The organism is Pseudomonas sp. B20(2017) (assembly GCF_002113125.1).
GTDB lineage: Bacteria > Pseudomonadota > Gammaproteobacteria > Pseudomonadales > Pseudomonadaceae > Aquipseudomonas.
Map to the genome: position 1 here is coordinate 1 of NZ_NEJP01000008.1, position 115,343 is coordinate 115,343.

Below are 115,343 nucleotides of genomic sequence, written 5' to 3' on the forward strand. Positions count from 1 at the left end.
ATCGCCGATGGTAGTGTGGGGTTTCCCCATGTGAGAGTAGGTCATCGTCAAGATTAAATTCCGAAACCCCAATTGCGAAAGCAGTTGGGGTTTTGTTTTGCCCGCAGGAAAGTTCTTACAGCATTCTCAGCCGCCCTGCGGCTGTTCTCGCCGGCCGACAATGCTAAGGTTCAGCCCTAGCTTTTGTATTTTTCCAAGGAAGCCTTCATGCCGGACACTCAGTCCCTCAACGCTGCATTCATGGTCGTTCAGAGCAACAGCCTGGATGAACTGCGCAGCCTTGTGATCAGCATCATGCGGCGCTATCCATTGGCCCCCTTGGAGAACGAAATCGCGCTCGTGCAGAGCAACGGTATCGCTCAATGGCTCAAGTTGGCACTGGCTGAGGATCCTGAAGCGGACGATTCAGGCGGCTGTGGTATCGCCGCTGCTATCGACGTGCAATTGCCGGGCAGTTTCATGTGGCAGCTGTACCGGATGGTTCTGGGGCGAGAGGAAATTCCAGCGAAGTCGCTGCTCGACAAGGCGCCGCTGACCTGGCGTCTGATGCGCCTATTGCCACAGGTTATCAACCGTCCGCATTTCGAACCGTTGCAACGTTTCCTCACCCATGACACCGATCTGCGCAAGCGCTACCAGTTGTCCGAACGTCTGGCAGACCTATTCGACCAATATCAGGTTTACCGCGCAGATTGGCTTGAGGACTGGGCAGAGGGGCATCATCAACTCCGCAATGTAAGAGGTGAAGCGAAACCGCTCTCACCGTCCAGTTGCTGGCAGGCAGAGTTGTGGCGTGCCCTGCTGGATGATGTAGGCGAGCAAGGCATGGCCCAAAGTCGGGCCGGCGTGCACCAGCGGTTCATGGAGCGCATCGACAGTCTTGAGTGCGCACCTGCCGGTCTTCCCCAGCGGGTAATCGTATTCGGAATTTCGTCGCTGCCCGCTCAGGTGCTGGAGGCATTGGCCGGGCTATCCCGTTTCAGCCAGGTTTTGTTGTGCGTCCATAATCCCTGTCGTTATCACTGGGCCGATATCGTTGCCGACAAGGATCTCTTGCGTCACCAGTACAAGCGGCAGGCCCGAAAAAACGGCATGCCTGTAGTGCTGGATTCGGAAACACTCCACCAACATGCTCACCCGCTACTCGCCGCTTGGGGCAAGCAAGGTCGTGATTACATCAGCCTTCTCGACAGCTACGACGAGCCTGACAGCTATCGCGCAGCATTTCGCAACGGACGCATCGATCTGTTCAGCGAAACCCAGCCGAACAACATGCTCAATCAGTTACAGGACGACATTCTGGAACTGCGGCCGCTCAGCGAGACTCGAGTACTCTGGCCGGCAGTCGATCTGACTCAAGACGACTCGATCCGCTTTCACATTGCCCATAGCGCCCAGCGCGAAGTGGAAATTCTTCACGACCAGCTCCTGGCCCGCTTCAGTGCCAACCCCCAATTACGCCCTCGTAATGTGATCGTGATGGTGCCTGACATCGATAGTTATGCGCCGCATATTCGCGCCGTATTTGGCCAACTGGATCGTCATGATCCACGCTTCATTCCCTTTACCATGGCCGATCAGGGGCAGCGGGGACGAGATCCATTACTGATCGCTGTCGAACATCTGCTCAAGCTGCCGGACAGCCGTTTTCCCGTCAGTGAGATCCTCGACTTGCTTGACGTTCCTGCGTTACGTGCCAGGTTTGGTGTGCAGGAGCGAGACCTGCCGACCCTGCATCGGTGGATTGAAGGGGCCGGTGTACGTTGGGGCATCGATGCCGGACAACGTGCCGAACTGGGATTACCCGATCAACTGGAGCAAAACAGTTGGCGCTTCGGCTTGCGTCGGATGCTGCTCGGTTATGCCGTTGGCAGTTCCGGTGCCTGTGGAGATATCGAGCCTTACGATGAGATAGGTGGTCTCGATGCTGCATTGATCGGTCCGTTGGTGGCGTTGCTGGATGCACTGGAAGTCTCGCATCAGCAACTGATGAAACCCGCGCAACCACAGGAGTGGGGACATCGGCTTCAGGCGTTGATGCAGCTGTTTTTCAAGCCCGAAGATGAGCATGACGACTACCTGCTGGCTCAACTCGAGGAGTTGCGTGAAACCTGGCTGGAAACCTGCGAGGCCGTCGGTCTGCTGGAGGAACTGCCACTGACCGTCGTCCGTGAGGCCTGGCTGGCGGGGCTGGATCAGGGGCGTCTGTCGCAGCGCTTCCTGGCCGGAGCTGTGAACTTTTGTACGCTGATGCCAATGCGCGCGATCCCGTTCAAGCTGGTTTGCCTGTTGGGCATGAACGATGGCGATTATCCACGCGCTCAACCGCCGCTGGACTTCGATCTTATGGGCAGTGACTACCGGCCGGGGGATCGTTCACGTCGGGAGGATGATCGCTATCTTCTGCTTGAAGCGCTCTTGTCCGCCCGTCATCAGCTCTACATCAGTTGGGTGGGCCGAAGCATTCGCGACAACAGTGAGCGGCCAGCCTCAGTGTTGATCGGCCAGTTGCGCGATCATCTCGCCAATGGATGGCGATCAGCTGATGACAACGAGGATCTTCTGATTGCCATGACTCAGGAGCATCCATTGCAGCCATTCAGTTCGCGCTACTTCCATGAGGAAGACAAACTGTTCAGCTATGCCAGCGAATGGCAAGTGCTGCATCAGCATCACGAGCAGAATGACGTTGCAACAATGCTTGCGCCCCATGTTCAGGAGGAACCGTTGAGTCTGGAACTGCTGCAAGACTTTCTGCGCAATCCGGTCCGACACTTTTTCACTCAGCGACTCAAGGTTTACTTCGAAGCGGCACAGGTTCCTCAGGCTGACGAGGAACCCTTTGTACTGGATGCGTTGCAGCGATACATGCTCAGCGACAGCTTGCTCGGGGCAGCCATGAGGCACTCGGACAACGTAGATCAGGCGCTCGAGTCTCAGGCCCGACGCCTCCAAAACAGCGGACTGTTGCCCATGGCCGGATTCGGTGAATGCCTTCAGCGAGAGCTGATCGAGCCTTTGCCTGACTTGTTGCAACGCTATCAACAACTGTTGGCCTTATGGCCAACACCTCTGACCAACGCGCTACCGATCAATTTTGAATGGCAGGAACTGCGCCTTGAAGGATGGCTGGGAGGTTTGCACCGACGCGCCGATGGCGGCGTACTCTCGGTCACAACAATCCCCAACAGCATTGGCTCGATCAAGAACCGTAAATGGCATCACCTGACCAAGCCCTGGGTCAGCCATCTTGTCGCGTGTGCCAGTGGACTTTCCCTGACGACCGCACTGGTAGCCAGCGATGACACGCTCCTTCTTGAACCTCTGGAACAGACTCGAGCGGGACGAATTCTTGAGGATCTGCTGCTCGCTTGGCAGACGGGCATGCGCCAGCCACTGCCGGTCGCGGTGAAAACAGCTTTCGCATGGCTGGGGCAGACAGATCCGGTCAAGGCTGAAACGGCTGCCTGCAAAGCCTATGAGGGTGATGGTCAGACCAACGAAGGCGAACGTCGCGAAAGCCCGGCTCTGGCCCGACAATTCGCCGACTTCGATGCACTGCAGGCGGATGAAACCTTCTCCGGTTGGTGTGATGCACTGTATCGCCCTCTGCTTGAGGCACCGTGGCGCTCATGGACCCACGAGGAGGCAGGCGCATGAGCAACCAACAGCCGCTCGCCCTGGCATTCCCGTTAAGGGGCAGCCAACTGATCGAAGCCAGTGCGGGCACTGGCAAGACGTTTACCATTTCGGCATTGTATCTGCGGTTGATCCTTGGCCACGGAGGCGAGGCGAGTGGTTTCGGTCGAGAGCTGTTGCCCCCGCAGATTCTGGTGGTGACCTTCACCGACGCGGCCACCAAAGAGTTGCGCGAACGCATCCGTACGCGCCTGGCCGAAGCCGCCCGTTTCTTCCGCGACGAGACTCCGCCCCCTGATGCGTTGATCGATGAACTGCGTGCACAGTTCGATCCGCAACAATGGCCCGGTTGCGCCAACCGCCTGGACATCGCCGCGCAATGGATGGACGAAGCCGCGGTTTCGACGATCCACAGTTGGTGTCAGAGAATGTTGCGCGAACATGCATTCGACAGCGGCAGTCTGTTTACCCAGACACTGGAAACCGATCACAGCGACTTGCTCGGCGAAGTGCTGCGCGATTATTGGCGGCTGTTCTGCTACCCGATGCAGGGCGATGCATTGAGCTGGGTCCGCAGTCACTGGGGAGGTCCGGCGGCCTTGTTGCCGCGTGTGCGTGGGCTGTTTGGCACCGAGCGCGAAGGGGACTCTGACAAGACCCCATCCGAACTGATCGAAGACTGCCTGCAGGAACGCCGTGCGGCATTGGTGGAGTTGAAGGGGCCATGGCGGCAGTGGGCTGATGAGTTACTCGCCATCTGCCATCAGGGCGTCGCCAACAAAACCGTGGACGGGCGCAAGATGCAGGCCCGCTATTTCGAACCCTGGTTCGAAAAGCTCAAGGCCTGGGCCGAGGACGAGTCGCTCGAGCAACTGGATATCGGCACCGGGTTCGCCCGGCTCACGCCGGAAGGCATGGCTGAAGCCTGGAAAGGCGAGCCGCCGAGTCACCCGGGCCTGGATGCCATGCCTGTGCTCAAGTCGAGCCTCGACAATTTGCCGACGCCCGATGCGGCCGTGCTGCAGCATGCTGCCAAATGGGTCGGTGCCCGCTTTGAAGACGAGAAGCGCCGTCGGGCCGAAATGGGTTTCGACGACATGCTGTTGCGTCTGGATGCTGCCTTGCAGTCCGACGGTGGGGAACGTCTCGCCACGCTCATCCGCGAGCAGTTCCCGGTCGCCCTGATCGATGAGTTCCAGGACACGGATCCGGTGCAGTACCGGATCTTCGAAAGCATTTATCGCATTGAAGAGGATAACCCCGAGACCGGGTTGTTCCTGATTGGCGATCCGAAGCAAGCGATCTATGCCTTCCGTGGCGCGGACATCTACACCTATCTGCGAGCCCGCCAGGCCACAACCGGACGCCTGCATACCCTGGGTACGAACTTCCGTTCCAGTCACGGAATGGTCAGTGCGGTCAACCATGTGTTCGAGCGTGCAGAGTCTCGTGAGCAAGGGCGCGGAGCATTTCTGTTCCGAGAGAAAAACGGCGATAACCCGGTGCCGTTCCAGCCTGTGGAGGCTCAGGGTCGTAAAGAACATTTGCAGGTATCCGGGCTGGACGTGCCAGCGCTCAACATCTGGCATTTATCCACCGACAAACCACTGTCCGGTGCGGTTTATCGCCAGCAGTTGGCGGCGGCCTGCGCCAGTGAGATCACGACTCTGCTCAATGGCGGGCAAACCGGTCGTGCCGGGTTTGCGCAGGAGGGCAAGGATTGGCGTGGGCTGCGGCCAGCGGACATTGCGATCCTGGTGCGCGATGGTAAAGAGGCGCAGGCGGTACGCGGTGAGCTCGCAGCGCGCGGAGTCCGCAGCGTTTATCTGTCGGACAAGGACTCGGTCTTTGCCGCTCAGGAAGCTCATGACTTGCTTTCGTGGCTCAAGGCGTGCGCCGAGCCGGATGTCGAACGCTCCCTTAAAGCGGCGCTGGCGTGCATTACTCTGAACCTGCCACTGGCTGAGCTGGAGCGTCTGAATCAGGACGAACTGGTCTGGGAAACCCGGGTCATGCAGTTCCGCGGTTATCGTGAGCTCTGGCGCAAACAAGGGGTGCTGCCGATGTTGCGGCGCCTGCTGCACGACTTTCAACTACCGCAGACGCTCATCGCCCGCAGTGATGGCGAGCGGGTGCTGACCAACCTGTTGCACCTGTCGGAGTTGTTGCAACAGGCCGCGTCGGAACTCGATGGCGAGCAGGCACTGATACGCCATCTGGCCGAGCATCTGGCGCTGTCCGGGCAGGCAGGTGAGGAGCAGATCCTGCGTCTTGAAAGTGACGAACAACTGGTCAAGGTCGTGACCATTCACAAGTCCAAGGGGCTTGAGTACCCATTGGTATTCCTGCCTTTCATCTGCTCGGCCAAACCCGTGGATGGCAGTCGATTGCCGCTGCATTACCACGATGAATCCGGCAAGGCCCGCATCAGTTTGAAGCCCGACGCCGAACTGATCGCCCTGGCGGACAACGAGCGCCTGGCGGAAGATCTCCGCTTGCTCTACGTCGCGCTGACTCGCGCACAACATGCGTGCTGGCTCGGGGTGGCGGATCTCAAACGCGGCAATCACAGCAGCTCGGTTCTGCATCTTTCCGCGCTGGGCTATCTTTTGGGCGGCGGCGCAACGTTGAATGAATCCAGCGGATTGGCCCGCTGGCTGGACGATCTGCAACAGGATTGTTCCGCGCTGAGCGTTGTTGAGATGCCGGCGGCCACCAGCGAGGAGTACCAGCCTCCGCGTAATGAGGCCGCGTTACGTGCCACCCTTTTACCGAGCCGCAGGGCCAGCGAAAACTGGTGGATCGCGTCATACAGTGCCTTGCGCATCAGTGACGTGCTGAGCGTCGGCAATGACGAAGCTCCTGACAGTCCGCAAGCGCAAAAACTGTTCGACGACGAACGCCTCGATCCTGAAGCACCGCGCGAGATCATCGCCGGCGGGGCCGATATTCACCGCTTCCCTCGCGGGCCGAATCCGGGAACGTTTCTTCACGGTTTGCTCGAGTGGGCGGGTGAGGAGGGCTTCGCGGTCACCCGCGAGTCGCTCGATGATGCGATCGCCCGGCGTTGCAATCGACGGGGCTGGGAAGGCTGGATTACCACCCTCGGCGACTGGTTGCAACACTTGCTCAAACTGCCACTGCCCGCAGGGCTCGACCAACCGCCAGTGGTGCTCGAGCAATTGAAGCAATATCGGGTCGAGATGGAATTCTGGTTCGCCAGTCATAAAGTCGACGTGCTCAAGCTCGACGAACAGGTGCGTCAATTCACCCACAACGGTGTGGCCCGGGTCGGCGCCGAAGCGGTGCAGCTCAATGGCATGTTCAAAGGCTTTATCGACCTGACGTTCGAGCACGAGGGCCGTTACTACGTGGCCGATTACAAATCCAACTGGCTGGGTGTCGATGACGCCGCGTACACCGAGCGGGCCATGGAGCAGTCGATCCTCGACAACCGTTATGACCTGCAATACGTACTGTACCTGTTGGCGCTGCATCGTCAGCTCAAGGCGCGGCTCGTCGACTACGACTACGACCGGCATATCGGCGGTGCGTTGTATCTGTTCCTGCGCGGAACTCGGGCCCCTGGCGGTGGCGTTTACTTCGCGCGACCACCAAGGGAGCTCATCGAACGTCTGGACCTCATGTTCCAGGGCAAACCGCAACCCAAGGCCGAGCCCGCGTGGGAACAGGGAGTACTGCTATGAACCGGACATTCGCCGACCTGTTGCCAACACCGCTGACCGCCGAAAGCCTCGCGCAACTGACGCCCCTGACCCGTGCCGATGATCTGTTGCTGTTGCTGACCCAATGGGTCGAGCGTGGCTGGTTGCGGGCGCTGGACAAGGCATTCGTGGCCTTTCTTCATGAGTTGGCGCCCGATGTCGATCCGTTGGTGTTGCTCGCCGCCGCATTGACCAGTCACCAGCTCGGCCATGGTCATGTCTGCCTGGATCTGTTCGAAACCCTCAAGGCGCCGGATTTTGCCCTGTCCCTGCCGCCGGAGGGTGACGCACAACCTGGCGTGTTGCTGCTGCCATCGCAACTGCTCGAAAACCTCGACGGAGCGCATTGGTGCAAAGTACTGGCCGGCAGTTCGCTGGTGGCGCTGGCCGCCGACGAAGGTGCGTCGGCGCAGGAGCGCCCGCTGGTGCTGTCCGGCAAACGCTTGTACTTGCGGCGCTATTGGGCCTACGAGCGGCGCATTGACAGCGCATTGCGTCAGCGGCTCGCGGAGCAGGAAGCGACACCGCCCGATCTTGCACGACGGCTGGACGAGCTGTTCGATCCGGCCCAGCGTGCGGATGTCATCGACTGGCAGAAGCTCGCCTGCGCCCTGGCCACCCGAAGTGCCTTCAGCATCATCACGGGTGGCCCAGGCACTGGCAAAACGACAACGGTGGTTCGTCTACTGGCTTTGCTCCAGGCACCTGCGGTCGAGGCGCATCAGCCACTGCGCATTCGACTCGCGGCGCCTACCGGGAAAGCGGCGGCGCGACTGACCGAGTCCATCAGTCAGCAGGTGCAATCGCTGAAGGTCGCTGACAGCGTCCGGGAAAAAATCCCGACCGAGGTGACCACGGTGCACCGCCTGCTCGGCAGTCGTCCCGGCACGCGACACTTTCGCCACCATGCCGGTAACCGCCTGCCTCTGGACGTACTGGTGGTCGATGAAGCGTCCATGATCGACCTGGAAATGATGGCCAACCTGCTCGATGCCTTGCCGCCTCATGCCCGATTGGTGTTGCTGGGCGACAAGGATCAACTGGCCTCCGTGGAGGCTGGTGCGGTGCTGGGAGATTTGTGCCGCGATGCCGAAGCCGGTTGGTACAGTCCGCAGACTCGCCAGTGGCTGGAACAGGTGAGCGGCGAATCCCTGCTGGACAGCGGCTTGCACGAAGGCTCTGACGGCTCGCATCCATTGGCCCAGCAAGTGGTGATGTTGCGTCACTCGCGGCGTTTCGGCGAGGGCAGCGGCATCGGTCAACTGGCGCGACGGGTGAATCAGCAACTCCCGGTCGAGGCTCGCCAGTTGCTGGAAGCCAAAACTCATGGCGATGTGTTTTCGTTGTCGCTTCAGAACGAGCACGACCGGAAACTTGAGAACCTGGTGCTCGATGGACACGGCGAAGGCCCTCACGGTTATCGACACTATCTGAGTGTCTTGCGCGATCGCCGTCCGGCGAGCGGAACGCCGCTCGAGCACCCGGGTTGGGTCGATTGGGCGCGTGACGTCCTGCGGGCCTTCGATACCTTCCAGTTGTTGTGCGCAGTGCGCAAAGGGCCGTGGGGTGTTGAGGGGCTGAACCAGCGCATCACCGACGCGCTGCTCAAGGCGCGGCTGATCGAGAGCGACCAGCAATGGTACGAAGGTCGGCCGGTGCTGATGACCCGAAATGACTACGGTCTGGGGCTGATGAACGGTGATATCGGTATCGCCCTGAAATTGCCCGAGCGCGATGGACCGGACGCCGGTAAATCGGTGTTGCGAGTGGCGTTCCCGCGTAACGACGGGCGCGGCGGGGTGCGTTTCGTGCTGCCTAGCCGGCTCAACGATGTCGAGACCGTCTATGCGATGACTGTGCACAAGTCGCAGGGCTCGGAGTTTGCCCATACCGCGTTGATCCTGCCGGACGCCCTGAATCCCGTGTTGACCAAGGAACTGATCTACACCGGAATTACCCGGGCCAAGGACTGGTTCACCTTGATTGAACCCCGCAGTGGCGTATTCGAGGAGGCAGTACAACGTAAGGTGAAGCGCCTGAGCGGGCTTATGCTGGAACTGGAAGAAGGGACTACGCCTCGAGGATGAAGGGGCTTTCGATTACTGCCGCTCATTGACCGGCCGGTCAGGGGCTCTGTATCGCTGGCGTTCCAACGCTGTGCTATCGTTGCGGCATCATTTCGTAACGATCCAAGAGAATCCTTGCATGAAGGTGGCTGTCTGGGCGACAGAGCGCGTAGTTGGCTGCAAGTGGGCATTGCTTGCCGGTGTGCTCTTTTGGTTCACGGGTGTGGCCGCTGCCCAGACTCAACCTCCGGCGGGCATGGCCGAACAGCGGGCCAAATCCGTGACCCAGGTTGTCCTCGGTATCCTCAGTTACGCGCGCTGGCCGGTAGAGCCGGCGCAGTTGCGCCTGTGCATCGTCGGCCCGACCGAATACACCGACGACCTGGTCAAGGGCACGACTCAGGCCACGGGGCGTCCGGTCATCGTGCGTCGACTGTTGGCTGACAACCCGGCCATCGTCAGCGAGTGCGACGCGGTCTACATCGGCAAACTCACGGCCGACGAGCGCAGCCGGCTGTTCGCATCCCTGATCGGCCATCCGGTGCTGAGCATCAGCGAAGGCGGCGATCAATGCACGGTCGGCAGCCTGTTCTGCCTGCGGGTCGGCGATGAACAAGTGTCGTTCGAGGTCAATCTCGACTCTGTCGCCCGCAGCGGTGTGCGCATTCATCCCAGCGTGCTGCAGTTGTCGCGCCGCAAACCGGCGGTGCCATGAGACGCGACAAATCCACAGAGCGCCCGACCCTCGGCTCGGTCATCGGTCGTGGCAACCTGATTGTGGCGCTGGTCGCCGTGGCAATGGCCAGTGTGTCGCTGACGCTGCTTGGTGTGCTGGCGCTGCGGGTCTATGCCGATCACAACCTGCACTTGATCGCCCGCTCGATCAGTTACACCGTGGAAGCCGCCGTGGTGTTCAACGACAAGGCCGCCGCGACCGAAGCGCTGGCGTTGATCGCCTCGACCGAAGAAGTGGCCGATGCCCAGGTGCTGGACACTCAGGGCCAATTGCTCGCGCGCTGGCAGCGTCCGGAGAACGGCCTGATTTCCGAGCTGGAGATGCAGGTCGCGCGAGTCATTCTGGAAAAACCCATCAGCCTGCCGATCCTGCATCAGGATCGCGAGATTGGGCGCATTTTGCTGATCGGCCACGGCGGCAGCCTGATGCGTTTTCTGTTGAGCGGTCTGGCGGGGATCATTCTCTGCACGGCGATCAGCGCCTGGGTCGCGCTGTACCTGGCGCAGCGTCAGTTGCGCAGGATCATCGGCCCGTTGCACAGCCTGGCGGCGGTGGCGCATGCAGCCCGCAGCGAGCGGGCACTGGATCGACGGGTGCCACGGGCAAAAATTGCCGAACTGGACAACCTCGGCACCGACTTCAATGCGCTGCTCGATGAACTCGAATCCTGGCAAACCCACTTGCAGAGCGAGAACGAAACCCTCGCCCATCAGGCCAGCCATGACAGCCTTACCGGGTTGCCGAACCGGGCCTTTTTCGAAGGCCGCCTTATCCGTGCTCTGCGCAATGCCCACAAGTTGAATGAGCAAGTGGCGGTGCTGTTTCTAGACAGCGACCGTTTCAAGGACATCAACGACAACTTCGGTCATGCCGCCGGCGACGCGGTGCTGGTGGCGGTGGCGAATCGGGTGCGGGCGCAGTTGCGTGAAGAGGATCTGGTGGCGCGTCTGGGTGGTGACGAGTTCGCCGTTCTGCTGACGCCCCTGCACAAGACCGAAGACGCCGAACGGATTGCCGACAAGATCCTCGCCAGTATGGACACTCCGATTGCGCTGCCGGGCGACAGCAGTGTCGTGACTTCGCTCAGTATCGGTATCGCCGTTTACCCCGATCATGGCGCCACGCCCGGCACCTTGCTCGATGCGGCGGATGCCGCGATGTATCAAGCCAAGCGCTTGTCGCGCGGCGCCCAATTCACGGCCGGGTCGGAGCACCCGGTCGACCCCGTTCAAACCAGGAGCTGATGCCGTGTTCTCACTTTCCATTCGACTGTTTTCCACCCTGTTGCTGACGGCCATGCTGGCCTTGACCGGTTGCCAGACCGCCCCACAAAAAGGCCTGACGCCGGCCCAGGTCGCTGTCCTCAAGCAGCAAGGCTTCGAGTTGACCGATGACGGCTGGGAGTTCGGCCTGTCGGGCAAAGTGTTGTTTGGCAGCGATGTCGAAAGCCTGAACCAGCAAAGTACCGAAATCGTCGAGCGTATCGGCAAGGCGCTGCTGGGTGTCGGCATCGAGCGCGTGCGGGTCGATGGCCACACCGATGCTTCGGGCAAGGAAACCTACAACCAGCAGCTGTCACTGCGCCGCGCGAAAAGCGTCGGAAAAGTGCTGACCTCGGTCGGCATGAAGGAAGAGAACATCCAGCTGCAAGGCCTCGGCAGCCGCGAACCGGTCGCTTCCAACGACACTGCAGCCGGCCGCACCGAAAACCGCCGGGTGTCGATCGTGGTGAGCGCCGATTAATCGGCGAACTGCATTTCGCGGGTCTCACCCATCAACAGACCCTGATTGCGCTCGGTCACCTCGCGGATGTAATCCCACAACAGGGTGATCCGCTTGAGCTTGCGCAAATCCTCCCGGCAGTACATCCAGAACTGCAAGTCAGTGAGGTCAATCCCAATGTTTACGGGGGCTGACCGCCATGAAGACCCAATCCGAGCGTTCCACTGTTACAACTGCTGTCACAAGTCTTGTGGTTCCTTTAAGGCCAACCACGAGGCTTGCGAAGCCCTACCACTACCGGCGTAACGGCATTTACTATCTGCGTCTGCGAGAAACTGGCAGCGTCTCTCAAACAGCCTCAGTTTCCCTTAAGACTACCGACAGAAAGGCCGCTATGGACGCTTCACGACGACTAGCCGAGACCATCAAGGCATTTCACTTGGATCACCCTCAGGCGACTTGGCAGGAGCTGCGAGACCATCTGCTGTGGGTCGCTGAGAATCTCTTATCGGCGGCCCACGATGTGCATTCCTTGCGTGACTGGGGCGACCTCTATGAGGACGTCAGGACAAATCTTACGGAGATCGCTGCAACGATGCCGCTGAGTGTCGATCAGCATGAACATGTAGCGAGAGCGAAGAAGGTTATGGATGCCGCTCAGGTGCGCCTACAGGGTGACTCAGTGCCTCTTGTGGAGATCATCCGGGAGCTTGAGGACGACCAGTTGAATGCAGGTGAGGCCGTCCCTCTGTCTCTATCTGTATTACCGACGGCAATGACCTTTGAGACTCTTTCAGGCCTCTATCTGGCTGACCGGGGGCAGGATCAGAAGGCTTCAACCTTGAAGGAGACTAAGTTGTGTCATGGCTTGTTGTCGTCCCAACTGGGAAGCCTCGATCTGAGAAATCACACACGGGCTGATCTTGTAGCTTTGCGTGATCGCCTTTCGCAGGGACGGATGCCCTCGACGGTGAATAAGTTGATCGTGAAGCTCTCAGCTGTACTCGCTTGGGCTGTGGAAAACGGTCATTTGGCGAAGGCATACGACAAGAAGCTCAAGCTCACGAAAGGCCTCGAGTCCACCCGTAAGGCTTTCTCTCAGGCTCAAGTGGGCAAGGTGATGGAATACGCTAATAGCCTCTCAGAAACCTCATGGAAGCGCTGGCTGCTCAGCCTTGGAGTCATCACGGGGGGCCGTCTCAATGAAATCTCTCAGCTCACCACGAGCGACATTCAGACCCTTGAGTCTGGAGTTGTTGCCATCCACATCAATGAGGTTGGCGAAGGGAAGTCCATTAAGAACAAACGTAGTGAACGACTGGTGCCATTGACTGATGGAGCCTATGGGTTCGACCTTGCGGCGTTCCTTCGATATGTCGAGTCCTGTAAGGGAAGTGAGTCAAAGTCACTGGCTCAGATTGGGTACAAGACAGCTGGTGAATGGGCGAATCAACAAGCGATCCCTGCGGCTCTTGGAGAAGATCACACGGCGGGTCTCACTTTTCACTCACTGCGACATTCGTTGGCCTCTTTGATGCAGGTGAAAGGTGTTCCTACAGTCCACGCTCAGGCTGTTATGGGGCACGCCTCGGGCACTATCACGTTTGACACCTATGGCTCTGGTGTTCCTGTGGAGGTTGTCGCTGAGATGCTCAAGAAGGTGTTGCGCGGAGGGGTTTGACGCTGGCTTGATATTCGGTCATTCGTGCGAGTTGATGATGTATCACCTTAAATTAGCGGAAGGTGGTTACAGTCGTGCGAATGGCAGAGTAGGGCTGGTACACCGTCATCGTAATCAAATCATAAGGAATGTCATGAATGGAAACTAAAACTCCGAGCCTTGAATTGAAGCTGGAGGATGGGAGTTCGCTGAACGTAGAAGTGGTTAGCTACCATCTCAAACTGAGCGATAGGCTGCATATCGGTACCCAAGGAAAAATGCACAAAATGGGCACGTTTAAAATACATAGTTCAGCGTACAAGAGCTGGGGGGCTGTAAAAACAATAAAGTACGCCTTAGGAGAGTGCATAGTCTTAACGGATTACCCACCGAAATTAACCCCTAGGACGATTACCTACAAAGTCAGACATGATTTTTAGTTTTAGGATTATCGCGACCTTCTCCGATTTGCGAATTGTGTGTTCTCGTTAATGCACAACTGAGAAGGGTGACTCGCTGGCTCCTGGCCTTGCTTAGTGAGCTTAGGGGCTACGAATTTCTGGTCTCGAAGGGTAGGAAACTGGTCGTAGGATTTAAACCCCTCACTATGGCTACAGACACACAACCCTACCCAGCTCAGGAGGCCAACCATGACCACTGCATCGAAAATCAAGCTTCAAGGCACCAACGTATCCGTATGCCTATTACCACCTATAGATATCCTTGAGACCCGCTATAAGCTCAGCGACGATCATGAGGGCATCGTGGCGCGATCCTTCAAGCTCATTCCCGGCAAGACTCGCAGGGGAACCGAAGAGGGCGCCCCTGTGGGCACTTATTCCAATAGCTCGCTACGGCAGCAGGTTGAGGTAACTTGGATGGACGGGGACACGAAACACAAAGTCCGCGTTCAGAAATCCCGCATTGTTTATCGAATGGCTCATGGTGAATTTGATGAGTCTTTGGTTATTGACCATATCGACGGTAACCCGAACAACAATCATCCAAGTAATCTCCGACCGCTGACCTATCACGAAAACTTCGGTAACCGTGCATCTGCTCTTAAAGAAAAGTACCCAAAGAAGGATCCTCATCTTCCTACTGGTGTCACCCGTGATTACAAATTCACCTCAGGCGTTCGGTATATTGGGAAGACAACAATTAGAGGCATCACCCATATGAACTACTTTGTGAATCCCCGTGCTGCCCAGCATTGGCTCGCTCAGGTAAAGAAGGATAATTTGGGTGATACCGCTCGTAGGGATCCTCAAGGGTTCATCATCGGGGCACCTAATCGAGTGACTATCAGACAATAGCCCTATGGTCAGTATCCTCACTATGGCTACACAGATTCCTACCGGGCATCACCACGTCCGACCAGAGACCACCGAGTGCCAAGCGCGACCAGATCGCCAACGCTCAACTGTCCTCGGTAAGCAGACCTCGTGTCTGGCTCCAGTAGGAAGGAGCGAACATTGATATTGCTGATCGTTAGTCGGTGCCTCTTGAGGGCATCGCTGGGAGGCCTTGCACGGGATTGGGGCCACCGTGTATTGCTCAATGTTCACGGGGGCCTTTAACTTAAAGATTACTCACTGAGTAGCTCTAATTATTATTCTATTAATAGATCTTTGCTCTTGTCTTAAAGATCCTCTCAAGGTTTCTCTAAGTTAGAGGCTGGTCTGGCGACCATGAGCACCCATTCTTTCAGTTAGTCTCAAAGGAGGCCTATGCGATTCCACTTCAAACTCGATGGTCTCGATCATCAACATCGTGAAACCTTGTTGTCTATCGAGTCGGCAATGACCGGTCGATCCTCTACCGCTTTGTTCGATCTAAAAGCTCTCGATGTTTTCACGAACAGGCCCCCTGAGAAAATCAATGAGTTCGTCTCGGGGAAGTTGGGAACATTCCTAATGAAGTCTCTTGAGGCTCTTATGGCTGCTACTGGTCTCGACCTGATCGCTCTTTACGGAGCAGTGAAGGGTGTTCCCGTTATCCTCAAAGCTCGTCCAATAGCAGTCCAGCAATAACCCAGTGTCGCCTCACTGGTGCCCTTCAGATGCCTTCAGGCTTGCCATGTCCTGATCCAGCATTAGCCACATAACCCAAACCAAGAACCTTTTGATCGACCTTGGAAGATGCCCATGCGGCTCCCTCCTTGCCGTCTTGTCGTGCGCGTCTATGGCGCCAAGGTCGATCAAAGGGTCACCTCATAGGAGATCCATATCCATGAACATCACAATCACTAAAGTCCTGAAGAACGAAGTAACTGTGTCGGGGCAGACCCTCAATCGTGAGTACGTCGAAAGCGTCATGTTGCCCTTGTTGATGGCCCAGTGTGGCCGGAACAACGGCACCAAGTTCGGCGTTATCAAAGCCTTCGAGGAAGCCGGTTTGTCCCTCAAGGCCATCCAAGAGGACGCTCAGGTCTACTTCATGACCAAGCGGGAGCAGAAAGCGACCCGTGAGCAACTTCAGCGGGAAGCTGACGAGCGTGCTGAACGTTTACGCGAGTGGACGCCACGCGAACTGGCCCAAGCGAAAGCTGATAGAGAGTCCCGCGCTGCTGCCATCCGTGAACAAGCTCAAAAGGTTTTGGCAGCACGCTCCCGTAATAACGGCTGATAGCTCTAGACCTGCACCAATCACTTCCCTACTTATTCTTCAGGAGACCTATTTCAATGAAACAGCCTAACCAATACGTCAAACCATCGACTTACAGCACTGCTCTCACCGATAGTCAAAACGGCTCGATTCGCTTCAATACGACTGATGTCCGTGTGGAAACACAAGCGGCCACCGATGTATCCGCCTATGTGGAAGCCTTAACAGAGGCCCTCGATGATTACCTCAACGGTGACGAGTGGCGCCAAGCGGCAATCGAACACACCCCTTGTGAATTCCGTCCGGCTGGCTCTGAGGCGACCGGTCAGCAAATCATCACTATGGCTGATCGCTCCGTCACTTTTGACCCTCGTAAGAACTGGGATAACCAGACCATCTCGAAGGGCGAAATCCTGGCCGGGTCTGTGATCTTCACCGAGCCAACCGATACAGCATTGGTCATTAGCAAGCGCTTCACCATCCTCGACCATAACCTGATGGCGGGCTTCACTGAAGGCTCTATGCATCAGACCGGTGAGAAGCTGTTGCGGGACATCGAGCATGATGCCGCTGGCAAAATCGCGGGCATCCTCTCCAGCGCACCATCCACTGAAAGCGTGTCGGCGACTAAGCCAACCGGCAAGCCTGTAGAGGTCGCTGAGGATCTGATCGACATCTTGACGATGAACATCAACCAGACCGTGGGTAGCTCGCTGTCTGACTTTGTGGTTCTGTTGCCGGTGTCATTGCTCGCGGTTCTTGAGCGTGCTGCTCAGCGTGCAGGTGTTGAAGACATCGAGTCTCTGATTGGTGCCTCTGTGCAGCCTTATAGCGGCACTGACCGTGGCCTGTTCATGCTGCCTAAACTGTTCACCTCGCTTAGTTATCGCGAAGGTCGTAACGGAGACATCTGGAAGGTACAAGCAACTCGTAATGGTGCCCATCAGTGCTGGGACATCGAGATCATGACAGTCGTGGACATCGTGGCTAACGGTAAGGTCAAGGTGAAGCTGACTGCGGATGGTCTTCAAACTGAGGTCGTGGACTACCCGATGATTACCAACATTGAGCTGACCTGAGGAAGCCCCTCAGAACCCCGTAAGGTCAGTTCAAGAGGGAATGGCTGGGGCTCATTTGAATCATGTGGCAGATCACTTGATTGCAGGCTGTCCGGCCAACTCGCTCATGAATTCGTCATGGTCTGACCAGTACCTGTTGTTTTCCAGAGCCCAGCACATATGAGCAGACAGGCCATCCAAGTCCCCCATCAGGGTCAAACGATTTATGCCGTAATGACTGAGATCAAACATCATCTGCCGCTTGTAGCCTGCCTTAATGACGTGGGAGACCAGCTCATCCTCTTTCTGCAAAGCTTTTGGCAAATGAAGCTCAGGATCAGGATGAGCTGTGAATAATCCACTCTGCCGCCCGATACGTGAAGCGACGCTGTTGGGCTTGTATTTCGCTACGTTGCGCAAGCGACGAGGGCCGGACATTTCTGAGGTGATATAAAGTTTGGGCTTCAAACAGTAGATCGCTGCGTCAATATCAGGGTGAGATAGGCATGCAAAAAAGGCAGCAACCAACGGGTTATAGCTCCAATCCAACAGTCTTGTTGGCAACCCATGATGCTGCGCTATTGCCATCCACTCCCATTCCGTCGTTGGACTTTTAGGGATGTATTCGCAGGCCTTCCTTTTCCACGACGCCAGATACTCCAGATCATCGCGTTCCTTGTAAGGGCTTCTGCCGGCCTTTGGGACTACTTCCCATGAAGCGTCAGCTTGCCCACGGAACATCCAACGATTGTCCTTACGATATTCAGAAAAGACCTCGTAAAACTCAGGAAATGAGCTTATTTCCATGTTCGCTGTAACCCTCGGCATTTTCCTTACGACAATATCAAACCGACACTACAGCGTCGATATTGACCATAGGAACAAAGCTGAGGGTCAGCTATCGAAGGAGAACCTAATGGACAAGCTACGCGCTGCCTACTGGGTCTGCGTGGCTGTCCATCTGGTCTTCTGGCTGTATGGGCACCTCAAGACCCTCAATGAGAATCTGGAAGAAAAATCTGAAAGACCACCTCATTGATACATGCCCCGCAATTTCCCCCGTGTGCCCACTCAGATGCCTATCGGATTGTTGAATCGAGTGCCTCGTGGTTCCCTTCGATACCTCGTCGTGCTGTCACAAGTTGCGTCACAACCCCTGTCACAACCCGTTGCCAAGTCCTCTCTGAGATCGTTAGGATAAGGCTCCCTCACGACTTGCAGACGCTCAGTCTGTAAACCGAAGGTCTCGCGTTTCGCCCAGCAATAACGGGCGGTTTAGCTCGGTCACTTCACGGATGTAATCCCACAACAGGGTGATCCGCTTGAGCTTGCGCAGATCCTCCCGGCAGTACATCCAGAACTGCCGGCTGATGTCGATTTCCTCCGGCAACACCGGCAGCAGGCGCGGATCCTGAGCCGCGAGAAAGCACGGCAGAATCGCCAATGAGCGCCCCTGCTGCGCCGCCACAAACTGTGCAATCACGCTGGTGCTGCGCAAGTTTGCGCTGGCGCCGGGCAACACGTTCGCCAGATACAACAGCTCCGAGCTGAACGCCAGGTCATCCACATAACTGATGAATTGATGCCTGCCCAGGTCGGCGGGGCGGCGGATCGGTGGGTGCTTGTCCAGGTATTCCTGGGTCGCGTAGAGCTGCAAGCGGTAGTCGCAGAGTTTGCAGCACACATACGGCCCGTGTTCCGGGCGTTCGAGGGCGATGACGATGTCGGCCTCGCGCTTGGACAGGCTGATGAAGTGCGGCAGCGGCAAGATGTCCACGGAGATTGCCGGGTAAGCGTCGACAAAGTGGCTCAGTTGCGGGGTGATGAAGAAGCTGCCAAAACCTTCGGTGCAGCCCATCCGCACATGTCCGGAAAGCGCGACGCCAGATCCGGACACCTGCTCGCAGGCCATGTGCAGCGTGCTTTCGATCGACTCGGCGTAACTCAACAGGCGCTGGCCTTCGGCAGTCAGCACGAAACCGCTGGTGCGCGACTTTTCGAACAGCAAAGTGCCGAGCGCCGCTTCCAGCGAACTGATCCGCCGCGACACGGTGGTGTAGTCCACCGCCAGGCGTTTGGCTGCCGTGCTGGCCTTGCGGGTACGGGCGACTTCGAGGAAAAACTTGAGGTCGTCCCAGTTCAGCGAGCCTAGAGAGGTGATGTTTTTTTGCATGTTGGACGGGCTTATATGTGCGTTCTTATTAGAAGTTTGCACATCTATACTCCAAAAACAGTCCGACAACCAATTCGTGACACACGCCTCATCTCAAGGCGGATCTTTCGCCTTGGCTCCCAAGATAAAAACAATTTCCGGAGACCAGCATGAACGCATCGCTTATGCCCAACGAAACCACGATCCAGAAGGTCAAGCTGCTGATCGACGGCGAGTGGGTCGAGTCGCAGACCACCGAGTGGCACGACATCGTCAACCCGGCGACCCAGCAAGTGCTGGCCAAGGTTCCGTTCGCCACCGCCGCTGAAGTCGACGCCGCCGTCAGCGCTGCCCAGCGCGCCTTCCAGACCTGGAAGCTGACCCCGATCGGCGCACGCATGCGCATCATGCTCAAGCTGCAAGCGCTGATCCGCGAACATTCCAAACGCATCGCCGTGGTGCTGAGCGCCGAGCAGGGCAAGACCATTGCCGATGCCGAGGGCGATATTTTCCGTGGCCTGGAAGTGGTCGAGCACGCCTGCTCCATCGGCAGCCTGCAAATGGGTGAGTTCGCCGAGAACGTGGCCGGCGGCGTCGACACCTATACCCTGCGCCAGCCGATCGGCGTCTGCGCCGGCATCACGCCGTTCAACTTCCCGGCAATGATTCCGCTGTGGATGTTCCCGATGGCCATCGCCTGCGGCAACACCTTCGTCCTCAAGCCATCCGAACAGGATCCGCTGTCGACCATGTTGCTGGTGGAGCTGGCGATTGAAGCCGGTATTCCGGCGGGCGTGCTTAACGTCGTTCATGGTGGCAAGGACGTGGTCGATGGCCTGTGCACCCACAAGGACATCAAGGCTGTTTCGTTCGTCGGTTCGACCGCCGTCGGCACCCACGTTTATGACCTGGCCGGTAAGCATGGCAAGCGCGTGCAATCGATGATGGGCGCGAAGAACCACGCGGTGGTGCTGCCGGATGCCAATCGCGAGCAAGCGCTCAATGCGCTGGTCGGCGCCGGTTTCGGTGCGGCCGGTCAGCGTTGCATGGCCACCTCGGTGGTGGTGCTGGTGGGCGCGGCCAAGCAGTGGCTGCCGGATCTGAAAGCACTGGCGCAGAAACTCAAGGTCAACGCCGGCAACGAGCCGGGCACCGATGTCGGTCCGGTCATTTCGAAAAAGGCCAAGGCGCGGATTCTCGATCTGATCGAAAGCGGCATCAAGGAAGGCGCGAAACTCGAGCTGGACGGTCGCGACATCAGCGTGCCGGGCTACGAGAAAGGCAACTTCGTCGGCCCGACCCTGTTCTCCGGGGTGACCACCGACATGCAGATCTACACCCAGGAAATCTTCGGCCCGGTGCTGGTGGTGCTGGAAGTCGACACCCTCGATCAGGCCATCGCGCTGGTCAACGCCAACCCGTTCGGCAACGGCACCGGCCTGTTCACCCAGAGCGGTGCGGCGGCGCGTAAATTCCAGACTGAAATCGACGTCGGCCAGGTCGGCATCAACATCCCGATTCCGGTGCCGGTGCCGTTCTTCAGCTTCACCGGTTCGCGCGGTTCGAAACTCGGCGACCTCGGCCCGTACGGCAAGCAAGTGGTGCAGTTCTACACCCAGACCAAAACGGTCACGGCGCGCTGGTTCGATGACGACAGCGTCAACGACGGCGTGAACACCACCATCAACCTGCGCTGAGGAATGGCCATGAAAATCGCATTTATCGGTCTGGGCAACATGGGCGCGCCGATGGCGCGCAACCTGATCAAGGCCGGGCATTCGCTGAACCTGGTGGACCTGAACAAGACCGTGCTGGCGGAGCTGGAGCAACTGGGCGGCACCATTCGTGCCTCGGCTCGCGAAGCTGCTGAAGATGCAGAACTGGTGATCACCATGCTGCCGGCGGCGGTGCATGTGCGCAGCGTCTGGCTCGGCGAAGACGGCGTGCTGGCCGGGATCGGCAAAGGCGTGCCAGCGGTGGATTGCAGCACCATTGATCCGCAGACTGCGCGCGATGTGGCGGCAGCGGCGGCCAAACAAGGCGTGGCCATGGCCGATGCCCCGGTGTCCGGCGGTACTGGCGGCGCCACGGCCGGGACGCTGACCTTCATGGTCGGCGCCACTCCTGAACTGTTCGCCACCCTGCAACCGGTGCTGGCGCAGATGGGCCGCAACATCGTGCATTGCGGTGAGGTCGGCACCGGCCAGATCGCCAAGATCTGCAACAACCTGTTGCTCGCCATTTCGATGGTCGGCGTCAGCGAGGCGATGGCGCTGGGCGATGCGCTGGGGATCGACACCACGGTGCTCGCCGGGATCATCAACAGCTCGACCGGTCGTTGCTGGAGTTCGGAAATGTACAACCCGTGGCCGGGCATCGTCGAAACGGCGCCGGCTTCGCGTGGTTACACCGGCGGCTTCGGCGCCGAGTTGATGCTCAAGGATCTGGGGCTGGCAACCGAAGCGGCGCGTCAGGCCCATCAGCCAGTGGTGCTGGGAGCGGTGGCGCAGCAGTTGTACCAGGCGATGAGTCAGCGCGGGGAAGGGGGCAAGGACTTCTCGGCGATTATCAACAGCTATCGCAAGCCGCAGTAATCGTCATCAGATCCAATGCAGTAGGTGTTGCCGGGAAATCACGTCGGGTGGTTTCCCGGCCTTTTTGTATCAGGCGAACACAAAATATTTGCGCACGGTCTCGACCACTTCCCAAGTGCCTTTCATGCCAGGCTCGACGACGAAGATGTCGCCGGCGCGCAGGTGGATCGGCTCCATGCCGTCCGGGGTAATCACGCAGTAGCCTTCCTGGAAATGGCAGTACTCCCACTTCACGTAATCGACCCGCCACTTGCCCGGCGTGCAGATCCAGGTGCCCATGATCTTGCTGCCGTCTTCGCTGGTGTAGGCGTTGAGGTTGACGGTGTGCGGGTCGCCCTCGAGCTTTTCCCATTTGCAGGCGTCGAGTACGGGCAGCGGGTGGGTGTCGCGCAAAACGGTGATAGGTGCGGTCATTGGTGAGTTCCAGAATGGGCCTTTGTACGGAATCTGCACCCTATAGCGCCGGGTACTTTGCCAATTGTCTGGGCTCGACATTCAGTTGCTCATAAACGCAACAACGATTTGCACTGAACGGTTAATCAATAACCCTTGGAACATTAATCAAAGAAATGTACTGATCTGGAACAAGGGTTATGAACTTATAACAAAATTACTTGCTTTAATTTCGCAGGTGATACGCCAGGGGTGTCGTCGCTAAGTTGCTTTCAATAGTTGAACATGAGTGCGGCGGGCGCGCTCCACCCTACGCAGACATTGTTAAGTAAATATGTCGCTCCGACCCATCGTCCGCACCAATCGAGTGCAGTATTTACGGGCGTGTGCACGTCCGTCTCAGATCAAATAAAAAACTTTGAACAGCTCGTTGACTCTCCCCTTAAGGGCAGAGTTTAGATTTCCGCCGCGTGAGAAGTTGCTGTAGGAAAAGTTACTTCTCGTATGCGGAAAATATGAGTCAGCCACGACATATAGGGAGATAGAAATGAACAATCCATTGGACTTGGAACAGGTCATTGGCAGCACCCGCGCCATTCTCGCGCAGTTGCTAGTAATGAGCGCCGATGAAATCGATGCGCACAGCAGCATCGTCGAAGATCTGGGGGCGGATTCGCTGGACATCGTCGACCTCAGCTTCCAGCTGGGTCGTCAGTATGGTTGCACTTTGCCCAAGACCAGCGTGCTGGACCATGCGGTGGCTGTCTGCGGGGATGCCAGCGAGTTTCTGGCCAACGGCCGGATCACTGAAAACGGCAAGGCCCTGCTGGAGCAAAGCCTGAGCGCCTACGCACCGGACCAGCTCAAGGCCGGCATGCAGCCGGCGCAGGTGTTCGCGGCCACCACAGTTCTCAACTGGGCGCAGCAATGTCGCAATCTGTTCAATTACCTGCCATCGAGCTGCCCTGACTGCAACGCCCATCAAGCCGTGCTCAACGAGCGTCAGCAAGTGGTCTGCGGTGCCTGCAGCGCACGCCTGGTGCCGGCCGATGGCGACGAAGTCTCCCGTCAACTGGTCGAGCAGTTTGTGGCCACTCACGTCAAAGAGACGGTGTAGGAGCTCACATGCGGGCACGAGAAGTCTATGTGAGCGGGTTCGGCCTGGTGGCGCCCATGGCGCTGGACGCTGCCACGTTGTTCGAGCGCATCTGCCGGAAACAATCCTGTGTCCGCGAACATCCCCGGTTCCAGGCGTTGGGGTTTCGCAACAGTGCGGCCGGGTTTATCGATGATGCGCAGTGGCAGAAGATCGCGGCTGGATTCGGTGGCAATGCAGCGCTGCACCCGCGTCAGAGCGTGCTGGCCGAGTACGTCGCGCGTCAGGCGTTGCAGCACGCCGGTCTGACTCCGGCCGACTTTGCCCACAGCCGCAGCGGCCTGTTCCTGGGAGCCAATAAATACTGTGCCGACAGTCACGATCTGCAGCGGGTCAGTCGATGCATGGATGACGCGGGGCGAGTCGATCTGGATCGCCTGCTCGACCATCCGGCGCCGCCGAGCGCTGCGTTCGCGCGTCGGGTTGATCAGCAGACCCAGCACCTGGCGGACTGGCTCGGTATACGCGACTGCATCTCGACCCATTCCGACGCTTGTGCCGCCGGCACCATGGCCATCGGCAGCGCCTACCGGGCGATCGAGCGCGGTGAGGTGGATCTGGCGATTTGCGGTGCCGTTGAGCTGATGGCCAACGAGCTGCCTTATTACATGTTCAACAGCCTTGGCGCGCTGTGCCAGGCCGACCTGCCGGCAGGCGAGCAGAGCCGTCCCTTCATGCCGGACCGCAGTGGTTTTGTGCTCAGCGAAGGCGCGGCCCTGGTGATTCTCGAATCCGCCGAGCATGCCCGACGACGCAAGGCCAGGCCATTGGGACGAGTGTTGGGCTACGCCAATGTCTGCGAAGCCCAGAAGATGACCTCCAGCAGCCGGGATGGCAGCAAGTACGAGGAATGCATGGACGCTGCAATCGAAGATGCCGGGCTGCTGCGCAGTGCCGTGCAACACGTCAATACCCACGGTACTTCCACCCAGGCCAACGACAGTTGCGAGGCCCTGGCCCTGCAACGGCTGTTTGGCGAATGTCAGGACTTCATGACCTTCACCGCCAACAAGTCGGCCATGGGTCACTCTCTGGCGGGCAGCGGCGCCATTGAAGCCGTGCTGTCGCTGATGACGTTGCGCGACGGTGTGCTGTTGCCGACCTTGAACTATGAGCCTGAGCGCGCCGAGTACCCTTCATTGAGGTTCCTCAGCCAACCTGTGCGCCAGCCGATCAACGTGGTGATGTCCAACTCCTTCGGATTCGGCGGCGTCAACAGTTCGCTGGTTCTGGGGAGGGCATGACATGAACAGAGCCCTCTACATCAACGCGGCTGCCGTGCTCAATGTAGCCGGCAGCGAATGCGCCGACCTGCTCGCGACACCGCCGGTGCCACAACCGCTGGCCTTCGATCCGCAACGTAGCGCCCTGGCGTTGCCCGCGCCGCGCCTGGCCAGCGATCTGTTCGATCGCAAGATCCAACGCAGCGTCGAGCCGCAGGGGTTGCGTCTGCTGCATTGCGCCGCGCGCCTGGCGCCCGCGCTGGCGTCGCTGCAACTGCCTGCTGCGCGCATTGCCCTGACCGCCGCCATTCCGGAAGTGGACGCGCCGAGTCCTTGCTGGGATGCAGTGCAGGCGATCCTCGAACAGCCGCACAAACAGCTGTCGCAACTGTTGGCCAACACCCCGCCATTGCATGCGTTGACGCTGCTCAACAGCAGTGTGATGGCTTACGTGGCCGAGGCGCTGAATTGCCATGGCCCGATGGGCGGCTTCTGCTCCCAGGACAATGCCGGGCTCGATGCGTTGATCGAGGCCTGCCAGCAAATTGCCGAACAACACGCCGATGCGGCGCTGGTGGTCAGCAGCAGTCCGAACCTGACACCGGCCCTGTACCTGCGCGAGCCCGCTTTGGCGGACGAGCCGGTTTACGGTGAAGGCGCTGCGGCGCTGTTGCTCAGTTCGGCACCAGCGCAGGACGCCACGCAGATCTTGCGTGTGGCCGGGTTTGCCCGAGGTTACAGCGCCGATCCGCAACGCACGCTGGCCGTCGGCAAACGCGTGATCGAACGTGCCCTGAGCGAGGAAAAGCTGTGTATGGGTGACGTTGCCAAGGTGGTGGCCAATCCCGCCGACCGGCAACTGATGAGCCTGTTTGAATCGACGCCACAACACCTACGCAATGTCAGTGCAATGACCGGCGAACTGGGCGCCAGCGGATTGCTGACCGAGGTCGCCATGGCTTTGCACCACAGTCGCGAAGCAGGCGCTGTGCCTGGTTACACCTTGCTCGTCAGTCATGGTCGCGCCGGTCACTGGGGCGCATTGCTGTTGGCCAGTGAAACCCTGGAGAAGTACGCATGAGTGCGACACGGATTGTGATCACCGGAATGGGCGCGGTAACCGGATTCGGTTTCGAATGGCAGACCCTCTGGGAAAAAATGCTCGGCGCCGAACACTGCGTGCGCCCCTGGCAGCCGCAAGACCTGCAGGAAAATGAATTTCCGGTTCGCTACGCGGCGCCCGTGGACATGACGTTGTTACCCGGACATTTGCAGAACCACCCGGCCTGGACGCTGCCCCTGGAAAAACGCAGTCGCTTTGGCTGGGTGGCTGCCACCCAGGCCGTCGCCGACAGCGGGTTGAACCCCGAGCAGTTGCGCGAGGCTGCCGTGCTGTGTGCCTCCGGGGCACCGCAACACATGCTCGCCGACATGCTCCTGACCCAGGCGCCGGACGGCGATGCACCGGACTGGCGACACCTGATGGCGCGGGCAACAGAAGTCAGCGCCGAGGGTTCCTTGCGTCAGGCCAACGACCGGCTGGCGCGAGTGATTGCCGACGACCTCGGTTGTGAGGGCCCGGTGATCAATATCAGTAGCGCCTGTGCCGGCGCATCCCAGGCGATCGGCAATGCGTTCCAGATGATTCGTCGCGGCGAAGTGAATGTTGCCGTGGCCGGTGGTGCCGACTCGGTGCTCAACCTCGACACCATGGCCGCTTTGTACCTGCTGGGCGCAGCCTCGGGCGAGCAGCGCTGGGGCGCTGATCTGTGCCGGCCGTTCGATCGTGACCGCAGCGGTCTGATCGCCGGCGAAGGCGGCGGGTTTGTCGTATTGGAAAGTCTTGAGCATGCCCTGGCGCGAGGGGCGACCCCGTATGCCGAAGTGCTCGGTTACGGCAGCAGCCTGGATGCCTACAAGGTCACCGCACCGCAGCCAGAGGGCCGGGGCGCCGCGCTGGCCATGCAAGCGGCGCTGGACGATGCGGGGTTGCAGCCGCAGCAGATTGACCTGATCAATGCCCACGGCACCTCGACGCCCCTCAATGATGTTGCCGAGACCCTGGCCATCAAGCAGGTGTTCGCTCAGCGCAAGCATTATCAGACGCTGGCGGTCAGTGCCAACAAGTCGCAATTCGGTCACCTGATCGCGGCGGCCGGGGCGCCGGAGTGCATTGTCACTGCGCTGGCCTGTCTGAACGATCTGGTCACACCCACCGTGAACCTGCACGAGGCCGATGAACGCTGTGATCTGGATTATTGCGCCGGTCAGGCTGTCAGCCGTCGTGTCGATTACGCCCTCAGCAACTCCTTTGGCTTTGGCGGCCTGAACACCTCGCTGGCCCTTGGCAAATATCGGGAGCACGGACAATGACTAGCGCTACTGCACGCATTGCCATCGCTGGCAGCGGTTGTGTGTTGCCCACGGGTTGGGGTGTCGAGGGTTTCTGGGCGGCGGCCCGGGAAGGTCGCAGTGCGATCGCTGCGCTGCAAACACCGCTGTTTCACAGTGAACGCATCGCCGCATTCGGACAGATCGATGACGCCACGCACCAACGCAGTCGTCAGGACGTTGCGCAAAACCTGCAGCGTTACTGCCCGCCGGCGGTGATCTGGGGTGTCAGCGCAGTGCGTCAGGCGCTGGCCGAGGCCGGCGTCGAACCTGGTCAGGACGGTTTGCGGTATGGCCTCTATTGCTGTCAGGGCGGGTATACCCATCCGTCGGTGGCGTCCTATGGGGAACTGCTTCAGGAGTCCCGCACCGACAGCGCAGCCGACATGAACCGCCTCGCCCGGCAAGTGTTGCAGGAGCGTGCGCTCGATCCGTTTTTGGTGCTCAAGAGTCTGAGTAACGGCTTGCTCGGCGTGGTCAGTCTGGCCTTGAAGCTGGAGTGCGAGTGCAACGCCTACATGCAAGGCGTGGCCGGCAATCTGGCGGCATTGCGTCAGGCGCACAGTGCCTTGCAGAGTGGGCGCATCGACGTGGCCATCGTGGTCGGGGCCGGCAGTGAACTCGACCCGCTGGCGCTGGCCGCGCTCGCCGAGGCCGGTGTGATCGGTACCGACGGTTCCCGGCAGATGCTCGCCTTCGACCGGAAGGGTTCGGGCGGCATTGCCGGCGAAGGCGCCGCTGCGCTGGTGCTGCGGCGGGTCGCGGATCTGCCGCCGGAACCGCAAACCTGCTTGACGGCGCTATTCGCGCACCCGCGTCTGGACGCTCTGAGCCTGCCGGACAAACAGGTCGATTTGCTGATCAGCAGTGCCACCGGCACTGCGCAAAAGGACGCCGATCTGGCCCGCACCCTGGCCCGTACCGGCGCTGCACACATCACCAGCGGCACGGCGCTGACCGGCATCCTCAGCGGTGCGCCGAGCCTGGTCGACCTGATCCTCGCCCGCCAGATGCTGCAGGCCCAAAGCATCGCGCCGATTGCCGGGCTGACGCAGCCGGTGGATACGCATCTGCCGTTTGTGTCGGGCGAACCACGAGATGCCGTTCTGCACGATTGCCTGGTGATCAACCGCGACGACAACGGCTTCAGCGCCTGTTACCAACTCGACTTGCAGGCGGACGACTGACCGCTTCAAGGCAATACATCGCTTCTGAATTTTTACTCAAGGGATATGACTGTCATGGATTACCGCGATTACGTTCGGCCAAAATTCGTTGAACTGATGCAGGCCCTGGGCCTGGAGTGCCAGTTCCATCGGGCGCAGGGCAGCAAACTGTTCTACCGCGACAAACAGGGTGACGAAGTGACCGTTACCGATTTTCTCGGTGGCTACGGTGCCGCGCTGTACGGTCACAACGATCCGCAATTCGTCGATCAGCTGTGCGACCTGCTGCGTGCCGATGTGCCGTTCAACGCGCAAATGTCGGTGCGTGGCGCGGCGGGGCAGTTGGGGCGCGAACTCAGCGAAGCGTTCAACCGTGAGCTGAACAACACCGAGCGCTACATTTCCACGTTCTCCAACAGTGGCGCCGAGTCGGTGGAAATCGCCGTCAAGCATGCCGAGTACCGTCGTCAGAAAAACCTGCAGAAGCAGTTCGACGAACATGATTTCGAACTGGCGAATCTGGTGGCCAGTGACAAGGCCTATGTCGAGTTGGAAATCGACGATCTCGATCTGCCGGCCGGTCTGTTGCCGCCGCACCTGACCAGCGTGACCGTGCGTCAGGTGGCCGAGGCGGTACGTCAGCACAACCTCGCGCAACTGCATGTCGAACCGGTCTTCCTCGCGGTGCGAGGCAGCTTCCACGGCAAACTGGTGAACACCGTTCAACTGACTTACGGCAAGCAATACCGCAAACCGTTTGCCCGTTTCGGGCTCAACGTCGAATTCATCGATCCGGATCAACCGCAGCAGTTGCAAGAGCTGCCGGCCCGCCATCAGCATCACTGGCTGAGTTTGGCGTGGAGCGGCGAAACCCTGCACGTGCGCCGTGAAGCGTTCAGCGCAATCACTGCCGTGCTGCTGGAACCGATTCAGGGCGAGGGCGGGATCAACGAGTTTGCCAAAGAGTTCTACCTGGGCCTGCGTCGTCTGTGCAACGAGCAGCAATGCCCGCTGGTCATCGACGAAGTGCAGTCGGGTTTCGGCCGCACCGGCACCTTGCTCGGCGCCACCCATTTCAACCTGCAGGGCGACTACTACTGCCTGTCCAAGGCACTGGGCGGCGGCTTGATGAAAATCGCCGCCACCGTGATTCGCGCCAGTCATTACGAAAACGATTTCAGCTACATCCACAGCTCGACCTTCGCTGAAGACGATGCGTCGTGCCACATCGCGCTGTCGGCCCTGCGCCGCTTGTTCGAGAACGACAGCGCCATGCTCAAGGATGTGAACAAGAAGGGCGAGTACCTCAAGACTTCGCTGCTGGAGCTCAAGGCGGCCTATCCGGACGTGATCGCCGATGTGCGCGGACGCGGCCTGCTGCTGGGCTTCGAACTGCATGACCTGACCGGTACCAGTTCGCTGGTCCAGGCGTCGGCGCAGTACAACGAAGCGCTGGGCTACATCATTGCCGGCTACCTGTTGCAGTTCGAGTCGTTGCGTGTGGCGCCGTCGGGCAGCAACGCCAATGTGATTCGCCTGGAACCCCCGGTGTGCATCACCTTCCAGGAAATCGATGGCCTGATCGCTTCGCTGCAAAAAGTCTGCGACATGCTGCGTCGCCGCGATGCCTTCCCGCTGGCCGCCGGTGTGTGTGCCGACAGCATTGCCCAGGTTCCGGCGCGCGATGTCAGCTTCACGGAGACCGAAAGCCTCCCAAAGCCTGACGAGAACGTGCGCGTGGTAGCACGCGTGGCGTTCATCAACCACCTGATCGATGCGGACATGCTCAGTGATGTCGACCCATCGCTGTCGACCCTGAGCCCGGAGCAGAAGCGCGAGTTCATCAAACGCATGGCCCCCGAGCGCCGCGCGGCGCCTATCGGTCCGGTGCAGATCCGCTCGAAACTCGGCACGGCGGTGGAGTTTACCCTCTATCCGCTGTGCATGGATTCCGATGCGATGGCGGCTTACATCGCCAGCGGCGATCTGGAAACCATCCGCGAGGAAGTCGGCAATCGCATCAAGGATGCCCGCGCCGACGGCTATGGCGTGGCCGGCCTGGGCATGTACACCTCGATCGTCACCAACAACTGTCAGGCGCTGAAAATCCCTGACATGGCGCTGACCTCTGGCAACGCGCTGACCATCGGCATGGGGCTGGAAGCGATCGAGCAGGGCTGCAAACAGCAAGGTCTGGAACTGAGCCGGCAGACCGCTGCGGTGGTCGGTGCTGCCGGCAACATTGCTTCGACCTACGCTTCGCTGTTGTCGACCCGTGTCGAGCACCTGATCCTGATCGGCAGTGGTCGCGACGGCTCGCTGCGACGCCTGGAGAAAACCGCTCACCAGATTTACGCCGAAGCCGCCCGGGCCATTCTCAAGGGGGTTGCCGAGCACGATCGTCTCGCCAGTCGCCTGCAGCAACTGCGGGGTATTGACGCCCTGCTGCAAGCCCATGGCAACAGTGCCGATCTGGGTCAGCGTGTGGCACAACTGGTCGATGAGCAACTGGGAAGCGACGCGTTCATCACCGTCAGCAACGACCTGGATACCTTGAAGCAAGCGCGCATCGTGCTTTGTGCGGCGAATGCACCGCAGGCGTTTCTCGGTGCCGGACACTTTGCCGAGAACAGCGTGATCTGCGACATCGCCGTTCCGCTGAACGTGGACCAGAACCTCGCCGGTCAGCGCTCCGACGTGCTGTACATGCACGGCGGGATTGTCCAGACGCCGCTGGGCGATGGCCTGGCCCCCAACGTTCGCGCCTACCTCAAGCAAGGTCAGTTGTATGCCTGCATGGCGGAGTCGGTACTGATGGGGCTGTCGGGCATGAAACAGCACTACTCCTACGGCGACATCAGCCGTGAGCAAGTGCAGCAGATCCGTGCACTGGCCGCGACCCACGGGTTCAGCCTCGCGCAGTTCAAAACCGATAACTCGCTGTAAGGAACGGTCATGCCGAACAAAGTAGCAGTAGTGACCGGCGGCAGCCGTGGCATCGGCCGGGCCATCGTCCTGGCGCTGGCAGGTGCCGGTTATCAAGTGGCGTTCAGTTATGTGCGTGATGAAGTAGCGGCGATGGCCTTGCGTGATGAAGTGCAGGCGTCGGGCGTGGATTGCCTGGCGCTGCAATGCGACATCAGCCGTGGCGACAGCATCGCGTCATTCTTCGAGCGGGTCGAGGCGCATTTCCAGCGCGTCGATCTGCTGGTCAACAACGCCGGCATTACCCGTGACGGCTTGCTGGCGACGATGCCGGCGAGCGACATTCTGGAGGTGATCCAGACCAACCTGGTCGGCACCTTGCTCTGCTGTCAGCAGGTGCTGCCGGGCATGCTGCGCCAGCGCAGTGGCTGCATCGTCAATATCAGTTCGGTCGCCGCGCAAAAGCCCGGCAAGGGCCAGAGCAACTATGCCGCGGCCAAGGGCGGGGTCGAAGCCATGACCCGTGCGCTGGCGGTCGAGCTGGCGCCGCGCAATATCCGGGTCAATGCGGTGGCGCCGGGGATCGTCAAGACCGAGATGAGCACCGCACTGATCGGCAGTCAGGAGGAGCAGATCCAGTCGCGGTTGCTGATCAAGCGTTACGCCGAACCCGAGGAAATTGCCGAGGCGGTGCTGTACCTCGCTGACCGTGGCTTGTACCTGACCGGGGAGGTCCTGCCGGTGAACGGCGGGTTGAAAATGCCATGAGCCGCACCATTCTGATTACCGGTGCAGCCAAAGGCATCGGTCGCGCGGTGGCCGAGGACTTCGCAGCCAATGGCGACAATCACCTGATCCTGCTGGACCTGGACTTGCCGCAATTGCAGGGCTGGGTCGATGAGCAGCAGGAACGGATCAAGGCGCGGGTCGAGACCCACGCAGCGAACATCGCCGACCTGCCTGCCATGGAGGCGTTTTTCAAGCAGCTCGGCTCCCGGATCAAGCAGGTCGACGTGCTGGTCAACAGTGCCGGTATCTGCAATGAAAACGAGCCGGAAGATCTGCACAACTGGCACAAGGTGATTTCGGTCAACCTCAACGGTACGTTTTACGTGACCTCGCTGTGCCTGGCGCTGATGCCGGATCGGGGACGGATCATCAACATGTCCTCGATCCTCGGCCGGGCCGGCAAGGTGCGCAACACCGCGTACTGCGCTTCCAAGCACGGCATCGTCGGCATGACCAAGGCTCTGGCACTGGACCTGGCGTCGCGGCAGATTACGGTCAACGCGATTCTGCCGGCCTGGATCGATACGCCGATGCTCCAGGGCGAACTGGCGACGCAAGCGGCGATCGCCGGTCTGACCCAGGAACAGATCGTGCGCAACGCGAAGAAAAAACTGCCGATGCGCCGCTTCATCCAGAGCGAAGAAGTGGCGGCAATGGTGCGTTACCTGGCCAGTCCTGAAGCCGGCGGGGTCACGGCCCAGAGCCTGGTGATCGATGGCGGCGTCGGGTTGGGAATGTAGCGATGCCAGGATCTATCAACCGCATCGCCTGGGCGATGTGGGCGTGCGTGGCCGCTCCGGCGGCTGTCGCGGCCCTGGAAGTCGACGATCTCAAGCCCGATTACGCCGACGCCGAAATCGGCGTGGCCACGGCACTGCGCCTGCACGGTGACGATCAGGTCACACAGAAGGCCGTGTATTTCAAAGCCAACCTGGAGGACAACTGGGACGGCGGTTATTACAAGGCCAAGGGTCGCGTACGGTATGACGCCCGCTACGACGGCAACAACCCGTACAGCGAACGCGCCCGGGAAAAGTATCGCTTCGATGCTGACTGGCGGCATCTGTATGTCGGTCATTCGCTGGGCGACGGTGAAGTGACGGTCGGCTGGCAGCAGGTGGTCTGGGGGCGTGCGGATGAACTGCGCGTGCTGGACCAGATCAACCCGTTGGACTATCGCGATGGGCTGACCCCGTTGCTTGAGGACAGCCGCATCGCCGTGCCGATGGTGCGCGTGGCGCAGCCCGTGGGCGAGTGGGAGCTGGAAGCGCTGTGGATCACCGACTTCGTCAAGAACCGGCCGCCGGTGGCGGGCAGCGAGTTCGCCGCGCCGCTGTTCGCGGCGCCCGATCCGGAGTATTTCCTGCTTGATTCGAAACCCGGTTATGACGGTGACAAGGGCTATGCCTATGGTCTGAGCGCCAATGGCCGGATCGGTGCGGTGGACACCAGCTTCGTGGCACTGAGCGCACGTCAGCAGGACCCGGTGTATGCCGTCGAAGGTCTGGCCGGTGACGGTCGTACGCGTCTTGAACGCCAGTTTCCCCGTTACACCATGGGCGGAGCAGGTCTGGCGATCGACGCCGGCCACAGCATCGTGGTGCGCAGTGAGATTGCCTGGTTCGACAATTGGCGCGTGACCAATCCGACCCGCGCCTACGGTGCCGACAGCACGTCGATGGTCAAGTCGCTGTTGGGCGTCGACTATCTGTGGCGCGACTGGCTGATTTCGGCGCAATGGCAGGAGCAGGTGCTGCTCGACTGGCAGGACGGGATGCTGCAGGACAAGCGCGAGCCGCTGTTCACGCTGTCGGCCGAAGGCACTCACTGGCAGGACCGGCTCAAGAGCCGACTGGTGGCCGCGGCCTCGCCGCCGCTCAAGGACAACGCTTTGCTGCAGGGCATCTTCACCTACAAACCGGTGGACTACATCAAGCTGGGACTGGAAGTGGACGTGTTCTTCGGCAAACCCGACAGGGCCTTCGGCGAGTACAGCAAGCGCGATCAAGTGCGCCTGTCCGCCGGCTATCTGTTTTAACCCCGTGACGCCTGCCTGCCACCGATGGCGCAGGCGCGCATGTACTCATCCGACGAAAAGGGAAATTCCGATGTTGCCGCTTTTGAAAAGTCTGACCGCCACCGCGTTGATCCTCAGTGGCGTCTGCGCCAGCGCTGCCGACGGCAGCAATGCCGATGAAATCATTCGCCAGGTGCGCGATCGCAATGACGGTAAAAGCTTCATGTCCCAGGTGTCGTTGATCCTTCACGACAAGAAGGGCAATACCCGGGTTCGTGAATTCACCTACCTGCAGAAGGACTACCCGGACAGCGACAAATTCAGCATGTATTTCTCGGCGCCGACCGATGTGCGCGACGTCGCGTTCCACATCGAAAACCCGCACGAGACGCTGGGGCTGGAAGACAGCCAGTGGATGTACCTGCCGGTCAGCCGCCAGACCCGCCGGATCTCCACCACCGACAAGCGCGGCTCGTTCATGGGCAGCGAATACTCCTATGCCGACCTGGACAAGATCCGGGTCAAGGATTACTCGCAGACATTGCTGGGAGAAGAGCAGATCAAGGGCCGCGACTGCTACGTGATCGAACGTGAACCGGCGTCCCCGGAAGTGCTGGCCAAGACCGGTTACAACAAACTCAAAGTGTGGATCGACAAGCAGAATTTCCTGGTCCTGCGTCAGGACTTCTTCGACGTCAAAGGTGTGCTGATCAAGCAGATGCGCACCCAGAAGGTCGAGACCATCGACGGGATCGACAGCATCGTGCTCAGTGAAACCGAGCATTTCATCGACGGCACCCGCTCGGAAATGCGCTTCAACCAGTTGCAGTACAACGTTCCGCTGGAAGACCGACTGTTTACCCAGACCGCCATCAAGCGCGGACTGAAAACCGGTGACCTGCCGGAATTTTCCGTGACTGCCCGCTAAGCGCCGCTCCCGACGACCCTGGAACACATGATCATGGAAAGATACCTGAACTTCGTCGAGCGCCATGCGCGGGCGATCGTTTTCCTGCTGGTGGCGATCACCGCGTATTTCACTTATACGCTGGGCGCGCTGATCTCGGACACCAACCCTTATCTGCTCAAGGACAGCCATCCGGCGCGCAAGACCATCATCGATTTGCAGGGTGAGTTCACCGGCACCTTCGACTCGGTGATGGTGGCGTTGAACAACCCGCAGACGGTCTTCAACAAACAGACGCTCAATGCGTTGTTTTCGATGTCGCAGTCAGTGCGCAAGATGATCCTGGCCAACGACGCCGACAAGGAGCAACTGACGCAAATCGTCGCTCGCTACCCGAATGACAGCCGCGCGCAGCTATTGTCCCGGGACATTCTGGAGGACGGTTTTTCCCAGAATGATTACGCTCAGGCCAAGGCCCTGCGCGATCATGCCCAGAGTCAGAACTGGGATGCTCATGATCAGTTGTTCCTGACCTTCCTCGCCGAGCGAATCAACCCGATTCGCGAAATGGCGTCGATGGGTGACCTGGAAAACATCGTGTTGACCGACGATGGCGAGTTGTTGATCCACAAGACCCTCAACGCCTATGACATGGATCCGGCCGTGGTCGAGTCACAGATCATGGGCAACGAGCTGATGGTCGACGGGGTGGTGTCGAAGGACAAGAAAGTCGCGATGCTGGTGGCTGAACTCGGTACCAAGCAGGATGATGCCCAGGCGCAACTGCGCGCCTATCAGATCGTGCGGGGCATCGTCGCGAAGTATCAGGCAGAGCATCCGGAGTACAAGGACGAGATTTTCATTGCCGGCATGCCGATCTTCATCGCGGCCCAACAGGAAATCATCGACCATGACCTGGCGGTGCTGTTTCCGATTGTGTTTCTGCTGATCACCCTGCTGCTGATTTTCTTCTTCCGCAAACCGCTGGGCGTGTTGTTGCCGCTGTTCAACATACTGTTCTGCACCATCTGGACGCTGGGCCTGATGGCGCTGCTGCGGGTGCCGTTCGACCTGTTGACCAGCGTGTTGCCGGTGTTTCTGTTCACCATCTGCTGCTCGGACGCCATCCATGTGATGGCCGAATACTACGAGCAGAAAAACGCCGGCAAGAGCAACCGTGACGCCAACCGCGAGACCCAGCGGCTGATGGTCGTGCCGGTGGTGTTGACCACAGTGACAACCATCGCCACGTTCATGATTTCCACCACCAACAACATCGTCAGCATCCGTAACTTCGGCGTGTTCATGTCCATCGGCCTGACGGCGGCGCTGATCATTTCGTTGCTGCTGATTCCGGCCTGGATCTCCATCTGGGGCAAGGATCAACCAGCGCAAGCCAGGGTCGCCGCGCACAAGGAATCGATCATCTCGCGTTATCTGGTGGCGTTCTGCGCCTGGATGATCCGCTTTCGAAAACCGATTCTCTTGGTCATGTTGCCGCTGCTGGCGCTGGCCACCGTGTTCACGTTCCGCGTCGATATCGAAGACTCGGGCATTGCCTATTTCAAACCCGAAAGCCATATCCGCATTTCGGACCAGTTCATCAACCACGCCAACGTCGCGGGTACGGCGCCGGGCTGGATCGCCATCGACAGCAAGGAGCCTCGCGGGGTGCTGACCACGGAGGTGGTGCAGTTCATCGACAAGCTCGACCACTTCATCAAGCAGCAGCCGAACGTGAGTTACGGCTACTCCCTGGCCACTTACGTCAAGCGCATGAACCTGGTGCTCAACGACATGAACCCTGATTACCTGCGCGTTCCCAACGCCATGGAAAAGGTGAGCTCAGTCAATGATGACGGGCAGGTCGAGCAATTCGAAGTGCCAGGCAATTCGCTGATCGAGCAGCACGTGATGCTGTTCGAAAACGGTGGCGGCTCGGACTTGAACAACGTGCTCAACGCCGACTTCTCCAAGGCCTTGACGCTGTACACCATGACCTCGTCGGTCGCCAGCGATTATCAGGGCATGCTCGATCGCCTCGACGCCTGGCTGCTGGTGAACAAACCGGCCAATCTGGAGGTGACGCATGCCGGCACGCCGTTGATCTGGACGGGTGTGTTGCAGGAAATCACCCAGGGCCAGGTACTGAGTTTTTCCCTGGCGTTGCTGGTCGTCACGCTGATGATGATGTACTGGCTCAAGTCGGTGCGGTTGGGCATTCTCGGCATGTTGACCCTGCTGACCACCTCGGTCACGGTCTACGGCTTCATGTTTCTGTTCAAGATCGAGCTGAACATCGGCACTACGCTGGTGACTTTCCTGGTGGTGGGCGTGGTCGATTACGCGGTGCACCTGCTGTCGCGCATCAAATGGCTGGTGCAGCAGGGCATTGAAGTCGACGCGGCGATTCTGCAGGCGATGCACAGCGTCGGTCGCTCGACGGTGATCAACGTGGTGATTTTCTCCGTGGGCTTCATGGCGCTGCTGTTTTCTGACTTCAAGCCGATTGTCGACCTGGGGGCGCTGGTGGCCATGGCGCTGTTCTCCAGCGGGGTCATGACCATCATTCTGGTGACGCTGGTTTCGCCGTGGTTCTTCGGCGCGATTGAGCCGATTGCCCAGCCCGCTCGGGCGCAACGCCTCGACGCAGAGGCAGTACCGGGCTGAAGCCCGAGCCGGTTCCGCCTGCCCTGATCCGACAGGCGAACCGGCCCATGCGCCGCAGAAGGGTTTTCAGTTCAGCGTAGCGGCCGGGGTTTTTTCCCCCTGCCGGGCGATGCGCTCGAACTGACATTCCTGTCGAGCCTCGTGGAGGTTGTTTTCAAACGCTTCAAGCCCATCGTACAACTGCTGCAAATCGCCGATCTGGGTCACCAGCTCGGCTTTTTTCCGGGCGATGGCATTCTGTGCCATGTCCCAGGGGAATTCCTCGCCGCGGTAGTTGTTCAGGATGACTTGCAGCTCCTTGAGCTTGAAGCCCAGTTGCTGAGCGCATTTGATGAACGTCAGTACCTCGACGCTTTCCTGACTGTAGATACGGTATTTGCCTTCACGCTTGGGCTCGGGCAACAGGCCGATTTCTTCGTAATGGCGAATGCTTTTGACTGTGGTGCCCGACAGCTGGGCGGCTTTGCCGATATACATAAAGATCCATCTCGATGATAAAACGGGGCGTAGCGTGACCAGGCTCGAGCCTGATCGGCGGGCGATTATAGGGTGAATACCATCGGCAGGTTGCAACTGTGCGTAAATGACGCGCACAGCTGACGGACGGGCTCGTGGGAGAACCCGTGGAAGGCTGACGGCGTCGGCGGCGCCGTCAGTTGGACAGTCGCGTCAGATTCAGAACGCGGCGCTGGCTCGCGCCTGTTTCAGCCACACGTCGCGCTGCTCCGGTTTGGAGCCGAGCATGGGGCCGAACGTCAGGGTCTTGATCGGTTTGACTCCGCAGAACTCCAGCGTGGTCTTGCGCACCTGGTGCAGCCCCGGCATGCGGTAGAACCATTTGTAGTACCAGTATGGCGTGTCCATGGTCACCAGCAAATGGGCGGTGCGGCCTTTGAGCAGTTTGTCCGGGAAGGCCTTGCCTTCGCGGTACTTGAACGCGAAACCGGGCAGGAAGATGCGGTCCAGAAAGCCTTTCATCAACGCCGGAATCCCGCCCCACCAGATCGGATAGACGAAAGTCAGGTGCTCGGCCCAGGTGATGTCGGCCTGGGCCTGCAGCAGATCGGGTTCCAGCGGCTGAATCTTGTTGTAACCCTCGTGCAGGACCGGGTCGAAATCCAGCGCATCCAGGCGCATCAACCGCACCTCATGCCCGGCGTCCTTGGCCGCTTGAACGTAGGTTTCACTCAGTGCTCCGCAAAAACTGTCGGTGGAGGGGTGTCCCAGAATCACGAGCATTCGTTTGCCCATAGTGTGTACTCCTGAAAAGAAGCTCACAGGATAGAGTCTGCCCCTAGCGGTAGAGTCAAGGCGTCAGAGCATCAAGCAAGGCTTGGGTGTAGGCCGGCAGATGGGCGAAATTTCTTGAACACAGATGCAGTGTCCGTCTGGCCCAGGCGTCGTCCAGCGGCACGCAGGCAAATGAGTTCGTCCGGGGCCAGCGCTCAACCGCCACTTTGGGCACGATTGCCAGGCCTGCCCCGCGCACGACCATGCGCATGAGCCCATCGAAGCCATCGGCGCGGATACGGATCGCCATGCGCTGGCCGATGTGCAGCGCCTGTTCTTCCAGATGAATCGCCAGGGCACTGTCGGCACCCAGCGCCACGTAGTCATGGGCCAGGGTTTCGGCAAAGGTCAGCGAGAGACGCTCTGCCAGCGCATGACTCGGCGGCACGAGCAGTACCAGCGGGTCGTCGCGAAAGACCCGGGTCTGCAAGTCGTGGGTGTCCACGGCGTCGGAGACAATGCCAAGGTCTGCTGCTCCCTGGCGCAAGGCGTGAGTGATGCGGGCGCTTGGCAGTTCCTGCAAGTCGATGTCGAGGTTGGGATGTTCGCGCAGGAAATCCGCCAGCACTTCCGGCAGGTATTCGCTGATGGCCGTGGTGTTGCACAGCAAACGCACCTGGCCTTTGACACCCCGGGCGTATTCGTTCAAGTCCTGCTGCATGCGCTCGGCCTGTTGCAACAGGAGTCGCGCATGTTGCGCCAGGGCCTTGCCGGCCGGCGTCGGTGTAACTCCGCGCCGCCCGCGCTCGAGAAACTCGGTGCCCAACGAAGCTTCCATCGCCCGGATCCGCGCACTCGCCGCCGCCAGCGAAAGGTGACTGCGCGCGGCGCCGGCGGTGATATTGCCGCTGTCGAGGATGTGCAAATAGAGGCGCAGGTCGGTGAGGTCGAAGTGCATGGGACAGCCTCAAGATCAGTGGTGTCAGTCCCGACGCCTTCGCGGGCAAGCCCGCTCCCACAGTGCCAGTGTTGTACGCAGAACTCGTACCCGACATCGGACCTGTGGGAGCGGGCTTGCCCGCGAAGAGGGCAGTGGCCGCAAAAAATCTACTAGCCTCTTGTATAGGTAGAGGCTGCCTCAGTGTATGACAGATTTTCAGTTCATCCGCGCAGGCGCACAGTATCGCCATGAACGCACTCGCAAATTTCTATCAAAACCTCGGTCTGGCCCTGTCATTGCTGGTGATTGCGACCTTCGTTGTCGCCGGCATGATCAAGGGCGTGATCGGCCTCGGCCTGCCCACTGTCGCCATGGGGTTGCTCGGTCTGGCTATGGCGCCATCGCAGGCTGCGGCGTTGCTGATCATTCCGGCGACCCTCACCAACGTCTGGCAACTGGCGTTCGGCGGGCATTTGCGCGGGTTGGTGAAACGCTTGTGGCCGATGCTGCTGGCGATCTTTCTCGGCACGGCTGTTGGCACCTTGTGGATCGGCATGGCAGGCGGGCATTGGGTGGTGCGTGGACTCGGCGCGGCGCTGTTGCTCTATGCGCTGAGCGGATTGTTTCTGCCGACGCTGAGTGTCAGTCGCCGCCATGAACCGTGGTTGGGGCCGCTGTGTGGCGTGATCACCGGCGTCATCACTTCGGCTACCGGTGTGTTCGTGATTCCCGCCGTCCCGTACATGCAGGCACTGGGTTTAAACCGCGATGAACTGGTGCAGGCGCTGGGCCTGTCTTTCACCGTGTCGACGCTGGCGCTGGCCGGCGGATTGCTCTGGCGCGGGTCGCTCGGCGGCGCGGAGTTGAGCGCCTCGCTGCTGGCGCTGATCCCGGCGGTGCTCGGCATGCTGCTCGGCCAATGGCTGCGCCAGCGCATCAGCGCCGTGCTGTTCAAGCGGGTGTTCTTCATCGGTCTGGGCGCGCTCGGCGCCCATCTGCTGATCAGCGGTTAGCGGACGAATCGCTGAGCATTTCAATCGGGCGGATATCGAAATCCCGCTCCAGATACTCCATGCGCTGGGCCAGGAATTGCTGCATGTGCGGCAGGTTCGAGTGCACGTCCAGATGCGCCTGGCTTTCCCAGATCTCGTAGAAAATGAACAGGGTCGGATCTTCCTTGTCGCGCAGCATGTGGTACTCGATGCAGCCGGGTTCGGCGCGGCTCGGTTCGACATAGGCGCGGAAAAACGCTTCGAAGGCCTCGGCTTTTTCCGGGCGGGTCTTGGCGTGCAGGATGAAACCCTGGCGTTCGCTCATCGCAAAAAACTCCATTCCAATTCAGATGGCGACCAATCCTACGGCAACAATCGGAATTCGATTCGTGCGTTTTACTCAAATGAATTTTGCGCAACCGGTGCTTATTCCGCGCGAGGCGGATCGCTAATCTGCCGCCATTCAATTTTTCCCCTTGTCCATCCAGCGCGCTGCGCTGCGCATCGGCATCCGATCGAGGCCATCCCATGAAAAAAGTGCTGTTGCTCAATGGCGGTAAAAAATTCGCTCACTCCGACGGTCGCTACAACACAACCTTGCACGAAGCGGCGCTGAGCGTACTGGATCGTGGCGGTGTCGACGTCAAGACCACCTTCATCGACGAGGGTTACGACGTCGCCGAAGAAGTCGCCAAATTCCTCTGGGCCGACGTGATCATTTATCAGATGCCGGGCTGGTGGATGGGCGCACCGTGGACCGTGAAAAAGTACATCGACGAAGTCTTCACCGAAGGCCACGGCAGCCTCTACGCCAGCGACGGTCGCACCCGTTCCGACTCCTCGCAGAAGTACGGCAGCGGCGGTCTGATCCAGGGCAAGCAGTACATGCTGTCGCTGACCTGGAATGCACCGCAGCAGGCGTTCGATGACCCGACCGACTTCTTTGAAGCCAAAGGCGTGGACGCGGTGTACTTCCCGTTCCACAAGGCCAACCAGTTCCTCGGCATGACCGGCCTGCCGACCTTCCTCTGCGTAGACGTGATGAAACGTCCGAACATCGAAGCCGATGTGGCGCGTTACGAGCAGCATCTGACCGAGGTGTTTGGCCTCAAGGCCTGACGCTCGGCTACTATCGAAGGCCTGAGCTTGCGCTGCAGGCCTTTCGATTCGAGGACACCCGTGAAAGCCAGATCCGATGAGTTGCAGATTTTCGTCTGCGTGATCGAATGCGGTTCGATCTCCGCCGCCGCCGAGCAGGTCGGACAGACGCCGTCGGCCGTCAGCCGCACGTTGTCGCGGCTGGAAGCCAAGCTCGACACCACGCTGATCAACCGCACCACACGACGCATGGACCTGACCGAGGAGGGCAAGTATTTCTTCGAGCAGGCCAAACTGATCCTCGACCAGATGGATCAACTCGAAGAGCGCCTTTCTTCACGCCAGCAGACGCCCTCGGGACGGCTGCGCATCAACGCCGCGTCGCCGTTCATGCTCCACGCCGTCGTGCCGTACATCGACGAATTTCGTCGGCTGTACCCGGACATCCAGCTCGAACTCAACAGCAATGACCTGATCATTGACCTGCTGGAACAAAGCACCGACGTCGCCATCCGCATCGGCACCCTCGCTGATTCAACGTTGCATGCTCGTTCGCTCGGTTGCAGTCCGCTGCTGATCGTCGCCAGTCCCGCGTATCTGGAAAAACACGGCGCGCCGCGCGAAGTGGCCGACCTGAGCGAGCACACCTTGCTCGGTTTCACCCAGAACGAAGGCCTCAACCAGTGGCCGCTGCGTTACGTACACGGCGACCGCTGGCCGATCACTCCGGCAATCAGCGCCTCCAGCGGCGAGACGGTTCGGCATTTGGCGCTGGAAGGCCAGGGCATTGCCTGCCTCTCGCATTTCATGACCATCGACGACATTCGTGCCGGGCGGCTGAAGGTATTGCTGGCGGAATTCAACAGCGGTTATCGCCAGCCGATCAACGCGGTGTACTACCGTAACTCGCAACTGGCGCTGCGGATCCAGTGCTTCCTGGATTTCATCCAGAGCAAACTGGCGGCTTACGCCAGCGCCGATTTCAAAGGCTGATTCGTGACCCCTGCGCAACAGTGATTTGGTTGTGGGCGGGTTTTTCCACTGTGCTCAGCGGTCGATACTCGCTCCATCATTTATTCACGCAGGGAGTTTCTCCATGAACGTATTCGTCACCGGCGCTGCCGGTTTTATCGGCGGCTCCATCGCCACCGGCCTGGTTCAGGCCGGCCACACTGTCACCGGTCTTGTGCGCAGCGCCGAACAGGCCAATGAGCTGAAAGCATTGGGCATCACCCCGGTGATCGGCACCCTCGACGACAAAGCGCTGCTGGCCGAACAGGCCCGCGCCGCCGATGCCGTGATCAACGCCGCCAGCAGCGACCATCGCGGCGCGGTCGAAGCCTTGCTCGATGCCCTGCGCGGCTCGAACAAAGTGTTCCTGCACACCAGCGGTTCGAGCATCGTCGGCGATGCGTCGGGCGGCAAATCCAGCGATGTCATCTACTTCGAAGACAACCTGCCGGAGCCGACCGTCGACAAGGCTGCACGCGTGGCCATCGACAACCTGATCCTCGCCGCAGCGCAGGACGGCGTGAACTCGGCCGTCATCTGCAACACCCTGATCTACGGCCACAGCCTGGGCGTCAATCGCGACAGCGTGCAACTGCCGCGCCTGCTGAAACAGGCACGTAAAAGCGGCGTGGTGCGTCACGTCGGCACCGGCCAGAACATCTGGTCCAACGTGCACATCGAAGACGTGGTGTCGCTGTACCTGCTGGCCCTGACCAAAAACGTCCCGGGCACCTTCTACTTCGTCGAAAGCGGCGAAGCGTCGTTCATCGACATGACCACCGCCATGGCCGAAGCCCTGAACCTCGGCCAGCCACAAGACTGGCCGCTGAAGGATGCCGAAGCCGAATGGGGCTACGAAATGGCCAACTACGGCCTCGGCTCCAACAGCCGGGTACGCGGCAAACACGCCCGCGAACTGCTGGGCTGGGCGCCGAAGCGCACGTCGGTGGTTGAATGGATTCGTAACGAAATGGTGTGAGGGTTGATTAAACCCGTGAGGGCTTTGCGACTAACCTGTGAACGGCTGCCTTTGGGCAGCCGTTTGTGTTTTTGGATTTGTCTTGGTGTCGGGGCCAACACCCGGCGCTTTTCAATGTTCAGTGGCATCAGGAGGGGCAAGGATGGTTGATCGTTATGATGCCGAGGGCTCGCAAAGTTCTTATGAACCAGGCTCCGACGAACAGGTACTGAGCAATAAATTAGGGATAACCGATCCTGAAGACATGGATGACGCAGAGCTCATCCTGTTGGAAAAGTTGTACCAGTTCGTGCTCATCGAGCATTTGCCAAATCGGCCATTAACCGTTCAGGACCTGAAAGAGTGGCACCGACACTGGTTGGGCAATCTCTATTCATGGGCCGGCGATGTGCGTGCGGTGAATATGGGCAAGGATGGCTTTTTCTTTGCCGCAGCACCGCAGATTCCCCGACTGCTTGATGGTTTCGAGAGGGACTGTCTTGGCAAATACACACCTTGCAAGCCTGATCTGGATGAAAACCTGATCCACGCCATCGCTGTCACGCACGTGGAGTTCATCCTGATTCATCCATTTCGCGAGGGTAATGGGCGTCTGTCGCGATTGTTGGCGGATGTCATGGCGGTGCAGGCGGGGTATGTACCGCTCGACTACAGCAGTTGGGAGCGAAACAAAGAGGCTTATTTTGCGGCAATCAACCAAGGGCTGAATTGCAATTACGAACCCATGGAGTATTGGGTTCGGCAGGCATTGTGGACTTGAGTGACGACCTCATTTGGCCAGAGAAAGATGCAGAAACTTGCTGTCCTTGAGCTTCAGCTTGCGTTCAATCGATTCGACGCTCTGACCCGTTTCGATGGCTGTCGAGCTAGCAATCGCGCGTATCAACGCTTCGGCAGTGAGCTTTTTGGGGCGGCGGCGCGAAGCAGTCATGGCAGGAACTCGATAGTAAGCGTCTGCCGAGTATAGCGCCTGGACTGATGTTGAAAACCTTGTGGCCTGGGCGAAACCTTCAGCCGGGTCATGAAAATCCCACCCCGCGATTTTCATTATTCGCGACAAGACATATCCAAAAACGACAACCCTTATCCCTCCACGAAAATTACTTTCACTTGGTTTGAAAACTCGATCTCGAAATGATTTATGAGTTTCACAACCCATTCGAACGTGACCCTTTCGAGGAGTACCGCATGACACCGTCCTTCGGCTATTGGCTGCTGGTGTACGCCGCCGTTGCCATCATCGCCCTGATCGTTCTGATCGCCCGTTACCGGCTCAATCCGTTCATTGTCATCACCCTGATTTCCATCGGTCTGGCGCTGGTGGCGGGGATGCCGCCGTCCGGCGTCGTGGGGGCGTATGAGGCCGGGGTGGGCAAGACACTGGGGCACATTGCGCTGGTGGTGGCGCTGGGGACGATGCTCGGCAAGATGATGGCCGAGTCCGGCGGCGCCGAGCAGATGGCGCGCACGCTGATCGAGCGCTTTGGCGAGAAAAACGCGCACTGGGCGATGGTGTGCATTGCGTTTCTGGTGGGGCTGCCGCTGTTTTTCGAAGTCGGTTTCGTGTTGCTGGTGCCGATTGCCTTTACCGTGGCGCGGCGGGTTGGCGTGTCGATCCTGATGGTCGGTCTGCCGATGGTCGCCGGTCTGTCGGTGGTGCATGCGCTGGTGCCGCCGCACCCGGCGGCGATGCTGGCGGTGCAGGCCTATCAGGCGTCGGTCGGGCAGACCTTGCTGTACGCGATTGCCATCGGTATTCCGACGGCGATCATTGCCGGCCCCCTGTACGCCAAATTCATCGTGCCGCGCATTCAGTTGCCGGCGGATAACCCGCTGGAAAAACAATTCCTCGAACGCGAGCCCCGCGACAGTCTGCCGGGTTTCGGCATCACCATGGCGACCATTCTGTTGCCGGTGGTGCTGATGCTGATCGGCGGCTGGGCCAATCTGATTTCCACGCCGGGCAGCGCTTTCAATCAGTTCCTGTTGTTCATCGGCAACTCGGTGATTGCGCTGTTACTGGCGACGCTGTTGAGTTTCTGGACGCTCGGCATTGCGCAGGGTTTCAACCGGGAATCGATCCTCAAATTCACCAACGAGTGCCTGGCACCGACCGCCAGCATCACGCTTCTGGTGGGCGCCGGTGGCGGTCTGAACCGGATTCTGGTGGACGCCGGCGTCACCGATCAGATCGTCGGCCTGGCCCACGAATTTCACCTGTCGCCATTGATCATGGGCTGGTTGTTCGCCGCGTTGATGCGCATCGCCACCGGTTCGGCCACCGTTGCGATGACCACGGCTTCCGGTGTGGTGGCGCCAGTGGCCATCGGTCTGGGTTATCCACACCCGGAACTGTTGGTGCTGGCGACCGGCGCGGGCTCGGTTATCTTTTCCCACGTCAACGACGGCGGCTTCTGGTTGATCAAGGAATACTTCAACATGACGGTGGCCCAGACGTTCAAGACCTGGACGGTGCTGGAAACCCTGATCTCGGTAGTCGCTTTCGGCCTGACCGTCGGTCTTTCTTACCTGCTGTAGTCGGAGCTTTCCGCCATGGACATCCTCTATCAGATCCGCGCCCGTCAGGATTCCTTCAGCGCCGGTGAAGGGCGCATCGCCCGTCTGATGCTCGACGACGTAGGATTTGCCGCCTCCGCCAGCCTTGAAGAGCTGGCGCAGCGGGCCGAAGTCAGCACCGCCACGCTGTCGCGCTTCGCCCGCACTGTCGGTTGTCGCGACCTGCGCGATCTGCGACTGCAACTGGCCCAGGCCAGCGGCGTCGGCAGCCGTTTTCTCGACCCGGCGGGCACGCCCGAACAGTCGGCGTTTTACGGGCAGATCGTCGGCGATATTGAAACCACGCTTCGCCAGCATCTGGCGGCGTTCGATGAATCGCGTTTCGCCGATGCGGTGAAACTGCTGGGCCAGGCGCGGATGATTCACGCCTTCGGCATCGGCGGTTGCTCGACCCTGTGCAGCGATGAGCTGCAAGTGCGGCTGGTGCGCCTCGGCTACCCGATTGCGGTGTGCCACGACGCAGTGATGATGCGCGTCACCGCCGCCAGCCTCAGCGCCGAGCAGGTGGTGATCGTCTGTTCGCTGACCGGCATCACCCCGGAGCTGCTGGAGACCGTGGCGCTGGCGCGCAACTACGGCGCACGGATTCTCGCCATCACCCGCGCCGACTCGCCGCTGGCAGAACTGGCCGATATTGTCCTGCCGCTGCAAGGCGCCGAGACCTCGTTCATCTACAAACCGACGGCGGCGCGCTACGGCATGCTGCTCGCCATCGACGTGCTGGCCACCGAGCTGGCGCTGGCCAATCCTGAAGACAATCAAGAACGTCTGCGGCGGATCAAACTCGCCCTCGACGAATACCGTGGCGGCGACGATCACCTGCCGCTGGGAGACTGACATGCTGTACGACACCCTGATTCGCAACGCCCTGGTCATCGACGGCAGCAACAGCCCCGGTTATACCGCCGACGTGGCGATCCTCGATGGCCGCATCGCGCAGATCGGCGACTTGCGCGAGGCCCGCGCCAGCGATGAAATCGACGCCGCCGGCAGTGTGCTGGCACCGGGTTTCATCGACGTGCACACCCACGACGACACCGTGGTGATCCGCCAGCCGCAGATGCTGCCCAAGCTCAGCCAGGGCGTGACCACAGTGATTGTCGGCAACTGCGGAATCAGCGCCGCGCCGGTCAGCCTCAAGGGTGATCCACCGGATCCGATGAACCTGCTCGGCACGGCCGCCGCATTCGTCTATCCACGTTTCAGCGATTACCGCGCGGCGGTCGAAGCGGCCAACACCACGCTGAACGTGGCGGCACTGGTCGGCCACACGGCGCTGCGCAGCAATCATCTTGATGATCTGTTTCGCACCGCGACCGACGATGAAATCAGTGCGATGCGCGAGCAGTTGCGTGAAAGCCTGGAGGCGGGCGCCCTCGGTTTATCCACAGGGCTGGCGTATGCCAGTGCGTTCTCGGCTTCCACCGATGAAGTCATGCAACTGACCGAAGAACTGAATGCGTTTGGCGCGGTGTACACCACCCATTTGCGCAGTGAATTCGAACCGGTGCTGGAAGCGATGGACGAGGCTTTCCGCATCGGACGCCACGCCCGATCGCCGGTGATCATTTCCCACCTCAAATGCGCCGGTGCCGGTAACTGGGGCCGTAGTCCGCAGTTGCTCGCCTCGTTGGAAGAAGCGGCGAAAACCCACCCGGTCGGCTGCGATTGCTACCCGTACGCGGCGAGTTCTTCGACCCTGGATCTGAAGCAGGTCACCGACGCCCACCGCATCACCATCACCTGGTCGACGCCGCATCCTGAAATGGGCGGTCGCGACCTGATGGACATCGCCGCCGAATGGAATCTGTCGTTGCTCGACGCCGCCAAACGCCTGCAACCGGCGGGTGCGGTGTATTACGGCATGGACGAGAATGACGTGCGCCAGATCCTCGCTCATCCGCTGTCGATGGTCGGTTCCGACGGCTTGCCGGAAGACCCGTTCCCGCATCCGCGTCTGTGGGGCGCTTTCCCACGGGTGCTCGGCCATTTCAGTCGTGATGTCGGGCTGTTTCCGCTGCACACCGCCGTGCACAAGATGACCGGTCTGTCGGCGGCGCGTTTCGGTCTGAAGGAAAGGGGCGAGATTCGTGAAGGACACTGGGCGGATCTGGTGTTGTTCGACCCGGCAACCGTGCGCGACGTGGCGGACTTCAACGACCCGCAACGCGCCGCCCAAGGCATCGAGGGCGTATGGATCAATGGTGTTTTGAGTTACCGCGACGGCCAGGCCAACGGGCAAACAGCAGGGCGGTTCCTGGCGCGCCAGGGCGATCTGCGCGACGGCTTTCGTTGAATTTTGCTGACTGCGTCACGGTGATGGCACATTGCAATTAAAGAAAGCCATCACCAGGCCGAATTGCTGACATTCACCCCGGCTACACGCTGGGGCCAATCAGTCAGGGAGCAACCCATGAGCTTCGGCAAAACCACCCCGATCCTGCGGATTTTCGATGAAGCCAAAGCCGTGGAGTTCTACGTCGACTTCCTCGGCTTCAAGATCGATTGGCAGCATCGTTTCGAGCCCGGTTTCCCGTTGTACCTGCAAATCTCCCGTGGCGAGTGCGTGCTGCATTTGTCTGAACACCACGGCGATGCGACTCCCGGGTCAGCCCTGCGGATCGAGACCGATGAACTGGAGGCGTTTCAGCAGCAGTTGGTCGCCAAGAACTACAAGTTCTCGCATCCGGGCATCCAGGCCATGCCGTGGGGCAGCCAGGACATGACCATCGCCGATCCGTTCGGCAATCGTCTGGTGTTCACCAACGCGATCAGCCTCTAGCCGTCGTTCGACACCCGGTGAGTCTGCCGAAATTCACCGGGCGGCATCCCGCGTCGGCTCTTGAAGGCGCGGTGAAACGAGCGTGATTCGCTGAAGCCCAGATACTGGGCGATGTCCTGAATCGGCAGGGTGCTGTTGAGCAGGTAATGCTCGGCCAGTTCCTGGCGCAGTTCATCGAGAGTCTGCTGATACGACGTGCCGGCCTGATGCAACTGGCGTTGCAGCGTGCGCACCGACACGGCGAGATGTTCGGCCACCTGCTCCTCGCGCGGCAGACCTTCCTTGAGCAACTGGCGCAGGATGCTTTTGACCCGCTGTTCCAGCGACGCATCCTCCAGTGTCGCCATCAGACTCTGAGCGTGTTCTTCCAGGGTGCGCAGCAAATGCGCATCGGCCTGGCGCAACGGCAACTGCAAATACGGCAGCGGAACGATCAGCGCGGAATACGGCTGATCGAACAGCACCGGGCATTCGAAAAACTGTTCGTACTGCGCCTGCGTGGTGTCCGCCGGGATCGAGTGTTCCAGCCACACGGCGGCCGGCGACAGTTGGGTGTCGGCGATCCAGCGTGCGTATTGCAGCCAGGAGCCGAGCACGTTTTCCACCAGATGCCGGCGAATTCGCGGGCGCTCAAAGCGGCAGCTCCAGATCAGGTGCACGTGGTTTTCGTGAACCTCGGCGCGGCTGACGCCCATGTCACCCACCAGTTTTTCGAACGGCATGATGCGGCTCATGGCATCGCCCAATGTCGCGCAATTCATGGTGATGTAGCCCAGCACGCTCCAGGAGTTGGGCAGGACGAAATTCGCGGCATTGAGGCCGAACAGCGGATCGCCCGAGTGCTCGCAAAAGTAATCGAGCAACCGTTCATGGGTTTCACCCGGCAGGCGCAGGCTGTTGTCGCTCAACTGCTGCGCCTGCAACCCGGCCGCCGCCAACGCAGGCTCGATGGCCAGGCCCAGGTGTTCGGCATGGCGCAGGTACTTGAGCAGCGGTGGGACGGACGTGAAGCCGAGCGATTGCATGACCGAATCCTCTTGATCGAGGCCGCCGGGGGCGGATGAGCGCTCTGAAAGGTAATTTGAATCCGCGAATAAAGTAAATGGCTGACGCTTGCGCAACGTTGGAGGTTGAGGTGATCAACCCTTGGAGAATTTGAGCGAGACAAGCCTTAAGTCTCTGTGACAAAGCCCGCGCCCTGCGGGCTTTGTCATTGATCGATCATTAAGAAGCGGCGAGTGCACCGCACTCGCCACCTCCCGCATCAATCCGTCGGTACGACCTTGTCCAGCGCACGGTTAACGGCCATTTCGGCGATCATCACGATTTGGGCGATGCCTTGCAGGGTCTTGCGGTGGCTGCCCTCGACCAGTGCCACATGATTGTTGAGCATGACGGTGGCGGAGCCGAGGGATTCGCTGGCGTCCACCAGCAGGGATTCGGTGTCGGCTTCGGGGTGGGCCTGATAGAGGGTGTTGGGTTTGTAGGGCGCGGCCATGATGTGGGCGCTGAGTGGGCCCAGGTGATAATCGAGGGCGCGTTCGGCGGCTTCGTTGAAGCGTTTCGAGCCGGGGCATTCGTAGGGGGATGCCGGATCCGGGAGGGTTGTGGGTTCGGTGAGTGGTGGGTTTGGCGTTACCTTGAACATAGATGCTTACCTCTGATGAGGCTGCGCCCATTTCGCCGCTGAGCAAAAGGGAGGCAGCTGTGCGCAAGTTAGCGGCCCGGTAAGCATCACAACCCGGCGCATCCGAAGATGCCATGCGCACAGCCACCATCAAGTGCAGGCGAATGCCTGACTGGATCGGACGTGTACAACCGTGAACGTATGCCGAACCGCTAAGTTCGATCACTGGAAATCAGTGACGCAATCAAATTACGCAGCCAGCCCAAGGCGCACAAGCCGGCGGATTCTGGCGTAGCCGTAGGCAACGGCGCAAGGTTTTGTGGGCTTCGGGACGTATCACGGCGTGTCCTTAAACACCCCTGATCAAGCGTGTGTAATTGCGTTTCAGAACGCGTCATCCACTTCCTGAAGTTGGCAATTTTCCGGGCAAGAAAGAAGGGCAGCTTTTCAGCTGCCCTTCTTTGTACTTCGGTTTTCGTGTGCAGGGTTTACACGCGGAAGTGGCTCACCATCTGCTGCAACTGCCCACCCAACCGCGCCAGTTCAACACTCGACTTGGCCGTCTCATCACTCGCCGCTGCCGTCTGCTCCGAGACGTCGCGGACGTTGATGATGCTGCGGCTGATTTCTTCGGCCACGGCGCTTTGCTGTTCGGCGGCTGCGGCGATCTGCTGGTTCATCGACTGGATGTTCGACACCGTGCGGGTGATGTTTTCCAGGGAGTCGCCGGCCTTGCGGGTCAGGGCGACGCTGCTGTCGGTCAGGGCGCGGCTGTTGTTCATCACGGCGGACACCTGTTGCGTACCGTTCTGCAGACCGGCCACCAGGCCTTCGATTTCCTCGGTGGATTTCTGCGTGCGCTGGGCCAGGCCACGGACTTCGTCGGCGACCACGGCAAAACCGCGACCGGCTTCACCGGCACGGGCGGCTTCGATGGCGGCGTTGAGGGCCAGCAGGTTGGTCTGTTCGGCCACGGCCTTGATCACGTCCATGACGCTGCCGATCTTGTCGCTTTCCTGTTGCAGCACGCTCATGGCTTCGGTGGAACGCACCACTTCGCTGGCCAGACGCTCGATCTGGGCGATGGCTTCGTTCACCACTTTGTCGCCTTCGCGGGCTTCGCCGTCAGCGGCGGCTGCGGCTTGCGAGGCTTCTTCGGCGTTGCGCGCGACTTCCTGCACGGTGGCGGTCATCTCGTGCATGGCGGTGGCGACCTGATCGGTCTCGACCTTCTGGCTGTTCACGCCGGCGCTGGTCTGCTCGGTCACGGCCGACAGTTCTTCGGCGGCGCTGGCGATCTGGGTCACGCCGTCGCGGATGCCGCTGATCAGGTCACGCAGGGTCACGCCCATGCGCGCGATGCCTTGTTGCAGCACGCCGAGTTCGTCGCGGCGGGTGACGATCACGTTCTGGCTCAGGTCGCCGCTGGCGATGCGGTCGACCACGGCCATGGTTTCCTGCAGCGGACGGGTGATCTGACGGGTGATGATGAAAGCGGCGATGACACCCACCAGCAAGGCCAGCAGGGTGCTGATCAGTTGCAGGGTGCGGGCCTGGGCGCTCTCGGCGTCACGACGGTCGAGCTGGATCTGATACAGCTGCTCGCTCAGCGATACGATCAGGTTGCCCTGGTCGGTCATTTCCTTGCGCGCCTGCACCGCATCGGTGTTGGCGTTCTTGAAGGCCTGCAAGGCGCTGCGGTAGTTGGTCAGCGCGGTTTCCAGCTGACGCAGGGCGTCCTGTTGGCTGCTGGCGAAGTGCACGTTCAGCTGCTTGAGGCTGGCGATGGCCACGTCCAGCTGGCCGACGGCTTTCTGCTCGGTCTCGGCGTTGGCAGTGGCGGTGTAGCCGCGCACTTCGTAGCGCGCCAAGATGAACGCTTCCTTGGCGGCGGTGACGGCCTGGAACTGCTCGAAACGCTCATCGCTCAGCGGCATTTGCTGGACTCGGTTGCTCAGCGCTTCGATCAGGCCGTAAGCCGTCGCGGCACTGGTGGCCATCGAGTCGCGCGCCGTGTTGCCGGTGCGGTAGGCGTTACGCATCTTGTTCAGCGAAGTCTGGTACTCGGCGATGGTCGCCGCCTGCTCCTTGAGCAGTTTGACGTTCTCGGGGCTCTTGAAGCTGCCGATCAGTTTTTGCTGCTGCGCGGCGAAGCCGTCGAGGGTGGTCTGCACGTTCTGCGCGGCGGTTTCATCGCCGTTGGTCAGCATGTATTGCAAGCGCACCACGCGCAGTTTGGTCAGGCCAGCGTTGAGCTGGGTGATGTCGCTCATCCAGTTGCTGCGGTCAATCAGGCCGCCCAGGCTGGTCCAGCCGGTGAGTGCCAGAACACAGGTCAGTGCCAGGACGAGGCCGAATCCGAGCCCCAGTTTCAGGTTTACGCTGATGTTGCCGAACCAGCTATTCATCAAAAATCCTCCAGAAAACGTTGTGCTTCTTGATCGTCGGTCAGGCTGGAAGATTGTTGTTCTTTTGAGCCAGCAAGGGTGTTAGCAGGTCTGTATCGGCCGCAAATCCGAGAGCTGAAAGGATTTTGTCCGACAGATTTTGTAACAAGCGCATCCCAAGACTTTTTTCACATGAGTTTCACCGGCTGCCTACGCCGTCCTCTCTACCCTCGCGGCATCGAATGACAAGTGATGGCGGTTTTTTGTGGAATTGCGACTGAGTCTGTTCGGCGTCAAACGCTCGGTTGATCTGAGTGGACTGGCCCGTTTTCGAAACACCTGGGTGGTATTGGCAGCTTCGGTGCTGGTCATTCCGCTGACCCTCTGGCTGCTCGCCCCGGCGGCGGTGCCGGACCTTGCCCACGGCAACGTGGCCGGGGCCAAGGCGCTGAAGGAAGGTTGGAGCAAAGGCGAAATCATCGTGCTGGTGCGCCATGTCGAGCGCTGCGATCACTCGAAAGTCCCGTGCCTGAGCGGCAATGACGGCATCACCGACCGTTCGCGCAGTGTCGCGGTGAGCGTCGGCGCCCAGTTCGAGCAGTTGGGCCTGGACGAGGCCGACGTCTACAACAGCCCGATGATGCGCACCGTGCAGACCGCCGGTTACATGTTCAACAAAGCCGCAACCGGCGAAGACTGGCTGATCAGTTGCAAGGGCCGGATGCTGCAGGACGCGTTAGCGCACAAGATTCCGGGCCGCAACCTGATTCTGGTGACCCACAGCGAATGCATGGCGCAGCTGGAAAAAGACCTCAAGGTGCCGGCCTCGACCCTGGGGTACGGCGCATCGCTGTTTGTTTCCGCCGCCAGCCCGGCGGCTCCAAAAATGCTCGGTTTTATTGAAGCCTCCGACTGGCGCACGGTGACCACCCGATGAACTCCCGCTTTTACGCTTACAACTTCGGCATCCCGCTGCTCTGTGCAGCCGTGGTTTTTCTGATGTTCGACATGACCAATATCGACATCGCCTTCAGCAACCTGCTGTTCGATCCACTGACCCACACATTCCCGCTCGACAAGATTCATTTCTTTGAAAAACTCACCCACAAGTGGGCGCGGATCATTCCGAACTGGACGGCGGAAATTGCCTTGATCGGCGCCATGTTGTCGTTTGTCTGGCCGCTGGTGAAACCGCCAAAGCATCCGCGTCTGGGCGGTTTTCTCGAGCGCAGTAAAGTCGCGCCGGTGCTGCGATTTGCCGCCGAGCACCGTAGGGATTTTCTGTTTGTGGTGGTGGCTTTCGCCGTCTGCACCGGGGTGATCCATTTCCTCAAGGCGCACACCAGCGTTTACTGCCCGATCGAGACCACGCTGTACGGCGGAAAGATGCCGCACATCGAGTGGTACAACAATTTCCAGCTGTTCCACGAAGCGGGTGAGGGGCGTTGCTGGCCGGGTGGCCATGCTTCCGGTGGTTTCACCATGCTGGCGCTGTATTTCGTGGGGCGTCGGTATCAATGGCGCTTTTCCAGCGCATTGCTGTGGGGCTCGCTGCTGCTCGGTTTTGTCTACGGCACTACGCGAGTCCTACAGGGCTGGCACTACATGTCCCACACGTTCTGGGCCGGGATCTTCGTGTGGTTGGCGTGTTTGCTGACGGCGCTGGCGTTCTACGGGCGGGCTCGTCTGGAATTACCGGTGTTGAGCAAACGTGAGCGGAAAGTGTTCGGCGCACAGCCTGAGGTTTCTCTCTGAGTCCTCGCCGCTGAAATGAAAAACCCGCCATCACCGGCGGGTTTTTCGTTTGTGCTGTGGTGGTTTCAATAGCCCACGAAGTAATACGCCTGGCGCCCGACCATCATGGTCTTGTGGACTTTCAGCGGGGCGACGGGTTCGCTGTCTCCCGAGATCACGGCGATGTTCGATGGCGATGCACTGAGAAAATCCCGCAGCTGTGCATCGGTATCCAGGCCCTTGAGGACGCTTCGGGTATAAAACACGCTGGCGCCGCCGACCCGTTCGTTGGCTTGAAACAGCGCGACCTGATTGCCGCTCGCTTGCAGCGACTGGATGTGTTCGGTCAGCGGCAGGAACGACAGGTGTTTATCGGCGTTCGGCAGTGCCCATTGCGCGGCGCCAAGGTAGCTGGCGATGACAATCGTCAGTATCCCCGCCGCCAGTGGCTGACGATGACGGGCGATTCGTCCGACAAAACCATTCTTGTGATCCTTCAACTTGTCGAACAGCACGCCCGCATATTCCGCTGCAATCACTGCCGCTGCGGGCGTCATCGACATCAGGTAAACCGTGCGTTTGCTCGAAGCCAGGGTCAGCAGAATGAACTGCGCGATGATCCACAGGCTGAAAAACAGCAGGTAACGATTGGCCTTCAGTTCCTTGCGAAAGTGCCACAGGCCCAGGTACACCAGAATGTTCCAGGGCAGAAACGCCTGCGGCAGCTTGGCGAGGTAGTAGTAGAACGGCTCGTAGTGGCCGGCTTCAACGAACGATCCGCTGAAACGTCCTACGCTGTTGGTCAGCAACACTTCGCTGACCGCCTGGACGCCGCCGCGCTGATAGAGCACGGCGAGCCAGATCATCAGCGGGATCAGACCGACAACGGTCAGCAAGCCCGGACGCAGCCAGTCCGTCAGTTTGAAGCGCTTGTCCATCAGGTTGTCGGCCAGCAGAAAAGCGAGAATCACCACGCCCGGCATCGCCAGTCCGAGCACGCCTTTGCTCAACGTGGCGATGGCGATCCCGGCGATAAACAGCAACGAATTGCCTGGAGTCGGTGCTCGCTGCGCCTGGAAGAACGCCAGCAATGCCGCAGTCACACCGAGGGCGAGCAACGCATCCTCGCCGACGCCGCGCACGTTGCTCCAGTAACTGGCCATGGTCGCCAGCAGAATCCCCGCCGTCCAGGCGATGGCCTTTGGGCGTTCGAAGCGACGCAACATGGCGTACAGCAGCATCACACTGAGCAACCCGGCCACTGCCGACGCCAGTCGCACCGACCAGGGCGAGACGCCGAAAATACGCAGGGCGCCGGCGTCCAGCCACAGGCTCAGGGGCGGTTTTTCCAGAAAGGGCTCGCCAAACAGACGCGGCGTCACCCAGTCGTTGTCCAGGTGCATCTCCATCGCAATGCCCGCCACCCGGGCCTCGGTGGAGCCTTGCAGTTGATGGTTGCCAAGGGCGAAAAAGAACAGCAGGGCGGCAAGCAGAAGCAGGGAAGAGGCGGCACGCGACATGGGTTCAGGCAACCGGAAATGAGCGGAAACCCGAGCTTACGCGGCCAATCCTTAATAATTTGTGAACGTCACGACAGCGGCCGCGACCAGCGTTGCTCCGGCGTTTCGAAACGCGGATTGACCCGCGCCGTCAGCACATGATCCTGCCAGCGCCCGGCAATATTCAGGTACGCCTTGGCATAGCCTTCACGCTCGAACCCGAGGCGCTCCAGCAACCGGGCGCTGCGCTCATTGCCGGGAATGTAGTTGGCCATGATCCGGTGCAGGTTCTGGGTGTCGAACATGTAGGCGATGGCCGCCTCCAGCGCTTCCTGCATCAAACCCTTGCCCTGATGCGCCTCGTCGATGTGATAACCCAGATAACACGCCTGAAACGCACCGCGGATGATCCCGCTGAAATTGCAGGCGCCGATCATCTGCTCGCCATCCGGAGTCAGCAACGCCATATGCACCGCGAGCCCGGCTTCGAAGGCGCTGGCCTGGATTTCAAGGCGTCGGCGGATCTGTTCAGTGGAAAAGTAATCGGTGGTACGAATCGGCGACCACGGCGCGAGGTGACGTTGATTGCGCTGGTAGAAAGCGCTTTCCAGCGCCGCCTGATCCGGGTCGAGTACCGCGAGCGTCAGGCGTTGACAGGGCAGGGTCAGCAGCGGCATCGGGTGCTCCGGGTCTCGGGATTGATCACCAGAATTGCCCGGCAGGCAGGAAAACACAAATCGCCGCCAAATTGCGGGCGAAAAAAAGCCCGCAGGAGCGCGGGCGAACCGTAGTTTCTTGAATGAGCGAGGCCAATTTACACGCCCATCACCGCCGCCGGGGTGAAGAAAAGTTCATGTCGATGAACGACTTGCGTCATCGACGAACGGTCGTTTTTTCAGTGCACAACAGGCGCCGTCGTACGAGGCACCAGATTCACCGGATCAAGGTTCTCCACGGCACGATTGACCAGCATTTCGGTCATGATCGACAGCTGTCGGATCGCCAGCAACCGGCTGCGTTGAGAGCCTGTGAAATCATCGGCGATGTTCGCCGTCATCATATTCAGCGCCGCTAGGGTCTCACAGGCATGGGTCAGCAGAGTGGCCGTGTCCACATCGGTGCGCACGGAGAAAATCTCGTTGAACGGCAGGGTGCGACGCGGCTTTCTCACGTATTCCTGAGGCTGGGCAAGCACAGCCGGTTCTTTCGATTCGGTTTCGTGAGTCGGTGTTTGATCGGGCAGGCTTCGGGTGTCTTTTTTCATGACGAGGCTCCATGGTTTCAGGCTCCCGGCGAATTCCTTTGGTAAACCATCTGCCGGGTTGCAGCGGAGCGCGAAGACTAGCGTTTGGAAGCATCTTGAACCAGTTCATGGAATTCGATGTGGGTTGCGGGAAATTTCCTAGGACGCCTGCAAACAAGAGCGAAGTTCACTCGACGTCAGCGTGTGCTTGAAGTGATGTTCCCACAACCGCACACCCAGCCCACCCGAACGATCCAGCGACGAACCCACCGTCAGGTCCGTGAGCAACGTCGGCTGCAAACCGGCATCGAACAAAGCAAACCCGGCAGCGAGGCAGCAGGTTTCGGTTTGCAAGCCGCAGACCAGCACGCGACCCAGATTCAGGCTTTTCAGGTATTCGATTGTGTCCGGGGAGGGCGCGTAGCCGTATTTGATGAAGATGCGGTCTGCGGCGATCAGGCTGTCATCGTCCGCTGCCGGATGCCAGCCGAGCTGGCGCTGGAAAGGTGTGCGGGTTTCATCATGGCGCTCGACCGTGGCGACGCTTGGCAGCTTGCCGATCAGTGATTGAATGCCGTCGATCAGCCATTGCGGCGGGGAGAAGCTGGGTTGGACGTCGATGATCAGCAGTGCCTGGCGCATGAGGTCTCCCGGGGTGAATCTCCAGATGCGACAAGGCCCGCACTGGGCGGGCCTTGTCGTTGAGAGTTGGTGGAGCCGGGGGGATTTGAACCCCCGTCCGCCAGTACTCCGCTGTCGGTACTACATGCGTAGCCGTGTCTATTAAGTTAACCCTCAGCGACCCGACGGGCAGGGTGCTTTGGGCGAGTTGTGTAAGTTTTAGCCGCTTCGTCCACAACGTACTGCACGGCGATTCTGTTCTATATGACAATCATTTTGGGTTTACAGACATCCCCTGATGATTGCTGGACCCGAAGGTACCAGGAGTGCATGTCAGCTGCAATTAAGCAGCGAGAGCAGCACCGTATTGGTCGTCATTGGCAACTATAAGTAGTTGCAACAGTGGATTTACGACTTCTGTTACCAAGTCGGCATGCACCTAGAGTTTCGCAACCGGCGTCGAATCCTAAACGGCCCCGAGCCTGGTGCTCTGTGTATCTTGTGAGCAACAAGCCTGCGCAGTGTACGCCAAACGGCTCACAAGGCCAACCCGAAGGTTGGCCTGAGCTTCGATCAGTTGTTGGTTCCGCTGGTTTTGCGGATTTCCAGAATGGTTTGCTGGGTTTCAGCCACGCATTCATCGATCTTGCCTTGGGCCTTGAGTGCCTGGGCCTTTTGCACACTGGCCTCTACCCTTTGACTCAGGTCAGGCGACGACATGGCTTGGGCCTTGGCGTTGTTGATGGTTTGCAGATTGGCATCGCACAAATCGGCGGGCTTGTCGGCGGCGAACGAAGCAGACGCCATCATCGAGGCAGTAACGAACAGACCTAACAGTACAGAACGTTTCATATGAATCTCCTTGAACTGAGGGATCCAGACTTCGCTGGCCGTCAGGACGGGCAACCGAATGGAGGACAAGCCCCGATTGTTCGGGGCCTGCTCTGTGGACTGCGGTCGCTCGCAAGGGTTCTATTTTTCTTCAGAGGGCGGTTGCGGGGGCTTTGGCTCGGGTCACTCGGTCCACCAGATACACCAGACCGTGGTAGTCGATGCCGCCGTGTTGCGTCAGACCGATCTCACAGGTGCGGCTGGTGGAAATCCCTTCGCTGCACTGTTGCACCGCGTCCTTGAGCGTTCGCAGGGAGTGGCTGTTGAGCTCCGGCGTGGTGAAACCCTTGTCGCCGGCGAAACCGCAGCAGTGAATGCCTTCCGGAATCACAACCGTCTTGCTGCATTTGCGCGCGAGGTCGATCAGCGCCTGGCTTTCCCCCAGATGCTGAGTACTGCAGGTCACGTGAACGGCAATCGGAGCCTCCTGCGGCGTGAACTCGAGACGATCCATCAGATGCGTACGGATGAATCGCACAGGGTCATACAGATCAAGGCGAACATTTCCCACATCCTGCACCAGCCGCAGCGTGCAGGGGCTGGTGTCGCAATAGATCGGATCGAGCCCGCCGCGACTGGCCTGGAGCAATGCGCCGATCAGTTCCTGTCGCTTGTGTTCAGCCTGCTCTGCATAGCCTTTGGACGCGAAGGGCTGGCCGCAGCAGAGGTTGTCCAGATTGTCCGGGAACACCACCTGATACCCGGCCTTTTCCAGCAGGCCACGGGTTTTGTCGTACAGCGACATCTGCTCCTTGTCGCCCGCTGCCGGCCCCATCACTCGCGAGACGCACGCTGCCAAGTACACAACGCGCGGGCGTTCGTCCGACACGGCCGGGCTGAAGCGAATGGCTTTTTCCGGCTGCGGCATCGCGTTGGTCCACAGCGGCACCTGACCTTTGGACAACCGCGTCAGGGTCGCTGAAAGTTTCGCCAGGCGCGGTGCTCCCAACAACATCCGCGCACCGTTGGCCACGTGCAGGGTGAAACGCGCACCTTGCAGGGTGGTGGCGAAATTTCCTTCGATCAAGTTGGCGGTTTTCGTATGTGTGGCGTGACGGCCGCGCAGCTTTTTCACCAGCTCGCCGGTGTTAATGCCTACGGGGCAACGTTGCGCACACAAACCGGTCGCGGCGCAGGTATCGATCCCTTGGTACTCGTAGGCTTTTTCCAGTTCGGTGGTGTCGATTCCGGCGCGTTTTCGTGCCTGAATATCGCGCCAGATCACAATGCGCTGGCGCGGGCTCAGGGTCAGGCCTTTCGAGGGGCAGACCGGCTCGCAGAAACCGCACTCGATGCATTTATCGACAATCTCGTCAGCCGCCGGCAGCGGTTTCAGGTGCTTGAGGTGGATCTGCGGATCTTCGCTGAGCACCACGTCCGGATTGAGAATGCCGTTGGGGTCGAGCAGGCGTTTGAGCTGCCACATCAACTGATAGGCGTCGCTGCCCCACTCGAGTTCGACGAAGGGCGCCATGTTGCGTCCGGTGCCGTGTTCCGCCTTAAGCGAGCCGCCGAACTCCACGGCCACCAGTTGCGCCACGTCGTCCATGAACGCCTGATAGCGTGCGACTTCTTCCGCGCTGTTGAAACCTTGGGTGAAGACGAAGTGCAGATTGCCTTCCAGCGCGTGTCCGAAAAGGATCGCTTCGTCGTAGTGATGTTTGTCGAACAGCTCGATCAGACGGTTCACGCCGATGGCCAGTTGTTCCACCGGGAAGGTGACGTCTTCGATGATTACCGTGGTGCCGGTCTTGCGTACGGCGCCGACGGCGGGGAAGGTGTCTTTGCGGATCGCCCAGAGGCGGGCGTTTTCGACCGGGTCTTCGGTGAAGTCGACCTGTTTCTCCACCGGGAAGCCGCTGAGCGACGCCATGATCTGCGCCAGTTGTTCCTGCAGCAAAGTGGAAGAGGCGGCGCGGGATTCGATCAACAGCGCGCAGGCATTGTTCGACAGCTGCTGTACGAAAGCCGGCATGCCGGGTTTGTCCTGCACCGAGCGCAGGCTGCGGCGGTCGAGCAGTTCCACGGCGGAGACAGGTTGGCTTTTCAGCACGGTGACGGCGTTGCAGCAGGTTTCCACATCCGGGAAAACGATCAGCGCCGAGGCCTTGTTCGGGTGGTCGATCACCGTGTCGTAGGTCACTGCGCTGATGAAGCCAAGCGTGCCTTCGGAACCGACGAGCAAGTGGCTCAAGATATCCACAGGTTCATCGAAATCCACCAGGGCGTTGAGCGACAGGCCGGTGGTATTTTTCAGACGGTATTTGTGGCGGATTCTCGCGGCCAGTTCGGCATTGGCGCGGGTCTCGCGGCCCAAGGTCGCCAGACATTCCAGCAATTCACCGTGGCTGACTCGAAACGCCTCGACGCTGGCGGCATCTTCGGTGTCGAGGCGTGTGCCGTCGGCCAGCACCAGACGAATCCCGGCCAGCGTGTGATAGGTGTTTTGCGCAGTGCCGCAGCACATCCCGCTGGCGTTGTTGGCGACGATGCCACCGATTTTGCAGGCATTGATCGACGCCGGATCCGGGCCGATCTTGCGCCCGAATGGGGCCAGCCACGCGTTGGCCTGGGCACCGATCACGCCCGGTTGCAGGCGGATCTGCGTGCCTTGCCCGCGGATCTCGCGCGCGTTCCAGTTATCCCCAAGCACGATCAACACCGAATCGCTGATCGCCTGGCCGGATAGGCTGGTGCCGGCGGCGCGGAATGTCACCGGGACCTGATCTCGCTGGGCCAGTTTCAGCAGCGCCACCACTTCGTCTTCCGATTCGACGCGGATCACCAGTTGCGGAATCAACCGGTAGAAGCTGGCATCGGTGCCGAAGGCCAGGGTCGACAGCGGATCGTCGAAACGCCGTTCGGCCGGAATCAGTTGCTGCGCATCGCGCAGGAAAGTCGCCGGTAAGGTCATTGGTCCTCCAGGATCAATACCACCAGGTCTTTCGGGCCGTGGGCGCCGTAGGCCAGGACTTGTTCGATGTCGGCGGTTTTCGACGGGCCGGACACCAGCAGCGCGTTGGTCGGCATGCCTTGCGCCCACTCGAATTCCTGCTGCACCTGATAGAAGTTGTCGCGGATCTGGCTGGCCTTGAGCAGGGCGAAATGCACCGGCGGTACAAGGCTCATCAGCCGTGGTTCTGCGCGGGTTGGCCAGAGAATCAGGCTGCCGGTGGCGGCAATCGCGCCGAGGGTGCCGGTGAGGCTGGCCGGGGTGTCGTTGAACAGCTCGGCTTTCCACTCTTCCATCGGCCGGTCGTAGGATTTCAGTGCCGGCAGATCCGGATTATTCGCCCAGTGTTGTGTGATGCGCTGCCCGTGGGGCGTCGTCGGTGCGATCAGCAGGCTCGGCAACTGGCGGTCGCGCAGCAATTGCGCCAGCAGCGCCGGCCACGCATCAGCGGAGGTCAGATGGATTTCGGTGTGCACCGCTTCCATCAGTTTGCGCAGTTGCGGGATGCGTTGTTCGGCGCTGTAGGTGTAAGGCTGGGTCACCAGATCGACGTCGAAGTTGTCGGCAATCGGTGTGGTGCCGGTCAGGCTTTTCCGTAACTTGCCGAGGATATTTTGCTTGGCGCTCATCAACGGTCTCCTTGTTTGGCCAGGTGTTCGCGAGCCATGTCATGCAATGAGCGGGCAGCGGGTTTCGGCGCGCTGTGGTTCTGCGTCCAAGGGCCGACATTGTTCGGCGCCAATGCGCGCAGGCGTGTGGCAAAAAACGCAAACATTCGATACAAGGTCGGCGAGCTGTTGAGCTTCGCCCAGGCGTTCCAGATGAAGCGTTCCTTGCGCGAATATTTGCTGCCCTGGCCGCGCATCACTTGATGTGGCGAGTCGGGGGCTTTGACGTTCTCTTCGCGTAGGCGGCGCAGCAGTGCGGGAATAGGAATTTTTACCGGACACACTTCACCGCAGGCGCCGCACAACGAAGACGCACTCGGGTGATCCGGGACTTTCGCCAGGCCGACCATGTGCGGGGTGATGATTTTGCCGATCGGGCCGGGGTAAACCTCGCCGTAGGTATGGCCGCCGACGCGGGTGTAAACCGGGCAATGATTCATGCAGGCGCCACAGCGGATGCAGTTCAGTGTCTGGCGCAATTCACTGTCGGCAAACGCCTGGCTGCGACCGTTGTCGAGCAATACCAGATGCACTTCCTGCGGGCCGTCGAGTTCGTGCTCCTTGCGCGGGCCGGAGATCATGTTGACGTAAGTGGTGATCGGAATGCCCAGCGCCGAGCGGGTCAGCAATGACAGCAGCGGCACCACGTCGCGCAGGTTTTCCACGACCTTTTCGATGCCGGTGACGGCGATGTGCACCGGCGGCACGGTGGTGGTCATGCGGCCGTTGCCTTCGTTTTCCACCAGCAGCAGGGTGCCGGTTTCGGCCACGGCGAAGTTGACACCGGAAACGCCGATGTCCGCTTCGAAGAATTTCTGCCGCAGGACCCTGCGACCGATCTGAATGAGTTGGTCAACGTCCTTGGTGTATTCCACGCCAAGTTTGTCGTGGAACAAGGACGCGACCTGACCGGCATTCTTGTGGATTGCCGGCATGATTATGTGAGAAGGCTTCTCGTGGTCGAGCTGGACGATGTACTCCCCCATGTCGGACTCCAGACATTCAATGTCCCGAGCCTCGAGGAAATGGTTCATCTCCATCTCTTCGCTGACCATCGATTTGCCCTTGATCACTTGCCGCGCCTCGTGAGCGCGGATGATCGAAAGGACGATGCCATTGGCCTCGTCCACCGTTTCCGCCCAGTGCACTGTCACACCGTTGCGAGTCAGGTTCTGTTCCAGTTGCTCGAGCAGTTCGGGCAACTTGGAGAGCGCGCGGGCACGGATAGCATTGCCCAGTTCACGCAGGTGTTCTCTTTCGTGGGCATCGCTGAAAGCCGCTGCCCGCTTGGTCATCAGTGAATCCATCGCAGTGCGGAAGTTGTTCCGTAACTGCGAATCACCCAGGGCGTTGTGCGCCCGGGTGCGGAAATCTTCTTCTACGGCAACCGTAGGAATAATCGTGGAAGTGCTCATCGCGCACCTCCGGTTCGTTGCCAGAGGAAGCTCGCCAGGTGTTGCCCGCGCAGCGCTTCCTGCTGTTTTTCCAGCGAGCCGTTGATGTTCATCAAGCAGCCGCAATCGGCACTGAGTACCTGATGAGCGCCGGATTCCTTCAACGCCCGGGTCTTGTCAGCCACCATCGCGCCGGAAATGTCTGGCATACGGACGCTGAATGTCCCACCGAAGCCACAGCATTCGCTTTCATGGTCGTGATTGACCCGTTCCACGTTGCTCAACTGCGCCAACAACTCGCGGCCGTGCAGGTGGGTGTTCATTTCCCGTCGCGCCGAACACGAGGTGTGCAGCGCCACTTTCACCGGCTCGCCGCTGTCCTTGAGCTGCACCTTGCAGACGAACAGCAGAAACTCGGCCAATTCATAGGTGCGGGCCGCGAGGGCCTGAACCTGTTTCAAAGTTTCCGGCTCGTCCTTGAACAAGTCGGCGTAATGCTCGCGGATCATTCCGGCGCACGAACCCGACGGCACCACCACCGGATAGTCCCCGGCAAACAGCGCCAGTTGCGAGCGCGCTACCGTCCGTGCCTGCTCGGTGTAACCCGAGGTGTAGGCCGGTTGTCCACAGCAGCTCTGCCCTTGCGGGTAGTCGACCCGGATGCCTTCGCGTTCCAGCAAGTGGATCGCGTCCATCCCGGCTTCCGGGTAGAACAGGTCGACCACGCACGTGCCGAACAGGTAGACCCGCGACGGTTTCTCGCTGGGGTATTGCCGGGGTTCGGGCAGTGGCGGTGCGACGCGAGTGGCGTTGGGCACAGCGTTGTAAAAAAGCTCGCTCATCAGGCGTGTCTCCGGGTGGGCCCGGTTATCCGTCTGTTGAGGCTGCCGAATATAGAGCGCGTTGCTTTCAGCAGCCTTACAGACCGGGTTGTGAATTGCTGACGCCGGAATCACGAACCGGCGTCGGTTATTTCCATGTCGCTTGTAGTCTTAATGCACCAGCATGCCGGTGAACCAGTAAGCCTGAGCCAAAGTGATCAGGCCGACGATCGTGGCAAAGAATAGGCTGTGCTTGAGGGTGAAGCGGAACAGATCGGATTCCTTGCCCACCAGACCGGTCGCGGCGCAGGCCACGGCGATCGATTGTGGCGAGATCATCTTGCCGGTCACGCCGCCGCTGGTATTGGCCGCCACCAGCAGGGTGTCGTTGACCCCGATCTGGTGTGCGGTAGTCGCTTGCAGCGAACTGAACAGGGCGTTGGACGAGGTATCGGAACCGGTCAGGAACACGCCGAGCCAGCCGAGGAAAGGCGAGAAGAACGGAAATGCCGCGCCGGTTGCTGCCAGCACCAGAGCCATGGTCGAGGACATGCCGGAATAGTTGGTGACGAAGGCAAACGCCAACACCATGCCGATCGACAGGATCGGCCAGCGCAGTTCGTAGAAGGTTTCTTTCAAAGTGGTCAGACCAGTTTTGAAATTGATCTTCAGCACCAGCATCGAGATCAGCGCGGAGAAGAAAATCGCCGTGCCGGTCGCGGAGATCGGATCGAGTTTGAATACGGCCGGGATCGCTGTCGGAGCGGCGACGATCGGTGCAGTTTTGATCACCAGTTGATCGAGGTGCGGAATCGCGAAGTTGAACACCCAGGCGTACATCGAACCGCCGGCGGCGAACATGGCTTTGAAAGGCTTGAGGGTCCAGATGGTCACCAGCACGGTGAGGATCAGGAACGGCGACCACGCCTTGAAGATTTCCCCGAGGCTGGAAGGCGAAGCGACGGTGGTGCGCTTCTGACCGAAACCGCCGACGCTGGCAGTTACCACCGAAGCGGAAACAGCACCGGCAATGTGCTGGCCGGCGGCACGTTTCGGCTGCCAGACCTTCAGGAACAGGGTCAGCGAAATCAGGCTGGCCAGGGCCGACGTGATGTCCGGCAGTTCCGGTCCGATGAAGTTCGAAGTGAAGTATTGGGTGACGGCGAAGCTCAAGCCTGCGACCAGCGCCGCCGGCCAGGTTTCACGCACACCGCGCAGGCCGTCCATCATGAACACCAGCCAGAACGGCACGAACAGCGACAGCAGCGGCAACTGGCGGCCGGTCATGGCGCCGATCTTGAACGCGTCGATGCCGGTGACTTGCCCGGCCACGATGATCGGAATCCCCAGTGCGCCGAACGCAACCGGTGCGGTGTTGGCGATCAGGCACAGGCCGGCAGCGTACAGCGGGTTGAAGCCGAGTCCCACCAGCAGCGCAGCGGTAATCGCCACTGGCGCACCGAAACCTGCGGCACCTTCGAGGAATGCACCGAAGCAGAAACCGATCAGCAGCACCTGCAGACGCTGGTCATCAGTGATCGACAGCACCGAGCTGCGGATGACCTCGAACTGACCGCTCTTGACCGTCAGTTTGTACAGGAACACTGCCGCCACAATGATCCAGGCAATTGGCCACAGACCATAAGCAAAGCCGTAACCGGCAGCCGCGAACGCCATGTCGACCGGCATCTGGAACGCGAAGATCGCCACGGCGATGGCCAGGGCCAGCGTGATGCTGCCGGCTATGTGACCTTTGAGGCGGAACACCGCCAGGGCGAGGAAGAAGAACACGATGGGGATGACGGCCGCGAGTGCGGACACGCCGAGACTGCCGAGCGGGCTGTAGAGCTGTTGCCAGGTTTGCATATGGGGTGGCCCCTAATTGTTGTTGGTCAGGCACTGTCAGCGTTCTTGGTTAATTGGTAAGACCAATTTACAATCGCTGTTGGCTAGGGTAAAAGCCTTGATATCGGTGTGTCAATTTGCCGCCCTAAAACTTTTGTCGAACAACCGGACGGCGAGTCGGATTGCACCGGTTGAATTCGCGTCATCTGGCAGGTGTCGGCGCAGCGTCGATAGGCCAGAATAGAGAGCCCGGCGAGCGGTCGGGATGGTGGAGAGTTGAGTGATGGGGTTTGATCAGATACGTCAGCGCCGTTTGTCTGATGACATTGTCGAGCGGCTGGAAGGGATGATTCTCGAGGGCACGTTGAAGTCTGGCGAACGTCTGCCGGCCGAGCGAGTGCTGGCGGAACAGTTCGGCGTTTCCCGGCCCTCGTTGCGCGAGGCGATTCAGAAGCTGGCGGCCAAGGGTTTGCTGGTCAGCAAACAGGGCGGCGGCAACTATGTCGTGGAAAGCCTCGGTTCGACGTTCAGCGATCCGCTGCTGCAATTGCTGGAAAGCAATCCCGAGGCGCAGCGTGATCTGCTGGAATTTCGCCACACGCTGGAGGCATCGTGCGCCTATTACGCAGCATTGCGCGCCACGGATGTGGACCGCGAGCGGCTGACGGCTGCGTTTGAAGAGTTACAGGACTGCTATTCGCGTCACGACGAAGTGAGCCGGGCGGAAGAGGGCGCGGCGGATGCGAAATTCCACCTGGCGATTGCCGAAGCCAGTCATAACGCGGTGTTGCTGCACACCATTCGCGGGCTGTTCGATCTGCTCAAGCGCAACGTGGTGACCAACATCGGTGGCATGTACAAGCAGCGCATGGAAACCCGCGACATGCTGATCACGCAGCATCGGGAATTGTATCTGGCGATTATCGAGGGGCGCGCGGAACAGGCGCGTGAGGTGTCCAGCCGACACATTCTGTATGTGCAGGAAGTGCTGGAAGAGGTGCGTCAGGAAGTGCAACGCATGGCTCGCGCCGAGCGACGCAAAGGGATGTAGGCATGACCGTTCCCATGCCGGGCGCGGGAACGGTCATCAGGGCAGAAGATTCAGTCTTCCTTGCCCTTGTTGCGCACCGCACGCTGCAACTCGCGACCGGCGTCACGTTCGCGTTCGGTATCACGCTTGTCGTATTCCTTCTTCCCCTTGCCCAGTGCGATCTCGCACTTGACCATGTGCTTGCTCCAGTACCAGGAGAGGCACACGCAGGCGTAACCCTTCTGCTGCACGGCGGCGGCGAGCTTGTCCAGCTCGCGGCGGTTGAGCAGCAACTTGCGGGTACGCACCGGGTCGGCAATGACGTGGGTGCTGGCGGTCATCAGAGGCGTGATGTGGCTGCCGAGCAACCAGGCTTCGCCATCCTTGAGCAATACGTAACTGTCGACCAGTTGCAGTTTGCTTGCCCGCAGACTTTTTACTTCCCAGCCGGCCAGGACCAGACCAGCCTCGAACTTGTGCTCGATGAAGTAATCGTGTCGCGCCTTTTTGTTTTGCGCGATGGTCCCTGTTGGGTGTTTCTTCTGTTTAGCCATAGGGGCGGCATTATATGGAGATAAACGGCTGTCGGCTACGGTGATGCTGCGTGCTTGAGCAGGTTGAGTGAATCCCGGACAATGCGGCCTCTTTTTCTAACGCTTGGGCGTGATAAACGATGTCGACAGACAAGGTTTCTGTCCACGGCAGTTGGGCTAGCCGCTGGGTTTTCATATTCGCCGCGACCGGTTCGGCCGTGGGACTGGGCAGCATCTGGAAATTCCCCTACATGGTCGGGGTCTACGGTGGCGGCGCCTTCGTGCTGATGTTTCTGGCGTGTATCGCGCTGATCGGCATCCCGGTGATGCTCGCTGAAACCCTGATCGGCCGCCGTGCCCGTCAGAGTCCGGCGAATGCCCTGAAGGTGCTGGCGCGGGAAGCCGGGCACTCGGGCAAGTGGTCGTGGGGCGCGTTCGCCGGGATGATCACGGCGTTGCTGATCCTGTCTTTCTATAGTGTCGTCGGCGGCTGGTCGCTGGATTACATCATTGATATGGGGCGCGGGGATTTCCAGGGCGCGACGGCCGATCAGGTCGGGGCGTACTTCGGTAATGTCATCGCCGATCCGTGGCGCATCGCGCTGTGGCACACGGTTTTCATGCTGTTGTCGGCGGTGGTGATCGCCAAAGGCGTCGTTGCCGGGCTCGAACGCAGCCTTCGGATCATGATGCCGCTGCTGTTCGTGATGGTGCTGGTGCTGCTGGGTTACAGCATGACCACCGGGCATTTCATGGAGGGCGTGCATTTCATGTTCGACTTCCACCCGGAAAAAGTCCTCGACGGCCTGCTGCCGGCCATGGGTCACGCGTTCTTCTCGCTGAGCGTGGGCGTGGGCTCGATCATGATCTACGGCGCCTATATGACCAAGGAAGCCTCGCTGTCCGGCACGGTCGTGGGGGTGGCGCTGCTCGATACTTTTGTTTCGCTGGTGGCCGGCCTGGCCTTATTTCCGATTGTGTTCGCCGGTGGTTTGAACCCGAGCGAAGGCCCGGGGCTGATGTTCGTCAGCCTGCCATTTGCTTTCGGTAACGTGCTGTTCGGCCAGTTGATGGGCGTGGTGTTCTTTGTTCTGGTGGCCATTGCGGCCTGGAGTTCGGCGATTTCCCTGCTGGAGCCGATGGTCGCCTATCTGGTCGAGCGGACTAAAATCAGTCGTGCCTGGGTGACATTCTGGTTGGCGTTCACCTGCTGGTTTGTCGGTCTGGGCACGGTGTTTTCCTTCAACATCTGGAAGGAAGCCAAATTTTTCGTGAACGATGGTGGGGTGTTCCATCTCTACCAATGGGGCGCGGCCGGTGGTCTGGACTTCTTTGGTGTGATCGACTTCTTCACCTCGCGGATCATGTTGCCGCTCGGCGGGCTGTGCTTCGTGCTGTTTGCCGGTTGGGTGATGGGGCGTGAAGCGGTGCGTGACGAATTGTCGATTCGCAGTCCGGCGCTGTTCGCCCTGTCTCTGTTCTTGATGCGCTATGTGGCGCCCATCGGCATTCTTGTAGTGTTTGCCGCCCAGCTCTGGAAGTGACGCTTACATGACGACACATATTCAACGATCGGCGCTGCTGCCTTACCCGGCGCAATTTCTCTACGACCTGGTCAATGACGTGGCGCGTTACCCGGAATTTCTGCCGTGGTGCTCCTCTGCTGAGGTTCTGGAAAGCTCGCCTGAACACATGCGCGCCAGTGTCGGCGTGGCCAAGGGCGGCCTCAGTCAGCACTTTGTGACGCGTAACACGCTGGTGCCGGGGCAGTCGATCGAGATGAATCTGGAGGAAGGTCCGTTCAATCAGCTGCACGGCGTCTGGGTGTTCAAGGCGCTGAACGAGAAGGCCTGCAAGATCAGTCTGGATCTGTCCTTCGACTACGCCGGGCCGCTGGTCCGCGCGACGCTCGGCCCTCTGTTCAATCAGGCGGCCAATACGCTGGTGGACGCGTTCTGCCAGCGCGCCAAGCAGATGCATGGTTGAGCCGGTGATCGAAATAGAAGTGGTGTATGCCGCCGTTGATCGTCAGATTTTGCGTGTAATCAGTGTTGCTGAGGGTACGACAGTGCGTGCGGCGCTGATGGCGTCCGGGATTGATGCCGAATTTCCGGAGCTGGATCTGCAGAGCTGCCCCTTGGGGGTCTTTGGCAAAGTGATCGCTGATCCGGATACTCGACAGGTTCAGGAGGGCGATCGCATCGAGATCTATCGACCGCTGTTGGCAGATCCGAAAGAAGTGCGCCGTCTGCGTGCCGCCAAAGCCGCCGAGGCCAAGGCGCGAAATCAGTAGGCTGGCCAAACGGCAGGCAATAAAAAACCCGGAATGTCCGGGTTTTTTATTGCGTCGCAAATTATTGCGGCGAGGTGTCCAGCGGTTCTGGCGTTGGAACCGGAACAGTTTCCACACCATCGACGTCCTTCTGGATCTGATCCAGCAAGGAGCCTGGCTTGGCCGGTTTTTCCGGTTTTGGCTGCTCGACGTTCTCGGCAGGAGCGGTCACGCTGGTTCCACTGTCCTTGCCGAGAATGGCTTCGTCACGGCTGACGCCTGGCATGAAGTCACCGGACAGGGCGGCAAGGCGGTCATTCGAGTCGAAAATGACACTCACGCGTTCCTGCTGGCGTTCACCGCCACCCGGTTGCAGGCTGTACAGATAATCCCAGCGATTGGCATGGAACGTGTCGGCAAGCAGAGGGTTGCCCATGATAAACCGTACTTGCGGCCGGGTCATTCCCGGGCGTAACTGGTCTATCATGTCCTGCGTGACGACATTGCCCTGCTGGATGTCGATTTTGTAAACCCCGGGGAATGAACAACCGGCGAGTGCGAGCAGTCCCACAAAGGTGAAACTGGTTAGCAAGAGCTTGGTGTTTTGCATCGGTGGGCGACTTCCACTATCTTGGCTGGGACAACGTAAACGCCGATCATACCCGCATTAAGAGAAGCTGCGAAGCAGCATCGCGAGAAAGCTGACCATGGTTGAAAATAGCGAACTACGCAAAGCCGGCCTCAAAGTGACCCTGCCACGGGTCAAGATCCTGCAAATGCTCGACTCTACCGAGCAGCGTCACATGAGTGCCGAGGACGTCTACAAGGCGTTGATGGAAGCTGGCGAGGACGTCGGTCTGGCCACGGTTTACCGTGTACTGACCCAGTTCGAAGCGGCTGGCCTCGTGGTCCGTCACAACTTCGACGGCGGCCACGCGGTATTCGAATTGGCCGACAGTGGCCACCACGACCATATGGTCAACGTGGACTCCGGCGAGGTTGTCGAATTCGTCAGCCCGGAAATCGAGAAGCTTCAGAAGGCAATCGCCGAGGAGCATGGTTTTGATCTGGTGGATCACAACCTGGTGCTGTACGTACGCAAGAAAAAGTAAGCATGTCGCGCGAATTTCAGGTTCGCGAAACGAGCGAAGGCGACCCAAGGGTCGCCTTCGTGCTTTCTGCGGTTATTAAACCTTTGCGGTAACGACCATCTTTTTCGCGTGCGCCAAAGACTCTTTGGTCAGATCGATGCCGCCAAGCATCCGCGCGACTTCTTCTATACGGTCATTCTTGCTCAGCTTCGAAACGGCCGTGTGAGTCGCCTGTTCGCCTCGCACCTTGTGCACGAACAGATGCTGATGCCCCTGGGCCGCGACTTGCGGCAAGTGCGTGACCGTCAGTACCTGTCCGCGATCCCCGAGGCGGCGCAGCAACTGGCCGACGATTTCGGCTGTCGGACCGCCAATCCCCACGTCCACTTCGTCGAACACCAGCGTCGGTACGCGAGAGGTCTGGGCGGTAATCACCTGGATGGCCAGGCTGATCCGTGACAGTTCACCGCCGGACGCCACTTTGGCCAGGGCCTTCAGTGGTTGACCCGGGTTGGCGCTGACCAGCAGCTCGACTTGCTCCAGGCCATTGGGTTGCAGCTCGCTGCTGTTGTTGGCGCGCAATTCGATGGTGAAGCGACCGCCGGGCATGCCCAGGCGTTGAATCTCCTGCTCCACCGCGCTTGCCAGGCTGCCGGCCGCCTGATGACGCAGCTCGCTCAGCTCCCGGGCCTTTTCCTGATAGTGGCGGGCATAGGACGCGAGTTCTTCGGCGAGGCGTTCGATGGATTCATCGTTGGCGTCGAGGGCTTCGATTTGGTCGAGCAGCTTCTGCTGCATCTCCGCCACTTCCGTCGGCTGAATGCGGTGTTTGCGTGCCAGCGTGTAGATCGAGTCCAGACGTTCTTCCAGATATTGCAGACGCGCCGGATCGGCATCGAAGTTGTCGAGAAAACGATTGAGCTCGCCGACGGCTTCTTCGACCTGGATCTGCGCACTGGTCAGCAGGCTACTCGCCTCACCCAGCGCACCCACCGAATTGTTCACGCTCGACAGCCGGTTGAGGCTGGCCGTCAGGGCATTCAACACGTTTCCGGAATCGCTTTCACTGCATTGCTCGACCACTTGCCGGCAAATGCCGAGCAGGGTTTCGGCGTTGGTCAGGTTTTTGTGTTCCTGCTCCAGTTCTTCCAGCTCGTTTTCGCCGAGGCCGAGGTTTTCCAGTTCTTCGAGCTGGTAGCTGAGCAGTTGATGGCGCGCGCGCTGTTCGTCGCCGGAGTTGGAAAGACGTTCCAGCTCCTGACGGGTCTGACGCCAGCGCTGGGCGGCGAGGTGAACCTGGCGCGCCAGGTCGGTAGCCCCGGCGTACTCGTCGAGCAGGCGTCGGTGGGTATCGGTCTTGAGCAGGGATTGGTGTTCGTGCTGGCTGTGGATATCGATCAGCAGCTCGCCGAGCGCCTTGAGGTCGCCGAGCGGGCAGGGCGTGCCATTTATATAGCCGCGTGAGCGACCTTCGGAAGTGATGACCCGGCGCAGGATGCACGGGCCGTCGATTTCCAGGTCGCGTTCCGCCAGCCAGGCGCTGGCCTCGGGGATGTCGGCTAGATCGAAGGTCGCCAGGATATCGGCCTTGTCGGCGCCCGGTCGAACCACGCCGCTGTCGGCGCGATCACCGAGCGTCAGGCCCAGGGCGTCGAGCATGATCGACTTGCCGGCGCCGGTTTCCCCGGTAATCACGCTCATACCGCGATCGAGTTCGAGATCGAGATGTTCAACGATGGCGTAGTTGTGTACGGACAGGTGCACCAGCATAAAGGCCGCTCCCAGGCTTCAGGTCTGGTTATTTATACAGTGTTTTGTTTCGGGCTGACAATGCCCTCGCTCGGTTCGATGGGAATGATCCGATCAAATGCCTGTCGCGCCCTGGAATGACAATGCAGCACTTTTTTGTAGGGTTAATCGTTGTCAGCCCTTGAAGCCTGATTTTGCGGCCCCATATACCGGGGCAGAAGCGCGAATCGAACTCGCGGACGATATTGAAAGGAGAATTCTATGGCTGACGAACAGACAGTAGATACGCAAAATCCAGAAGCCAATCAGGCGCCCGAGGCTTCGGGTGATGACCTGGCGACCCGTGTACAAGTGCTCGAAGAGCAATTGGCCGCCGCGCAGGATCAATCGCTGCGCGTAGCTGCCGATCTGCAGAACGTCCGCCGCCGTGCCGAGCAGGATGTCGAAAAGGCGCACAAGTTTGCGCTGGAAAAATTCGCCGGCGACCTGCTGCCGATCGTCGACAGCCTGGAGCGCGGCCTCGAGCTGTCGAGTCCGGACGACGAAAGCATCCGTCCGATGCGCGAAGGCATCGAGCTGACCCTGAAAATGTTTCAGGACACCCTCAAGCGCTATCAGCTTGTAGCTGTCAGCCCGCAGGAAGGCGAGCCGTTCAACGCCGTGGAACATCAGGCGATGGCCATGCAGGAAAGTGCTGACCTGGAACCGAACAGTGTTCTGAAAGTGTTCCAGAAGGGCTATCAGCTCAATGGCCGCCTGCTGCGTCCGGCGATGGTTGTGGTCAGCAAGGCGCCGGCGCCAGTTTCGCCTTCGATTGACGAGAAGGCTTGAAATTAGCCGCAAGGCCCCCATTTACAAGTCAAGCGTTTAAGTATTACCGCAGTTAGCCACCACTGCTGCGGCAACCAAATCCAAAGTTTCGGGAGAGTGAACATGGGCAAAATTATCGGTATCGACCTGGGGACTACCAACTCCTGCGTCTCCGTGCTGGAAAACGGCGTAGCCAAAGTTATTGAAAACGCCGAAGGCGCGCGTACCACGCCGTCGATCATCGCTTACGCCAACGATGGCGAAATCCTGGTCGGCCAGTCCGCCAAGCGTCAGGCTGTGACCAACCCGCACAACACACTGTTCGCGGTGAAGCGCCTGATCGGCCGCCGCTTCGACGAAGAAGTCGTGCAGAAAGACATCAAGCTGGTGCCTTACAAGATCGTCAAGGCCAACAATGGTGACGCTTGGGTCGAGGCCTCCGGCAAGCAGATGGCTCCGCCGCAAATCAGCGCCGAAGTCCTGAAGAAGATGAAGAAGACCGCCGAAGACTACCTCGGCGAAGCAGTGACCGAAGCGGTGATCACCGTTCCGGCCTACTTCAACGACAGCCAGCGTCAGGCGACCAAAGACGCCGGTCGCATCGCCGGTCTGGACGTAAAACGTATCATCAACGAACCAACCGCAGCTGCGCTGGCTTACGGTATGGACAAGGCCAAGGGCGATCACACCGTGATCGTTTACGACCTGGGTGGCGGTACTTTCGACGTTTCCGTGATCGAAATCGCTGAAGTTGACGGCGAGCACCAGTTCGAAGTACTGGCCACCAACGGTGACACCTTCCTGGGTGGTGAAGACTTCGACATGCGTCTGATCGACTACCTCGTCGACGAGTTCAAGAAAGAGTCCGGCATGGACCTGAAGAACGATCCTCTGGCCCTGCAGCGTCTGAAAGAAGCCGCTGAGAAAGCCAAGATCGAACTGTCTTCTTCGCAGTCGACCGACGTCAACCTGCCGTACATCACAGCAGATGCGACCGGTCCTAAGCACCTGAACGTGAAGATCTCTCGTGCCAAGCTCGAGTCGCTGGTCGAAGATCTGGTAAACCGTACTATCGAGCCATGCCGCATCGCTCTGAAGGATGCCGGTATCGACGCCAGCAAAATTGACGACGTGATTCTGGTCGGTGGCCAGACTCGTATGCCTCTGGTGCAGAAGGCAGTTACCGATTTCTTCGGTAAAGAAGCACGTAAAGACGTGAACCCGGACGAAGCCGTTGCCATGGGTGCAGCCATCCAGGGCGCCGTTCTGGCCGGTGACGTGAAAGACGTTCTGCTGCTCGACGTCAGCCCGCTGACCCTGGGTATCGAAACCATGGGTGGCGTGATGACCGCGCTGATCGAGAAAAACACCACGATTCCTACCAAGAAATCGCAAGTGTTCTCGACTGCCGACGACAACCAGGGCGCTGTGACCATCCACGTCCTGCAAGGCGAGCGCAAGCAAGCCGCACAGAACAAGTCTCTGGGCAAGTTCGATCTGGCCGACATTCCACCAGCTCCACGTGGCGTGCCGCAGATCGAAGTGACCTTCGACATCGACGCCAACGGCATCCTGCACGTAGGTGCGAAGGACAAGGCGACTGGCAAAGAGCAGAAGATCACCATCAAGGCCAACTCTGGTCTGTCGGATGAAGAAATCCAGAAGATGGTGCGCGACGCCGAGCTGAACGCCGAGGAAGACCGCAAGTTCGAAGAGCTGGCCGCTGCCCGCAACCAGGGTGATGCACTGGTTCACTCGACTCGCAAGATGATCGCTGACGCTGGCGACAAAGTGACTGCAGAAGAGAAGACTGCAATCGAAGCAGCCGTGGTTGCCCTGGAAGCTGCCGTAAAAGGCGACGACAAGGCTGCCATCGACGCCAAGGTTGAAGAGCTGTCGAAAGTCTCCGCACCGGTTGCCCAGAAGATGTACGCCGAACAGGCTCAGCCTGCCGAAGGCGCGGCGCAGCACGATGAGAAAGCTGAAAAGGCTGACGATGTCGTCGATGCCGAGTTCGAAGAAGTAAAAGACCACAAGTAAGTTGTTGGTCGCCCGGTTGACTGCCTTGCGGCGGTGACTGGTAGGATGTCGCCGCGCGGGAGCTTGCTCCCGCGTTGGCGTATCTGGAATACGCGAATTTTTACAGCATGCGACAAGCTTCGTGTGTTGGCGGTATGGCCGGGAATGCTCCTGCTTTTCGCGCTGCAAATACCGCATGAACCAAAGACCAGGATCGTTGAATTGACGTGAGTTGGGTCCGGGCCTGTATTGGGGCTCAACGAGTTTGGCGAAGCTCAGGAGGGGTTTGCCGAACGTCCTCAAGAGTATGAAGAACTTATGGCAAAGCGTGACTATTACGAAGTGTTGGGTGTTGAGCGCAGCTCAAGCGAAGCAGACCTGAAAAAGGCCTATCGCCGTTTGGCAATGAAGCATCACCCGGACCGTAATCCCGGTGACAAAGCGTCGGAAGATCTGTTCAAAGAGGCCAACGAAGCCTACGAAGTGCTCTCCGATTCAAGCAAGCGTGCAGCGTACGACCAGTACGGTCATGCCGGCGTCGACCCGAGCATGGGCGGCGGTGGTGCGGGCTTCGGCGGTCAGAACTTCTCCGACATCTTCGGTGATGTCTTCAGTGATTTCTTCGGTGGCGGTCGCGGCGGTTCCCGTGGTGGCGCACAGCGTGGCAGCGATTTGCGCTACACCCTGGAGCTGAACCTGGAAGAAGCGGTGCGCGGCACGACTGTGAATATCCGCGTTCCGACATTGGTCAACTGCAAGCCATGCGATGGTTCGGGCGCCAAGAAAGGTTCGTCGCCGTCGACTTGTCCGACTTGCGGCGGCATCGGCCAGGTGCGCATGCAGCAAGGTTTCTTCTCGGTACAGCAGACCTGCCCGCGCTGTCATGGCCAGGGCAAGATCATTTCCGACCCGTGCGATTCCTGCCACGGCGACGGTCGCGTCGAAGAATACAAAACCCTCTCCGTCAAAGTGCCGGCCGGTGTCGACACTGGTGACCGCATCCGTCTGTCCGGCGAAGGCGAGGCGGGTACTCAGGGTGGTCCGACCGGCGACCTGTACGTCGTGATCAACGTCCGCGAACACGACATCTTCCAGCGTGACGGCAAGCACCTGTTCTGCGAAGTGCCGATCAGCTTCGTCGATGCAGCCCTGGGCGGCGAGCTGGAAATTCCGACCCTCGACGGTCGCGTCAAACTGAAGATTCCGGAAGGGACTCAGACCGGCAAGCAGTTCCGCGTACGCGGCAAGGGTGTTGCGCCGGTACGTGGCGGTGGTGCGGGCGATCTGATGTGCCGTGTGGCAGTCGAAACGCCGGTCAATCTGAATCGTCGTCAGCGTGAACTGCTGGAAGAGTTCCGCAGTTCCCTGGCGGATGACAACAGTCACTCGCCGAAAACCACTGGTTGGTTCGATGGTGTGAAACGCTTCTTCGGCGATCTGTAAGGAGTCGGCATGCGACGTATAGCTGTGATGGGCGCTGCCGGGCGCATGGGCAAGATTCTGGTCGAGGCCGTGCAGCAGCGCGCGCCACTGACCGGATTGACGGCCGCGATTGTCCGCCCTGGCAGTACGCTGATCGGTGTGGATGCCGGTGAGCTGGCTTCGCTCGGTCGAATCGGCGTGCCGCTGTCCGGGAATCTGGAATCGGTGGCGGAAGAGTTCGATGTCTTGATCGACTTCACCCTGCCGGAAGTGATGCTGAAAAATCTGGCCTTCTGCCGCAAGGCGGGCAAGGCGATGGTGATCGGCACGACTGGGCTGGACGCTGCGCAGAAGCAGCTGCTGGCCGAGGCGGGCAAGGATATTCCGATCGTCTTCGCTGCCAACTTCAGTGTCGGCGTCAACCTGTCGCTGAAGCTGCTTGACATGGCGGCGCGGGTGTTGGCGGAAGATGCGGACATCGAAATCATCGAAGCTCATCACCGGCACAAGATCGATGCGCCGTCGGGCACGGCCCTGCGCATGGGTGAGGTGATTGCCAATGCGCTGGATCGTGATCTGCAGAAAGTCGCGGTCTATGGTCGTGAAGGCCACACCGGTGCCCGTAAGCGTGAAACCATTGGTTTCGCCACTGTTCGTGGTGGTGATGTGGTGGGCGATCACACCGTGCTGTTTGCCTGTGAGGGCGAGCGACTGGAGATCACGCACAAGGCTTCAAGTCGCATGACGTTCGCCAAGGGCGCGGTACGTGCGGCGTTGTGGCTGGATGCTCGTGAGCCTGGTTTGTACGACATGCAGGACGTGCTCTACCTGCATTGAGATGTTCTGAAGCCGGCGCAAACGCCCTGTTTGTGCCGGTTTTACTCCGCCAAGCGACGCCTTGTCGCATTCTCCGGCCTTTCGGCCTCATTGGCGGTAGACCAAAAAAGCCTTTTTCTGTAAGCTACAGCTTTAGTGTGTCCACTAAAAGCGCGCAGAATAATTCAGTGAAGAAGCGGGGTGACGTGTCCATACGTCACTCCGCTTTTTTACAACCTGCGATTGCCCTTTCATGCGTTATTTACGGGAGGTCTTCTTGACTAAGCCAGCCATACTCGCCCTTGCTGATGGCAGCATTTTTCGCGGCGAAGCCATTGGAGCCGACGGTCAGACCGTTGGTGAGGTGGTGTTCAACACCGCAATGACCGGCTATCAGGAAATCCTTACCGATCCTTCCTACGCCCAACAGATCGTTACCCTGACTTACCCGCACATCGGCAACACCGGCACCACGCCGGAAGATGCCGAGTCCGATCGCGTCTGGTCCGCTGGCCTGGTCATCCGTGACCTGCCGCTGGTAGCGAGCAACTGGCGTAACACGATGTCCCTGTCCGATTACCTGAAATCCAACAATGTTGTGGCAATCGCCGGTATCGACACCCGCCGCCTGACCCGCATCCTGCGTGAAAAAGGCGCACAGAACGGCTGCATCATGGCTGGCGACAACATCTCCGAAGAAGCGGCCATCGCTGCGGCGCAAGGCTTCCCGGGCCTGAAGGGCATGGACCTGGCGAAAGTCGTCAGCACCAAGACCCAATACGAATGGCGCTCCACTGTCTGGGATTTGAAAACCGACAGCCACGCGACCATCGAAGCCTCCGAGCTGCCTTATCACGTGGTTGCCTACGACTACGGCGTCAAGGTCAACATCCTGCGCATGCTGGTCGAACGCGGCTGCCGTGTGACCGTGGTGCCGGCGCAAACCCCGGCGGCCGACGTGCTGGCTCTGAAACCGGACGGCGTGTTCCTGTCCAACGGCCCTGGTGATCCGGAGCCTTGCGACTACGCGATCAAGGCAATCAAGGAAGTGTTGGAAACCGAAATTCCGGTCTTCGGCATCTGCCTCGGCCACCAGCTGCTGGCTCTGGCCTCCGGCGCCAAGACCCTGAAAATGGGCCACGGCCACCACGGTGCCAACCACCCGGTTCAGGATCTGGACACTGGCGTCGTGATGATCACCAGCCAGAACCACGGTTTCGCGGTTGACGAAGAGACCCTGCCAGCCAACGTCCGCGCGATCCACAAGTCGCTGTTCGACGGCACCCTGCAAGGTATCGAGCGCACCGACAAGAGCGCGTTCAGCTTCCAGGGTCACCCTGAAGCGAGTCCGGGCCCGAACGATGTGGCCCCACTGTTTGACCGCTTCATCAACGAGATGGCCAAGCGACGCTAGGCGCTCGCCTTGAGACTGTAGCGAGAAGCCCCTCGAGGGCGGCCCCGGAACCGGCGGCCCCCTCGGGACTTCAGAAATCGATCAAGACGGCTTGCCGACTGACCTGCGGATTTGAGTGACAAACCCATGCCAAAACGTACAGACATTAAAAGCATCCTGATTCTCGGCGCTGGCCCGATCGTTATCGGCCAGGCCTGCGAATTCGACTACTCCGGCGCCCAGGCCTGTAAGGCCCTGCGCGAAGAGGGTTACCGCGTCATCCTGGTGAACTCCAACCCGGCCACCATCATGACCGACCCGGACATGGCCGACGCGACCTACATCGAGCCGATCAAGTGGCAGACCGTTGCCAAAATCATCGAGAAAGAGCGCCCGGATGCCGTGCTGCCAACCATGGGTGGCCAGACTGCTCTGAACTGCGCTCTGGACCTGGAGCGCGAAGGCGTTCTGGAGAAGTTCGGCGTAGAGATGATCGGCGCCAACGCCGACACCATCGACAAGGCTGAAGACCGTTCGCGTTTCGACAAGGCGATGAAAGCCATCGGCCTGGAATGCCCGCGTTCCGGTATCGCCCACAGCATGGAAGAAGCCAACGCCGTCCTCGAGCGCCTGGGCTTCCCGTGCATCATCCGTCCGTCCTTCACCATGGGCGGAACCGGTGGCGGTATCGCTTACAACCGTGAAGAGTTCGAAGAAATCTGCGCCCGTGGTCTGGACCTGTCGCCAACCAAAGAGCTGCTGATCGACGAATCGCTGATCGGCTGGAAAGAATATGAGATGGAAGTTGTCCGCGACAAAAAGGACAACTGCATCATCGTCTGCTCGATCGAAAACTTCGACCCGATGGGCGTGCACACCGGTGACTCGATCACGGTTGCCCCGGCCCAGACCCTGACCGACAAGGAATACCAGATCCTGCGTAACGCCTCGCTGGCAGTGCTGCGCGAGATCGGCGTCGAGACCGGCGGTTCCAACGTTCAGTTCGGTATCTGCCCGGACACCGGCCGTATGGTCGTGATCGAGATGAACCCACGCGTATCCCGCTCGTCGGCTCTGGCCTCGAAAGCCACCGGCTTCCCGATCGCCAAGATCGCGGCCAAGCTGGCCGTCGGTTACACCCTCGACGAACTGCAGAACGACATCACCGGCGGTCGTACCCCGGCGTCCTTCGAGCCGTCCATCGACTACGTCGTGACCAAGCTGCCGCGCTTCGCCTTCGAGAAGTTCGCCAACGCTGACGCGCGCCTGACCACTCAGATGAAGTCGGTCGGTGAAGTCATGGCCATCGGCCGTACCTTCCAGGAATCCCTGCAGAAAGCCCTGCGCGGTCTGGAAGTGGGTGTTTGCGGTCTGGACGAGAAAGTCGACCTGAGCAACCCGGAAAGCATGAGTGTGCTCAAGCGCGAACTGACCGTGCCTGGCGCCGAGCGTATCTGGTACGTGGCGGACGCCTTCCGCGCCGGCATGACCGTCGAAGAAATCTTCGGCATGAACATGATCGATCCGTGGTTCCTGGTACAGATCGAAGATCTGATCAAGGATGAAGAGAAGGTCAAGACCCTTGGTCTGTCTGCTATCGATCGCGACCTGATGTTCAAGCTCAAGCGCAAAGGTTTCTCCGACCAGCGTCTGGCCAAGCTGCTGGGCGTCACCGAGAAGAACCTGCGCACTCACCGCCACAAGCTGGAAGTGTTCCCGGTCTACAAGCGCGTCGACACCTGCGCGGCCGAGTTCGCTACCGACACCGCCTACCTGTACTCGACCTACGAGGAAGAGTGCGAAGCTGCACCGTCCGGTCGCGACAAGATCATCATCCTCGGCGGCGGCCCTAACCGTATCGGTCAAGGCATCGAGTTTGACTACTGCTGCGTACACGCGGCACTGGCGCTGCGCAAAGACGGTTACGAGACCATCATGGTCAACTGCAACCCGGAAACCGTATCGACCGACTACGACACGTCCGACCGTCTGTACTTCGAACCAGTGACCCTGGAAGACGTGCTGGAAATCGTCCGCGTCGAGAAGCCGAAAGGTGTGATCGTCCAGTACGGTGGCCAGACGCCTCTGAAACTGGCTCGCGCCCTGGAAGCGGCCGGTGTGCCGATCATCGGCACCAGCCCTGACGCCATCGACCGTGCGGAAGACCGTGAGCGCTTCCAGCAAATGGTTGAGCGTCTGAATCTGCGCCAGCCGCCAAACGCCACCGTGCGCAGCGAAGATGAAGCCGTTCGCGCTGCCGCGAAGATCGGTTACCCGCTGGTGGTGCGTCCGTCCTATGTACTGGGCGGCCGGGCGATGGAAATCGTCTACAAGGAAGAAGAACTCAAGCGTTACCTGCGTGATGCGGTGCAAGTGTCGAACGACAGCCCGGTGCTGCTCGACCACTTCCTCAACTGCGCCATCGAGATGGACGTGGATGCGGTCTGCGACGGCAAGGATGTAGTGATCGGCGCGATCATGCAGCACATCGAACAGGCGGGCGTTCACTCCGGTGACTCCGCGTGCTCGCTGCCTCCGTACTCGCTGCCGGCGCACATCCAGGACGAGATGCGCGAACAGGTCAAGAAAATGGCCCTGGAGCTGGGCGTGGTCGGCCTGATGAACGTTCAGTTGGCGCTGCAAGGCGAAGACATCTACGTCATCGAAGTCAACCCGCGTGCTTCCCGTACCGTACCGTTCGTGTCGAAGTGCATCGGTGTTTCCCTGGCGATGATCGCGGCCCGCGTCATGGCCGGTAAAACCCTGAAGGAAATCGGCTTCACCAAGGAAATCATCCCGAACTTCTACAGCGTGAAAGAGGCGGTGTTCCCGTTCGCCAAATTCCCTGGCGTTGACCCGATCCTCGGCCCGGAGATGAAGTCCACCGGTGAAGTGATGGGTGTCGGCGACACTTTCGGCGAAGCCTTTGCGAAAGCCCAGATGGGCGCCAGCGAAGTGCTGCCGACCGGCGGTACCGCATTCATCAGCGTACGTGATGATGACAAGCCGCTGGTTGCAGGCGTAGCCCGTGATCTGATCAACTTGGGCTTCGAAGTCGTCGCCACTGCCGGCACTGCCAAGCTGATCGAAGCCGCAGGTCTGAAAGTGCGTCGCGTGAACAAGGTGACCGAGGGTCGTCCGCACGTGGTCGACATGATCAAGAATGACGAAGTCACCCTGATCATCAATACCACCGAAGGTCGCCAGTCGATCGCCGATTCCTATTCCATTCGCCGTAACGCCTTGCAGCACAAGATTTACTGCACCACCACCATTGCTGCTGGCGAAGCTATCTGTGAAGCGCTGAAGTTCGGTCCCGAGAAGACCGTGCGCCGCTTGCAGGATCTACACGCAGGATTGAAGGCATGAATAAATACCCAATGACCGTCCAGGGCTCCAAGGCCCTGGAAGAAGAGCATGCTCACCTGACCAAGGTCGTTCGTCCGAAGCTCAGCCAGGACATCGGTACGGCCCGCGAGTTGGGTGACTTGAAAGAAAACGCTGAATACCATGCCGCGCGCGAACAGCAAGGCATGGTCGAGGCGCGGATCCGTGATATCGAAGGTCGCCTGCAGAACGCGGTGATCATCGACGTGACGACCATTCCGCACACCGGCAAAGTGATTTTCGGCACTACCGTCGAAATCGCCAACGTCGAGACTGATGAAAGCGTGACTTACCAGATCGTGGGTGAGGATGAGGCGGACATCAAACTCGGCAAGATTTCGGTCGGCTCACCAATCGCTCGCGCCTTGATCGCCAAGGAAGAGGGCGATACGGTCGTTGTGAAAACGCCAGGTGGCGATATCGAGTACGAGATTGTCGAAGTCAAACACATCTGACGCGATACTCCGGGCGCCCTCCATTGAGGCCATCCTTTGGCAGCTGTCCCAGGTTTTCTGGGTCGGCGGCCTTTGGGTGTTTCACGTCGGCCTGGTGCCGGCGCTGAAAGTCAGTGGGCTGGCACCCTTGCTGGTTGAAGACATCTCTGTGCAGATCGATCGCTGGCTGATCGGTGTTGCGGCGCTGGGGGTGTTGACGCAGTTGGTGGTGCTGGCGAGGGTTGCCGGAATATCGGCATGGTGGCGGGCGTTCAGTGGTCAGATACTGTTGGTCGGCCTGGCGGCCTGCTTTGGCTATTACACGCTGCGCTACGGGATGTCTGTCGGCGAGCGCTGGCAGATGTTCTGTTTCGTGGTGCTGGGGATCAGCGGAATCGTGCTGGTAGCGCAGTCCGTGCCGGTCAGGGTGCGTGAATCGCACCGCTGACCGGATCACCGTTATTTGTAACGGTGGATGTTCGACAATTGCTTGTTCGGCTGTGGGTTTTTGCGATACAGCAGAACCATCTTGCCGATGATCTGCACTTGCTCGGCCCGGCCAGCCTTGGCCAGTTCATCCATTACCATGCGACGATCATCGCGGTCTTCGACCTTGACCTGCACCTTGATCAGCTCATGATCGGTCAGTGCGCGTTCCAGCTCGGCGAGAACACCTTCGGTCAGGCCGTTGCCTGCCACCATCAGGACCGGTTTCAGGTCGTGACCAATGGATTTGTACTGTTTCTTCTGCTCGTTATTGAGCGGCATAATCTGACCCTTTCGTCTGGATTCTGTAAAATGGCGGCCATTTTACCCGAGGGCTCGTGGATCCGCCCAATTAATCACGACCCTAATCATCGAGGTGCCCAATGGCGCGTTCCAAGACAAGCCTTGGTTGGCTGAAAAGACATGTTAACGATCCCTATGTGAAGCAGGCGCAGAAGGATGGTTATCGCTCGCGTGCGAGTTACAAGCTTCTGGAAGTCCAGGAGAAATACAAACTGATCCGTCCGGGCATGAACGTCGTCGACCTCGGCGCGGCGCCTGGTGGCTGGTCGCAGGTCACCAGCCGGCTGATCGGTGGTCAGGGCCGTCTGATCGCCTCGGACATCCTGGAAATGGACAGCATTCCGGACGTGACCTTCATTCAGGGTGACTTCACCCAGGACGAAGTGCTTGCGCAGATTCTCGAGGCTGTGGGTAATTCGCAGGTAGACCTTGTGATTTCCGATATGGCCCCCAATATGAGTGGTACGCCTGAAGTGGACATGCCCAAAGCCATGTTTCTTTGTGAGCTGGCGCTTGATCTGGCGGAGCGGATACTCAAGCCGGGTGGTAATTTTCTGATCAAGATTTTTCAGGGTGAAGGGTTTGATACTTACCTGAAGGACGCTCGCAAGAAGTTCGACAAGATCCAGATGATGAAGCCGGACTCTTCTCGTGGCAGCTCTCGTGAGCAATACATGCTGGCTTGGGGCTATCGCGGTCGTAGCGAGTAAAACGAGGTTTTTGGGCGGGGTGATAGGTTTTTCGTATTTCGCCTCGCCGCGATTAGCGAATATTGTGTAGAAAGTGTTTCACAAAGGGTTACAGACGGCGCCTGCCAGAGCTGTAGGTAATGTAGTAAGTTAGGCCGGTGAATATCATGCGAAGCGCGCGCCAGTAGCGGAGCTTGCTTCAGAGGGTAGTTAATTGAACGATATGGCAAAGAATCTGATCCTGTGGTTGATCATCGCGGCTGTCCTGGTGACGGTGATGAACAACTTCTCCAGTCCTAACGAGCCGCAGACCCTCAACTATTCCGACTTCATCCAGCAGGTTAAGGATGGCAAGGTCGAGCGCGTAGCTGTTGACGGCTATGTCATTACCGGTAAGCGCAATGACGGCGACAGCTTCAAGACCATTCGTCCGGCAATTCAGGACAATGGTCTGATCGGCGATCTGGTCGACAACCACGTTGTGGTTGAAGGCAAGCAGCCTGAGCAGCAAAGCATCTGGACCCAGCTTCTGGTGGCCAGCTTCCCGATCCTGGTGATCATCGCGGTGTTCATGTTCTTCATGCGCCAGATGCAGGGCGGCGCGGGCGGCAAGGGCGGGCCGATGAGCTTTGGCAAGAGCAAGGCGCGTCTGCTGTCCGAAGATCAGGTGAAAACTACCCTGGCTGACGTTGCCGGTTGCGACGAAGCCAAGGAAGAAGTGGGCGAACTGGTCGAGTTCCTCCGTGATCCGGGCAAGTTCCAGCGCCTGGGTGGCCGCATTCCTCGCGGCGTGCTGATGGTCGGTCCTCCGGGTACCGGTAAAACCTTGCTGGCCAAGGCGATTGCCGGCGAAGCCAAAGTGCCGTTCTTCACCATTTCCGGTTCCGACTTCGTCGAAATGTTCGTCGGTGTCGGTGCCAGCCGCGTTCGCGACATGTTCGAACAGGCCAAGAAGCACGCTCCATGCATTATCTTCATTGACGAGATTGACGCCGTTGGTCGCCATCGTGGCGCCGGCATGGGCGGCGGTCACGACGAGCGTGAACAGACTCTCAACCAGTTGCTGGTTGAAATGGATGGTTTCGAGATGAATGACGGCATCATCGTCATCGCTGCGACCAACCGTCCAGACGTGCTCGACCCCGCATTGCTGCGTCCTGGCCGTTTCGACCGTCAGGTGGTAGTCGGCCTGCCGGACATCCGTGGTCGCGAGCAGATCCTCAAGGTTCACATGCGTAAAGTGCCAATGGGTGACGATGTCGCTCCGGCCGTTATTGCACGTGGTACTCCGGGCTTCTCCGGTGCCGATCTGGCGAATCTGGTCAACGAGGCTTCGCTGTTCGCTGCCCGTGCCGGCAAGCGTATCGTCGAAATGAAAGAATTCGAACTGGCCAAAGACAAGATCATGATGGGCGCCGAGCGCAAATCCATGGTCATGTCCGAGAAGGAAAAGCAGAACACCGCTTATCACGAAGCAGGCCACGCCATTGTTGGTCGCGTCGTGCCTGAGCATGATCCGGTCTACAAGGTGTCAATCATCCCGCGCGGTCGTGCGCTGGGTGTGACCATGTTCCTGCCGGAAGAAGATCGCTACAGCCTGTCCAAGCGTGCGTTGATCAGTCAGATCTGCTCGCTGTACGGCGGCCGTATTGCCGAAGAAATGACTTTGGGCTTTGACGGTGTGACCACTGGTGCCTCCAACGACATCATGCGTGCGAGTCAGATTGCGCGGAACATGGTGACCAAGTGGGGCCTGTCGGAAAAACTCGGTCCGTTGATGTATGCCGAAGAAGAGGGTGAAGTATTCCTCGGTCGCGGTGGTGGCGGTCAGAATGCCAGCTTCTCCGGTGAGACAGCCAAGCTGATCGACTCCGAAGTGCGCAGCATCATTGATCAGTGCTACGGCACTGCCAAACAAATCCTCACGGACAACCGTGACAAGCTCGACGCCATGGCAGATGCCCTGATGAAGTATGAGACGATTGATGCCGAGCAGATCGACGACATCATGGCTGGTCGTACACCACGCGAGCCTCGCGACTGGTCGGGTGGTACGGGCACTGGCACGCCGCCTGTCATTCAGGGCGAGCGTCCGGAAACACCGATTGGCGGTCCGGCTGCCGACGTTTAAGGTTTGAAATGACTTCTGTACAGTCCCTGACCCGGTTGCCTTGCGGCAACCGGGTTCTTGATTTGGCCCGGACGCATGTCATGGGCATTCTCAATGTCACTCCCGATTCTTTTTCCGACGGTGGCCGATACAGCCAGCTCGATGCGGCTTTGCGTCATGCTGAAGCGATGGTTGCGGCGGGTGCGACGCTGATCGATGTGGGCGGCGAGTCGACCCGGCCGGGAGCGCGGGCGGTTTCTCCATTGGAGGAGCTGGAACGTGTCGCTCCCGTCGTCGAACTGATCAATCGCGAACTGGATGTGGTCATATCGGTCGATACGTCCACTCCGGCAGTCATGCGTGAAACCGCGCGGTTGGGTGCCGGCTTGATCAACGACGTTCGTTCGCTGCGGCGAGATGGCGCGCTGGATGCGGCTGCCGCCACCGGGTTGCCTGTATGTCTCATGCATATGCTCGGAGAGCCTGGCGACATGCAGGATGATCCGCGTTATCAAGATGTCACCCGAGAGGTGGGCGAGTTCCTTGCCGAACGCATGGCTCAATGCGAAGTGGCGGGAATTCCGGCCGAGCGAATCATTCTTGATCCGGGCTTCGGCTTCGCCAAAACCCTGCAGCACAATCTAAGCTTGTTCAAGCATATGGAAGCCCTGCATGCGCTTGGACGGCCACTGTTGGTGGGTGTTTCGCGCAAAAGCATGATCGGTCATGCATTGAATCGCCCTGTGGGTGAGCGTCTATATGGTGGCTTGGCACTGGCTGCACTGGCATCGGTGAAAGGTGCGCGTATATTGCGCGTCCATGATGTGGCGGAAACGGTGGACGTGGTGCGAATGCTCGCGGCCGTGGAATCAGCCGAATAAGAATGATGGAGCACTTATGAGCAAGAAATACTTTGGTACTGACGGCATTCGTGGTCGTGTCGGGGAATACCCGATCACTCCGGACTTCATGCTCAAGCTCGGCTGGGCTGCCGGTATGGCCTTTCGCAAGATGGGTGCCTGCAAGGTGCTGGTCGGCAAGGACACGCGGATTTCCGGCTACATGTTTGAATCGGCCCTTGAGGCTGGCCTGACATCTGCGGGCGCCGATGTAATGCTGCTCGGCCCGATGCCGACTCCTGCCATTGCCTACTTGTCTCGTACATTCCAGGCTGAGGCCGGAATCGTGATCAGTGCATCGCACAATCCTCATGACGATAACGGCATCAAGTTTTTCTCCGGCAAGGGCACCAAGCTGCCCGACGAGCTGGAACTGATGATCGAAGAGTTGCTCGATACGCCGATGACCGTTGTCGAGTCGAGCAAGATCGGCAAGGTGTCGCGCATCAATGATGCGTCCGGTCGCTATATCGAGTTCTGCAAAAGCTCTGTGCCGAGTGGCACCAGTTTTTCCGGCCTGAAGATTGTCATCGACTGCGCACACGGTGCCACCTATAAAGTTGCGCCGAGTGTTTTTCGCGAGTTGGGCGCCGAGGTCGTCGTCTTGTCGGCTCAGCCTAACGGGCTGAACATCAATGACAATTGTGGCTCCACGCACATGGGGCAATTGCAGGCGGCGGTGTTGTCCGAGCATGCGGATCTGGGTATCGCCTTCGATGGCGATGGTGACCGGGTGCTGATGGTCGATCACACCGGTGCGATTGTCGATGGTGACGAGCTGCTCTACATCATTGCGCGCGATTTGCATGAGCGCGGCAAGTTGCAGGGCGGAGTGGTCGGAACCTTGATGAGTAATCTTGGGCTTGAGCTCGCGCTCGCTGATCTGGGGATTCCCTTCGTGCGCGCCAATGTCGGCGACCGGTATGTGATTGCAGAACTGCTGGAGCGCAACTGGCTGGTCGGTGGCGAGAACTCGGGGCATGTCGTGTGTTTCAATCACACCACTACGGGTGATGCAATCATCGCGGCTTTGCAGGTGCTGATGGCGCTGAAGACGCGTAACGAGGGTCTCGCTCAAACTCGCCAGGCGTTGCGCAAGTGTCCACAGGTGCTGATCAACGTGCGTTTCGGTGGGGGCGAAAGCCCGCTGGAACACCCGGCTGTCAAGGAGGCGAGTGCGCGCGTCACCCAGGCGATGGCGGGTCGTGGTCGTGTGCTTTTGCGCAAGTCCGGAACAGAGCCTCTGGTGCGTGTGATGGTCGAAGGCGAGGACGAAACCCAGGTTCGTGGCTATGCCGAAGAACTGGCAAAACTGGTAACTGAAGTTTCTGCCTGATTCGGCTTGCCAGCCATGATTGTGTTGGGTAACATCTGCGCCCACTTTGACCGACGAGGTACAGCATGCGTCGCCCTATGGTAGCTGGTAACTGGAAGATGCACGGTACCCGCGCCAGCGTCGCTGAGCTGATCAACGGCCTTCGTCATCTGGCCTTGCCAAGCGGTGTTGATGTCGCGGTATTCCCGCCTTGCTTGTATATCAATCAAGTGATTGATGGCTTGAAAGGCAAGTCGATTTCGGTCGGTGCGCAGAACTCTGCGGTGGAATCCATGCAAGGTGCGTTGACGGGCGAGATTGCGCCGAGTCAGTTGGTGGATGCAGGTTGTTCCCTGGTGCTTGTCGGGCACTCTGAACGCCGCCAGATCATGGGCGAGCGAGACGGAATGCTGAATCGCAAGTTCGCAGCGGCACAGGCATGTGGCTTGATTCCGGTGTTGTGCGTAGGGGAGACCCTGGAACAGCGTGAAGCCGGAAAAACTCTTGAGGTTGTCGGGCGTCAGCTGGGCAGTATCATCGAGGAGCTGGGTGTCGGTGCTTTTGCCAACGCAGTGATCGCTTACGAGCCGGTCTGGGCGATTGGTACAGGGCTGACTGCAACGCCGCAACAGGCTCAGGATGTGCATAAAGCCATTCGCGAGCAGTTGGCGGCAGAGAATTCTGAAGTGGCACGAGGTGTGCGGCTTCTATACGGCGGCAGCGTGAAGGCGGCCAATGCGGTCGAACTGTTCGGCATGCCGGATATCGATGGGGGGCTCATTGGTGGAGCTTCCCTGAATGCAGATGAGTTCGGTGCGATTTGTCGTGCCGCGGGAAACTGAAAAAATGCTGGAAACAGTCGTAGTCGTTTTTCATCTGCTGGGTGCATTGGGCGTAGTTGCTCTGGTTTTGCTGCAGCAGGGTAAAGGTGCGGACGCTGGCGCGTCTTTCGGAGCAGGTGCTTCAAATACTGTGTTCGGAAGCCAAGGTTCCTCTACCTTTCTTAGTAAGTTTACTGCTATACTTGCCGCCGGTTTCTTCATAACCAGCTTGGGGTTAGGGTACTTTGCTAAAGAGAAGGCTCATCAGCTGACTCAGGCAGGTTTGCCAAACCCGGCAGTGTTGGAAGTTCCAAAGCAACAACCGGCTTCTGATGATGTCCCGGTGCTTCAAGAGCAAAAGTCGGCTACTCCAGCGACTGACGTACCTCCAGCTCAAGAGCAGAAGTAAGAAGGGTTTCAAACGTAGTATTGCCGAGGTGGTGGAATTGGTAGACACGCAACCTTGAGGTGGTTGTGCCCATAGGGTGTAGGGGTTCGAGTCCCCTTCTCGGTACCAATTAGTCAGGAGAGCCCGCTGTTGCGGGCTTTCTTGCAGGTGGAAGGTTACATTGACCCTATAAGGGATCGGTCGTATACTTCCGCCCCAGCTTTGTCGCGGGGTGGAGCAGTCTGGTAGCTCGTCGGGCTCATAACCCGAAGGTCGTCGGTTCAAATCCGGCCCCCGCAACCAGTTTAAGGAGCCCCTTTTAAGGGGCTTTTTGTTAGCTGGACACTTTCAACGCCGCTGTTCGACGGCGTTTCAAGGATGGGCGTTTCGCCCATTTTTTTATTTTGCATAGCATGCACATACATGCACGAGGGGGTTCAGGTGTCGAGCAAGCTAGAAGAGTTGCAGGCCTTGCTGGCCCCGGTGGTCGTGGCCCTAGGCTATGAATGCTGGGGTATTGAGTTTTCGGCTCAAGGTCGCCACTCAATGTTGCGCGTTTATATCGATAAGGAAGGCGGCGTACTGGTGGACGATTGCGCCATCGTCAGCCGTCAGATCAGCGGTGTGCTGGATGTTGAAGATCCAATCTCCGTTGAATACACCCTTGAAGTTTCCTCGCCAGGCATGGAACGCCCACTGTTCACTCTTGAGCAGTTTGCCAAATATGTCGGTGAACAAGTGAAGATCAAGCTGCGCTCGCCTTTTGAAGGTCGACGCAACTTTCAGGGCCTTCTGCGCGGTGTAGAAGAGCAGGATGTCGTGGTGCAGGTAGATGACCATGAGTTCCTGTTGCCGATCGATATGATCGACAAGGCCAACATTATTCCCAGTTTTGACTGAGACGCGGATCCCGCGGATCCAATGGCTTGCGAAAGGCGAGGCGTACGATGAGCAAAGAAGTACTGCTGGTTGTTGAGTCGGTATCCAATGAAAAGGGTGTACCGGCAAGCGTAATTTTTGAAGCGCTGGAGCTGGCTCTGGCCACTGCTACCAAAAAGCGTTTTGAAGACGAAGTTGATCTGCGTGTGGAAATCAACCGCCACACCGGTTCTTACGAAACTTTCCGTCGCTGGACGGTCGTCGAAGAGAATGATCTCGATGATCCGGCCATCGAAACCTGGCCGAGCAAGGTTGCTGAAACGCACCCTGGCGCCAAGGTTGGCGACGTCGTTGAAGAAAAGATCGAGTCCATCGAGTTCGGCCGCATCGCTGCGCAGACCGCCAAACAGGTCATCGTGCAGAAAGTGCGCGAAGCCGAGCGCGCTCAAGTGGTTGACGCTTATCGCGAGCGCCTGGGAGAAATCATCTCCGGCACCGTGAAGAAAGTGACCCGCGACAACGTGATCGTCGACCTGGGTAACAACGCTGAAGCGTTGCTGGCCCGTGAAGACATCATTTCTCGCGAAACCTTCCGTGTCGGCGTGCGTCTGCGTGCGCTGCTCAAGGAAATCCGCACCGAGAACCGCGGCCCTCAGCTGATCCTGTCGCGTACCGCGCCAGAAATGCTGATCGAGCTGTTCCGTATCGAAGTGCCGGAAATCGCTGAAGGCCTGATTGAAGTCATGGCCGCATCCCGTGATCCGGGTTCGCGTGCCAAGATCGCTGTCCGCTCCAAGGACAAACGCATCGACCCGCAAGGCGCGTGCATCGGTATGCGCGGTTCGCGCGTCCAGGCCGTGTCGGGCGAGTTGGGTGGTGAGCGTGTCGACATCGTCCTGTGGGACGATAACCCGGCGCAGTTCGTGATCAATGCCATGTCGCCGGCAGAAGTGGCGGCCATCATCGTTGACGAAGATGCCCATGCCATGGACATCGCCGTTGGCGCAGACAATCTGGCTCAGGCCATCGGTCGTGGTGGTCAGAACGTGCGTCTGGCGAGCCAGCTGACTGGCTGGACCCTGAACGTGATGACCGAATCGGACATCCAGGCTAAGCAACAAGCGGAAACCGGCGACATCCTGCGCAACTTCATCGACGAGCTGGAAGTCGACGAAGAGCTGGCTCAGGTGCTGGTAGACGAAGGCTTCACCAGCCTGGAAGAGATTGCCTACGTACCGTTGGAAGAAATGCTCAACATCGACGGCTTTGACGAAGACATCGTCAACGAGCTTCGCGCTCGTGCCAAGGATCGCTTGTTGACCAAAGCCATCGCTACTGAGGAAAAGCTGGCAGACGCCCATCCGGCCGAAGACCTGCTCTCGCTTGAGGGTATGGACAAGGATTTGGCGATGGAACTGGCGGTGCGCGGCGTAATTACCCGCGAAGACCTGGCCGAGCAGTCTATTGACGACCTGCTCGACATCGACGGCATTGACGATGATCGTGCCGGCAAGTTGATCATGGCCGCCCGAGCCCACTGGTTCGAGTAATTAGGCGCGGCCTGAGGAGAGAAGTGCATGACGCAAGTCACGGTGAAACAACTGGCCGATGAGGTCAAAACACCGGTAGAGCGCCTGTTGCAGCAGATGCGTGAGGCAGGTCTGCCGCACACCGCCGCCGAAGAAAATGTGACTGACAGTGAGAAGCAATCCCTGCTGACCCACTTGAAAAGCAGCCACAAGGCGAAAGTGGAAGAACCGCGCAAGATCACGCTGCAGCGTAAAACCACCAGCACCCTGCGTGTGGCTGGCAGCAAAAGCATCAGCGTTGAAGTCCGCAAGAAGAAAGTTTTCGTACAGCGTAGCCCGGAAGAAATCGAAGCCGAGCGCAAGCGTGAACTGGATGAGCGTCGCGCAGTAGAAAATGCTGCCCGTCAGAAGGCTGAAGAAGAAGCCCGCGTTCGCGCCGAAGAAGAAGCGCGTCGCCAGCCTGCTGCGCCGTCTGCTCCTGTCGAAGCCGTCGCTGCACCTGCGCCAGTGGCCGAACCAGTGCGCGAAGCCGCGCCGGTTGTGGCTGCTGCGCCAGCTGCCGACACTCGCAAGCGTGACGAACAGCGCCGTCCGGACAAGCCACGTGCCGACGACAACAATCGTCGTGGCGGTGGTGATGGCGAGCGCAAAAACGCTCCGCATCGCGCATCGGTCAAGGAAAAGGCTCCGGCTCCACGTGTGGCACCACGCACTACCGACGAAGAAAGCGATGGCTTCCGTCGCGGCGGTCGCGGCAAGGCCAAGTTGAAAAAACGCAACGCCCACGGTTTCCAGAGCCCGACCGGCCCTGTCGTGCGTGAAGTGAAGATCGGCGAAACCATCACTGTTGGCGATCTCGCCCAGCAGATGTCGGTGAAGGCTGCCGAAATCATCAAGTTCATGTTCAAGCTGGGCACCCCGGCCACCATCAACCAGGTACTGGACCAGGAAACTGCCCAGCTGGTCGCCGAAGAATTGGGCCACAAAGTGACCCTGGTCAGCGACACCGCCCTGGAAGATTCCCTGGCTGAGTCCCTGAAGTTCGAAGGTGAAGCAGTTCCTCGTGCGCCGGTTGTGACCGTAATGGGTCACGTTGACCACGGTAAGACCTCGCTGCTCGACTACATCCGTCGTGCCAAGGTAGCTGCTGGCGAAGCCGGTGGTATCACCCAGCACATCGGTGCATACCACGTTGAAACCGAACGCGGCATGGTCACCTTCCTTGACACCCCTGGTCACGCCGCGTTTACCGCCATGCGTGCCCGTGGTGCCAAGGCGACCGACATCGTGATCCTGGTGGTTGCGGCGGACGACGGCGTGATGCCACAAACCATCGAAGCTGTTCAGCATGCTCAGGCGGCTGGCGTTCCGCTGGTAGTCGCAGTGAACAAGATCGACAAGCCTGGCGCTGATCTCGATCGCATCCGTAGCGAACTGTCGGCCCACGGCGTGACCTCCGAAGACTGGGGTGGTGACACTCCATTCGTTCCGGTCTCGGCGAAAATGGGTACCGGCGTCGACGAACTGCTTGAAGCAGTATTGCTGCAAGCCGAAGTTCTCGAACTGACTGCCACTCCATCGGCTCCTGGCCGTGGTGTCGTGGTTGAATCGCGTCTGGACAAGGGCCGTGGCCCGGTGGCGACTGTTCTGGTTCAGGACGGTACGCTGCGTCAAGGCGACATGGTGCTGGTCGGCTCGAACTATGGCCGCGTGCGCGCCATGCTCGACGAGAACGGCAAGCCGATCAAGGAAGCAGGTCCGGCCATTCCGGTCGAGATCCTCGGCCTGGACGGTACACCTGACGCTGGCGACGAGATGAGCGTGGTTGCCGACGAGAAGAAAGCCCGTGAAGTGGCTCTGTTCCGTCAAGGCAAATTCCGCGAAGTCAAACTGGCTCGCGCTCACGCCGGCAAGCTGGAAAACATCTTCGAAAGCATGGGGCAGGAAGAGAAGAAGACGCTCAATATCGTCCTCAAATCCGACGTCCGTGGTTCGTTGGAAGCCTTGCAGGGCGCTCTGAACGGCCTGGGTAACGACGAAGTTCAAGTGCGCGTGGTCGGTGGCGGCGTCGGTGGTATCACCGAATCCGATGCCAACCTGGCACTGGCTTCCAACGCTGTACTGTTCGGCTTCAACGTGCGTGCCGATGCCGGCGCACGGAAGATCGTCGAGCAGGAAGGTCTGGACATGCGTTACTACAACGTGATCTACGACATCATCGAAGACGTCAAGAAAGCCCTGACCGGTATGCTTGGCAGCGATGTTCGCGAGAACATCCTCGGTGTGGCCGAAGTCCGTGACGTGTTCCGTTCGCCTAAGTTCGGCGCTATCGCCGGCTGCATGGTGATCGAGGGTACTGTTCACCGTAACCGTCCGATCCGTGTACTGCGTGAAGACATCGTTATCTTCGAAGGCGAGCTGGAATCCCTGCGCCGCTTCAAGGATGACGCTTCCGAAGTACGTGCCGGCATGGAATGCGGTATCGGCGTGAAGAGCTACAACGACGTCAAAGTCGGCGACAAGATCGAAGTCTTCGAGAAGGTTCAGGTTGCTCGCAGCCTCTGACTCGCGCACTTCAAGGGCCACGTCGGGCCGCCGCATGCAAGTGCGCGGCACGGCGTCAGGACTCTAAACGCAACGCCCGGTCTGGCTTTTGTCAGGCCGGGCGTTTGCCGCTTTCAGACCTTGCGGGTTTCACCGCGGGGCAGTAACAGGTAACAAATCATGGCAAAAGAATACAGCCGTACCCAACGTATCGGCGATCAGATGCAGCGTGAGCTGGCCCAACTGATCCGTCGTGAAGTCAAAGACCCGCGCGTCGGCCTGGTCACCATTACCGCTGTGGAAGTCAGCCGTGACGTCGGTCACGCGAAGATCTTCATCACCGTGATGGGGCAGGACAACGCCGAAGACATCGCGCAAAGCATCAAGGTGCTCAACGCTGCCGCCGGTTTCCTGCGCATGCAGCTGGCCCGCGAAATGAAGCTGCGCAGCGTGCCGCAATTGCACTTCCACTACGACGAGAGCGTCGTGCGTGGTGCCCACCTGTCGGCCCTGATCGAGCGCGCCGTGGCTGAGGACAATCAGCACGTGGCTGCGGCAGAACCCGAAGACACCAAGGAGTAACACGGTGGCTCAGGTCAAACGTATCCGTCGTAACGTCAGCGGCATCATCCTGCTCGACAAGCCGCTGGGGTTTACCTCCAACGCCGCGTTGCAGAAGGTCCGCTGGTTGCTCAACGCCGAGAAGGCCGGTCACACCGGCAGTCTCGATCCCCTGGCCACCGGCGTTCTGCCGCTGTGCTTTGGCGAAGCGACCAAGTTCTCCCAGTACCTGCTCGATTCCGACAAGGGTTACGAAACCCTGGCGCAACTGGGCAAGACCACCACCACGGCGGACGCCGAAGGCGAGGTTTTGCAGGAGCGTCCTGTGACCGTTGGTCAGGCCGACATTGAAGCGGTTTTGCCGAAATTTCGTGGGCAAATCAGTCAGATACCGCCGATGTACTCCGCTCTCAAGCGTGATGGCCAGCCGCTGTACAAGTTGGCCCGTGCAGGCGAAGTAGTGGAGCGCGAACCGCGTTCTGTTACTATTGCGCGCTTGGAATTGCTGGCCTTCGAAGGCGATACTGCGCGACTCGCGGTGGATTGCAGCAAGGGCACCTATATTCGCACCCTGGTGGAGGATATCGGTGAGCAACTCGGTTGTGGTGCGTACGTCGCTGAATTGCGCCGTACCCAGGCCGGGCCTTTCACCTTGGCGCAGACCGTGACCCTCGAAGAGCTGGAAGCGGTACATGCCGAAGGCGGCAACGAAGCGGTCGACCGCTTCCTGATGCCATCGGACAGCGGCCTGCAGGATTGGCCGTTGCTGCAGTTCTCGGAAGCGAGCGCGTTCTACTGGCTTAACGGCCAGCCGGTACGTGCCCCGGATGCTCCGAAGTTCGGCATGGTGCGGGTACAGGATCACAACGGTCGCTTCATCGGTATCGGTGAAGTGAGCGAAGACGGGCGCATCGCGCCGCGTCGACTGATTCGGTCAGAATGACCGGAAACCGGTCTGTGTAACAGCAGGCCGGCGAGTGTGGCTGTCAACAGGCACGGTCACTACTCATTTATAGATACAGGGATTTGTCCCTGGCCTGTTGAAACTGTTTTTGAAACAGTTTCCTGATAAAAGGATTGCCTCATGGCTCTCGACGTTCAAGAAAAAGCTCAAATCGTTGCCGACTACCAGCAAGCTGTTGGTGATACTGGTTCGCCAGAAGTGCAAGTTGCACTGCTGACCGCCAACATCAACAAACTGCAAGGTCACTTCAAGGCCAACGGTAAAGACCACCACTCCCGTCGTGGTCTGATCCGCATGGTTAACCAGCGTCGCAAGCTGCTGGACTACCTGAAAGGCAAGGACGTGAGCCGTTACAGCGCTCTGATCGCTCGCCTGGGTCTGCGTCGCTAATCAGCGATTGCGCCATGAGGTTGGTTGTCTGTCAGACGTCAGCGGGTTCCCGCCGGCGTCCGGCAGGCTCCCAGCCTCAAGTTTTATCTGGATGCACGTTTTACCCTGGACAGGCGTCGGGCCGATTCCCGGCATTGCCCAAGAATTTCGCAAGAAACCAGTTCCCCCAAGAGCCACAAAGAAGGTAGGACACCGTGAACCCGGTAATCAAAAAATTCCAGTTCGGTCAGTCGACCGTTACCCTCGAGACTGGCCGTATCGCCCGTCAGGCCTCCGGCGCAGTATTGGTCACCGTTGACGACGACGTCAGCGTATTGGTGACCGTAGTCGGTGCCAAGCAAGCCGATCCGGGCAAGGGCTTCTTCCCTCTGTCCGTTCACTACCAGGAAAAGACTTACGCTGCCGGTAAGATCCCTGGCGGTTTCTTCAAGCGTGAAGGCCGTCCTTCCGAGAAAGAAACCCTGACTTCCCGACTGATCGACCGTCCGATCCGTCCGCTGTTCCCTGAAGGTTTCATGAACGAAGTGCAGGTTGTCTGCACCGTCGTTTCCACCAGCAAGAAGACCGACCCGGACATCGCTGCGATGATCGGTACCTCGGCTGCCCTGGCGATCTCCGGCATTCCGTTCGACGGCCCGATCGGTGCCGCTCGCGTTGCTTTCCACGAAAGCACCGGCTACCTGCTGAACCCGACCTACGAGCAGCAAGCTGCCTCGAGCCTGGACATGGTTGTTGCCGGTACTTCGGACGCCGTGCTGATGGTTGAATCGGAAGCCAAAGAGCTGACCGAAGACCAGATGCTGGGCGCGGTACTGTTTGCTCACGACGAGTTCCAGGTTGTGATCAACGCCGTTAAAGAACTGGCTGCCGAAGCTGCCAAGCCAACCTGGACCTGGGCACCTGCTCCAGAAGCCACCGAGCTGCTGGCTGCTATCCGTTCCGAGTTCGGCGAAGCGATCTCCCAGGCTTACACCATCACCATCAAGGCCGACCGTTATGCGCGTCTGGGCGAGCTGCGTGACCAGGTCGTAGCCAAGCTGTCCGGTGAAGAAGGCCAGCCTTCGGCGTCCGACGTCAAAGCCGCTTTCGGCGAAATCGAATACCGCACCGTTCGCGAAAACATCGTTAACGGCAAGCCACGTATCGACGGTCGCGACACTCGCACCGTACGTCCGCTGAACATCGAAGTCGGCGTTCTGCCGAAGACCCACGGTTCGGCACTGTTCACCCGTGGCGAAACCCAGGCTCTGGTCGTTGCAACTCTGGGCACCGCCCGTGACGCACAGCTGCTGGACACCCTGGAAGGCGAGAAAAAAGACCCGTTCATGCTGCACTACAACTTCCCTCCGTTCTCGGTGGGCGAGTGTGGTCGCATGGGTGGCGCCGGTCGTCGCGAAATCGGTCACGGCCGTCTGGCCCGTCGTTCGGTTTCGGCCATGCTGCCAGCCGCTGACGTATTCCCTTACACCATCCGTGTGGTTTCGGAAATTACCGAATCCAACGGTTCGAGCTCGATGGCTTCCGTTTGCGGCGCTTCCCTGGCCCTGATGGACGCTGGTGTTCCAATGAAGGCACCGGTTGCCGGTATCGCCATGGGTCTGGTTAAAGAAGGCGAGAAGTTCGCCGTCCTGACCGACATCCTGGGTGACGAAGACCACCTGGGCGACATGGACTTCAAAGTAGCCGGTACCGCCAAAGGTGTGACCGCGCTGCAGATGGACATCAAGATCAAGGGCATCACCGAAGAAATCATGGAAATCGCTCTGGGCCAAGCCCTGGAAGCGCGCCTGAACATCCTCGGCCAGATGAACCAGATCATTGGCCAGTCGCGTACCGAACTGTCGGCCAACGCTCCGACCATGATCGCGATGAAGATCGACACCGACAAGATCCGTGACGTTATCGGTAAAGGCGGCGCGACCATCCGTGCGATCTGCGAAGAAACCAAGGCTTCGATCGACATCGAAGACGACGGTTCGATCAAGATCTTCGGCGAAACCAAGGAAGCGGCTGAAGCAGCACGTCAGCGCGTTCTGGGTATTACCGCAGAGGCCGAGATCGGCAAGATCTATGTCGGCAAGGTTGAGCGCATCGTCGACTTCGGCGCATTCGTCAACATCCTGCCGGGCAAGGACGGTCTGGTTCACATCTCGATGCTGAGCGACGCTCGCGTAGAGAAAGTGACCGACATCCTGAAAGAAGGCCAGGAAGTGGAAGTGCTGGTACTGGACGTGGACAACCGCGGCCGTATCAAGCTGTCCATCAAAGACGTGGCAGCGGCCAAGGCTTCGGGCGTTTAATCACCCCGCAGTCTTATCGCAATGAAAATGCCCCGCCGTGAAACGGCGGGGCATTTTTTTGTCCGTGAAATATCGAGTCATTCGGCGAAGTTGCCGACCTGCAAGACCGGTGCTAGGTTTAGCCCACCGCCCGTGTAGCTCAGCCGGTAGAGCAGCGCACTCGTAACGCGAAGGTCGCAGGTTCGATTCCTGTCTCGGGCACCACCACTCCCTAATCCTTTTGAACCGGCATTTATGTTCCACAGGTCAACTTTTTGTGGGAGAGATGTAAAGAGCCGTGTAATTCGTCATGCAAACGTCCTATATTCGGTGCCTGCATGAGCATCGCCCAGCAGTTTTCAGATGATCCCGAATGGTTCCGAAGGCCGGACAGTCCGCGTCAGAGAGATCCTTGATGATCCAGATCCATCCTCCATTCCCATGATCAGCGAGAACGCCATGACTGAATTAACTCAAGAACAACGCCACGAACAAGCGCTGGAAAAGTACAAGCTTGATGCGCCTGAGCTGATGGACGAGATCAAGGATCTGAGTCCCGATGATCAGAAAGACCAGATCCAGTGGGCGTTCGAAGACGAAGCCGAAGCCCAGGGCCTGCAACCTTGGGAATTGACCCTCAAGTACACCAGCACCCCTGAAGAGTTCGAGGCCAAGCGCCTGGAACTGCACAAGGAAGCGGCCGAAGTGCTGGGTGTCGAGTGGGATGAATACTGCGAGATGAACAATCTGGTGGTCTGAAACAAAAACGCCAGCCTCGAAAGGGCTGGCGTTTTTTATTGCGTGGTCGACTCAGATGCTCAGGCGCATCGACAGGTCCACAGCCTTCACATCCTTGGTCATCGCGCCGATCGAGATGTAATCCACCCCGGTCTGTGCGATCGGCAGCAGCGTGCTTTCATTGATGCCGCCACTGGCTTCCAGTTTTGCCTTGCCGCCGTTCAGGCGCACGGCTTCACGCATGTCATCGAGGCTCAGTTCGTCGAGCATGATGATGTCGGCACCGGCGGCCAGCGCTTCTTTCAGCTCTTCCAGACTTTCCACTTCGATTTCCACCGGCTTGCCCGGGGCGATCTTGTGCGCAGCGGCAATGGCCTGCGGGATACCACCGCTGGCGGCGATGTGGTTTTCCTTGATCAGGAACGCGTCGTAGAGGCCGATGCGATGGTTATGGCAACCGCCGCAGGTGACCGCATATTTCTGCGCCAGACGCAGGCCCGGCAGGGTCTTGCGGGTGTCGAGCAGTTTCACCGACGTCTCGGCAACGAAGTCCGCCAGGTATTGCGCGCGGGTCGCCACGCCCGACAGCAATTGCAGGAAGTTCAGTGCGCTGCGCTCACCGGTCAGCAGCGAACGGGCCGGGCCTTCCAGATGAAACAGTGGCTGATTCGGCGAAACCCGTTCGCCATCGCGCACCTGCCAATGCACCGCCACCCTGGGATCGAGCTGGCGGAACACTGCATCGACCCAGGCCGTGCCACTGATGACGGCGGCGTCGCGGGTGATGATGGTGGCTTTGGCCAGGCGTTCGGCCGGGATCAGTTGCGCGGTGATGTCGCCGCTGCCGATGTCTTCGAGCAACGCACGGCGCACGTTGGCTTCGATTTCGGCGGTCAAATCGGCGAGACGTAGATTCGGCATAACGGGCTCCACAAACTAAGTGGCCCGATTATAGGGGCATGGCGTCGGCCAACCCAAGGCGAGAACGGCGACGCAGCGCTGCATCCGGTCGATTTTTCTTTGAGCAAACCCGTTTCTGTCGTGGTCACTGGAGGGTGTCGGCGCATAGGGGAAACCCTGAAGGCTCTGGCGCCGGGGGCATCTTTTGCAAGATAATCCGCCTTGCATTTGACGCCATGACTTTGACGTCGGCAAATCACCGTTTCAGGAGGCTTGGATGCACAACGACGGGAATGTAGTGCCTCTGCACAAGGCCACTACCGATCAGGCGACTCACTCGCCGCTCGCCCGCCTGCCTGTGATTCTGCTTCAGGTCCGCGACAAGGCTGCCCAGCGCCTGCGCGACGGTTTGCAGGAGCTGTTCGATAACGCCGACGACACCCTGTTCGAAATGGCCGACCGGGCACGCAACGACGTCGAGCAGAACATTTTCTTCGAAGCCATGCGCGACCTGCGCCTCAAGCGCAAGAGTATCGAGCGCGGCTTTCTCGAGCAGTTCTTCGAAGCCTTTGTCGGCCTCACCCAATTCGATCCCGTTCCCACCGTCCTCTCTCACGCCTTGCAGCACGAAGACACGACAGCGCGCACCGATGACATGGAGCGCAACGTCGCGGTCGAAACCATGGTCGGCCGCGTACTGAATCGTGACGGGTTCGCCCTCACCCAGCTGACCGTGCGATTCAATGCGCTGTTGGGCAAAACACTGGACGATCAATACAACCCGCTGGGCCCGGCGATGCTTTGCGAATACTTCCTGCGAGCAGGGCGCAATCTGGGGGTGGAGATCAAGGTCAAGCTGATCCTGCTCAAACTGTTCGAGCGGTATGTGCTGGCCGATACCGATCAACTCTACGCCGAAGCCAATCAACTGTTGATCGCCACGGGTGTGTTGCCCGAGCTCAAGCCGGCTCCGGCTCGTCGCGCCATCGATCAGGCCGTGGCCAGCGTGCAGAGTGAATTCGAGGGCGTCGACAAAACCCAGACGGATTCGGGCGTGCAGGAGGTCTTCGCCGCGTTGCAGGAGTTGCTGCTGCACGTGCGCGGCACCGTTGCGCCAACCCTGGAACCCAGCGCTCCCGCCCAGCCGATTTCCACTCGGGACCTGCTGCGCCTGCTCTCGCATTTGCAGCAATACGTACCGGCGCTGGCGGTGCAGGACGATTTCGATCTGCGTCATCAGCTTGAACAGTTACTGACCCGGGTCAGCGTGCGCAGCGGCAAATCGCGAATTGTCGGCGGGGCTGACGAAGACGTGATCAATCTGGTGGCCATGGTCTTCGACTGCATCCTCGATGATCGCAATCTGCCGGATTCGCTCAAGGCGTTGATCGCGCGGTTGCAGATCCCGATGTTGAAGGTCGCGGTGATCGACAAAAGCTTCTTCAGCCGCAGCAGCCACCCGGCCCGCCGCTTGCTCAATGAAATCGCCGAAGCGGCGATGGGCTGGGGCGAGTGCGACGGTAATGCGCGCGACAGCCTGTACCTGCGCATCGAGCAAGTGGTGCAGCGCCTGCTGACGGATTTCGTCGATGACCCGGCGATTTTTTCCGAGTTGCTGGCGGACTTCCTCGCGTTCACCAGTGACGAGCGCCGTCGCAGCGAATTGCTTGAGCAGCGTTTGCGCGATGCCGAAGAGGGGCGGGCGAAAACCGAACTGGCCCGCCAGCGTGTCGAGCAGGCGCTGAACCAGGCCCTGCTGGGCAAAGTCCTGCCACCATCGGTGGTGACGTTCGTGCAGGAGGCCTGGAGCAAGGTGTTGCTGCTGACTTGCCTCAAGCACGGCGATCAGTCTGCCGAATGGCAGGCCGACGTGCGGACCATGGAGCAATTGATCTGGAGCGTGCAGCGCCACGACGACGCCGAAGCCGGTCTGCGTCTGCTGGCACTGGTGCCGGGGTTGCTCAAGTCATTGCGCGACGGCCTGAGCAGTTCAGCCTTCGATCCGTTTGCCACCAGCGGCTTTTTCAGTGAGCTGGAAGCGCTGCATGTGCGGCTGCTCGAACCGTCCAGCGCACCGGATCAGTCCGTGCTGCCGGAAATGATCGAAGTGTCGCAGACGATTGTCCTGCAGATGGCCGACGACGGTCTCAAGCCACGCACGCCAGCGCGTTTGCCGGCCGACGATGTCGGTCTGCGCCAGGTCGAACAGTTGCGTCTGGGCAGTTGGGTGGCGTTCGAGGAAGACGAAGAACACACCCTGCGCTGCAAACTGGCGGCGATCATCGAGGCTACCGGCAAGTACGTATTCGTCGACCGCACCGGGATGAAAGTGCTCGAGCGCGACCGCACTGAACTGGCCCTGGCGTTCCGTCGCGGCGCGGTGCGGACGCTGGACGACACCTTGTTGTTCGACCGTGCGCTGGAGTCGGTAATCGGCAATCTGCGGCGGCTCAATCGCGGCAAGTGATCGCGCGCCGGGGGCCGATCACGGCATACTGGTCGCCAACACAGTCGGCGTTGAAGGAATCGGTATGCAGTTGGATCCCGCAAGCGGGTGGTGTCACGGGGTGCAGGTCTGCCCTTCGCCCAACTTCAATGAACGCCCGGCGGGCGAAGTCTCCCTGTTGGTCATCCACAACATCAGCCTGCCACCGGCGCAGTTCGCCACCGGCAAGGTGCAGGAATTTTTCCAGAACCGTCTGGATGTCACGGAACATCCCTACTTTGCCGGGATCGCCGACCTGCGCGTGTCTGCGCATTTTCTGATCGAACGTGACGGCAAGGTCACCCAGTTTGTCTCCTGTCTTGAGCGTGCCTGGCATGCCGGTGTTTCGGTGTTCGAAGGACGGGAAACCTGTAACGATTTTTCCGTGGGTATCGAGCTGGAAGGCACTGATGATCTGCCGTTCACCGATGCGCAGTATCAGGCGTTGACCGTGCTGACCCGGCAGATACAGGCGGCGTTCCCGGCGATCACCGTCGAGCGCATCTGCGGGCACAGCGACATCGCCCCCGGACGCAAGACCGACCCCGGACCCGCATTCGACTGGGCACGCTACCGCGCCGCCCTGGCACAAGAGGAAGGACAATGAGTTTTCTGGTGTTACTGCTGGCGGTCTGGATCGAGAAGTTCTCGGCCCTGCGCCAACGGGTTCAACGCGATGGCGGATGGATCCGCGAACTGCACAAGCTTGAAACCGGTGGGCTGGCCAAACAGCCGTGGCTGGTGCTGACCGTCCTGGTGCTGTTGCCGGTGGCGCTGCTGGGGTTGCTGCTGGTGGTGCTGGAACCGGTGGCCTACGGTCTGCTGGCCTTGCCGGTGCATTTGCTGGTGGTGATTTACAGCCTGGGGCGTGGCGATCTGCTCGGCGAGCTCGGGCCGTTTCGCGACGCCTGGCGCCGTGAGGACCTGCAGGCCGCCGCCCACGTGGCCAAGCGTGATCTGAACATCTGCGCCGAAAGCGGCGAACAATTGCTGGAGCAAGTGCAACGGCATCTGTTGTGGCAGGCCTACCAGAGTTTCTTTGCGGTGATCTTCTGGTACTTCCTGCTCGGCCCGGTCGCGGCGCTGAGCTATCGCTTGCTGGCGCTGGCGGAAGAACACGCCCTGAACCCGGCGGTGGCCGAACGGGCCGGGCAACTGCGTCATGCCTTCGACTGGGTGCCGGTGCGCCTGCTGGCGGCGAGTTTTGCGCTGGTCGGCAACTTCGTCGCCGTCAGTCGGGTGATGCTGCACGAGCTGCTGAATTGGAACATCAGCGCCGCGCAACTGATCAACAGGGTCGGGCTGGCTGCCGGGGAAATCCCGCCGGCCGCTGTCGGCCCCGAAGGCATCAACACCCTCGACTGCCTGTGGGAGTTGCTGCTGCGGGCGGCGGTGCTGTGGTATGCCGGATTTGCCCTCTGGACAGTGCTGGCCTAGGCCGTTCGAGTGACGAGGGGGGGCAATCCCCCTCGTTAACCTTAAGTTACAAAACCTCCCTTCGATTTGAGCTATACAGAGATAGCGCCCGATAGTGGCTATCTGCTGTCGCCCCGCGCCTGCCAATAAAAACAAGAAAAAACCAAGGGAGACTTCCAGTGAAGAGCTTGCTCTATCCCGCCGTCTCGCTGATGAACCGCTTGAGCTTCGGCATGAAGTTCAGCCTGATCAGCGTGCTGTTCCTGGTGCCAATGCTGGTGACCAATTTCTATCTGGTGCGCGATTCCTATCGCGAATTCCAGGGCACCCGGGTGGAGCTACAGAGCCTCGACCTGTTGGGCAGCAGCCTGACCCTGCGCCGGGATCTGGAAACCCTCAACAATCTGGTGCAGATCAACGTCACTCTCGGCCAGTCCGGCAAGGCCGGCAACGTCGAGGCGCAGATCACTAGCCTTGAGCAAAACGTCCTGGCGCGCCTGCAAGGGCTGACGCCCATGACCGAGGACCCGGAGCAAATCAAGTTCTTCGAGGCCAAACGCGATGAAATGATCGTGGCCTTCAAGGCTCAGCAAGCGGAAAACTCCCTGCAAAGCAAAAGTGCGCTGATCGGCAAACTGCTGGGCAATGCGCAGATTTTCAGCCAGATCGTCGCCAGTCAGGCCGGATTGAGTCGCGACAATCAGGGCGACATTCGCCAGCTAAGCGAGCTGATCACCGCGACCACGCCGGCCGTTACCCAGGCCTTGGGCGAAGGTCGGGCGATGGGCTCGTATTCATTGGGTCAGGGCTTTCTCAACAGTTCGTCGAGCACCCGTTTCGACGAGCTGCTGGTGCAGATCGAAAAACTTCAGGCCGAATATGGCCTGAAATTGCAGGACGCACTGGGTTCGAGCAAAGCCGCCCGTGATTCCCTGAGCGCACCGGCCGATGCCAGCAAGGCGTCGCTGAAACAGGCCGGCACACTGATCGAGGAGCAAGTGGTGATGGCCGAAACGCTCGATGCCCCATGGCAGGCGTTTTATGACCAGGTCACCGGGCTGATGAACCAGACCTACCAGCTCAATGACGCGACCCTGAAATTCCTCGACACCCAATTGCAGCAGCGCCTGGGGCAAAACCGCACGCACATGGTGCTGCAAGCCGTGGCGTTGTCGGTGGTGTTCGTGCTGATTTTCTATCTATACGGCGGCTTCTATGCCTCGACCCGCGCCACCCTGAAAAACCTCGGGGCCATGATGGATAAAGTCGCGGCGGGCGACATGACGGTGAATTTCCGCGCCAACAGCCGCGATGAACTCGGCGAGTTGGGCGAAGTGTTCAACGGTACGGTGAGGAAAATCCATGACCTGATCGAACGGGTCGGCCACACCGTTGGCGAGGTCGAGCGGCAGGCGGGGCAAGTGGAAAGCGTCTCGGCGCAAAGCAATCAGGCAGTCGCCGGACAGCGCACGCAGATCGAGCAAGTGGCCACCGCGATGAACCAGATGTCGGCGACGTCGCTGGAGGTGGCACGCAGTGCAGCGGCAGCGGTCAGCAGCGCCCACAGCGTCAACGACGAAACCATCAGCGGTCGCGGGCTGGTGGAGTCGCAGCAGGGCAGCATCGCGGCACTGGCGAGCGAAATCGATCAATCGGTGCTGGTGATCAACCAGTTGGCCAGCGACAGCCAGTCGATCAGCCGCGTTCTGGAAGTGATCAAGAGCATCGCCGAGCAGACCAATCTGCTGGCGCTCAACGCCGCGATCGAGGCCGCGCGGGCCGGTGAGCAGGGCCGCGGTTTTGCCGTGGTCGCTGACGAAGTCCGGACGCTGGCCAAACGCACTCAGCAATCGACCGAAGAAATCGAGCAGATGATCGCCAGACTCCACGGCGGCGTCGGCGCGGCAGTGAAGGCCATGGGCGTCAGCCATCAGATGGCCAACGGCACGGTGGGGCAATCGGAAAAGGTACAACAGGCGCTGGAAAACATCCTCGGCGCTGTCGGCATGATCGTCGACCAGAACCAGCAGATCGCCGCCGCCGTCGAGCAGCAGACTGCTGTGGCCCACGACATCGACCAGAACATCGTCGAGATCAACCGTGCCGGCGAGCGCACCGCAGAAGGTGCGCATCAGACCGAAGATGCCAGCCGCGCGTTGTCGGCGCAGGTGGTCGAGTTGAAGCAGTTGATCAGCGCGTTCCGGGTTTGAAGCGACCTGCCTCCTGTGAGGCAGGTTTTTTCGGAATGGCTTGTAGTACTTTTTTGCCTACATCTGTAAGCCCAATCCTGTTTTCCTCCAGGCGCTGGTTTTTCGGCTTCAATGAACCAAGATCAATTCATTGACCACTTGGAGGAGATCGCACATGTCCGTCGCCACCCTGGGCGTCCAGGGCCGCTGCGCCCACTGCCAGACCACGCTGGTGCTCAAACCCTGGCAGCTCAATGCCATTTCCATCCACGAACCGTTCACGTGTGCTCACTGCCAGAAAGCCCTTGAGCTGCGCTGTCCGAAACAGATAAAGCGCTTCCGCTCGCTGGATTCACTGGGGTTGTTGCGCGCCAGTGCGCTGGTGACGGTGTGCACCGCTTTGCTGGTGGCCTTGGTAATGGAATGGGTAGGGCTGCTCAGCGTCACCGAGCAGTTGAACGCCTCGCTGATCGCGATTTTCGTGTACTTCGCGGTGATTCGTTATGCCCGGCACCGTCAGCACCTGACCCTGATTCTCGACGCGGCCAAGGCCCACGCCGACTGACTACCAGCCGAACACGTCGCAGCTGTTGGCGGTACTGGCGGCGGCGAGTTCTTGTGCACTGATGTTCATCAACGCGGCCAGTGAGGCGCAAATCGCCGGTAGATGCGCCGGCGTATTGCGAATGCCGGGGAACATGGCGGGCGCCATGTCCGGAGAGTCGGTTTCCAGCACCACCGAATTCAGCGGCAAGTCGGCCAACACCCGGTGCATGCGCAACGCCTGTGGCCAGGTCGGTGCACCACCGAGGCCGAGTTTGAAACCGAGCTTGATGTATTCCCGCGCTTCTTCACGACTGCCGGCGAAGGCGTGGATGATCCCGGCGCGTTTGAGTTTGAAGCGCTTGAGCGTGGCAATCACCGCCGCATGGCTGCGCCGCACATGGATCAATGCCGGCAGTTCGAAATCCGCCGCCAGTTGCAGCTGCGCCTCGAACAGCGCTTGCTGGCGTTCGCGGTCGAGGGTTTCGATGAAGTAATCCAGACCGATTTCGCCGACCGCGCACAGCTGCCGATGCCCCTTCAGCCGTGTCAGCCAATCGCCCAGAGCAAGCAGGTCTTCAGGCCGATGCTGATCGAGATAGACCGGGTGCAATCCGAAGGCCGCGTACAGATCGGCATCGCTTTGCACCAGATCCCACACTCGCTGCCAGTTCCCTTCGTAGACCCCGAGCACCACCATTCGCCGCACGCCGAGGGCACGGCTTTCGCTCAGCAGCGCCGCGCGGTCGGCGTCGAAGTCGGGGAAGTCCAGATGGGTGTGGCTGTCGATCAGCTCCACGGCTCAGTCCCGGTGAATACGCTGCTTGAAGGTACGGGCGATGGCCTGCACGCCAGGTTGGTAATCCGATTGCTCGACCGCCGCCAGCGCCAGTTCCAGCGCCTTGTCGGCGATCAACTGGTGCTGCTGGGCCATGGCGTTGACCGGCAGCGGCAGAAAGTCGAGCAACTGGGTGTCGCCGAATGTGCCGAGGCGCAGCGGGCGGGATTTGAGCGGGAAGTCATGCAGCGCGTCGAACACGCCCTGCAGCAACACGTAGGACGTGGTCACCAGCGCGTCCGGCAAATGCCCGAGGCGTTGCAGGAGTTCTTCCATCAATTGCTTGCCGCACTCGCGGCTAAAGGACTCGGCGTGCTCGATCAGTACCTCGCCCTTGAACCCGGCGAGGGCTTGCTTGAAGCCGGCTGCACGTTCCTGGCTGATACTCAGTTCCGGACGCGCGCCCAGCAGCACGATCTGTTTCGGCTGCGGGTCTAGCAGGCTTTCGGTCAGGTGCAGGCTGGCTTCGCGGTCATCGCTGACCACCGAGCAGAAATGCTCGGCATCCATCACCCGGTCGATGGCAATGATCGGCAAGCCCTTGGCCTGCAACTGGCGATAACTGTCGTCACCCGCCGGCAGGCAACTGGCGACGATCAACGCATCGCAGCGTCGGGCGCGGAACAGTTGCAGCAGTTGCCGTTCACTGTCCGGCGCATCGTCGGAGCTGGCGATCAGCAATTGATAGCCGCGTGCCCGTGCGCCTTGCTCCAGCAGTTTGGCGATCCGCGCGTAACTGGGGTTTTCCAGATCCGGCAGGATAAAACCCAGGGTACGGGTGTGCCGACTGCGCAGCCCGGCCGCCTGTGGATTGGGGGTAAAGCCGTGCAGATCGACCACCGCCCGCACCCGCTCGACGGTGGCGTTGCTGATGCGTTGCTGTTCGGCCTTGCCGTTGATGACGTAGCTGGCGGTGGTCACGGACACTCCGGCCAACCGCGCGATATCACTGAGTTTCAACCCGGGATTTCCTTGTTTTTTCGAGCTTGCCGCGACATTTTCGCCAATCCTACCCGATTCAGGCAGGCGACTATTGTCGCAGCGCATCCGACAAGTTGGACTTCAAGGATGGGACATTATCGAGTAACGTGCCGATCAATCTAGATTAAACGTTTCAGCAAGCGTATTTTCTACGTTTTAGACGCCTTTGGCCGGTTCTGCCGTGAAACCGCCAAAACTGCCTCCTGAAAAGGATGGCCCATAGCGCCTAAGCTGCAACCATTCAAAACAATACCTGGCGTTACACGACGCCAAAAAGGAGATCGCATGCTCGAGCTCACTGTAGAGCAGATATCCATGGGCCAGTCGGCTGTGGATAAACCCGCCGCTTTGCAATTGCTGGCCAGTCATCTGGTCGCCGATGGCCTCGTCGCCGACGGATACCTCGCCGGCCTGCAGGCCCGGGAGGCTCAGGGCTCGACCTTCCTCGGCCAAGGCATTGCGATCCCCCACGGCACGCCCGAAACCCGTGATCAGGTGTTCGCCACCGGCGTGCGTCTGATGCAGTTCCCCGACGGCGTGGACTGGGGCGATGGCCAGATCGTTTATCTGGCCATCGGCATCGCCGCCAAATCCGACGAACACCTGCGCCTGCTGCAATTGCTGACCCGCGCCCTCGGCGAGACCGATCTGGGCCAGGCCCTGCGCCGCGCGAGCTCGCCCGAAGCGCTGCTGAAACTGCTGCAAGGCGCGCCGCAAGAGCTGGCGCTGGATGCACAGATGATCGGCCTCGGGGTCTCCGCCGACGATTTCGAAGAACTGGTCTGGCGTGGTGCGCGTCTGCTGCGCCAGGCCGATTGCGTGAGCAACGGGTTCGCCGGCGTGTTGCAGCAAGTCGAAGCGCTGCCGCTGGGCGATGGCCTGTGGTGGCTGCACAGCGAGCAGACCGTGAAGCGTCCGGGCCTGGCGTTCGTCACACCGGACAAACCGATGCGCTACCTCGGCCAGCCGCTCAGCGGTCTGTTCTGTCTGGCCAGTCTCGGTGAAGCGCATCAGGCGTTGCTCGAGCGTTTGTGCGCGTTGCTGATCGAAGGTCGCGGCCATGAACTGGGCCGCGCCACCAGCAGCCGCAAAGTCCTCGAAGTGCTCGGCGGCGAATTGCCGGCCGATTGGCCGAGCGCACGTATCGCACTGGCCAACGCCCATGGCCTGCACGCGCGGCCGGCGAAAATCCTCGCGCAACTGGCGAAAAGTTTTGACGGTGAAATCCGTGTGCGCATCGTCGACGGTCAGGACAGCGCCGTATCGGTGAAGAGCCTGAGCAAACTGCTGAGCCTTGGCGCTCGTCGCGGCCAGGTGCTGGAAATCATTGCCGAACCGAGCGTCGCCGCCGATGCGTTGCCGGCATTGTTGGCTGCCATCGAAGAAGGCCTCGGCGAAGAAGTCGAACCGCTGCCGGCCGTGAGTCAGCAGCGTGAAGTAATCGCCGACATCGCCGAAGTCCTGAGCGCCCCGGCTTCCGGCAGCCTGCTGCAAGCGATTCCCGCCGCCCCCGGCATCGCCATCGGCCCGGCGCACATTCAGGTCCAGCAAACCATCGATTACCCGTTGCGCGGCGAATCCGCCTCCATCGAGCGCGAGCGTCTCAAGCACGCGCTGGCCGACGTGCGTCAGGACATTCAGGGCCTGATCGAGCGCAGCAAGGCCAAGGCGATCCGCGAGATTTTCATCACCCACCAGGAAATGCTCGACGACCCGGAACTCACCGACGAAGTCGACACCCGCCTCAAGCAGGGCGAAAGCGCCGAAGCAGCCTGGATGGCCGTGATCGAGGCCGCCGCAAAACAACAGGAAGCATTGCAGGACGCGTTGCTCGCCGAACGCGCCGCCGACCTGCGCGACATTGGTCGCCGGGTGCTGGCGCAACTGTGTGGCGTGCAGACGCCCGCCGAGCCTGAACAACCGTACATTCTGGTGATGGATGAGGTCGGTCCGTCCGACGTCGCGCGGCTGGATCCGGCGCGGGTCGCGGGGATTCTTACCGCACGCGGCGGCGCCACCGCTCACAGCGCCATCGTGGCTCGCGCACTGGGGATTCCGGCGTTGGTCGGCGCGGGCGCTGCGGTGTTGCTGCTGAAACCGGGCACGCCGTTGCTGCTCGACGGCCAGCGAGGTCGCCTGCATGTGGACGCGGATGCCGCGACCCTGCAACGCGCCAGCGAGGAACGCGACACCCGCGAACAACGCCTGAAAGCCGCCGCCGAACAACGTCATCAACCGGCGCACACCACCGACGGTCACGCCGTGGAAGTGTTCGCTAACATCGGTGAAAGCGCTGGCGTCACCAGCGCGGTGGAGCAGGGCGCCGAAGGCATCGGCCTGTTGCGCACAGAACTGATTTTCATGGCCCATCCGCAAGTGCCGGACGAGGCGACTCAGGAAGCCGAATACCGCCGCGTCCTCGATGGTCTCGCCGGTCGGCCGCTGGTGGTGCGCACCCTTGATGTCGGCGGCGACAAACCGCTGCCGTATTGGCCGATCGCCAAGGAAGAAAACCCGTTCCTCGGCGTGCGCGGGATTCGTCTGACCTTGCAGCGTCCGCAAATCATGGAAGCGCAGTTGCGCGCCTTGCTGCGCTCGGCGGACAACCGTCCATTGCGGATCATGTTCCCGATGGTCGGCAGCGTCGAAGAGTGGCGTCAGGCCCGCGACATGACCGAACGCCTGCGCCTGGAAATCCCGGTGGCCGATCTGCAACTGGGGATCATGATCGAAGTGCCGTCCGCCGCACTGCTGGCGCCGGTGTTGGCCAAAGAAGTGGATTTCTTCAGCGTCGGCACCAACGACCTGACTCAGTACACGCTGGCGATCGACCGTGGTCACCCGACCCTGTCCGCCCAGGCGGACGGCCTGCACCCGGCAGTGCTGCAACTGATCGACATCACCGTGCGCGCGGCCCATGCCCATGGCAAATGGGTCGGTGTGTGCGGCGAACTGGCAGCGGATCCGCTGGCGGTGCCGGTGCTGGTCGGCCTTGGTGTGGATGAACTGAGCGTGTCCGGGCGCAGCATCGCCGAGGTCAAGGCACGCATCCGCGAACTTAGCCTGACCCAGACGAAAACCCTTGCTCAACAAGCCCTGGCCGTGGGCAGCGCCAACGAAGTGCGCGCATTAGTGGAGGCCCTGTAATGGCCAAGATTCTCACCCTGACCCTCAACCCGGCGCTGGACCTCACGGTGCAGTTGTCACGTCTTGATGCCGGTCAGGTCAACCGCAGCGACGAGATGCACACCCATGCCGCCGGCAAGGGCGTCAATGTCGCGCAAGTGCTGGCCGACCTCGGTCATCAACTGACGGTCAGCGGCTTTCTCGGCGAAGACAATCTGCAGGCATTCGAAACCCTGTTCGCCAGGCGCAGTTTCACCGATGCGTTTATCCGGGTGCCCGGCGAGACCCGCAGCAACATCAAGGTCGCGGAAAAGGACGGCCGCATTACCGACATCAACGGCCCGGGCCCGATAGTGGGCGTGGTGGCGCAACAGGCGTTGCTGGATCGTCTGGTGCAGATCGCGCCGGGGCATGACGCGGTGGTGGTCGCCGGTAGTCTGCCGCGCGGAGTCACCGCGCAGTGGTTGCGCGAACTGGTCGAGCGCTTGAAAGCGTTGGGCCTGAAAGTCGCCCTGGACACCAGCGGCGACGCCTTGCGCGCGGCCCTCAAGGCCGGCCCGTGGCTGATCAAGCCGAATACCGAAGAACTGGCGGATGCGCTGGGCTGTGAAGTGCTGTCCCACGCGTCTCAGGCCGAAGCGGCCAATCGGTTGCACGCTCAGGGCATCGAGCATGTGGTGATTTCCCACGGCGCCGAAGGTGTGAACTGGTTCAGCGTCGGCTCGGCGCTGCATGCGACGCCGCCGAAGGTCAGCGTCGCCAGCACGGTCGGTGCCGGCGATTCGTTGCTGGCCGGCATGCTTCACGGTCTGCTCAGCGCCGACACGCCGGAACAAACCCTGCGCACGGCCACCGCCATTGCGGCACAGGCGGTGACCCAGATCGGTTTCGGTATTCACGACGCTGCGCAACTGACGCAGCTCGAACAGGGCGTGCGCGTGCGCCCCCTGACAGAACAATAAGAGGGTTTGTCATGAAATTAGCCATTGTCACGGCCTGCCCGAACGGCATGGTCACCAGTGTGCTGTGCGCCCGGCTGCTGGATGCCGCGGCCCAGCGTCAGGGCTGGAGCACCAGCGTCGAAGTGGTGGATGCGGCGCACCCGGAACGCGAGTTGTCGGCGGCCACCATCGAGGCCGCCGAGTGGGTGTTGCTGGTGGCCACCGGAACTGTGGACATGACCCGGTTCATCGGCAAGAAAGTCTTTCGGATTGCGCCGGCGCAAGCCCTGCAGGATGTCGAAGAAGTACTGCGGCGTGGCGCTGTCGAGGCCGAGGTTTACGTCGCTGCCGAAACGCCGCCCGTGGTTGCCAGCGCGCAAGCGCCGCGTCTGGTCGCGGTCACTGCGTGCCCGACCGGCGTCGCCCACACCTTCATGGCCGCCGAAGCCTTGCAGCAAGCCGCCAAGCGTCTGGGCTACGACCTGCAAGTCGAAACCCAGGGTTCGGTCGGCGCGCGAAATCCACTGAGCGCGGCAGCAATCGCCGAGGCTGACGTGGTGCTGCTGGCGGCTGACATTGAAGTCGCCACCGAGCGTTTCGCCGGCAAGAAAATCTATCGCTGCGGCACCGGGATCGCGTTGAAGCAATCCGAAGCCACGCTGAAAAAAGCTTTGACCGAAGGCAAGCAGGAAAGCGCTGCGAGCGACGGCAAGGCCCCGGCCAAGCAAGAGAAAAGCGGCGTCTACAAACACCTGCTGACGGGTGTGTCGTTCATGCTGCCGATGGTGGTGGCGGGCGGTCTGATGATCGCCTTGTCGTTCGTGTTCGGCATCACCGCGTTCAAGGAAGAGGGCACGCTGGCGGCGGCGCTGATGCAGATCGGTGGCGAGACCGCGTTCAAATTGATGGTGCCGCTGCTGGCCGGTTACATCGCCTGGTCGATTGCCGACCGCCCCGGACTCGCGCCGGGCATGATCGGCGGTTTGCTGGCGAGCACCCTGGGCGCCGGCTTCATCGGCGGAATCGTCGCCGGGTTTATCGCAGGGTATGCGGCCAAGGCGATCAGTCGGTATGTGGCGCTGCCGCAAAGTCTGGAAGCGCTGAAGCCGATTCTGATCATCCCGTTGTTCGCCAGTCTGTTCACCGGGCTGGTGATGATCTACGTGGTCGGCAAACCGGTGGCCG

Annotated in this window: 99 protein-coding genes, 3 tRNA genes, 1 other RNA gene and 3 pseudogenes (1 of these 106 running past the window's edge); 75 read left to right on the forward strand and 31 right to left on the reverse strand. The window is 59.8% G+C overall.

Going from position 1 to position 115,343, the window contains the following annotated elements; translation table 11 throughout:
• The first annotated feature begins 207 nt into the window (after window positions 1-207).
• The 6 genes from recC (at window position 208) to CAF63_RS13355 (ending at window position 11,909) form a co-directional block, all read left to right on the forward strand.
• On the forward strand, window positions 208-3,660 hold the full coding sequence (gene recC, locus CAF63_RS13330) for an exodeoxyribonuclease V subunit gamma (RefSeq protein WP_085685463.1): 3,453 nt from the start codon (window positions 208-210) through the stop codon (window positions 3,658-3,660).
• On the forward strand, window positions 3,657-7,346 hold the full coding sequence (gene recB / locus CAF63_RS13335; protein WP_085685466.1) for an exodeoxyribonuclease V subunit beta: 3,690 nt from the start codon (window positions 3,657-3,659) through the stop codon (window positions 7,344-7,346). Before recC ends, recB begins: the two co-directional genes overlap by 4 nt.
• Window positions 7,343-9,451: an exodeoxyribonuclease V subunit alpha gene (gene recD, locus CAF63_RS13340; RefSeq protein ID WP_085685468.1), complete on the forward strand. Its 2,109-nt coding sequence runs from the start codon at window positions 7,343-7,345 to the stop codon at window positions 9,449-9,451. Before recB ends, recD begins: the two co-directional genes overlap by 4 nt.
• 118 nt (window positions 9,452-9,569) lie before the next feature.
• A complete protein-coding gene (locus CAF63_RS13345; RefSeq protein ID WP_085685471.1) occupies window positions 9,570-10,145 on the forward strand; it encodes a YfiR family protein in 576 nt (191 codons plus the stop codon).
• The gene (locus CAF63_RS13350; protein ID WP_085685474.1) at window positions 10,142-11,410 is read left to right on the forward strand and encodes a diguanylate cyclase domain-containing protein; all 1,269 of its coding nucleotides are present in this window, start codon (window positions 10,142-10,144) and stop codon (window positions 11,408-11,410) included. The genes CAF63_RS13345 and CAF63_RS13350 overlap by 4 nt, the downstream gene beginning before the upstream one ends.
• A 52-nt stretch (window positions 11,411-11,462) precedes the next feature.
• Window positions 11,463-11,909, forward strand: a complete 447-nt coding sequence (locus CAF63_RS13355) for an OmpA family protein (protein ID WP_371807405.1) — start codon at window positions 11,463-11,465, stop codon at window positions 11,907-11,909.
• Here CAF63_RS13355 and CAF63_RS28405 read toward each other — a convergent pair.
• Window positions 11,906-12,043 (reverse strand): annotated as a pseudogene (locus tag CAF63_RS28405) (LysR family transcriptional regulator); the annotation flags it as partial. The gene CAF63_RS13355 and the pseudogene CAF63_RS28405 overlap by 4 nt on opposite strands.
• 44 nt (window positions 12,044-12,087) lie before the next feature.
• Between CAF63_RS28405 and CAF63_RS13360 the strand changes: the two are divergent.
• From CAF63_RS13360 to CAF63_RS13385, 5 genes are all read left to right on the forward strand, one after another.
• Complete coding sequence (locus CAF63_RS13360) at window positions 12,088-13,569, forward strand: tyrosine-type recombinase/integrase (RefSeq protein WP_256574512.1); 1,482 nt, start codon at window positions 12,088-12,090, stop codon at window positions 13,567-13,569.
• 629 nt (window positions 13,570-14,198) lie between these two features.
• Entirely contained in the window at window positions 14,199-14,864 is a 666-nt protein-coding gene (locus CAF63_RS13370) for an HNH endonuclease signature motif containing protein (RefSeq protein WP_085685486.1), read from the forward strand.
• Between the two features lie 414 nt (window positions 14,865-15,278).
• Window positions 15,279-15,581: a hypothetical protein gene (locus CAF63_RS13375; protein WP_085685489.1), complete on the forward strand. Its 303-nt coding sequence runs from the start codon at window positions 15,279-15,281 to the stop codon at window positions 15,579-15,581.
• Between the two features lie 199 nt (window positions 15,582-15,780).
• Window positions 15,781-16,176, forward strand: a complete 396-nt coding sequence (locus CAF63_RS13380; RefSeq protein ID WP_085685493.1) for a hypothetical protein — start codon at window positions 15,781-15,783, stop codon at window positions 16,174-16,176.
• A 56-nt stretch (window positions 16,177-16,232) separates the two neighbouring features.
• A complete protein-coding gene (locus tag CAF63_RS13385; protein WP_085685496.1) occupies window positions 16,233-17,234 on the forward strand; it encodes a hypothetical protein in 1,002 nt (333 codons plus the stop codon).
• A 72-nt stretch (window positions 17,235-17,306) separates the two neighbouring features.
• Here CAF63_RS13385 and CAF63_RS13390 read toward each other — a convergent pair whose 3' ends face one another.
• On the reverse strand, window positions 17,307-18,020 hold the full coding sequence (locus CAF63_RS13390; RefSeq protein WP_085685500.1) for an FRG domain-containing protein: 714 nt from the start codon (window positions 18,018-18,020) through the stop codon (window positions 17,307-17,309).
• A 109-nt stretch (window positions 18,021-18,129) separates the two neighbouring features.
• On the opposite strand from CAF63_RS13390, the gene CAF63_RS28990 reads away from it, so the two are divergent.
• Entirely contained in the window at window positions 18,130-18,252 is a 123-nt protein-coding gene (locus CAF63_RS28990) for a hypothetical protein (protein WP_256574513.1), read from the forward strand.
• A gap of 186 nt (window positions 18,253-18,438) precedes the next feature.
• Here CAF63_RS28990 and CAF63_RS13400 read toward each other — a convergent pair whose 3' ends face one another.
• Entirely contained in the window at window positions 18,439-19,386 is a 948-nt protein-coding gene (locus CAF63_RS13400; protein ID WP_085685505.1) for a LysR family transcriptional regulator, read from the reverse strand.
• A gap of 149 nt (window positions 19,387-19,535) precedes the next feature.
• Here CAF63_RS13400 and CAF63_RS13405 point away from each other — a divergent pair, with 149 nt between their 5' ends.
• Both CAF63_RS13405 and mmsB read left to right on the forward strand, forming a co-directional pair.
• On the forward strand, window positions 19,536-21,062 hold the full coding sequence (locus CAF63_RS13405) for a CoA-acylating methylmalonate-semialdehyde dehydrogenase (protein WP_085685508.1): 1,527 nt from the start codon (window positions 19,536-19,538) through the stop codon (window positions 21,060-21,062).
• A 9-nt stretch (window positions 21,063-21,071) separates the two neighbouring features.
• The gene (gene mmsB, locus CAF63_RS13410) at window positions 21,072-21,959 is read left to right on the forward strand and encodes a 3-hydroxyisobutyrate dehydrogenase (protein ID WP_039772935.1); all 888 of its coding nucleotides are present in this window, start codon (window positions 21,072-21,074) and stop codon (window positions 21,957-21,959) included.
• Window positions 21,960-22,028: 69 nt separating this feature from the next.
• Here mmsB and CAF63_RS13415 read toward each other — a convergent pair whose 3' ends face one another.
• On the reverse strand, window positions 22,029-22,373 hold the full coding sequence (locus CAF63_RS13415) for a cupin domain-containing protein (RefSeq protein ID WP_039592382.1): 345 nt from the start codon (window positions 22,371-22,373) through the stop codon (window positions 22,029-22,031).
• 526 nt (window positions 22,374-22,899) lie between these two features.
• Here CAF63_RS13415 and CAF63_RS13420 point away from each other — a divergent pair.
• From CAF63_RS13420 to CAF63_RS13470, 11 genes are all read left to right on the forward strand, one after another.
• A complete protein-coding gene (locus tag CAF63_RS13420; protein WP_085685511.1) occupies window positions 22,900-23,469 on the forward strand; it encodes an acyl carrier protein in 570 nt (189 codons plus the stop codon).
• A gap of 8 nt (window positions 23,470-23,477) precedes the next feature.
• Window positions 23,478-24,752 carry a beta-ketoacyl-[acyl-carrier-protein] synthase family protein gene (locus CAF63_RS13425; protein WP_085685513.1) on the forward strand — a complete coding sequence of 425 codons (1,275 nt, stop codon included), beginning with the start codon at window positions 23,478-23,480 and terminating at the stop codon, window positions 24,750-24,752.
• Between the two features lies 1 nt (window position 24,753).
• The gene (locus CAF63_RS13430) at window positions 24,754-25,812 is read left to right on the forward strand and encodes a beta-ketoacyl synthase (protein WP_085685516.1); all 1,059 of its coding nucleotides are present in this window, start codon (window positions 24,754-24,756) and stop codon (window positions 25,810-25,812) included.
• Window positions 25,809-27,104 carry a beta-ketoacyl synthase gene (locus tag CAF63_RS13435; RefSeq protein ID WP_085685519.1) on the forward strand — a complete coding sequence of 432 codons (1,296 nt, stop codon included), beginning with the start codon at window positions 25,809-25,811 and terminating at the stop codon, window positions 27,102-27,104. Before CAF63_RS13430 ends, CAF63_RS13435 begins: the two co-directional genes overlap by 4 nt.
• Window positions 27,101-28,309, forward strand: coding sequence for a beta-ketoacyl synthase N-terminal-like domain-containing protein (locus tag CAF63_RS13440; protein ID WP_085685521.1), 1,209 nt, complete (start codon window positions 27,101-27,103; stop codon window positions 28,307-28,309). The genes CAF63_RS13435 and CAF63_RS13440 overlap by 4 nt, the downstream gene beginning before the upstream one ends.
• 54 nt (window positions 28,310-28,363) lie before the next feature.
• The gene (locus tag CAF63_RS13445) at window positions 28,364-31,234 is read left to right on the forward strand and encodes an aminotransferase class III-fold pyridoxal phosphate-dependent enzyme (protein WP_085685524.1); all 2,871 of its coding nucleotides are present in this window, start codon (window positions 28,364-28,366) and stop codon (window positions 31,232-31,234) included.
• Between the two features lie 9 nt (window positions 31,235-31,243).
• Window positions 31,244-31,981, forward strand: a complete 738-nt coding sequence (locus tag CAF63_RS13450) for a 3-oxoacyl-ACP reductase family protein (protein WP_085685527.1) — start codon at window positions 31,244-31,246, stop codon at window positions 31,979-31,981.
• Window positions 31,978-32,742, forward strand: coding sequence for an SDR family NAD(P)-dependent oxidoreductase (locus CAF63_RS13455; protein ID WP_085685530.1), 765 nt, complete (start codon window positions 31,978-31,980; stop codon window positions 32,740-32,742). The genes CAF63_RS13450 and CAF63_RS13455 overlap by 4 nt, the downstream gene beginning before the upstream one ends.
• A gap of 2 nt (window positions 32,743-32,744) precedes the next feature.
• The gene (locus CAF63_RS13460; RefSeq protein WP_085685532.1) at window positions 32,745-34,040 is read left to right on the forward strand and encodes a DUF1302 family protein; all 1,296 of its coding nucleotides are present in this window, start codon (window positions 32,745-32,747) and stop codon (window positions 34,038-34,040) included.
• 70 nt (window positions 34,041-34,110) lie between these two features.
• Window positions 34,111-34,947: an outer membrane lipoprotein-sorting protein gene (locus CAF63_RS13465; RefSeq protein WP_085685534.1), complete on the forward strand. Its 837-nt coding sequence runs from the start codon at window positions 34,111-34,113 to the stop codon at window positions 34,945-34,947.
• Window positions 34,948-34,980: 33 nt separating this feature from the next.
• Entirely contained in the window at window positions 34,981-37,596 is a 2,616-nt protein-coding gene (locus tag CAF63_RS13470) for an RND family transporter (RefSeq protein WP_085685837.1), read from the forward strand.
• 66 nt (window positions 37,597-37,662) lie between these two features.
• Here the strand turns inward: CAF63_RS13470 and CAF63_RS13475 are convergent, their stop codons facing one another.
• From CAF63_RS13475 to CAF63_RS13485, 3 genes are all read right to left on the reverse strand, one after another.
• The gene (locus CAF63_RS13475; RefSeq protein WP_085685536.1) at window positions 37,663-38,073 is read right to left on the reverse strand and encodes a MerR family transcriptional regulator; all 411 of its coding nucleotides are present in this window, start codon (window positions 38,071-38,073) and stop codon (window positions 37,663-37,665) included.
• 198 nt (window positions 38,074-38,271) lie between these two features.
• Complete coding sequence (locus tag CAF63_RS13480; RefSeq protein ID WP_085685538.1) at window positions 38,272-38,847, reverse strand: NAD(P)H-dependent oxidoreductase; 576 nt, start codon at window positions 38,845-38,847, stop codon at window positions 38,272-38,274.
• A gap of 55 nt (window positions 38,848-38,902) precedes the next feature.
• Entirely contained in the window at window positions 38,903-39,784 is an 882-nt protein-coding gene (locus CAF63_RS13485) for a LysR substrate-binding domain-containing protein (RefSeq protein ID WP_085685541.1), read from the reverse strand.
• 230 nt (window positions 39,785-40,014) lie between these two features.
• Here CAF63_RS13485 and CAF63_RS13490 point away from each other — a divergent pair, with 230 nt between their 5' ends.
• On the forward strand, window positions 40,015-40,779 hold the full coding sequence (locus CAF63_RS13490; RefSeq protein WP_085685543.1) for a sulfite exporter TauE/SafE family protein: 765 nt from the start codon (window positions 40,015-40,017) through the stop codon (window positions 40,777-40,779).
• On the opposite strand, the gene CAF63_RS13495 is transcribed toward CAF63_RS13490, so the two are convergent.
• Window positions 40,769-41,083: a putative quinol monooxygenase gene (locus CAF63_RS13495; RefSeq protein ID WP_064593306.1), complete on the reverse strand. Its 315-nt coding sequence runs from the start codon at window positions 41,081-41,083 to the stop codon at window positions 40,769-40,771. The two genes, CAF63_RS13490 and CAF63_RS13495, sit on opposite strands and share 11 nt — an antisense overlap.
• A gap of 203 nt (window positions 41,084-41,286) precedes the next feature.
• Here CAF63_RS13495 and CAF63_RS13500 point away from each other — a divergent pair, with 203 nt between their 5' ends.
• The 4 genes from CAF63_RS13500 (at window position 41,287) to CAF63_RS13515 (ending at window position 44,606) form a co-directional block, all read left to right on the forward strand.
• Window positions 41,287-41,877: an NAD(P)H-dependent oxidoreductase gene (locus CAF63_RS13500; RefSeq protein WP_085685545.1), complete on the forward strand. Its 591-nt coding sequence runs from the start codon at window positions 41,287-41,289 to the stop codon at window positions 41,875-41,877.
• A 60-nt stretch (window positions 41,878-41,937) separates the two neighbouring features.
• On the forward strand, window positions 41,938-42,849 hold the full coding sequence (locus tag CAF63_RS13505; protein ID WP_085685547.1) for a LysR family transcriptional regulator: 912 nt from the start codon (window positions 41,938-41,940) through the stop codon (window positions 42,847-42,849).
• Between the two features lie 103 nt (window positions 42,850-42,952).
• The gene (locus CAF63_RS13510; RefSeq protein ID WP_085685550.1) at window positions 42,953-43,846 is read left to right on the forward strand and encodes an NAD-dependent epimerase/dehydratase family protein; all 894 of its coding nucleotides are present in this window, start codon (window positions 42,953-42,955) and stop codon (window positions 43,844-43,846) included.
• A gap of 142 nt (window positions 43,847-43,988) precedes the next feature.
• Entirely contained in the window at window positions 43,989-44,606 is a 618-nt protein-coding gene (locus CAF63_RS13515; protein ID WP_064593310.1) for a Fic family protein, read from the forward strand.
• A gap of 9 nt (window positions 44,607-44,615) precedes the next feature.
• Here CAF63_RS13515 and CAF63_RS28835 read toward each other — a convergent pair whose 3' ends face one another.
• Window positions 44,616-44,777 carry a hypothetical protein gene (locus tag CAF63_RS28835; protein ID WP_170929807.1) on the reverse strand — a complete coding sequence of 54 codons (162 nt, stop codon included), beginning with the start codon at window positions 44,775-44,777 and terminating at the stop codon, window positions 44,616-44,618.
• A 257-nt stretch (window positions 44,778-45,034) separates the two neighbouring features.
• Here CAF63_RS28835 and CAF63_RS13520 point away from each other — a divergent pair, with 257 nt between their 5' ends.
• The 4 genes from CAF63_RS13520 to CAF63_RS13535 all read left to right on the forward strand — a co-directional run bounded on the left by CAF63_RS13520 (window position 45,035) and on the right by CAF63_RS13535 (window position 49,205).
• Window positions 45,035-46,384: a GntP family permease gene (locus CAF63_RS13520; protein ID WP_085685839.1), complete on the forward strand. Its 1,350-nt coding sequence runs from the start codon at window positions 45,035-45,037 to the stop codon at window positions 46,382-46,384.
• 15 nt (window positions 46,385-46,399) lie between these two features.
• Entirely contained in the window at window positions 46,400-47,260 is an 861-nt protein-coding gene (locus tag CAF63_RS13525; protein WP_007953817.1) for a MurR/RpiR family transcriptional regulator, read from the forward strand.
• Window position 47,261: 1 nt separating this feature from the next.
• Complete coding sequence (locus tag CAF63_RS13530) at window positions 47,262-48,719, forward strand: D-aminoacylase (RefSeq protein WP_085685552.1); 1,458 nt, start codon at window positions 47,262-47,264, stop codon at window positions 48,717-48,719.
• Window positions 48,720-48,836: 117 nt separating this feature from the next.
• Window positions 48,837-49,205: a glyoxalase superfamily protein gene (locus tag CAF63_RS13535; RefSeq protein ID WP_085685554.1), complete on the forward strand. Its 369-nt coding sequence runs from the start codon at window positions 48,837-48,839 to the stop codon at window positions 49,203-49,205.
• On the opposite strand, the gene CAF63_RS13540 is transcribed toward CAF63_RS13535, so the two are convergent.
• From CAF63_RS13540 to CAF63_RS29260, 4 genes and pseudogenes are all read right to left on the reverse strand, one after another.
• A complete protein-coding gene (locus CAF63_RS13540; RefSeq protein WP_085685556.1) occupies window positions 49,202-50,230 on the reverse strand; it encodes an AraC family transcriptional regulator in 1,029 nt (342 codons plus the stop codon). The two genes, CAF63_RS13535 and CAF63_RS13540, sit on opposite strands and share 4 nt — an antisense overlap.
• A 239-nt stretch (window positions 50,231-50,469) precedes the next feature.
• Complete coding sequence (locus CAF63_RS13545; protein WP_085685558.1) at window positions 50,470-50,853, reverse strand: DUF6124 family protein; 384 nt, start codon at window positions 50,851-50,853, stop codon at window positions 50,470-50,472.
• A gap of 467 nt (window positions 50,854-51,320) precedes the next feature.
• Window positions 51,321-52,184, reverse strand: a complete 864-nt coding sequence (locus CAF63_RS29255) for a methyl-accepting chemotaxis protein (protein ID WP_371321019.1) — start codon at window positions 52,182-52,184, stop codon at window positions 51,321-51,323.
• Window positions 52,185-52,226: 42 nt separating this feature from the next.
• A pseudogene (locus CAF63_RS29260) lies at window positions 52,227-53,240 on the reverse strand (methyl-accepting chemotaxis protein); the annotation flags it as partial.
• A 244-nt stretch (window positions 53,241-53,484) separates the two neighbouring features.
• Here CAF63_RS29260 and CAF63_RS13555 point away from each other — a divergent pair.
• Both CAF63_RS13555 and CAF63_RS13560 read left to right on the forward strand, forming a co-directional pair.
• Window positions 53,485-54,156 carry a histidine phosphatase family protein gene (locus CAF63_RS13555; RefSeq protein ID WP_085685562.1) on the forward strand — a complete coding sequence of 224 codons (672 nt, stop codon included), beginning with the start codon at window positions 53,485-53,487 and terminating at the stop codon, window positions 54,154-54,156.
• Complete coding sequence (locus CAF63_RS13560) at window positions 54,153-54,974, forward strand: phosphatase PAP2 family protein (RefSeq protein ID WP_085685564.1); 822 nt, start codon at window positions 54,153-54,155, stop codon at window positions 54,972-54,974. Before CAF63_RS13555 ends, CAF63_RS13560 begins: the two co-directional genes overlap by 4 nt.
• 65 nt (window positions 54,975-55,039) lie before the next feature.
• On the opposite strand, the gene CAF63_RS13565 is transcribed toward CAF63_RS13560, so the two are convergent.
• The 11 genes from CAF63_RS13565 to CAF63_RS13615 all read right to left on the reverse strand — a co-directional run bounded on the left by CAF63_RS13565 (window position 55,040) and on the right by CAF63_RS13615 (window position 66,909).
• Window positions 55,040-56,473 carry a glycosyltransferase family 39 protein gene (locus CAF63_RS13565; RefSeq protein WP_085685566.1) on the reverse strand — a complete coding sequence of 478 codons (1,434 nt, stop codon included), beginning with the start codon at window positions 56,471-56,473 and terminating at the stop codon, window positions 55,040-55,042.
• 68 nt (window positions 56,474-56,541) lie between these two features.
• Window positions 56,542-57,129 carry a ribosomal protein S5-alanine N-acetyltransferase gene (gene rimJ, locus CAF63_RS13570; protein WP_085685568.1) on the reverse strand — a complete coding sequence of 196 codons (588 nt, stop codon included), beginning with the start codon at window positions 57,127-57,129 and terminating at the stop codon, window positions 56,542-56,544.
• Window positions 57,130-57,347: 218 nt separating this feature from the next.
• Window positions 57,348-57,716 (reverse strand): DUF6124 family protein, encoded by a 369-nt coding sequence (locus tag CAF63_RS13575; protein WP_085685570.1) that lies wholly within the window; start codon window positions 57,714-57,716, stop codon window positions 57,348-57,350.
• A 138-nt stretch (window positions 57,717-57,854) separates the two neighbouring features.
• Entirely contained in the window at window positions 57,855-58,337 is a 483-nt protein-coding gene (locus CAF63_RS13580) for a cysteine hydrolase family protein (protein WP_085685572.1), read from the reverse strand.
• Between the two features lie 67 nt (window positions 58,338-58,404).
• Window positions 58,405-58,794: a transfer-messenger RNA gene (gene ssrA, locus CAF63_RS13585) on the reverse strand.
• 95 nt (window positions 58,795-58,889) lie between these two features.
• Window positions 58,890-59,168: a hypothetical protein gene (locus CAF63_RS13590; RefSeq protein ID WP_085685575.1), complete on the reverse strand. Its 279-nt coding sequence runs from the start codon at window positions 59,166-59,168 to the stop codon at window positions 58,890-58,892.
• 130 nt (window positions 59,169-59,298) lie between these two features.
• Window positions 59,299-62,121, reverse strand: a complete 2,823-nt coding sequence (locus CAF63_RS13595) for an FAD-binding and (Fe-S)-binding domain-containing protein (protein WP_085685577.1) — start codon at window positions 62,119-62,121, stop codon at window positions 59,299-59,301.
• Entirely contained in the window at window positions 62,118-62,789 is a 672-nt protein-coding gene (locus CAF63_RS13600) for a lactate utilization protein (protein ID WP_085685579.1), read from the reverse strand. The genes CAF63_RS13595 and CAF63_RS13600 overlap by 4 nt, the downstream gene beginning before the upstream one ends.
• Window positions 62,789-64,243 (reverse strand): LutB/LldF family L-lactate oxidation iron-sulfur protein, encoded by a 1,455-nt coding sequence (locus CAF63_RS13605; RefSeq protein ID WP_085685581.1) that lies wholly within the window; start codon window positions 64,241-64,243, stop codon window positions 62,789-62,791. Before CAF63_RS13605 ends, CAF63_RS13600 begins: the two co-directional genes overlap by 1 nt.
• Window positions 64,240-65,064, reverse strand: coding sequence for a (Fe-S)-binding protein (locus tag CAF63_RS13610; protein WP_039769136.1), 825 nt, complete (start codon window positions 65,062-65,064; stop codon window positions 64,240-64,242). The genes CAF63_RS13605 and CAF63_RS13610 overlap by 4 nt, the downstream gene beginning before the upstream one ends.
• A 150-nt stretch (window positions 65,065-65,214) precedes the next feature.
• Complete coding sequence (locus CAF63_RS13615) at window positions 65,215-66,909, reverse strand: lactate permease LctP family transporter (protein WP_085685583.1); 1,695 nt, start codon at window positions 66,907-66,909, stop codon at window positions 65,215-65,217.
• Between the two features lie 262 nt (window positions 66,910-67,171).
• Between CAF63_RS13615 and CAF63_RS13620 the strand changes: the two genes are divergently transcribed.
• Window positions 67,172-67,939: an FCD domain-containing protein gene (locus tag CAF63_RS13620; protein WP_085685585.1), complete on the forward strand. Its 768-nt coding sequence runs from the start codon at window positions 67,172-67,174 to the stop codon at window positions 67,937-67,939.
• 50 nt (window positions 67,940-67,989) lie between these two features.
• Here CAF63_RS13620 and smpB read toward each other — a convergent pair whose 3' ends face one another.
• Window positions 67,990-68,472: an SsrA-binding protein SmpB gene (gene smpB, locus CAF63_RS13625; protein ID WP_007953781.1), complete on the reverse strand. Its 483-nt coding sequence runs from the start codon at window positions 68,470-68,472 to the stop codon at window positions 67,990-67,992.
• A 119-nt stretch (window positions 68,473-68,591) separates the two neighbouring features.
• Between smpB and CAF63_RS13630 the strand changes: the two genes are divergently transcribed.
• From CAF63_RS13630 to CAF63_RS13640, 3 genes are read left to right on the forward strand one after another with little or no spacing between them, the layout of a single operon-like run.
• Window positions 68,592-69,995 carry a sodium-dependent transporter gene (locus tag CAF63_RS13630; protein WP_085685587.1) on the forward strand — a complete coding sequence of 468 codons (1,404 nt, stop codon included), beginning with the start codon at window positions 68,592-68,594 and terminating at the stop codon, window positions 69,993-69,995.
• Between the two features lie 7 nt (window positions 69,996-70,002).
• The gene (locus tag CAF63_RS13635; protein ID WP_003221509.1) at window positions 70,003-70,437 is read left to right on the forward strand and encodes a type II toxin-antitoxin system RatA family toxin; all 435 of its coding nucleotides are present in this window, start codon (window positions 70,003-70,005) and stop codon (window positions 70,435-70,437) included.
• Window positions 70,430-70,744 (forward strand): RnfH family protein, encoded by a 315-nt coding sequence (locus CAF63_RS13640; RefSeq protein ID WP_085685589.1) that lies wholly within the window; start codon window positions 70,430-70,432, stop codon window positions 70,742-70,744. Before CAF63_RS13635 ends, CAF63_RS13640 begins: the two co-directional genes overlap by 8 nt.
• A 61-nt stretch (window positions 70,745-70,805) precedes the next feature.
• On the opposite strand, the gene CAF63_RS13645 is transcribed toward CAF63_RS13640, so the two are convergent.
• The gene (locus CAF63_RS13645) at window positions 70,806-71,333 is read right to left on the reverse strand and encodes an outer membrane protein assembly factor BamE (RefSeq protein WP_085685591.1); all 528 of its coding nucleotides are present in this window, start codon (window positions 71,331-71,333) and stop codon (window positions 70,806-70,808) included.
• Between the two features lie 97 nt (window positions 71,334-71,430).
• Here CAF63_RS13645 and fur point away from each other — a divergent pair, with 97 nt between their 5' ends.
• Window positions 71,431-71,835, forward strand: a complete 405-nt coding sequence (gene fur, locus CAF63_RS13650; RefSeq protein ID WP_085685593.1) for a ferric iron uptake transcriptional regulator — start codon at window positions 71,431-71,433, stop codon at window positions 71,833-71,835.
• A 75-nt stretch (window positions 71,836-71,910) separates the two neighbouring features.
• Here the strand turns inward: fur and recN are convergent, their stop codons facing one another.
• Window positions 71,911-73,584 (reverse strand): DNA repair protein RecN, encoded by a 1,674-nt coding sequence (gene recN, locus CAF63_RS13655; RefSeq protein ID WP_085685595.1) that lies wholly within the window; start codon window positions 73,582-73,584, stop codon window positions 71,911-71,913.
• Between the two features lie 240 nt (window positions 73,585-73,824).
• Between recN and grpE the strand changes: the two genes are divergently transcribed.
• The 8 genes from grpE to CAF63_RS13695 all read left to right on the forward strand — a co-directional run bounded on the left by grpE (window position 73,825) and on the right by CAF63_RS13695 (window position 84,292).
• Window positions 73,825-74,394 (forward strand): nucleotide exchange factor GrpE, encoded by a 570-nt coding sequence (gene grpE, locus CAF63_RS13660; RefSeq protein WP_085685597.1) that lies wholly within the window; start codon window positions 73,825-73,827, stop codon window positions 74,392-74,394.
• A 102-nt stretch (window positions 74,395-74,496) separates the two neighbouring features.
• Entirely contained in the window at window positions 74,497-76,413 is a 1,917-nt protein-coding gene (dnaK, locus tag CAF63_RS13665; protein WP_085685599.1) for a molecular chaperone DnaK, read from the forward strand.
• Between the two features lie 297 nt (window positions 76,414-76,710).
• Window positions 76,711-77,835, forward strand: coding sequence for a molecular chaperone DnaJ (gene dnaJ, locus CAF63_RS13670; protein WP_085685602.1), 1,125 nt, complete (start codon window positions 76,711-76,713; stop codon window positions 77,833-77,835).
• A gap of 9 nt (window positions 77,836-77,844) precedes the next feature.
• A complete protein-coding gene (gene dapB / locus CAF63_RS13675; protein WP_085685604.1) occupies window positions 77,845-78,651 on the forward strand; it encodes a 4-hydroxy-tetrahydrodipicolinate reductase in 807 nt (268 codons plus the stop codon).
• A 256-nt stretch (window positions 78,652-78,907) separates the two neighbouring features.
• Complete coding sequence (gene carA / locus CAF63_RS13680) at window positions 78,908-80,044, forward strand: glutamine-hydrolyzing carbamoyl-phosphate synthase small subunit (RefSeq protein ID WP_085685606.1); 1,137 nt, start codon at window positions 78,908-78,910, stop codon at window positions 80,042-80,044.
• A gap of 126 nt (window positions 80,045-80,170) precedes the next feature.
• Window positions 80,171-83,392, forward strand: a complete 3,222-nt coding sequence (carB, locus tag CAF63_RS13685; RefSeq protein ID WP_085685608.1) for a carbamoyl-phosphate synthase large subunit — start codon at window positions 80,171-80,173, stop codon at window positions 83,390-83,392.
• Complete coding sequence (greA, locus tag CAF63_RS13690) at window positions 83,389-83,865, forward strand: transcription elongation factor GreA (RefSeq protein ID WP_085685610.1); 477 nt, start codon at window positions 83,389-83,391, stop codon at window positions 83,863-83,865. The genes carB and greA overlap by 4 nt, the downstream gene beginning before the upstream one ends.
• Window positions 83,843-84,292 (forward strand): MFS transporter, encoded by a 450-nt coding sequence (locus tag CAF63_RS13695; RefSeq protein WP_085685612.1) that lies wholly within the window; start codon window positions 83,843-83,845, stop codon window positions 84,290-84,292. The genes greA and CAF63_RS13695 overlap by 23 nt, the downstream gene beginning before the upstream one ends.
• An 11-nt stretch (window positions 84,293-84,303) precedes the next feature.
• Here CAF63_RS13695 and yhbY read toward each other — a convergent pair whose 3' ends face one another.
• On the reverse strand, window positions 84,304-84,612 hold the full coding sequence (gene yhbY, locus CAF63_RS13700; RefSeq protein WP_085685614.1) for a ribosome assembly RNA-binding protein YhbY: 309 nt from the start codon (window positions 84,610-84,612) through the stop codon (window positions 84,304-84,306).
• Window positions 84,613-84,713: 101 nt separating this feature from the next.
• Here yhbY and rlmE point away from each other — a divergent pair, with 101 nt between their 5' ends.
• The 17 genes from rlmE to CAF63_RS13785 all read left to right on the forward strand — a co-directional run bounded on the left by rlmE (window position 84,714) and on the right by CAF63_RS13785 (window position 100,760).
• Entirely contained in the window at window positions 84,714-85,343 is a 630-nt protein-coding gene (gene rlmE / locus CAF63_RS13705) for a 23S rRNA (uridine(2552)-2'-O)-methyltransferase RlmE (protein ID WP_085685616.1), read from the forward strand.
• 202 nt (window positions 85,344-85,545) lie between these two features.
• On the forward strand, window positions 85,546-87,453 hold the full coding sequence (ftsH, locus tag CAF63_RS13710; protein WP_011332403.1) for an ATP-dependent zinc metalloprotease FtsH: 1,908 nt from the start codon (window positions 85,546-85,548) through the stop codon (window positions 87,451-87,453).
• An 8-nt stretch (window positions 87,454-87,461) separates the two neighbouring features.
• Complete coding sequence (gene folP / locus CAF63_RS13715) at window positions 87,462-88,313, forward strand: dihydropteroate synthase (protein ID WP_085685618.1); 852 nt, start codon at window positions 87,462-87,464, stop codon at window positions 88,311-88,313.
• Between the two features lie 16 nt (window positions 88,314-88,329).
• On the forward strand, window positions 88,330-89,667 hold the full coding sequence (gene glmM / locus CAF63_RS13720) for a phosphoglucosamine mutase (RefSeq protein WP_085685620.1): 1,338 nt from the start codon (window positions 88,330-88,332) through the stop codon (window positions 89,665-89,667).
• 65 nt (window positions 89,668-89,732) lie between these two features.
• The gene (gene tpiA / locus CAF63_RS13725; RefSeq protein WP_007953744.1) at window positions 89,733-90,488 is read left to right on the forward strand and encodes a triose-phosphate isomerase; all 756 of its coding nucleotides are present in this window, start codon (window positions 89,733-89,735) and stop codon (window positions 90,486-90,488) included.
• A 4-nt stretch (window positions 90,489-90,492) separates the two neighbouring features.
• On the forward strand, window positions 90,493-90,876 hold the full coding sequence (gene secG, locus CAF63_RS13730) for a preprotein translocase subunit SecG (protein WP_011332406.1): 384 nt from the start codon (window positions 90,493-90,495) through the stop codon (window positions 90,874-90,876).
• A gap of 22 nt (window positions 90,877-90,898) precedes the next feature.
• A tRNA-Leu gene (locus CAF63_RS13735) sits at window positions 90,899-90,984 on the forward strand.
• Between the two features lie 97 nt (window positions 90,985-91,081).
• A tRNA-Met gene (locus CAF63_RS13740) sits at window positions 91,082-91,158 on the forward strand.
• Between the two features lie 138 nt (window positions 91,159-91,296).
• Window positions 91,297-91,755 carry a ribosome maturation factor RimP gene (gene rimP, locus CAF63_RS13745; protein WP_039769696.1) on the forward strand — a complete coding sequence of 153 codons (459 nt, stop codon included), beginning with the start codon at window positions 91,297-91,299 and terminating at the stop codon, window positions 91,753-91,755.
• A gap of 47 nt (window positions 91,756-91,802) precedes the next feature.
• Complete coding sequence (nusA, locus tag CAF63_RS13750) at window positions 91,803-93,284, forward strand: transcription termination factor NusA (protein WP_003221546.1); 1,482 nt, start codon at window positions 91,803-91,805, stop codon at window positions 93,282-93,284.
• A gap of 27 nt (window positions 93,285-93,311) precedes the next feature.
• Entirely contained in the window at window positions 93,312-95,828 is a 2,517-nt protein-coding gene (gene infB, locus CAF63_RS13755) for a translation initiation factor IF-2 (RefSeq protein ID WP_085685622.1), read from the forward strand.
• Window positions 95,829-95,987: 159 nt separating this feature from the next.
• The gene (rbfA, locus tag CAF63_RS13760) at window positions 95,988-96,389 is read left to right on the forward strand and encodes a 30S ribosome-binding factor RbfA (protein WP_007953741.1); all 402 of its coding nucleotides are present in this window, start codon (window positions 95,988-95,990) and stop codon (window positions 96,387-96,389) included.
• Between the two features lie 4 nt (window positions 96,390-96,393).
• Window positions 96,394-97,311: a tRNA pseudouridine(55) synthase TruB gene (gene truB, locus CAF63_RS13765; protein ID WP_007953739.1), complete on the forward strand. Its 918-nt coding sequence runs from the start codon at window positions 96,394-96,396 to the stop codon at window positions 97,309-97,311.
• A gap of 141 nt (window positions 97,312-97,452) precedes the next feature.
• Window positions 97,453-97,722: a 30S ribosomal protein S15 gene (gene rpsO / locus CAF63_RS13770; RefSeq protein ID WP_011332409.1), complete on the forward strand. Its 270-nt coding sequence runs from the start codon at window positions 97,453-97,455 to the stop codon at window positions 97,720-97,722.
• Window positions 97,723-97,916: 194 nt separating this feature from the next.
• Window positions 97,917-100,022, forward strand: coding sequence for a polyribonucleotide nucleotidyltransferase (pnp, locus tag CAF63_RS13775; protein ID WP_007953735.1), 2,106 nt, complete (start codon window positions 97,917-97,919; stop codon window positions 100,020-100,022).
• 128 nt (window positions 100,023-100,150) lie between these two features.
• A tRNA-Thr gene (locus tag CAF63_RS13780) sits at window positions 100,151-100,226 on the forward strand.
• 234 nt (window positions 100,227-100,460) lie between these two features.
• Window positions 100,461-100,760 carry a DUF6388 family protein gene (locus CAF63_RS13785; protein WP_085685841.1) on the forward strand — a complete coding sequence of 100 codons (300 nt, stop codon included), beginning with the start codon at window positions 100,461-100,463 and terminating at the stop codon, window positions 100,758-100,760.
• Between the two features lie 51 nt (window positions 100,761-100,811).
• Here the strand turns inward: CAF63_RS13785 and nadC are convergent, their stop codons facing one another.
• A complete protein-coding gene (nadC, locus tag CAF63_RS13790) occupies window positions 100,812-101,660 on the reverse strand; it encodes a carboxylating nicotinate-nucleotide diphosphorylase (RefSeq protein ID WP_007953729.1) in 849 nt (282 codons plus the stop codon).
• Between the two features lie 256 nt (window positions 101,661-101,916).
• Here nadC and CAF63_RS13795 point away from each other — a divergent pair, with 256 nt between their 5' ends.
• The 6 genes and pseudogenes from CAF63_RS13795 (at window position 101,917) to CAF63_RS13815 (ending at window position 108,294) form a co-directional block, all read left to right on the forward strand.
• A complete protein-coding gene (locus CAF63_RS13795; RefSeq protein ID WP_085685624.1) occupies window positions 101,917-104,106 on the forward strand; it encodes a DUF1631 domain-containing protein in 2,190 nt (729 codons plus the stop codon).
• A 64-nt stretch (window positions 104,107-104,170) separates the two neighbouring features.
• Entirely contained in the window at window positions 104,171-104,731 is a 561-nt protein-coding gene (ampD, locus tag CAF63_RS13800) for a 1,6-anhydro-N-acetylmuramyl-L-alanine amidase AmpD (protein ID WP_011332414.1), read from the forward strand.
• A complete protein-coding gene (ampE, locus tag CAF63_RS13805; protein WP_085685626.1) occupies window positions 104,728-105,561 on the forward strand; it encodes a regulatory signaling modulator protein AmpE in 834 nt (277 codons plus the stop codon). The genes ampD and ampE overlap by 4 nt, the downstream gene beginning before the upstream one ends.
• Window positions 105,562-106,688: 1,127 nt before the next feature.
• Window positions 106,689-106,892 (forward strand): annotated as a pseudogene (locus tag CAF63_RS29265) (HAMP domain-containing protein); the annotation flags it as partial.
• A 153-nt stretch (window positions 106,893-107,045) separates the two neighbouring features.
• Window positions 107,046-107,750: a methyl-accepting chemotaxis protein gene (locus CAF63_RS29270; RefSeq protein WP_371807406.1), complete on the forward strand. Its 705-nt coding sequence runs from the start codon at window positions 107,046-107,048 to the stop codon at window positions 107,748-107,750.
• A gap of 154 nt (window positions 107,751-107,904) precedes the next feature.
• Window positions 107,905-108,294, forward strand: a complete 390-nt coding sequence (locus CAF63_RS13815) for a hypothetical protein (protein WP_085685630.1) — start codon at window positions 107,905-107,907, stop codon at window positions 108,292-108,294.
• Here the strand turns inward: CAF63_RS13815 and CAF63_RS13820 are convergent, their stop codons facing one another.
• Window positions 108,295-109,071, reverse strand: coding sequence for a TatD family hydrolase (locus CAF63_RS13820; RefSeq protein ID WP_085685632.1), 777 nt, complete (start codon window positions 109,069-109,071; stop codon window positions 108,295-108,297). It abuts the gene before it with no gap.
• A gap of 3 nt (window positions 109,072-109,074) precedes the next feature.
• Complete coding sequence (gene cra, locus CAF63_RS13825) at window positions 109,075-110,070, reverse strand: catabolite repressor/activator (RefSeq protein ID WP_085611303.1); 996 nt, start codon at window positions 110,068-110,070, stop codon at window positions 109,075-109,077.
• A gap of 306 nt (window positions 110,071-110,376) precedes the next feature.
• Between cra and ptsP the strand changes: the two genes are divergently transcribed.
• The 3 genes in view from ptsP to CAF63_RS13840 are tightly spaced (at most 11 nt apart) and all read left to right on the forward strand, a layout consistent with a single transcriptional unit that may run on beyond the window.
• Window positions 110,377-113,238, forward strand: coding sequence for a phosphoenolpyruvate--protein phosphotransferase (ptsP, locus tag CAF63_RS13830; RefSeq protein ID WP_085685634.1), 2,862 nt, complete (start codon window positions 110,377-110,379; stop codon window positions 113,236-113,238).
• Window positions 113,238-114,179, forward strand: coding sequence for a 1-phosphofructokinase (gene pfkB / locus CAF63_RS13835; RefSeq protein ID WP_085685636.1), 942 nt, complete (start codon window positions 113,238-113,240; stop codon window positions 114,177-114,179). Before ptsP ends, pfkB begins: the two co-directional genes overlap by 1 nt.
• A gap of 11 nt (window positions 114,180-114,190) precedes the next feature.
• On the forward strand, window positions 114,191-115,343 hold the 5' portion of the coding sequence (locus CAF63_RS13840; RefSeq protein WP_085685638.1) for a PTS fructose-like transporter subunit IIB. It continues 581 nt past the right edge of the window; only the first 1,153 of its 1,734 coding nucleotides appear in the window; the start codon lies at window positions 114,191-114,193; the stop codon falls past the right edge of the window.

Bases quoted from the DNA above. Each gene is read 5' to 3' on its own strand.
- CAF63_RS13525 (WP_007953817.1), top strand. From the start codon at position 46,400: ATGGACATCCTCTATCAGATCCGCGCCCGTCAGGATTCCTTCAGCGCC.
- CAF63_RS13540 (WP_085685556.1), bottom strand. From the start codon at position 50,230: ATGCAATCGCTCGGCTTCACGTCCGTCCCACCGCTGCTCAAGTACCTG.
- CAF63_RS13485 (WP_085685541.1), bottom strand. From the start codon at position 39,784: ATGCACTTCGACCTCACCGACCTGCGCCTCTATTTGCACATCCTCGAC.
- CAF63_RS13345 (WP_085685471.1), top strand. From the start codon at position 9,570: ATGAAGGTGGCTGTCTGGGCGACAGAGCGCGTAGTTGGCTGCAAGTGG.
- CAF63_RS13635 (WP_003221509.1), top strand. From the start codon at position 70,003: ATGACGACACATATTCAACGATCGGCGCTGCTGCCTTACCCGGCGCAA.
- dnaJ (WP_085685602.1), top strand. From the start codon at position 76,711: ATGGCAAAGCGTGACTATTACGAAGTGTTGGGTGTTGAGCGCAGCTCA.
- CAF63_RS13420 (WP_085685511.1), top strand. From the start codon at position 22,900: ATGAACAATCCATTGGACTTGGAACAGGTCATTGGCAGCACCCGCGCC.
- CAF63_RS13535 (WP_085685554.1), top strand. From the start codon at position 48,837: ATGAGCTTCGGCAAAACCACCCCGATCCTGCGGATTTTCGATGAAGCC.
- CAF63_RS13590 (WP_085685575.1), bottom strand. From the start codon at position 59,168: ATGAAACGTTCTGTACTGTTAGGTCTGTTCGTTACTGCCTCGATGATG.
- CAF63_RS13565 (WP_085685566.1), bottom strand. From the start codon at position 56,473: ATGTCGCGTGCCGCCTCTTCCCTGCTTCTGCTTGCCGCCCTGCTGTTC.
- rimJ (WP_085685568.1), bottom strand. From the start codon at position 57,129: ATGCCGCTGCTGACCCTGCCCTGTCAACGCCTGACGCTCGCGGTACTC.
- CAF63_RS13560 (WP_085685564.1), top strand. From the start codon at position 54,153: ATGAACTCCCGCTTTTACGCTTACAACTTCGGCATCCCGCTGCTCTGT.
- CAF63_RS13405 (WP_085685508.1), top strand. From the start codon at position 19,536: ATGAACGCATCGCTTATGCCCAACGAAACCACGATCCAGAAGGTCAAG.
- secG (WP_011332406.1), top strand. From the start codon at position 90,493: ATGCTGGAAACAGTCGTAGTCGTTTTTCATCTGCTGGGTGCATTGGGC.
- CAF63_RS13385 (WP_085685496.1), top strand. From the start codon at position 16,233: ATGAAACAGCCTAACCAATACGTCAAACCATCGACTTACAGCACTGCT.
- ampE (WP_085685626.1), top strand. From the start codon at position 104,728: ATGAGTTTTCTGGTGTTACTGCTGGCGGTCTGGATCGAGAAGTTCTCG.
- glmM (WP_085685620.1), top strand. From the start codon at position 88,330: ATGAGCAAGAAATACTTTGGTACTGACGGCATTCGTGGTCGTGTCGGG.
- CAF63_RS13545 (WP_085685558.1), bottom strand. From the start codon at position 50,853: ATGTTCAAGGTAACGCCAAACCCACCACTCACCGAACCCACAACCCTC.
- mmsB (WP_039772935.1), top strand. From the start codon at position 21,072: ATGAAAATCGCATTTATCGGTCTGGGCAACATGGGCGCGCCGATGGCG.
- CAF63_RS29270 (WP_371807406.1), top strand. From the start codon at position 107,046: ATGTCGGCGACGTCGCTGGAGGTGGCACGCAGTGCAGCGGCAGCGGTC.
- smpB (WP_007953781.1), bottom strand. From the start codon at position 68,472: ATGGCTAAACAGAAGAAACACCCAACAGGGACCATCGCGCAAAACAAA.
- CAF63_RS13600 (WP_085685579.1), bottom strand. From the start codon at position 62,789: ATGAGCGCCAAGCAAAATATCCTCGGCAAGTTACGGAAAAGCCTGACC.
- CAF63_RS13580 (WP_085685572.1), bottom strand. From the start codon at position 58,337: ATGCGCCAGGCACTGCTGATCATCGACGTCCAACCCAGCTTCTCCCCG.
- ampD (WP_011332414.1), top strand. From the start codon at position 104,171: ATGCAGTTGGATCCCGCAAGCGGGTGGTGTCACGGGGTGCAGGTCTGC.
- CAF63_RS13375 (WP_085685489.1), top strand. From the start codon at position 15,279: ATGCGATTCCACTTCAAACTCGATGGTCTCGATCATCAACATCGTGAA.
- CAF63_RS13530 (WP_085685552.1), top strand. From the start codon at position 47,262: ATGCTGTACGACACCCTGATTCGCAACGCCCTGGTCATCGACGGCAGC.
- CAF63_RS13645 (WP_085685591.1), bottom strand. From the start codon at position 71,333: ATGCAAAACACCAAGCTCTTGCTAACCAGTTTCACCTTTGTGGGACTG.
- recC (WP_085685463.1), top strand. From the start codon at position 208: ATGCCGGACACTCAGTCCCTCAACGCTGCATTCATGGTCGTTCAGAGC.
- CAF63_RS13435 (WP_085685519.1), top strand. From the start codon at position 25,809: ATGAGTGCGACACGGATTGTGATCACCGGAATGGGCGCGGTAACCGGA.
- recN (WP_085685595.1), bottom strand. From the start codon at position 73,584: ATGCTGGTGCACCTGTCCGTACACAACTACGCCATCGTTGAACATCTC.
- CAF63_RS13390 (WP_085685500.1), bottom strand. From the start codon at position 18,020: ATGGAAATAAGCTCATTTCCTGAGTTTTACGAGGTCTTTTCTGAATAT.
- CAF63_RS13520 (WP_085685839.1), top strand. From the start codon at position 45,035: ATGACACCGTCCTTCGGCTATTGGCTGCTGGTGTACGCCGCCGTTGCC.
- CAF63_RS28835 (WP_170929807.1), bottom strand. From the start codon at position 44,777: ATGACTGCTTCGCGCCGCCGCCCCAAAAAGCTCACTGCCGAAGCGTTG.
- carB (WP_085685608.1), top strand. From the start codon at position 80,171: ATGCCAAAACGTACAGACATTAAAAGCATCCTGATTCTCGGCGCTGGC.
- CAF63_RS13450 (WP_085685527.1), top strand. From the start codon at position 31,244: ATGCCGAACAAAGTAGCAGTAGTGACCGGCGGCAGCCGTGGCATCGGC.
- yhbY (WP_085685614.1), bottom strand. From the start codon at position 84,612: ATGCCGCTCAATAACGAGCAGAAGAAACAGTACAAATCCATTGGTCAC.
- greA (WP_085685610.1), top strand. From the start codon at position 83,389: ATGAATAAATACCCAATGACCGTCCAGGGCTCCAAGGCCCTGGAAGAA.
- pfkB (WP_085685636.1), top strand. From the start codon at position 113,238: ATGGCCAAGATTCTCACCCTGACCCTCAACCCGGCGCTGGACCTCACG.
- rpsO (WP_011332409.1), top strand. From the start codon at position 97,453: ATGGCTCTCGACGTTCAAGAAAAAGCTCAAATCGTTGCCGACTACCAG.
- CAF63_RS13785 (WP_085685841.1), top strand. From the start codon at position 100,461: ATGACTGAATTAACTCAAGAACAACGCCACGAACAAGCGCTGGAAAAG.
- CAF63_RS13490 (WP_085685543.1), top strand. From the start codon at position 40,015: ATGAACGCACTCGCAAATTTCTATCAAAACCTCGGTCTGGCCCTGTCA.
- CAF63_RS29255 (WP_371321019.1), bottom strand. From the start codon at position 52,184: ATGGGCGTGACCCTGCGTGACCTGATCAGCGGCATCCGCGACGGCGTG.
- ftsH (WP_011332403.1), top strand. From the start codon at position 85,546: ATGGCAAAGAATCTGATCCTGTGGTTGATCATCGCGGCTGTCCTGGTG.
- CAF63_RS13470 (WP_085685837.1), top strand. From the start codon at position 34,981: ATGGAAAGATACCTGAACTTCGTCGAGCGCCATGCGCGGGCGATCGTT.
- fur (WP_085685593.1), top strand. From the start codon at position 71,431: ATGGTTGAAAATAGCGAACTACGCAAAGCCGGCCTCAAAGTGACCCTG.
- CAF63_RS13350 (WP_085685474.1), top strand. From the start codon at position 10,142: ATGAGACGCGACAAATCCACAGAGCGCCCGACCCTCGGCTCGGTCATC.
- CAF63_RS13795 (WP_085685624.1), top strand. From the start codon at position 101,917: ATGCACAACGACGGGAATGTAGTGCCTCTGCACAAGGCCACTACCGAT.
- rlmE (WP_085685616.1), top strand. From the start codon at position 84,714: ATGGCGCGTTCCAAGACAAGCCTTGGTTGGCTGAAAAGACATGTTAAC.
- CAF63_RS13430 (WP_085685516.1), top strand. From the start codon at position 24,754: ATGAACAGAGCCCTCTACATCAACGCGGCTGCCGTGCTCAATGTAGCC.
- CAF63_RS13510 (WP_085685550.1), top strand. From the start codon at position 42,953: ATGAACGTATTCGTCACCGGCGCTGCCGGTTTTATCGGCGGCTCCATC.
- CAF63_RS13515 (WP_064593310.1), top strand. From the start codon at position 43,989: ATGGTTGATCGTTATGATGCCGAGGGCTCGCAAAGTTCTTATGAACCA.
- CAF63_RS13610 (WP_039769136.1), bottom strand. From the start codon at position 65,064: ATGAGCGAGCTTTTTTACAACGCTGTGCCCAACGCCACTCGCGTCGCA.
- CAF63_RS13425 (WP_085685513.1), top strand. From the start codon at position 23,478: ATGCGGGCACGAGAAGTCTATGTGAGCGGGTTCGGCCTGGTGGCGCCC.
- CAF63_RS13495 (WP_064593306.1), bottom strand. From the start codon at position 41,083: ATGAGCGAACGCCAGGGTTTCATCCTGCACGCCAAGACCCGCCCGGAA.
- CAF63_RS13595 (WP_085685577.1), bottom strand. From the start codon at position 62,121: ATGACCTTACCGGCGACTTTCCTGCGCGATGCGCAGCAACTGATTCCG.
- recD (WP_085685468.1), top strand. From the start codon at position 7,343: ATGAACCGGACATTCGCCGACCTGTTGCCAACACCGCTGACCGCCGAA.
- tpiA (WP_007953744.1), top strand. From the start codon at position 89,733: ATGCGTCGCCCTATGGTAGCTGGTAACTGGAAGATGCACGGTACCCGC.
- ptsP (WP_085685634.1), top strand. From the start codon at position 110,377: ATGCTCGAGCTCACTGTAGAGCAGATATCCATGGGCCAGTCGGCTGTG.
- CAF63_RS13455 (WP_085685530.1), top strand. From the start codon at position 31,978: ATGAGCCGCACCATTCTGATTACCGGTGCAGCCAAAGGCATCGGTCGC.
- CAF63_RS13500 (WP_085685545.1), top strand. From the start codon at position 41,287: ATGAAAAAAGTGCTGTTGCTCAATGGCGGTAAAAAATTCGCTCACTCC.
- CAF63_RS13475 (WP_085685536.1), bottom strand. From the start codon at position 38,073: ATGTATATCGGCAAAGCCGCCCAGCTGTCGGGCACCACAGTCAAAAGC.
- nusA (WP_003221546.1), top strand. From the start codon at position 91,803: ATGAGCAAAGAAGTACTGCTGGTTGTTGAGTCGGTATCCAATGAAAAG.
- CAF63_RS13630 (WP_085685587.1), top strand. From the start codon at position 68,592: ATGTCGACAGACAAGGTTTCTGTCCACGGCAGTTGGGCTAGCCGCTGG.
- recB (WP_085685466.1), top strand. From the start codon at position 3,657: ATGAGCAACCAACAGCCGCTCGCCCTGGCATTCCCGTTAAGGGGCAGC.
- dapB (WP_085685604.1), top strand. From the start codon at position 77,845: ATGCGACGTATAGCTGTGATGGGCGCTGCCGGGCGCATGGGCAAGATT.
- CAF63_RS13465 (WP_085685534.1), top strand. From the start codon at position 34,111: ATGTTGCCGCTTTTGAAAAGTCTGACCGCCACCGCGTTGATCCTCAGT.
- CAF63_RS13360 (WP_256574512.1), top strand. From the start codon at position 12,088: ATGAAGACCCAATCCGAGCGTTCCACTGTTACAACTGCTGTCACAAGT.
- CAF63_RS13380 (WP_085685493.1), top strand. From the start codon at position 15,781: ATGAACATCACAATCACTAAAGTCCTGAAGAACGAAGTAACTGTGTCG.
- rbfA (WP_007953741.1), top strand. From the start codon at position 95,988: ATGGCAAAAGAATACAGCCGTACCCAACGTATCGGCGATCAGATGCAG.
- folP (WP_085685618.1), top strand. From the start codon at position 87,462: ATGACTTCTGTACAGTCCCTGACCCGGTTGCCTTGCGGCAACCGGGTT.
- CAF63_RS13480 (WP_085685538.1), bottom strand. From the start codon at position 38,847: ATGGGCAAACGAATGCTCGTGATTCTGGGACACCCCTCCACCGACAGT.
- nadC (WP_007953729.1), bottom strand. From the start codon at position 101,660: ATGCCGAATCTACGTCTCGCCGATTTGACCGCCGAAATCGAAGCCAAC.
- CAF63_RS13615 (WP_085685583.1), bottom strand. From the start codon at position 66,909: ATGCAAACCTGGCAACAGCTCTACAGCCCGCTCGGCAGTCTCGGCGTG.
- CAF63_RS13440 (WP_085685521.1), top strand. From the start codon at position 27,101: ATGACTAGCGCTACTGCACGCATTGCCATCGCTGGCAGCGGTTGTGTG.
- CAF63_RS13400 (WP_085685505.1), bottom strand. From the start codon at position 19,386: ATGCAAAAAAACATCACCTCTCTAGGCTCGCTGAACTGGGACGACCTC.
- grpE (WP_085685597.1), top strand. From the start codon at position 73,825: ATGGCTGACGAACAGACAGTAGATACGCAAAATCCAGAAGCCAATCAG.
- dnaK (WP_085685599.1), top strand. From the start codon at position 74,497: ATGGGCAAAATTATCGGTATCGACCTGGGGACTACCAACTCCTGCGTC.
- CAF63_RS13605 (WP_085685581.1), bottom strand. From the start codon at position 64,243: ATGAGCACTTCCACGATTATTCCTACGGTTGCCGTAGAAGAAGATTTC.
- CAF63_RS13815 (WP_085685630.1), top strand. From the start codon at position 107,905: ATGTCCGTCGCCACCCTGGGCGTCCAGGGCCGCTGCGCCCACTGCCAG.
- CAF63_RS13575 (WP_085685570.1), bottom strand. From the start codon at position 57,716: ATGAAAAAAGACACCCGAAGCCTGCCCGATCAAACACCGACTCACGAA.
- CAF63_RS28990 (WP_256574513.1), top strand. From the start codon at position 18,130: ATGGACAAGCTACGCGCTGCCTACTGGGTCTGCGTGGCTGTCCATCTG.
- CAF63_RS13620 (WP_085685585.1), top strand. From the start codon at position 67,172: ATGGGGTTTGATCAGATACGTCAGCGCCGTTTGTCTGATGACATTGTC.
- CAF63_RS13445 (WP_085685524.1), top strand. From the start codon at position 28,364: ATGGATTACCGCGATTACGTTCGGCCAAAATTCGTTGAACTGATGCAG.
- CAF63_RS13370 (WP_085685486.1), top strand. From the start codon at position 14,199: ATGACCACTGCATCGAAAATCAAGCTTCAAGGCACCAACGTATCCGTA.
- CAF63_RS13460 (WP_085685532.1), top strand. From the start codon at position 32,745: ATGCCAGGATCTATCAACCGCATCGCCTGGGCGATGTGGGCGTGCGTG.
- infB (WP_085685622.1), top strand. From the start codon at position 93,312: ATGACGCAAGTCACGGTGAAACAACTGGCCGATGAGGTCAAAACACCG.
- CAF63_RS13355 (WP_371807405.1), top strand. From the start codon at position 11,463: ATGCTGGCCTTGACCGGTTGCCAGACCGCCCCACAAAAAGGCCTGACG.
- CAF63_RS13640 (WP_085685589.1), top strand. From the start codon at position 70,430: ATGGTTGAGCCGGTGATCGAAATAGAAGTGGTGTATGCCGCCGTTGAT.
- CAF63_RS13415 (WP_039592382.1), bottom strand. From the start codon at position 22,373: ATGACCGCACCTATCACCGTTTTGCGCGACACCCACCCGCTGCCCGTA.